Raw genomic sequence first — 112,093 nt, 5'->3', positions numbered from 1 at the left:
AAGACGACCCGTTAATAGGTGTTAGGTGGAAGTGCAGCAATGTATGGAGCCTAGACATACTAACAGACCGAGGACTTGATCTCTAACTCAAGACTTTGACTTTCATACTATGCAGCCTTCTGGGTTTATTCGGAAGTAAAATATAGTCCTGGCGAAAATCTTTAGGTAATCACTATATGTGAAAGTATCTTGATTCCAGGATTATTTTTCACAAAGCATTTTTCTGATATATCGGAAAGATGCTTTGTTTTTTTAGACTTACGCAACACAACATATTTTCGTCCGATACGACCGATAGGGAAGCAACCTCAAGTCCTAGTTTTAAGAGATACATGGCTATAAATTTAGCAGATATTCTCTCTGAGTATATATTAATAAATATTACGATTTAGATAGACACGTCGAAAAAATATAATCGCTGTATCATACGGCTGAAAAGGGTTTCATAGTTTTATAGTACATTTGTACCGGGTAAGTTCAGGTATTAGTGTATTGACATATTTATTCCTGTTTTGGTAATGTCAGGTAACTTCTTGATATATTTTAGCTAATCAGTCCAAGTTTTTTCAGAAGGATAGAACAAATCACTTTATTGTAAAGAAGGTTAGGATTTTTGCTTTAGTATAGCAATGTGTGTTTGTTTATACATTGTTTTTGTAAACTTGTTCTAGACTGCACTTTCAAAAGGCTATGCTTTACCTATAAGTTTTGAAACTCTTAAATATATAAGCTTACAGATTACTAAAGTATAGTTATTTTTTGTGATTAAAATAATAAACTTATTATGAATAACAATCAAAAATATATATTACTTATTAGTATTCACGGCTTAATCCGAGGGAAGAATCTGGAACTAGGAAGAGATCCAGATACAGGGGGTCAAACAAAATATGTTTTAGAATTAACTCAAGCACTATCACAACATCCTGATATTAAACGAGTTGATTTGATGACGAGATTGTTAATCGATCCACAAGTAAGTGAAGATTATAGTCAAGCTGTTGAAACTCTAGATTCAAAAGCGAATATTATTCGTATTCCTTCTGGGGCGAATGATTATATTGCTAAGGAAGAATTATGGGATTGGTTGGATAATTTTGCCGATCATGCGATCGCCTATTTGAAGCAGCAACAAAAAAAGCCAGATGTGATTCATAGTCATTATGCTGATGCTGGATATGTGGGTGTCAGATTATCTCATCAACTGGGTATTCCTCTGATTCATACAGGTCATTCTTTAGGCCGTAGTAAAAGAACAAGATTATTAGCTGCTGGAGTCAAAGGGGAAGTCATTGAAAAACGCTACAAGATGACTCGTCGTATTAATGCAGAAGAAGATGTACTGAGTTCAGCAGAGCGGATAATTACGAGTACCAATCAGGAAATTAACGAGCAATATGCTCAATATGATTATTATAATCCGAAGCAAATGCGGGTTATTCCTCCTGGAACTGATTTAGAAAAATTTTATCCTCCAGAAGGGAATGAGTGGGAAAGTGAGGTGTTTGAAAGTATAGCGAGATTTTTAAAAGAGCCTCATAAACCTATTATATTAGCTCTATCTCGTTTAGATCAAAGAAAAAATATTCAGACTTTGATCAAAGCTTTTGGTGAATCTAAACAACTACAAGAAAAGGGAAATTTAGTTATTATTGCCGGAACGAGAAATGATGTGGCAGATTTAGACGAAGATGCTCAGGAAATATTTAAAGATTTATTGTTAACTATCGATCTCTACGATCTTTATGGTAAGGTTGCTTATCCTAAAGCTATAGCTGGAGAAGATGTTGGTGTTGTTTATCGTTTAGCTGCAACTTCTGGTGGAGTTTTTGTGAATCCAGCACTAACTGAACCTTTTGGACTGACTTTGATAGAAGCTGCTGCCAGTGGTTTACCTATTGTAGCAACTAGAGATGGTGGTCCGATTGATATTATCAAAAATTGTCAAAATGGTTACTTGATCGATCCGTTAGATCTAGAAGAAATTGCCGATACTATTTTAAGAGTTCTTCAAGATCAAGAAAAATGGCGAGTATTAGCTGATAATGGAGTGGAAAAAGTCAAAGAGCATTATAGTTGGAAGTCTCATGTAGATACTTATAATAATATGTTGCAATCAATAATTGAGAAAACTGAACCTTTACAAAGAATTTCTTTGCAACGTCGTTCTCAAATGTATGACAATGGAGCTATTGTTTCGACTATAGATGAAAATTTACTTGGCGATCCTGAATCTTTACAGGAGTTGATGAGGATACTGAAAGAAAATCAAAATAATATCAGTTTTTGTATTGCTACAGGTAGAAGATTAGATTCTGCATTGAAAGTTATGGGTGAAAATCATATTCCCCAACCAGAAATTCTGATTACCAGTCTGGGAACAGAAATTTATTATTCCCCTGATTTAATTAGGGATGATGCTTGGACAAATCATATTAATTACCTCTGGAATCGAGAAAGGGTGGCTTTTCTTTTAAAGGAAATCCCTGGTATTGAGTTACAACCTAAAGATAGGCAAAGTAAGTATAAGGTTAGTTATTTTTACGATCCTAGTGTCGCTCCTAGTATTGAAGAAATCAAAAGAATTTTGCTACAAAACGAACAAACTGTGAATGTGATTTTCTCTTTTGGTCAATTTTTAGATATTTTACCTGTCAGAGCTTCTAAGGGTTATGCAGTGCGATGGATTGCTGAACAAAGAAGTATTCCTTTAACCCGGATACTTACGGTTGGAGGTTCAGGAGCAGATGAGGATATGATGCTTGGTAATACTTTATCTGTGGTGGTGGCAAATCGTCATCAGGAGGAACTTTCTAAGATGACTGAAATAGAGCCGATTTATTTTTCTGAGAAACAGTTTGCTGCGGGTATTATTGATGGTTTAAATTATTATAATTTTTTGGCTCTTTGTGAGAAATAGATATGTTAGAAAAATTACTAATTTGCACTGATTTAGATCGAAGTCTGATTCCTAATGGTAAACAACCAGAATCAGCTAATGCTAGAAAATTATTTAGTCAGTTGGTGTCTGATAATCGAGTTACTCTTGCTTATGTGAGTGGCAGGGATTTGATATTGGTGGAAAAGGCGATCGCTGAATATGATTTACCTTTTCCTAATTTTGTAGTTGCTGATGTGGGAGCAAGTATATATACAAGTTATAATAATGGATGGTTACGTCTTAAGGAATGGGATGAGAAGATTTCTCTAGATTGGCAATTTAAAAATCAGTCTGATCTTGTATCTTTATTTTCTGATATTAAAGAATGTCGTTTGCAAGAGACTGAAAAACAAGGTTTGCATAAGTTAAGTTATTATCTGAGTTTAGATACGGATATAGAAGCAATTATTGCTGAAGTCAAGTCAAGGTTAGAAAATGAACAGTTGAAATGCAATGTAATTTCGAGTGTTGATGAACAAATAAATTTAGGTTTAATGGATATTTTACCTTTGAGTGCTAATAAAAGATATGCTATAGAGTATTTAATGAAAAACCAAAATTTTGAAATAGAAAATACAGTTTTTTCTGGAGATAGTGGTAATGATTTAGAGGTTTTAATTAGTCCGATTAAATCTATTTTAGTAGCAAACTCTCGTTTAGAAGTCAAGGAAAAAGCAAGAGCAGAAGTTAGTCAAATGAGTTTAAATAATTCGTTGTATATTGCTGAAGGTGGATATTTCAATATGAATGGAAATTATAGTGCAGGGATTATTGAGGGTATTTTTCACTATTTTCCTGAAGTTGATAATTGGTTGAAGAAATAAAGGGCACATTAAAGGTATCCCCCCAACCCCCCTTTGAAAGGGGGGCAGAAAGAAAAGAATCCGGTTAAATACTTATCGCATCTACACCAAGGAAGACAGTAGAAAATCCCCCCAACCCCCCTTTGAAAGCTATCCCTTATAAGGAACTCTTGAAACCCTTGTGGGGAGGGGGAAATACGGAGAGGGGGAGACACGAAGAAAAAATAATAGTAGCATCGTTAAAAATACTTAAGCGATCACCAAAAAAATGTATAAAAAAAATACATTTTTTCCCAAAAAAGCAACTTCTAAACTTACCCATAACTTGTCGATAATGCCCAAGTTTTATGTTAAGAAAGATGTTTATAAAGCATAGCTTTGAAAGGGGGGCAGAAAGAAAAGAATTATGTGAAAAGGTACAAAGTTTTTCATAAAGTAATTATCCGGATTCTATATAAGTCATGTAAATAATTAATCAAGTTGGTATCATGCCAATTTTCAAAAGTAATGTAATGATTATTAGGCAAGCTTTAGATTCAGATTTAGATGATATATTTTCTGTTCAACGTGCTGCATTTGATTCAGATGAATGTGTTGAAATTGTGCAAAAAATTCTTGGGGACGAGAGTGCTAAACCTATTTTTTCTCTAGTTTCTTTGCAAGAAGATAAAATAGTAGGACATCTTCTGTTCAGTAGAGCTACTCTCGAACCTAAGACTTCCTTATCACTTTCAATTTTAGGTCCGATTGCGGTTGTTCCTGAGCTTCAAAAACAAAGTATTGGTGGTAAACTGATTGAAAATGGATTAGATATTTTATCTAAATCTGGTGTTGACCTGGTTTTTGTTCTCGGTCATACTAAATATTATCCAAGATATGGATTTAAACCTGCTAGTAATTTGGGGTTTGAACCTTCTTATCCCATACCAGAAAAAAACGCAGATGCTTGGATGGTTCAAGCATTGCGTCCGGCAATCATTGGAAATTTTAGAGGCAAAGTTATCTGTGCAGATAGTATGAATGATCCCAAATATTGGCGAGAATAATATCATTTCCGTTTGAATATTTACATTGTTTGTAGAGGGTTTGGAGACTAAACCCCTACGGAGAGGGGATTCTACCGATTACTACCGGATTTGATTATTATAGGACTTTTGAGGATGGTGAGGTACAGTTAATCTCTACTGTAACACAGCCTTATCGGCTGTAACAACCTGGAAGGTTGTGTTACTAAAATTACTAAATAAAATTTTGTACCTCACGCGCCTCCGAAATTGCTGTAATAAGCCAAAAATAAGGTTTCAAGCTTCTAGCAACAGGTGTGAGGTACCGTACTGATAACTAATAACTGTTAAGACTTGCGAGGGTTTCTGGTAAAAAAGGTTAAAATCAGAATCAAAATTGCTAGTATTAAACAACCATAAAGACCTGGTTGATAGGAACCTAATTTATTTTTAAATATGGCTAAAAAGGAAGGTCCGATTGCACTTGCTATAACTAGAATCATCATTTGAAAACCAGAAATAGAACCTAAATAAGATCTACCAAAAAAACGTGGTAAAGATACTGCTGATAAGGTACCAAAACAACCACTACTAATACCAAATCCGATAATAGTTAAAACCAGAAATAAAGGCACGCCAAAATTAGCTATAGAAGCAATACCTATTATCTGTCCTACCATCATTACCATGAATAAATATTTGAGAGGGACTCGATATGCTGTTATTCCCAACGGAATGCTGCGCAAACATAATGAGTGTAGACATATTATGTTTAATAGTGCTATTATATCTACAGGAGGTAATTGTTAATGTACGGATGCCAACAACATCTGGTCAACAGTAGTCCAGAAGTAATAGCTATTCTTGAATACCTTTGTACAGAAGCCAATAAGCTTACTAACTGCGGGATTTATTATTGCCGTCAAATGCTGTTTAAAGTAGGGCGCTTTCTGTCTAAAGCTGAACTAGATTTTCAGCTAAAAAGTAATCCTCATTTTAAAGCTATGCGTTCAGCTTGTGCCCAACAGACATTACATTCAGTAATTGAGTCTTTTAATTCCTATGCAAGACTTGCCAAAATGTTTAAATCAGGAGAACTAACACAAAGGCCAAAACCACCAAAATACCGTAAAAAAGATGGTTTAGCAGTTGTTAGTTATCCGGCACGTTGGGTCAAACTGGTAAATGGAATGCTTAAATTTTCACTAGGTAAGCAAGTCAAAGCATGGTTTGGTATTGATAGTTTCTTATTGCCAATGCCTAGCAACTTAGATTTCAACCAAATTAAATAATTTAGGTTCGTCCCCAGAAATAACTGTTTCTATCTAGAATTTGCTTATAAGCAACCACAGCCAGAAAAAGGTCAGCCAATAGCAGAAAATGTTTTGGGTATTGACCCTGGTTTGAGTAATTGGCTAACCTGTGTGAGTAATGTGGGAAAAGCTTTTATAGTTGATGGCAGAAAGATAAAGTCTCAAAATCAATGGTACAATAAGCAAGTAGCAAAAATCAAAGCAGGTAAGCCTGGTAACTATTGGGATGCTAAGTTAGCAGCTATTACTGAAAAGCCCAATCGTCAGATGCGGGATAATGTGAACAAAGCAGCCAGATTTGTTATTAACTGGTGTATTGAGCATCAAATAGGTACAATAGTTTTTGGGTGGAATCAAGGTCAAAAAGATAGTATTAATATTGGCAAAAAGAATAACCAACAGTTTGTCCAAATACCTACAGCAAAGCTTAAAGCCAAAATAGCTGAATTATCGGAGCAATATGGGATCAAGTTTGTTGAGACCGAGGAAAGTTATACGAGTAAGGCTAGTTTTTTAGATGATGATTTTCTACCGACATTTGGTGAAAAACCCGAAAGGTGCGAGCCATCAGGAAAGCGAGTTAATCGTGGTTTGTACCGTTCAGCAGCAGACAAATTGATTAATGCTGACGCTAATGGAGCATCCAACATTTTAAGAAAAGTAGCAGCACAGCTAAGTTTAGACTTAGCTAAGGTTGGTAGGGAAGTTTTGATGCTTCCACAACGATATAAGTTGAATAATTTAACTAAAAAGTATCGTAAGCAGTGCGTTGGGTGGCAATAGCGCCCCCATAAGCAAATCCGCTTAGAATCCAGCGTGTTTTAACCCCTGGAGACATCAAGCAGACAGATAAAACCTAATACTAACAGGACTTACGTATAAACAGCATATATAGTAGGGGCGAACTGCCGTTCGCCCCTACAGATAGTGTCTGGTCTGATATTTTGCGTAAGTCCTGACTAATATTACTAGGGCAATAGTTGAATAAGGAATTATCGGAAATTTATTATTTATGATGGTGGCTAGGCGATCGCTAAAACTGAGATAAAATAAGGTTAAACCTAAAAATATTGATGCGCAAACAACTGTTATTCTGGCTCCAAAACGGTCTAATAGTACTCCGCCATAAGGCAATAGTAAACCGCTAGTTAAAGTACCAATAAAATAGGCATTGCTCAATTCTAATCGTGACAAACCAGTGGCAGCTATTAAGTGGTCTGTAAAAACACTAACTCCAATAGTTTGACCAGGGATACTCATTATTACTCCAATGGTGCAAACAATTAGAATTATCCAACCATAGAAAAACGGGAAATTTTTAGGAACAAAAGGATATTCGGGATGTAACAGATTTTTGGGAGTAATTTTTAGCATGATATTATCAAAATGTTCAGGAATTTAAAAACATTTATTCTTCCAAAATATCCATTTTATGTCAAATACATAACTTTTCTCTTTTTTCAAGTTTAATATTAAGAAATAGTGTAGCTAATGGATAGACTTTTCAAAATAGTGTATGATTTTTTATTGTGCGTAAATCCTGTAATATTAACTCCAGGACTTACGCATGAGGAACCCAATGTCAACGTTTGAGATTGCTTTCCTGAGGTCATGGTCCGTAAACGCTGTCGCTTGCTAACGCAAAGCTGCGAGTCGCGCCATGACAGAAATAGGTTGCGCGTGGGTAAGTCCTGAACTCTATACTGTAAATAGAAATACCTAAATTATTTATAGACCTACTAAAATAGACAGAAGTTGTATTCCACATTATTTATATTGTTGAGGATGTTAAACCTCCAAGAAATTCCTTCCAAATTATTAAGTATTAAAACAGTCATTATCCCAATGATTTTGGCTATTTTAGTAGGGTTTATATTCAACTGGCTCAACGTTCCTATTGGTTGGTTGCTAGGCCCAATGATTGCGGGAATTATCTATGCAATTATTAAAGGTAATCCCCAACCATTACCCAAAATCATAATTATGCTGGGGAAAGCAGTTATTGGTCTGGCTACAGCATTTCGTTTTTCTCCAGAAACGGTTAGTATAGCTACTACTTATGCTATTCCTGTTGTCGGATTTATTTTAATTACTGCTGCTTTGAGTATGTTCAAAGGCTATCTGTTATCTATATGGGGTGGAGTTAGTCGTCCTACAGGTTTTCTGGCATCTATTCCTGGTACTGCTTCTGCTATTGTCACCATGAGTGAAGAATTAGGTGCAGATCCTATCGCTGTTACTCTCCTCCAATATTTGCGAGTTTTATTAGTGGTGTTCATTGTACCAACGATAACTATTCTAATATCTCCTGCTATTGACCAAAGTCAAACTACAAGTTTTGTTTTGGCATCAGGTAAAACCAGCGTACCTATGTTGGGGAATTTATTAATAGTAGTAGGATGCTGTGGTTTAGGTATTTGGGGCGGAAAAAAATTGCGTTTGCCTTCTTCTGCTTTTTTGGGTAGTTTTATTGTGGGGTTGACTATTTTATGGGGAACGCCATACCAGTTACAGGTTCCTCAATGGTTATTTGCTGTAGGGTTATTGCTGGTAGGGATTTCTATTGGAGTTCAGTTTGACTGGGAAAATGCTCGAAAATTGTGGAGAGCTATTTTTGTTGAAATTATTCTGGTAATAATTTTAATTATGGGTTTTTTGGCGGTAGGTTATGAGTTTCATCAATTTACTGAGGTTGATTTAATTACTTCTATCTTAAGTTTTACTCCTGGAGGAATAGAGGCAATGATTGCAACAGTTAATGAATTAGGTGGTGATGCAGGTTTAGTCTTGGCAATTCAACTTACTCGAATGTTAACTCTTATTTTAATTGTTCCTGGATTAGCTACTTTCATAGTTAAAAGAATGAAACGTAATGATGTAGCGCTACGGACAAGTCAGAAGTCAGAAGTTAGATAGGGAGATCGGGAGTGTGGGGAGTGTGGGAAGTCTAGGAAGAAAGAGATCGGGACTAAAGCCATGAACGCTATTAGTAGTGGACTCTTTTATCTTAAATGGTGCATTAGGAAGGCAGGGTAGGGGCGGGTTTGACAGTAGGGAGGTTGCATAAGGGCGTCCGTGCAAGAAGTTTTCGTAAGTAAGTTAGCTAAACCCGCCTCTAATGATATAGCCCACTGTCCTAGGGGGCGGGTTTATATAAGTCTTGGAGTAACCATGAAAATTCTGGCTAAAACCCGCCCCTACTAATGCACCATTTTAGATGAAACAGTCCAGTAGGGTGCGTTACGCTGACGCTAACGCACCGATGCTCTATATATAGTGCCTTTGCGTAAGTCCTAGAAATAATAAAAGGAATAATTGTTCTTTGATTTTTTGATCCTTGGTTTGCTTAAAATCTTAACTTTTTGGTGATTTTAGTTGAAAAAGTAAGCATTTTTGGGTAAAGCGAGGCATAAAAATTACTTTGACTATGTTTCCAACTACTTCCTTGGGGTTTAGGGAGTTGCTTCGTGTTGTGGCAATGACGACTGTTCAACCAGATTTTATATGAGAGGAGAGGCGATCGCTCTATTTGACTAAAAAAGGCGATCGCTTCAAAAATCTGGCTACTTTTTACCTGAGAACTTATTATTAGGACTAAAGCCATGAGGTAGGAAAAAAAGGAGTTTGAGATTGCTTCCCTTCGGTCGTATCGGACAAAAATACATTGCAGTTGCGTAAGTCCTGCTTATGTCATCAGGACTTACGCAGCTACCCTAGATATAGTGCTTCCAACCCCATACGCAATAGTTTTTTTACTCTACATATAGTACCTTTGTGTAAGTCCTGTCTGGGTAAGAGTTGGGGGAGCGATAATTTTGGCGATTTATCGGGAACCGTGTACTTCCTCTATAACTCTTTATCCTTCTTGACTTCCTCTCCTGGGAGGGGTTAGGGGTGGGTTCCCTACTCCCTACTCCCTACTCCCTACTCCAGAGAAGTTAAAAGGTGAAATCAATCAACCAAAGCACCAAATATCCTAAAACACCTATTCCGAGTAGAATAGTCAGAAGATAAGATTGACCTTGACCAGAAACGCCATATTTCAAACCTTGCCCACTAAAAATCGTCGCCAAACCAACCAAGTTAACAATTCCATCTACAATATAACGGTCAATCCAGGCACTCAACTTTGAAAATTGACTCACTGCAAAAACTATAGTGACATTGTAGAGACGATCGACATAAAAATCATAAGCAAACAAATCTTGAGCCAAACGAAAAGGAGCTTGGATTGGGCGAGACCAAGTTCTACCTAACTGCATGGTGCTACCGATAACCACACCTAATAAACCAGATCCTATTAACAAAATCACAACTGCTACATTCAGATAATTCCAGTCAGGTAAAAGTGATAAACTTTCCATAATTACCGGAGCTAACAGAGTGACAATTATTAATGATACCATTGGTACAGCCATAGTCCAGGGAACTTCTGGTGCGCGTCTGGTTTTAGGTTGAGGTTCACCCAAAAATATTAAACGAAATACACGAGTTAGATTTAAAGCAGTTAGGAAATTAACCAATAATATAACTGGTACTACCCAAGGATCGATAATCCAAAAAGCATCTAAACCTTCTCGCAATGCCCAAAAACCACCCAAAGGTAATAATCCAATTAACCCCAAAGTTCCTACTAAGAAAGAAGTAGTAGTGGCAGGCATTTTAGAGCCTAATCCTCCCATTTCTGTCAGGTCTTGACTATTAGTAGTTAAGATGACACCACCAGCACTCATAAATAATAATGCTTTAGCAATACAATGTGCTAACAACAATACCAAACCAAAAGAAGTCCATTGGGTTCCCACAGCTATGAAAACCAATCCTAGGTAAGCACTGGTAGAATGAGACAAAGCACGCTTCAGGTCAATTTGAGCCAGAGCTACTAAGGAAGCTCCAATCGCTGTTACAGTTCCGACAGCCACCAGTACAGCTAAAGCAATAGGAGAAATAATTAATATTGGTTGAATTTGAATCAATACATAAGCTCCAATCGCCACTACTATAGTATTCCGCAAAATAGAAGCCGGGTTTGGACCTTCCATCGCTTCATCCAACCATAGATGTAGAGGAAATTGAGCGCATTTACCTATTGGTCCAGCAATTAAAGCCAACCCTAATAAGTTGGCCGTTATTGGATTTAGTTCTACTCTTTCTGCCCACAGATAGAGGTCACTAAAATTCATACTACCAGCTAAGGCGGAGATGGCAACTACTCCCATTAAAAGTAAAACGTCTCCTACCCGTTTGGTTAAAAAGGCATCTCTAGCTGCTGTAACTACAAGAGGTTGAGCATACCAGAAACCTACAATTAAATAGGTAGAAAGGGTCAACATTTCTAGCAAAGCATAGGATATGAACAAAGAATCGCTTATGGTTAAGCCACTCATGGCAGCTTCAAAAAATCCCATTAGTCCAAAAAACCTAGCTAATGCCCAATCTTTTTCTAGGTATCCCAAAGCATAAATTTGGGCTAAAAAAGTTAGAGATGTTACTACAGTCATTGCCCCAATACTGACTGATGAGATATTGAAGGCAAAAGATAGGTTTAAATCTCCAGTCTCTAACCAGTTAAATATTATTTCTTGTGGTTCTTGATTCCAGACGGCTTGATAGACGATAGAGCCATGAACTAGGGCTAAGAACGTCATCAACAAATTAAAATAAGCGGCTGGCCTTGGCCCAGTACGTTTAATTATTCCTATTGACCATGGCAGAGTCAAAATTGACCCAATTAAGCCATAAAAAGGTATGCACCAAAAATTTTGAATGAGAAACTCAAACATTATATCTATAGACTTTTAATAAAAAATGATATTAATTATCGCATATATAGCGCTGCGTGCAGGGAACAGGCAATAGGGAACAGGCAATATGGAGAATGAATAGCTTATAATATAAGGCTTTTAGCTATTGGACACCTCCTACAAGTTGTAAATATTAAGTGCGCACATTGCTATAAATCATTAATTCTTTCTCATTATCTAATCTCCGCGTCCCCGTGTCACCGCGTCCCTGTCTCAAATCTTAAAAAAATACTTGTGTAAGTATTCCTCTACTCCCCAGTTTCCTCTTATTTTATGAGTATATATACTCGTTTATTCTCAAAAAAGGGGATTGACCCAAAAGTAATAAAAAAAATTTTAGGATTGATATCTAAGGGTTGAGGATCGCTGAATTAACTATTAAATATAGAAACTTCAATAGTAAGGAATTTATTTTTCTAAATCGCTGCAATTATGAATTATGATGATACTTGCTATTGTCAAGGGTGCCATGTTTCTCTATTCTGAAAAATATAGCATTTGATAGATTTTGATTATAAAAATGGGGATTCCCTACAAAGCTATCTAGAGACAATAGTGGCCTCAATGCTTAAGTAAACTTCTGTCAATAGGAGAAAAAAGAATGCCAATTGCTGTGGGAATGATTGAAACTAGAGGGTTTCCAGCAGTAGTAGAAGCTGCTGATGCTATGGTTAAAGCAGCTAGAGTTACCCTAGTGGGTTATGAAAAAATCGGTAGCGCTCGTGTAACAGTAATTGTTCGGGGCGATGTTTCCGAAGTACAAGCTTCTGTTGCTGCCGGAATCGAGTCTGCTAAGAGAGTTGATGGTGGTGAAGTAGTATCAACTCATATTATTGCTCGCCCCCACGAAAACTTGGAGTATGTCTTACCAATTAGATATACCGAAGAAGTCGATCAGTTCCGAACTTACTAATTTTTAGTTTCTGGAATTTATCCTAAATCTAAATATAAATATTTGGTCTAGATAATTGACTTAGTTAACAACTTATGTCATAAGGCTTCATTAATGGATAATAAATAATGAATAATGAATAATTACCTCTGAAAATAAGAGGCTGGAAATGTCTGGGGATTAATTATCAATTATCAATTATCAATTATCCATTCTATAGACCGCCTTGGAGATGCAGGTATAAGATACTTAGATTAATTAGTAAAAGTCAATATATAGACTAGAAAAAAGTAAAAAAACAGATAATAATATCACGGAGTAAACATAATGTCAATTGCCGTTGGGATGGTAGAAACTCTTGGCTTTCCCGCAGTTGTAGAAGCAGCAGATGCAATGGTGAAAGCTGCACGAGTCACCCTTGTTGGCTATGAAAAAATTGGTAGTGGTCGCGTAACTGTGATTATTCGTGGAGATGTATCAGAAGTACAAGCTTCAGTAGCAGCAGGAGTCGATAACGTGAGACGGGTAAATGGAGGCCAAGTGATGTCAACTCACCTCATCGCTCGTCCCCATGAAAACCTAGAATATGTTTTACCTATTCGTTACACAGAAGAAGTAGAACAGTTCCGTGACAGCACTACTGCAGTTCGTTCAGTAAACAGACCATAAAAGTAATTTGATTTCAGATGGCAGGTTTTAACTAGCTATCAGCTATCAGCATTTAGCTGTCAGCGAAAAATTCGAGGGTTTAAGTCCCCTACCTACTATATTTGAAAAAATTAGTGTGTGTGAATGAGGGTTTGAATCTCCCATTAGACAACTGGAAAGGCTGATTACTAATAGCTGAGTGCTGAATGCTACTTCAATTTGAGATAAAACTCTGAGGACTTACGCAGCGACCCTAGATATAGCGCTTAAAACTATAGCCCAATAGTTTTTTAACTCTACATATAGTACCAGGAGCGTAAGTCCTGACTCTAAAATTTTAACTAGCTATAAGCTAAAAATTAGAGGGTTTAATTTCTCCACTATGATTTGAAAAAATTAATAGTGTGTGTTAATGAGGGTTTGAATCCACCATTAGGCATCTAGAAAAGCTGACGGTTAATAGCTGAGTGCTAAATGCTACTTGATTCTGAAATCATGTAATTAAAAGAGATCATGCAAATTGCCAAAGTTCGTGGCACCATTGTCAGTACCCAGAAAGAGGCTACCTTAAGAGGAACAAAGCTACTTTTGCTGCAATTCATAGACGAAGAAGGCCATCCATTACCAAAATATGAAGTAGCCGCCGATAATGTTGGAGCTGGAGTTGATGAATGGGTTCTAGTTAGCCGTGGTGGGGCAGCTCGTGAAGTACAAGGTGGTGAAAAACTTCCTGTAGATGCTAGGGTAGTAGCTATTATTGACACGATCGCTGTGGATAGTCGCATGATCTACAGTAAAAAAGACCAATATCGTTAACAGTTTACTCCTGAACTTTTGAACTGTGGGATGTTGAACTTTTAACAAACTAAAAGTTACAAAATTATAGCAGTCGCAGCAAAGGGCGCAGATATAACTAAATGCTCTTTGTATTTTGCTACGCAACATAAAAAGCGTAGCTTCTCTGCATAAAGTAGCATTTTGTTTGCAAAGCATTCTGAAGCAAAGGAAAAAATAGAAAAGGAAACTACTCAGAAATGACTTCTGACTATAGGTCGCATTGGCGACGGTTCCCCTATCTGATTTCTGACTTGCCCAACACCCAACATTTAATTGAGGAGAAAGAAATAAAAAATATGCCACATCGCAAACAGCCAGCTCCACCTACCCCCTGGTCAAAAAACTTGGCACAGCCGAAGGTAGATGACACAGCTTATGTTCACTCGTTTTCCAATATTATTGGAGATGTCCACGTTGGAGCTAATGTATTAGTAGCTCCTGGTACATCAATTCGTGCTGACGAGGGTACTCCTTTTTTTATTGGAGCCGGAACTAATATCCAAGATGGAGTAGTTATCCACGGTTTAGAACAAGGACGAGTCATCGGTGATGACCAACGAGACTATTCTGTGTGGATAGGTAAAAATGCTTCTATCACGCATAAAGCTTTAGTTCATGGTCCTTGCTACATAGGTGATGACTGCTTTATCGGCTTTCGTTCAACAGTTTTTAACGCTCGCATTGGTGAAGGATGTATTGTCATGCTTCACGCTCTGATCCAGGATGTAGAAATTGCTCCAGGTAAGTATGTGCCTTCAGGGGCAATTATTACAAATCAACAGCAAGCAGATCGTTTGCCAGATGTACTACCTGATGATATAGAATTTGCTCATCATGTGGTAGGAATTAACGAATCTTTACGACAGGGTTATTTGTGTGCGAGTAATAATTCTTGCATTAACCCGATTAGAAATGAAATGAACATTAATCATAGAAATGGTAAAGGTAATCAATATTCAGGAGGAAATGGTAAATTGACACCAGAAATAGTTGCTCAAGTAAAACAGTTAGTATCTCAAGGATATCATGTTGGTACAGAACACGCTGACACTCGTCGCTTCAAAACAGGTTCTTGGAAAACTTGTACTCCAATTGAAAGCAGTAATTCTTCAGAAGTAGTAGCAGCTTTAGAAGCTTGCATAGAGGAACACGCTGGCGAGTATGTCCGGATGTTTGGTATTGATCCGAAAGCTAAACGTCGTATATCTCCAACTATGATTCAACGTCCTGATGGCAAAAAAGTTGCTCAAAAATCAACTACTGGTAATGGCTTTGCTCCAGTTGCAACTGGTAGGGAGGGAACTACTACTTCCAATGGTACAGGTTTAACTCCAGAAGTAGTAAACCAAGTTAATTCTTTGTTGTCTCAAAGATGCAATATTGGTACGGAGTATGCTAATGAACGTCGGTTTAAGACTAGCTCTTGGCAAAATGGTCCGACTATTTCTGGGACTAATTCTACACAAGTTTTGGCTGCTCTGGAAGAATTTTTGGCAGAACATAGTAGTGAATATGTTCGTTTAATTGGTGTCGATCCTAGTGTGAGACGTAGGGTTGCGGAAATTTTGATTCAAAAACCAGGCGATCGCTCAGTTCAAAAGTCTGTAGGTACTTCTTCAAATTATCAAGCTTCTGCATCTAGTCAGGGTAATGCAGTTAATACAGGATTAAGTCCGGAAGTTGTTGAGCAAGTACGTTCATTGTTTAGTCAAGGATATCGGATTACTTTAGAACACGCTAATGAACGTCGATTTAAGACTAGCTCTTGGATGAGTGGCGCTCCTATTTCTGCTACTAATGACTCTCAAGCAATAGCTGAACTAGAACAAGCTTTAGCAGGATATAGTGGGGAGTATGTACGTTTAATTGGTGTTGACACTAATGCGAAGCGTCGGGTACTGGAAAGTTTGATTCAACAACCTAATGGTAAAGGTGAAAAATCTGCTCCTTCTAAAGTTGTAGTGAATAATACTCCAAAGTCTCCTGTTTATAGCAGTCAAGGAGCTACTATGACAACTCAGAAGTTAAGTCAAGAAGTTGTGGAACAAGTTCGTTCTTTGATTGCAGGTGGTTATAAGATTGGTACAGAATATGCGGATAAACGCCGTTTCCGTACTGGTTCTTGGAACACTGATTCTCAAATAGATGCTAAACGGGAGGCTGATGTTTTCCCAGTTCTTGAGGCAAGTTTGGCTGAACATGAGGGAGAATATGTACGTTTGATTGGTATCGATCCTCAAGCAAAGCGCCGGGTTTTAGAAATGATTATTCAGAGACCTTAATGGATAATGGATAATGGATAATTGATACAGCGGATTCCAGTTTGGTGAGGTACACTCGCGGGAGCAAGATGCACGGTTCCGGAAAAATCCCACTGATAATTGATGATCGAATTTATCAATTATCAATTATTCATTGGTAAGTGAGTTACAACTTAGCACTTTTCCATAATTTTTTGGTAATAGCAATTTGTTAAAAATATGGAAGAGTTTAATCCCCCCAAACCCCCCTTTGAAAGGGGGGCTTCAGAAGTAGTAATTATACCATAACTTGATTAAAACTATAGGTTTTATAGCAATCCTAAATAGATTGTAAGATTTTATGGTAGGGGTTTGGAAACCAAACCCAAGTGTCAAGGGATTTGGAGGCCAAACCCCTACAGTTTTTTCTCACCAATAATTTCTGATGGCTATATAATATATGTGAGGTTAAATTATGAAAAAGATTCTTTTTATTTGCACTGGTAATTATTATCGCAGTAGATTTAGTGAGTATTTTTTCAATGATTTAGCTGGGAAAAAAGGAATAAAATGGGAAGCAGATTCACGGGGTTTAAATGTTCGTCCAGAATCTGGTAATGTGGGGGCTATTTCACGGGAAGTTATTAAAGCTTTAAAACCTTTAGGTATTCAAATTGATTCTGCTTCTTTGAGGGAACCAATGCAGGTGAAAAAAACAGATTTAGAAAATGCTGATTATGTTGTTGCGGTTGATGAAGTTGCTCATCGTCCTTTAATGGAATCTCAGTTTCCTGAATGGGTGGATAAAATTGAATATTGGTTAGTTAAAGATTTGGATGAAAGTCCTGATGAACCTCCTCTGGTGCAACTACAAAATAAGATTGAATTACTGCTAAAAAAATTAGATTAAATGAACTTTTATTGGCTGATATTTTATGCTAAAAACTATTATAAATAAGGAGTATTTATGCAGTTGCCACCACTACAACCTATAACAAATATTGAGCCTTTTGTTAGTGGTGATGTGAAAATCGATCCTAGTGTGGCGATCGCTCCTGGTGTGATTATTCAAGCTGCTGATAACTGTCAGGTTATCATTGGGGAAGGAGTTTGTATTGGTATGGGAGTTATTATTCATGCTTACCAAGGGAATATTGAGATTGAGTCAGGAGCTACTATTGGTTCTGGTGTTTTATTGGTTGGTAAAAGTAAGATTGGAGCTAATGCTTGTGTTGGTGCTTTAGCAACAATTATGGAGCAAGATTTGGAATCTAAAAAGGTTGTATTACCTGCTTTTATTCTTGGTGATTCAGGGCGAAAAATTGCAGATAATTCTACAACTTCTTTTCCTCATCAAAAGTCAGCTAAAAGTTATATATCTTCAGATGAAAACCAGGAAAGTAATTCTAGTTTAAATGTAGCTAATAATTTTTCATATTCTGAGGAAAGTCAAGTAGAAACTGAAGAAGTTAATACTAAATTAAAATCAGAAAATACTGTGTCAAATTCTGAGGAAAGTCAAGCAGAAACTGAAGAAGTTAATACTAAATTAAAATCAGAAAATACTGTGTCAACTCTGGAGAAAACTAAAACAGAAACTGAAAAAAATAATACTAAATTAAAATCAGGAAATACTGGTTCAATTTCGGAGAAAACTCAAGCAGAAACTGAAAAAAATAATACTAAATTAAAATCAGGAAATACTGTTTCAACTGCGGAGGAAACTAAAATAGAAACTGAGAAAAATAATACTCAATTACAATCAGAACCATCTCCAAATATCGACCCTAGAATTTATGGTAAGGAATATGTAAACCAGATAATGAAGACTTTATTTCCTTATAAAAATTCCTTGAGTTCTCATCCTGATGATGAAGACTAAATCAGTTATCAGTTATCAGTAGCTCAAATCTGAAGCATTGAGATGAAAAAAATGTATTTTTATCCCTTTTCAAGGGGAGACTTGAGACCTTATTTTTTGGTCGGGAGTGAGAATAAAGAAAGGATTTGAACTAAGTAGTTGTTGAAAGTTATTTGTAAATTATTTTATATCCGACTTAAGATAGAAAGAATAAATACGGCAATATCGGCAAAAAGGAAGTTTAACTGTTAAACTTATAACTACAGAAAGTTGTTGTTTTTTGTAGAAAGGTTTGAGCTAATCAAACAAATATCAAATTAAATGAATATACAACCCCGCAATAACTATAAGCCAAATTCTCTTGAATCCCCAATCAACTTTGGAGATGCAGCTCTTGGTTTGGTGACAACTCGAAGTTTTCCGGCAATAGTTGGTACTGCTGATATGATGCTCAAGTCTTCTGGCGTAATTTTGGTAGGGTATGAAAAAATTGGTAGTGGATATTGTACGGCGGTAGTTCGTGGTGGTATTGCAGATGTTCGGATAGCGGTAGAGTCTGGAGCAGAAACAGCGGAAAAATTTGGGCAACTGATTTCTAAGACTATTATTCCTCGACCTTTACCTAATTTAGAGGTTGTATTACCTATTGGCAGTCTTTTATTGAAGTTATCTCAAGGTAGAATTTCTTCTAAGTTCAAAAATCAGGCAGTTGGTTTGATAGAAACTAGAGGTTTTCCGGCGATGGTGGGAGCTTCTGATGCGATGCTGAAATCTGCGGATGTACAGTTGACTGGTTATGAAACTACGGGTTCGGGTTTATGTACTGCTATTGTTCGGGGTTCTGTGTCTAATGTAGCGATCGCTGTGGAAACTGGAATGCACGAAGCGGAAAGAATTGGAGAGTTAAATGCTGTAATGGTAATTCCTAGAGCATTGGAAGATTTGGAAAGAACATTACCTATAGCTAGTTATTTCATTGAAGAAAAACCAGAACCTTTACGTTTACCTATAGCTATTAAAGAGAAGGAAAAAGAACTTGAAAGATTACCAGATTTTTCTCAACTTTCTGTACCTATGAAAGAAGAAATTGAGGATAAAAAGTAGGGGCGAGATGGAAATTAAGGAATAATAAATAATGGATAATGAATAATGAAAGATTTCTCTATTGGTCTACTATTTCTCGGTTTGAAATTGAGGTAATTATTAATTATCGTCAGTAGGGGCGGGTTTTACCAGAAATTTTCATGGTTATTCTGAGGTTTAGATAAACCCGCCCCTACTTTGGTGGATTGGGGGCGGGTTTGTATAAATTCTAGAATAAGCACGAAAATTTTAGTGAAAACCCGCCCCTACTTTTGAATCAAAACATTTGTAGGGGTTAACGGCCGTTAAGCCCTACCATATTCATGCGGTTATGTCTAATATTATAGCAGCCGCCAAGGCGGTTAGGACATGGACTGATGATGAATCAAAGACCACGGAAACACTTGAACAACTGTTCCCTGTTCCCAGTTAAGTGTTCCCTGCTATAAACCTTAAATAAAGGCACCACCGTTTCTACGAGTAACACCAATCACAGAAGGTCTTGGGGGTAACAAACCATTGAAGTTACCTCCAGGATTACCTGTATAACCTATGTTACTAGGCCAGTTACTACCACGAGGTACACTAGGCTGTTGAGTGAAGAGAGTACCATCTAAATTTAACATCTCAATATCTCGACCTAGTTGAACTCCATGTCCAATAGGACAACTTTCACCAGGGTGTTGTACAGCTAATAGTAGAGTGTCATCTACACCACTACTATTTCTGATAAAGTATGGTCTAGTAATTTGGTAACGAGGAGAACCATAAGCAAAAGGTACAACTAATCCAGCATTTGGTCCAACAACAGGAATATAGAACACCCAGTTATTACCAAATACTCCTGTCAAGTCGCCAATATTTCCAGTAGGATTATGGTCAATCTCGTCTAGAGATCCTGCAATACCAGTATCAAAACCATTATGAGTTCTAGTAGACATATCGGTTACGTCCCAGATGTTACCCAGAGTATCAATTTCTAGGTTATCTACATTAGCAAAACCTGCACCGTTAATAGCACCATCTTCTCCACTATGCTCAAAAACTGACCAGGTAAAGGTGGTACTTGTATCATCACTGTTGGTTTCAATAATTCGGTAGATACTGTCAAACTGTTGAATGGCGTTAACATCTGAGGAGTATTTACTAACAACAAAGACTCTGGAATCTGGATATCCATCTCCACCTGATGCATTATCGGTATAAGCAATAGATACACTACTCTGTTGAGAAGCGGTAGATAGTGATTTTTGGTGTATTAATGGCAGTATTTTTGACCTAAATTTATATCTATTTAATTCTGCCTCAAATACTATATCTCCATAAGTTTATTATTAGTTTAAATTTGGTTAATAGATTGATTAATTAATTAGAAAAAAATCAAATATTTGCAAATATTTATGAATCACAGATTTGATTGGAGTTAAAATTAAAATATTGCAATTAAATTTATTAATTTTATAGAGATAGTTTGATTGTGTAATAGTATTGATTTGTTTTTGTTCTACTAAACTTTTATAGGAATAGTTATTATTATTTTCAATCAAAAGACTGGTTTCTTTGGTAGATGCTAAGACGCTTAAGTTAGTGATAAATAAACTGGCTAATATTGAGATTTTACCTAATAAAATTCGATAATATAAGTTCATTGCTCTTTAGTGAATTATTGTGGTATATATGTCAACTTAATTCCTACTTTAGTCAACAGTAATTAAAATCAGATTAATTTTTAGTTAATTTTGGAATACTATTAAGTTTTTCAGTTTTAGAAGATGGGGAGATGGGGAGATGGGGAGATGGGGAGATGGGGAGATGGGGAGATGGTGAATATAAGGCTCTAATTCTTTCTAGCTTTTTCCCTATTTCCCCTCCTGGGAGGGGTTAGGGGTGGGTTGACTCCTGACTTACTTCTTTGGCAAAAAAAACACACCTTTGTAAAGATAAGGTTAGGGGTTCTATATATATCAGGACTTACGCGGGAGGCACTATATATAGAGTCTGGCTCAGTTACTAGATACGCTTTTTCGTATAGGGAATGCTCCGCTTTCCATGTCGCGTAGGGTTTCGGCGAGCCGACATATAAAGCCGAGCTTTGCGGAACGCAAAACGCACCCTACAGATAGCGTCCATAGGTAAGTCCTATATATATAAAGTCAAAAAAAACTATTGCGCAATAGTTTGACAGCGCTTTTCACTCTTGACGAACCACATTTTTCCTGTTCCCACCTTCTGTGTTTCCTGTTCCCTAAAATCAGGAATTTTGTACCTCACAAGTATGGGAGTTGCTATAGCATTTAATTAGCAAGCCCTAATAAACCTCACATAGTTGATATCTATTGTCAAGTATTTTACACCCTCTTGATAAACAGGACTTACGCAAAGGCACTATATAAGGAGTCTTGTTCCGTTACGCTACCCTAATATACCCTACCAATAGCGTTCATCCGTTAGTCCTAATAAACTAGAAAAATTTTTCATAGATTTAGTTGTCGTTTTTATCACTTATGTATAATATAGAGATAGATATTAACACTTTAGTGATACATGTCCCCTAATCTAGAGAAAAAATTTGTTTAATCAGGACTTACGCAAAGATACTATACAGCGCTTTTCGTTCTTATGAGGTATACTTTTGTGTGCTTTCCGGCCTGCACTACAATGTTTTTACTATTTACCCCGTAAATCATTTGCCCAAAATCTGCTGTATATAGAGTTAAAAAAACTATTGCGCAATAGTTTTGAGTACTATATCTATGGTCTATGGGTAAATCCTAAATGTTCTAATATTCTCTGTTTCTTCAGAATCAAAGTTTATTTTCCTAACTAAAAAACTTAGTGCTATATATCTAGGTCTGAGCCATTGTATATTCATCGGTTCAAAGCTATTCAATCAAACTGATATCATGGCCGTTTGAATAGTTACACTTTGCAGGAAGAAAGACAAGAGAAAAGAAAAGGTTAGAAGGGAGAAATTTTTTTCATCACTGATTATCCGGACATAATATAAATTGTCAAAATGAGGGAATTACGAAAATGGAAAACTTCATGATTAACACACCAAATTTTGCTAGTTATCTAGGATTTTTAGCTTTACTTGCCTATATTATTACTTTGTTACCAACCATTCTGAGAAAAGTTTTTCCTAGTACAAATAAAACCAATGTTCCGAAAATATTACTTAAATATCGCCGTGAAATCGGGGTTATTTCATTTCTATTGGGTGCAGGTCATGGAATTTTATTATTTACGAAAAGAAACTTTGATGTCTTTGACTTAAAAGCTTATTTAGTTTATTCACAAGGAATAGTTATATTAGGGATTTTTGCCTTATTAGCTATTACTTCTAATGACTGGAGTGTGAAAAAACTCAAGAAAAATTGGAGAAAAATTCACCAATTAACTTATTTATTAATGTTTCTTTTGATGTGGCATATTAGTGAAAAAATGTTTGGGCATTGGACTTATGTGACTCCATTAGGAATTGTCGCTAGTATAGTTATTATTGTTTTATTCTTGATGAGAAAGTGGATTGAATACAAGAAAAAGTCATTAAAATCAGGGTAAATAATGAATAATTAAGGCTTGCTGAATAAGTCTTTTTTTCAGGGGAGAAGCCAGAAGCCAGAATCCAGAAGGAATAAGAATCATAGAAGAAGTAACCAGAATAATTTTCCCTTGATTTTTCGGTAAAATTGTCAATTTTAACATATTTAATTCTCCTGAGAAACTAATTCCTCATACCAAAATAATCGGTAGTGGTGTAGAAGTAGTAACATTCTTAAAAAAGTCAAGTCTTCAAGTCAATACTATTTCCTTGAAACTAAGAATACAAGTTATTTTCTGTGCCCCGTTCCCTATTTCTAATGAGTTAATAACTCATAGTCATGTACTTCAATAAAAAAAATTATGCAATCCAAACAAATTACTCAGACATCCACCACAATAGCCATGACAGCATTAATTACAGCCTTCACAACAACCGTTGTAATTAAAAGTACAGAACGAATAAATTGGCAGCAGTTACTATCAACAAAAATCCCAGAAACAAACCATAAATTAACAGAAAAAAAACAGCCTCTAAAAACTTTGTCTGGTCATTCAACTTGGGTTTATGCAGTTGCAATGAGTTCAGATGGAAAAACCCTAGCTAGTAGCAGTTATGACGGCACAGTAAAAATTTGGGATTTACCTAGCGGGAAATTAACCCATACTATTGCAGCTCATGCTGATGCAGTTCAGTCTATGGCAATAACTCCTGATGGAAAAATTATGGTTACTGGTGGTTGGGATGATTGCGTAAAATTATGGAATTTTAGTAACGGAAACCTGGTTAGCACTATCAATGTTAATGCTGATGATATTAAAGCAGTTACTATCTCTCCCGATGGAGAAACTATCGGTATTGGTAGTTACAGCGGTATTATTAAGTTACTGAGTCTAAAAACTGGAACCGAAATCTTGCGTTTGCACCATTCTAGTCCTGTAATTTCTTTAGCTTTTAGCCCGGATGGGAAAACTTTAGCTAGTGGTGGCAAAAATGGCAAACTTAAAATCTGGGATGTGAAAACTGGAACAGAACAATATATTTTAAAAGCTCATTCTCGTCCTATTTGGGCGATCGCATACAACCCCAAGGCCAAAACTTTGGCTAGTGGCAGTCAGGATGGAACTATCAAGTTATGGAAAACAGATACTGGTCAGGAAATTGGAACTTTTGATGGGCATTCAAAAGCAGTTTTGTCTGTTGCCTTTAGTCCGGATGGGGAGACTTTAGCTAGTGGTAGTTACGACAAAAAAATCTATCTGTGGCAAGTGGAAAATCAGAAATTAATCGAAACATATCAAAGTCATACTAAACCAGTTTGGTCTGTTGGTTTTAGTCCGGATGGGGAGACTTTGGCTAGCGGTAGTGCAGATGAAACTATTAAGCTATGGTCTGTCTCGGCCAGGAAATCATCTCCCCAGTTAAATGTGACCAATGATGAATGCGACAGTAATGAGTGTCAGGCCAAACCTAAAATGATTTTTCCAGAAATTTATGAAGCAGGGAAGCTAGAAGAGTTGAATCAAAAGTTGTATGACCAAATCAATCAGAGCTGGCAAACAACGCCTATTTGGTATGAAGATTTGGAATATCTGGTCAAAGTAGATGGTGATGGAGCGATCGCTAGTTATGAACCGATGAATCAATCTGCTCAAAATTATGTATTGGAAACTCCCCTACCCAGGCTAGTTAATTTTACTAAAAATAAATCTGTTTCTGAAAAACAAAAGCAACTGGGATTATTTAGGGTCATTTTAAGTCCCACAGGTGTGTTGGAAGTGAGTCCTTGGTGGGGATGGGACGATATAGTGCCATAGGCAAGTCAGAAGTGAAAAATTAAAAATTATAGCAGGGAACACTTAACTGGGAACACTTAACTGGGAACAGGGAACAGTTGTTCAAGTGTTTCCGTGGTCTTTGATTCATCATCAGTCCATGTGCTAACGGCCTTGGCGGCTGCTATAAAAGTCATATTATATCCGTTGGTATCGTTTGTGTAAAAATTAAGGTCTTTCCTTTTTTTAAAGCTTCATAAATCAGGACTTAGGCAAATCCTTAGAAAAAGGTTATTTGTAGAGGGTGAATGCCATTGGCTGGCGCCAAGCTCGAAGTGCAGCCCTACTATATATAGTGGTTTAGCGTAAGTCCTGCTTCAGTATTTCCAGCCTTTGGGTTTAGCCAGAGGTACTTAGGATTTACGCAGAGACCATATATGTAGCGTTCAAAACTATTGTGCAATAGTTTTTTAACTCTATATATAGTAACTTTGCGTAAGTCCTGGTACTGATAACTGATAACTCAAATTACCCCTTGACAATTTCTTTTTCATCACTTTAAAACTTAAGTGATGAAGTCTTGATGTGAAAGCTAGAGATTAGAAAATTCTGATAAAAAAGGACTGACTTTCAAGGCTGCAAGTATTACTGGTAAAAGCTTACAGTAGCTACAGCTCGTTTGGGGAGAGTTTCTCACATTTGGATAGCTGAAAGCCTTGACTAGCAATTAACCCAAAGTTTTGTACTGTCTAAACTTATTGATAGAAAAAAAAATTTTTCTCCAAACACTTGACATTTAAGTTACATCTAGTTACTATATAACTTAAGTGAATAACTTGAAAGAGAATAGAAAAGTTTAATAGCTCTCTAACTTTAAGTAGAGTAATGTTCTGTTAAATTTCTAGCTCAATCATTTTTTTCTCTAGTAAGTAATTTTTAGCAAACATACCAAGTCCAGTTATTGCCAGGTAATAACTTAAATATTTTCATCCTTCTCTGATCGAGATTTTTACTTTTTTGAGTATTTCCTGAATCTAGCGGATTTGGTATTCTTTATTCAAAGAATTGTTGAGCGATCGCACATCTAGTAAATCATAATATTAAAAAGGAGCAAATTAACTATGAGCAGAGGACATCATCATTCTGGTGGCAGAGGAGAGTATGGTTTTTTTGGAAGACAAGGATTTTTCAATGACTTCAATGAAATACAAGGTACTGAAGGAGATGAAACTCTAACTGGTACAACAGGAAGCGATAGAATTTTTGGTGATGATGGAAACGATATATTAAATGGAGATGCAGAAAACGATTACATCAATGGTGGTAATGGAAACGATGGATTAACTGGAGATGCAGGAAACGATTACCTCTATGGTGGTGATGGTAATGACATCTTAACAGGTAGCTCAGGAATAGACCAACTTCATGGTGGTGATGGACAAGATACTTTTGTCTTCAACATCGGGAGTGAAGTTGATTGGGTTAGAGACTTCGTTGTTGGGGAGGATATCCTACAGTTATCAGCAAATTTTGGTATTACTGCAGAACAAGCAGTGAGTCAGGTCTCTACCATTGAATTAGGATTTATGGATAATGATACCGATAATCACTTTTTATCTATTCTTAACTTAGGTACTGATACACTTGCCATCAGACATGAAGGTGAGTTGACATCTGATAGTTTCCAGATTGTTTAAGCAGATATCGATCGGGAATGTTGAGAGCATGGAGAATAGGGGAAGAGTAAGAAGTGTTTTTTTTCTTATTCTTCCTTTTTTCTGTATCAGGACTTACGCAAAGAAACCGGGTTTCTGGGTTCCCGTGGCTTTAGTCCTGATAATTCTCAAAGCGCTCGCGCAACTGAACAATACTCAAATCCTGCATCCAATATTCTACCAAAGCGTGACCAAATGCCCAAGCATTGCGGTCTGGTGTGGAAGGATTTTCTAATAACAAAGGCCATAATGCTAACAGGTCAAAACTACCCACATTTCCATCCTCACTCAATAGGGAGAACAAATCATAAGCCATTTGTAATTTACCAATAACTACAGGCAACTCTTCCACCGGAATTTTTTCTGCGAGCAAATATGCTAAAGTTGGGGAACCTGTGGTCAAAGTAGAAATAAATTGCAACACCGGACTTTTGAATAAAGCAGTTAAACCCTGAGTAGTTGCCATTTGAAAAGTATAATGGTCAATAATTTTAGCTGCTGCTACAGAACGAGCTTCGCGAGCGCGCAAAAACCGAGCTAGACGTAGTTGTTTAGCAGGAGCAATAGCTTCTACTAAAGATAATGATATAGCATCAACATTCCAAGGATTTCTATTATTATTTTTAATATCGGCCGTCACCACAGGCAAAACTTGATTACAAAAATCTCCCAATATTTCGGCTCGATATTGAGTTGCTTCCCGAATAGATTTTTCCTTCGGACGTTTGCCAAATACCCAATCATAAGGTGGTTGCCATTCCCGGAGCGGACGTAAACGATCGACTTGGGTAATGATCACAATAGCAGGCAAATCTGTAATTTCCTGTTTCATGTCTTGGAGAAAATCTACATCCATTTGTAACGCAGGATCGAGAGCGGGGGTAACTAATAATAATAAATCGGCAGTTTGAGCATAGTCAAGCACTAATTCTCGTAAGTCAGTGCGGTTAGCTTGTTCATAACCGGGGGTATCCCAAAGATTAAGAGTTTCTCCCATGTTTGCTTGCCACTGATAATTTTTAATTTTATCCGTACTTGGCAACACATCGACTTCCGCAAGGTCTGCTTGAAACAGAGTATTAATTAAACTACTTTTTCCAGCTCCGGTGCGTCCTACCAATAAAATATTAACAGGTTTTTGCTCGACAGTTTCTACAGGTTCAGCTTTTGCCAGAATTTGTTCCAGAGTTTGAGTTTCTGCTTTTGGGAGACTGGGAGTTGGAATAGCAGAATCAGAAAACTCTAGATTCTTACCTCCATAGAGAGCGATCGCCTGTCGAGACAAATTTCGCAACGCCACTTCCCGCAATACTTGACTAAAATTGACTAACAACTGCTGGTTTGCTTGTTCGCTGTAACGCTGACTAGCGAATTTTGCTGCTGCTGCCACCGGATTTAGTAACCATTGTGCCCAACCCCAAGCTTGGAAAAGTTTCCGAGCGGAAGGTTCTAATTTACGGTATATTTCATATCCCTGATATGCTTGACCGATAGTTATTTGATTGAGGGTAGGGGATAATTTTTGCATCCATCTATCTACGTCATCAACAGTACCTCGAATTAAACTGTAAGCTTGAGGGATGTAAATATTGAGTAGGGGATATTTGACTTCGGGATGGTAAGCATGAGCAACAGCAGTTATTACTTCTTGACAACGTTGCCAGAATATTTGCCAGTTTTCCCAGAATGGGGGGTCGTTACGGCATGATTTGAGAATTTCTTGGAGGGTGGTTTCCAGTTTTTGGGTAGTTTCATTTTCTACGGGTGCGGTTATTGTGTTGTCTATGGTCGGAATCTGTTGGTGAACTTCTGCTATTACTGCTTCCATTTGGGCAACTGTGGTGCGAGTCCATTTGACAAGTAACCAACGCCATCCCACAAAAACCAGGATGAATATTCCCCAGAGCCAGTTGAGACCCCAATTATTAATTTGTTTGCCAGCGGATATCATTAGGAAAGCGACTACAGCAAGAGGAGGAATAGCGAGTATTATTAATTGCCATTTTTTGAGTTTTATCATGTTTTATATAAGTTTATTTCTATAATAAAGCTTACCTTATATAGCAAATAACAGTACAATGTGCAAGGAAATCTTGAGGTTATTAATGTAGGAGTTAATAATCCTGGAAGTTGGCTAATGAAATATATGTAAATGGAGAATAATAATGAGTCAAACCCAAGAGAAAATTATCAGAAAAGGACATAGAGCGTTAATTTATTCTTTAGGAGTTGTTGATACAATCCGGTTTCTTCAATACTATAGTTCCAGTTATGGAGACTACACCCAAGAGCGTCATCAGTTGTTAGATCAAATTCCATTAGAGGAAATTCTGACTTCTATGAAACCGCAAGTAGAAGAGGATAACAATCTGTATGATGAGATTATTGAGTAAAAAATATGATATTATTTTTAAATAAGTTGTTTCTAATAAAAATTATGAATATTGAGTTAGCTTTGTGGAAAATTGTCATTAATCTACCTGAATCTCTGAAGACTGAAGTATTGCATTATGCAGAATATCTACAAGAAAAATATCCAAATAATAAGCAATCCCAGGAAAAGATAGAAACTGTTGGACGTTATGGTAGTTGGGCAGGTAAAATTTTTATGTCAGATGATTTTGATGAACCATTAGAAGATTTGACGGAATATATGTAATATGAAATATATTTTGGATACTCATGTTTTTATTTGGTATTTACTAGGAAATAATAATATATCGATTAAAGTCAAGAATATTATTGACAGTAAAGAAAACTTATATTTTAGTATAGTTAGTCTTTGGGAAATTGCTATTAAAATTAATATAGGTAAGTTGGAAATTAATCAAACTATTGAAGATTTATCTAAAGAATTGGAATACATGGATATTTCCATCTTACCTATTACAGACAAAGATATTGAATTATATGCAGGACTGCCTTTTCCCTCAAATCACCGCGATCCATTTGATAGAATGTTAATTGTTCAAGCTATCAATAATTCTCTTATTTTGATTAGTCGAGATATCAAGTTTAATGATTATCCTATTCAAAGATTATGGGATTGAAGTCAATATAAAGAATATGCTGTAACCTTTTTATTTCCAGAACTAGAGCAGCGATCGCAATAATCTCCATGAGCAATTATTCCAATCTGAATACCGGGAATTTCTGAAATTAATTGAGTTACGGTACTTTTAATTTTTCGATGTACTTGAGTTAGGCAAGGATACACTGCCAGTTGTGTCAAAACTGAAAACTACTTCTATAATTATTAGTCATATTTTCTACTCCAATTTTTGACAAAAATTCCACGAAAAATCCTGGAGTTTAAACCTATAAATTAGCTTCCACAAGTTATTTCAGTTATCAGTTATCAGATAAATTAGTAAGGTTTGAAACCTTTCTTTTCTTTTCTATATCTAAATCTAGATTTTGGCTAATATTGAAGAAAACATCAATAGTGAAAATAAAAAAAGTAACCGTAGGGTTTTGGTCTCCAATGTCTACCTTGTCTCCAATGTCTACCTTGTCTCCAATGTCTACCCCCTCTTCTTAACGTTCCATGCTCTGCAACCCTAACGGGAACAACAAGGGCTTACAATAATTTCAAAACTAATCATTCCTCAAGAGGACAAAATAATTGACTGAAGAACGTGCCTATTGGTTAGCATGGGCAAAAATTAGCGGTATAGGTCCAATTGCCCTCCAAAACCTCAAACAACAATTCCAGACCCTGGCCAGAGCTTGGACAGCAACTCCCCTAGAATTAGGCCACGTCTCAGGTTTAGGCCCTCAAAAAATAGGAAAAATAGTCGAAGAGCGATCGCGTATTAACCCAGAAGAACTCCTGAAAGAACATATTGAGAAAAATCCTTATTTTTGGACACCAGCAGACCCAGACTATCCCCGTCTCCTCCAAGAAATTCCCACACCTCCGCCTGTGTTATATTATCGAGGCATAGTAGACTCCCAAGAAATATTAGGTATTACTCCCACAGTAGGCATAGTTGGTACGAGACATCCCTCGGAATATGGTCGTCGTTGGACTCGAAAAATAAGTACAATTTTAGCCAAAAGTGGGTTTACAATTGTTTCGGGATTAGCAGCAGGAATTGACACGGAAGCTCATGGTGCTTGTTTAGAAGCAGGGGGTCGGACTATTGCGGTCTTTGGAAACGGGGTTGATATGGTTTATCCAAGGGAAAATAAAAGTTTAGCTGAACAGGTCATTAAACAGGGATTAGTTGTTAGTGAATATCCGGCTGTAACGAAGCCAAATAAACAACATTTTCCCCAACGAAATAGAATTATTGCCGGATTAAGTAGAGCAATTTTAATTATGGAAGCTCCGGAAAAATCTGGTGCTTTAATTACAGCAGATATAGCTAATGAATTTTGTCGAGATGTGTATGTTTTACCGGCTCGTTTAGATGACGAAAAATCTCATGGTTGTTTACAGTTAATTAATAAAGGCGCGGAGGTAATTCCGATTACAATGGATAGATTATTAGAAATGTTAGGAGCCATGCCACCTTTAGATATTGATGTGGAAGAATCTGCTGAACAGTTATCTTTATTTGAGGAGAAAAAAGAGAATTTTATACCAGATTTAGAACCTATATTAGCTCAGATTTTTCAACATATTTCTAGTGAACCTATAATGTTAGATTTAATTATTCAAAAAACAGGTTTATCATCGGGGGAAGTTTCTAGTTCTCTCCTACAATTAGAATTATTAGGATTAGTAATTCAATTACCAGGAATGCGTTATCAAAAGAATTTATAATAACCATTTAACGTTGAACTGTCAGCTATTAGTTAATTTCCTAATAAACAGATATTAGTTGGGAAAATATAGTTGTTCAAATCATAAAATTTCCGCCAAGAAATCCGGTTTCTGGGTAAGTATTGGAAAATTTAAAATTATTTGCAAAAAAAACTATAGGGGTTTGGTTTTAAAACTCAAGCAAAAGTGAGATAATGTTACCAATAATACTGATATAAAGTGCTTGATATTGTTATGACGCAATACAGTTCAGTTAAGGATTTTTCTTGTACTTCTGTAATCTGAAAAGCTTATATAATGTTTCCATATCTTATAATTTTTCATCTTAAATAAACCGTATTTTGTGATGAGGTATACTCATCGCGGGCAAGATTCCGCACTAAAAAATTTTCACTATTCGTCTAGTATATGATTTGCTAGAAATCTCAAGTATACCCATCGCGGGCAAGATTCCCGCACTAAAAAATTTTCACTATTCGCCTTGTACATTATTTGCTAGAAATCTGCTTTCAATAATTAACAATTAATAATTAATAATTAATAATTACTTCTTCTTACAAAGAATAGGATTGGCTAATCGACCAAAAGATGGTAATTTTGCGTAAGTCCTGATAATTATTTAATTTATCCAAAATATTTCCTATTCTTCCTGATTCTTATTACCAAAAAATCAAGAGATAAAGCCTTTCCTTTTAAGGATAAAAAGCGGTAGTTTCGCTGATAAAAAGAAAGAATATTTCCTTAGATTCAATCAAGAACGGTTTTAAACAGAAGTAATTATCAATTATCCATTAATGAATTCTTCCTTAATATGTTGCATCTAAAATTATTACTATATTTTCCCTTCTTCCTTCTGCCATCTTCCTTCTTCCTTCTGCCATCTTCCATCTTCCTTCCACCTGCAAATGCAACACCTAAAATTATTTTTCCCACCTGTCCAATAAATCCAATTTCTGAACTACCTAAACCTCCTTTATCTCAAACTAAACCAAGCATTCCTAGTCTATGGCTAACTAAAGATTTCTTTGGTGTTGAACTACTTGAAACTTGGTTTATTAACCCCGATGATACATGGGTAATTTTAGTAGTAAATCAATTAACTTGGGAAAAGCAAGAATATATAGATATTTACAAATTTATCAATCATTTCGGTAGCGTAGCCAGAGAATATGGTTATAATTTACAAATATGTCAACCAGCTCAAAAAAAACCAGTTGCTGCTTATTTTTGTGACTTTGAAACTGCTCCATTAAACTGCAATTTAAAAATTCAATCTAGGTTTGGTAAAACATTATTTAATCCACCAAAAAAATTTCCATTTTCTACCACTAAATAGTAAAAATTAAGACTTATGGACAGTAAGCATTCAGCTATAGCAATATCAAATCATTTCTGAGGAAAAACTGTAGGGATTTGGTCTCCAAATCCTTTGGCACTTCAGTTTGGTAACGGAATATAATCAAATAAATTTTAATCCGCTATAATTCAGTAAATACTAACCGAAAATAAGTACAAGTTATGGCCAATAAATAAATAAGGTATCAACTTTCTCCTTTCAGGAATACAAAAAAGTAAATTTTCGATTTCTGGAGGAAGTACTGATAACTAATAACTGATTTTCCTAGCCTCCCTATTACCGAAAAATTAAGGTATAAACCCTCTCCATTTATGGAGAAAAAAGAAAAAAATTCCTTTTATCCAATCCTCTTCATTTATAAGAAGAGATAATTATTAATTATTAATTATTAATTATTAATTACTGAAAGGAAGTGCTGATAACTGATAACTGATAACTGAAATGACTGCTAATCAACAAAATATCCGTAAACCTTTTGACGGTTGGTCATTAGATGACCGCGATCCAGAAGTAATTAAATCAATGATGCCACTATGGGAATGGTTTTATCGCTATTACTTCCGCGTTCAAACTGATGGTTGGCATCATATTCCTGATGAGAAAGTTCTCATAGTTGGTTCTCATAATGGTGGTTTAGCTGCTCCAGATATGCACATGTGTATGTATGACTGGTTTAAGAGATTTGGTACAGAACGTTTAGCTTATGGACTAATGCACCAGAATGCGTGGTCAGTTTTCCCAACTTCATCTACCCCAGTACAATGTGGAGCAGTTAGAGCGCACCCAAGAATGGCGATCGCTGCTTTTGCTAGAAATGCTTCTGTAGCTGTTTATCCTGGTGGAGGTCTTGATGTTTTTCGCCCCTATTCTATGCGAAATAAAATCTATTTTGCCGGACGTAAAGGTTTTATCAAGTTGGCTTTGCGGGAAGAAGTTCCGATTGTACCGATGATTTCTCATGGCGCCCATGATACTCTAATTATATTGGCTGATTTTTATGAACAAATAAAGCAACTCCATCAGTGGGGAATGCCGTGGTTATTTGATGCTGACCCGGAAGTGTTTCCTATTTATATAGGTTTGCCTTGGGGACTAGCTATCGGACCTTTGCCTAATTTCCCTTTCCCAGTACAGATTCATACTCGGGTTTGTCCTCCCATTGTTTTTGAACGTTATGGACGGAAAGCAGCTAGCGATCGCAGTTATGTTGATGCTTGCTATCAAAGAGTTCTCACGGAAATGCAGCAAGAATTAGACAAATTAATTGATTCCGTAGAGGGTAGGAAGTAGAAAGTAGGGACGTTGGATGCAACGTCCCTACAGCATGATCATTTTTGAGCGGACAGAGTGAGCAACTATTACTAACTGCTAAATGCTTACGTTATTTTTTCAAAGATTCATTCGGGATTGATACAGAACAACTGTAAGTTTCTGCCTCTTTCCAAATGGAATAGAAAAGTTCTTTATCAGTTTTCAAATCTATTTCTTGATAAGAGATATAACCTTTTTCCTCCTCTTTATTGATTAATATTCTACTTGTAAAAGAGTTTCTTTCGACGGACAAATTTTCGGAAACCATTAAGTTAGTATTATGCAAATCATAGTTATCAACATTTTCTGCTTTAGTATAGCAAATATATCTTATCTCTATACCAAATTCTGCTTGTTCTCGAAGTATTTGTAGATGCTCTGGTGTGGGAGATTCAGGAAGTATAAAAACTCTTTTTATCAGAATACCTTTTTGAAGTATTTTTTTATTTATTTCCCAAAAATACATACCCAAATCGCTAGACCACCATATAGGAGTAGTCATTCTATGAACTATTAATAACTGACATTTACTTTCTTGAAAATCAATTTGTTCTAATAATCTAACTATTATATTTATTCGTGACCGTCTACTAACGGAAATTTTTATTTCCGGCATAATAGTATTAGTCAAAATTGTATCCTCAAAGAGAGTTTGATTATTTTTGTCTAACTTAACTTCAGTCAAATTTGCATTAGTTAAATTTGCATTAGTTAAATTTGCTCTAGTTAAATCAGCTTTTGTGAGATTCGCGCCTGAAAGATTAGCATTACTAAAATCACACTCTATCAAAGTAGATTCTGAGAGATTAGCTTCATTGTCACTTAAATCTACCTTGCTGAAATTTAACTTATAAAAGTCTCTAACTCCTATTTTATATAGACTCATTAATTCGTTTTCTTTATAAGTATCTTGAGAACATTCGTGAGGAGCATAAATGGCAATAATTGCTTTAACATAAGCAAATAGATACGCTTTAATTATACTTTCATGGCTATAAATTTTAATGACTTCTTCCTCGCCATATTTTACAGAAGCCATAACAGTTACATAACCTTCTTTACCTGGCTTTAAATTAGCTATGTAGATAAATTTTAGTTCATGTTTAATCTCAACTATATGAGATAAAGCCTTATCAAAAGCGGTAAAAAGTGCATTATATTGAACCTCTTTTGAAACCAGACTTTTGAGAATGTTCTTTTCCAGACTTATCTTGTAAAATAAAAGTAGCAGAAGTTAGGTCTCCTTTGGTACAAAGAAGCTCAAACTTTTGAATACTCCAACCTTGAAAAAGGAGTAATCTGTCCTCAAAATGAGTATTTTTTTTCAGTTCTTGATTCCAAATCTTGGATAGTTTTTCTCTCGTTTTCTCAATATATTTTTGAGCTTCTTTTTCTCTGAAAGATTCAGGAGATAAATCAAACTTTTGAGACTCTACATAATCTAAGAATAATGCTGGTGAATAAATATAAGGCCAATCACTACCTATAAAATCCCTATCCCTTAAAGTAATGATGGCATTCAAATCATATTTCTTAGCACATTCAAGTTGAATAATAGTTGGTATATTGACAGTGGGATATTTTTCCAGATCGATTTCTTTCAAGTCAATTTCACAAATATTAAATTGACTTATAATTTCTATAATAAGACGGTTAGCATATTCTTTTCCTCTCAAATTTTCAGCCCTTGACCAAAGATTTTCTAATCCCTTTTTACCAAGATAGGGATTAATCTTTTCAGATAAAACCCATTCAACTACTCTAGTAACATCTTGGCTAGTAGTAGTTTTATTTCTTAATAAAAATTCTTCAAGTATGTTAGAGTCAATTAGAATTTTAGGAGCTTGGGAATTTTTTTCTTGGGTTTGGAATACTGATAAATTTTCAAGAAATATATCAATATCAACATGAGGATGACTTGTAATTTTGTGAAGACTAAGCTTTATTTCATATTGAACAAAAGGGTCTTCATTTTCCATATTATTTCTTAAATTCCACAAAAATTTAATTACTTCTGGTTCAATAAGTTCACCTAATTCTCTAATCCAATTAGCACGTTCGTCTTCATCGCATTTTTGTTGTAGTAATGCGGTTAATTTAGAAGTCTCAATTAAACTATATTTGGATAATATTTGATTAGATGATTCTCTTTTCATAAATTGATTCGTTTCTTATATTATAGTGTTTGGTCTTGGAAAATGGAAAAAATTGATTAGTCAGTAATTAGGCGATTATCGTCAATATTTTCATCAACTTTTGAATCTTCTTTAACTTCTAAATTTTCTTGCACACGGCTAGGTAAAATGTTAGTTAAATTATCATCATTATATTGATCAAAACATTTTAGATATAAAGAATAAATAGTTCTTCTTAAAGAAGTGATACCAAAACGCATATCTTGTGATTAAGGATAAAAATATTCTTTCAGATACCAACCTAGATTTTTGTTGAAATCAGAATGTATATTTCTGTAAGTGTGTCCAGTTACTTTAGCTCTTTCTTTGTATACAAACCAGCCATCCCTAAGTAGAGCATAATTCTATACTTTTCAGAAATAGAAATTTTGAAATTTTCCTCTATTTCGTTTAATAAATTATCAACTTATCAAACATTGATCTTGTAATAATTCGCTTCTTTTTTGACTTCATCAATAGAAGAGTTAGAATTAAAGTCTTTCCTAGGCATATAACCTCACTTTGCTCCATAATTTAGTAGCATAACATTGAAAATAACATATATTGTTTTCAGTTATTTCACCCATATCTTCTATCTTAAAGAAACTTCTTATTGCTAAGTAAATCATCATTTTATACTTTTCAGAAATAGAAACTTTGAAAATTTTCTCTATTGCATCTAATAAATTATCAACTTCTAGAACATTGATATTGCGATCGCTTGCTAGTTTTTTCACTTCATCAATATAAGAGGGGGTATTAAAATCTTTTCGGTGCATATAACCTCACTTTGCATCATAATTTAGGTAGGGTAACGTTGAAAAAAACATATTTTGATTTAGCAGATTATTTTCTCAATTTAAGAATTTCCTCCCATTTTAAACAGCAAGTTTACAGCATCAGCTAATTATGTAATAAACATCATAACAGTATCTTCCCAAAAGACAACCAACAATTGTTGTACAAAATTCCAATTAGATAAATTTATTATGTATATCTAATTGGAAATCGTCTTATTTACGGAGTAAATTTTGATAAAATAAACCGACGACAAGGCACCCTAACGAACAAAATTATTGTAGATATTTCAGAATTATAAGTCTCCATATCAGCATCTTTATGGGTTTTAAATACTTTAAATAGATATTCTTTTCCTGCTTCAACGACACACTCAAGACACTGCCCCATAAATTCAATTTTAAAATAGCAATTCTTTCAGCGCAGTTGATATACAAATACTTAATAATTTTAGATTTTTTAGTTTTTTTAGACATTATATTAGTCTCCAAATTAGAATTTAGTCTGTGGATTATTTAACTAATATATAGCCTATTTATTTAAAATAAAACCAACAAATATTGTCATAAAACCCAATAAATGTTGCCCAAAAAAAGCAATTTTTGTTGGGTGATTATTTTCTATGTAGCTGATATAAAAAAAGCAGTGGTTTTTCCACTGCATTAAAAATTAAAAAACTACTCCCTACTCCCTACTCCCTACTCCCTACTCCCTAATTTCTAAAATATCAAATGACTCTTAATTTCTGTCAATAAATCTACTATTGATAAATCAGAAGGCAAAATTTTTGTCGCAATCTTATTCAAAACTAAATTTAGATTTTTTCGTGTAAGATTTCTTGGTAATTGATAATCAGAATGTTCCCAAACTAATATAGGAGGTTTTGTTAAAATTTTCTCTAAATCAGATAATCTTTTATCGAAACCAAGAGGTAAATTTCCCCTTAAACAAATTAATAATAAATCTACACTATGATTTTGCAATTGTGATAAAACCTCTACCCAAGATTTAGCAATTAAACCTTTAAATCCAGAAGTTTGAATATACTGAACTAAAACTTGTGTACTATCAATTGGTAATTTTGTGGATTCACAATTTTGCGAATTTTTCTCGGTTGCTTCTAAATCAGAAATAAAAGCCGGAAAAGTTGAAAAATTAAAAGTATTATTTCCTAACTCTTTCCCCTTTTTTTCTGATGCAAAATCTGAAAAATTAGCCACAGTTTCCTTAGACAAAATATCTGTTAAAGGTACTGTAAAATCTTTAATATTCGCCACATCCATAACTAATATAGTTGGCACCCAACTCACACCCGCAGCAATAGAAATTACTTGCGACAATGCAGATGTTAAAGATTCATCATCAACTTTGGTTTCGGTTAAATTATTATCATTTTTTTCAAAAGCTAAACAAGGAAATACAGATAATTGTTTAATTTGATTAGCTGCTTGAGTAGTTTCCGAATCAAGAGTTACTAAAGGAATAGCAGCTAAAGTAGAATATTGACTTAAACTTTGAATAAATTTAACAGGAGTAATAGAATTAGAAATTCTTTCTATCAAAATTACATGAGGATGCCAAATTTTAGCAAGTAAATTAGCTTGACCTAAATCATCTGCTTCTATAATTCTATATTCAACTGGAAGAGAAAGAAATTTATTCTCATAAATAGATTCTTCTGTAGTGGGATTATCAAACTTGTATTTACCAGGAATTAAACGAAGAATTATTAATTTTTGATAGCTCTCTTTTTGTGATGGAGCATTAGTAAATTCTGTTAATATTTTTTCTAATGCTAACTGTTCTACAGGTAAACTTAAAAACTTATTTGCTCCATAAATTATCCCTCTTTCTTTCTCTCCAATAGTAGAAGTTATCACTACAGGAATCTGACAAGTATCATTATCAGTTTTTAATAAAGTTAAAACATCCCAACCAGATAAAAGAGGCAAAAATGGATTCAGAAATATTAACTTTGGTTGTAACTTTCTTGCCTTTTCCACCGCTTCCGTACCAGAACGAGCAATAACTACTCGATAACCTAAACCTGTTAATTTATTTGTCAAATCTTCAATAAATCGCGGAACTGCCTCCACAATTAAAACTAAACGAGATGAATAATTAACTAAAGGTAATTGACAATTATTAACCGATAACTTCCTCTCTTTCTTACTTGCTACTTCACTGGGTTTACTAGGAATTAATCCTTGTTTTTTCAAATAATCATTCGTTTCCCATCCTGCAATTTCTAAATCTTTTGGAGGAGGACTTGGTGGTAAAATTAAAGTAAACTCACTCCCCTTATTTTCCTGAGAAATAAAAGTAATATCCCCACCATGTAAACGAGCTAAACGTTGAGTCAATACTAAACCCAAACCAGTTCCTTCAAACTCACGACTTAGAGGATTTTCTAATTGTTGAAACTTCTGAAAAATCAAATGTTGTTTATCAGGTGGAATACCAATCCCCAAATCCCAAACAGTAAAAGTTATCCACTTTTCCCATCTAGCTACTTTTAACCCCATCTTGCCATCTGCGGGAGTAAACTTCAAAGCATTAGATAATAAATTTACTAACATCTGGCGCAAACGTAACTCATCTGCGACTATAATATTAAGATCAGTCTCTATCTCCAAAGTATATTTGGCTCGTAGAGAATCAGGAAAGATAGCAGAAGATTTACTTTCAGGATGCTTATATTGAAGTTGTAAAGCTTCCTGAAAAGCAAAGTCACAAACTCTCCGAATGTCAACTTTTCCTGGGTTCAACTCCATTTGTCCAGTTTCCATCCGAGTCAAATCTAGAATATCATTCACAACCGCCATCAAATGACGGCCACTTTGATGAATCAGTTGAGCATAACGACTTTGACGTTCATTCAGACTTCCCAAAGTCTTTTCTTTCAATAAACTAGATAAACCCAGTACAGCAGTTAAAGGTGTTTTTAGTTCATGACTAATACAAGCCAAAAATTCATCTTTAAGTCGGTTAAGCTGAATTAAGTCAGCATTTTTAGCTTGTAATTCTTTTGCCACTAAATGTTGTTCTGTAACATCCTGAGCTAATACTAATGTTAGGTCAAACAATTCTTGACTACTAAATTGCCATACTCGTTCTGGACCATTTTGCTGAGGACAAGTACAAACATAAGTATCTGGTTGAGTATAATAACACCAACTAGAATTAGAATTTGGTTTTGGTATTTTGGCTCTTTCTTCTAAAAGTGTCGTGGGGGAAATTTTCCAATCAGTTGTTGTAGGACAGGAAAATGTTATGCCATCTCTAAAAATAGCTAGAGAGTCTGGCATTTTTACTTGGCTCGGCTGTTGTTTAATATTATTTGTAGATAAACTGACAACTGTATCTACAATTTCTCTTAATTCTGATTCTTTTTCTATCTCAGAACGCCATGCTAAATTCTGATTTATTACTTTACCTTCATTATTCTGCAACATTAGAGGTAAAGGTAATTTTTCTAAAAGCTTTATTAATGAAGAAAGATAAGAAGAGGTCTCTACTTTTCCTAGACTAACAAAATCTTTTGTAATTATTTGCTGCGTTTCTGAGGATTTTTTTTGTTTAGAGCTATTTGGCTTTTGGTCTTCAGTTTTAGAAATAAATTCTAATAACTGCCAACTATCTAATAAACCTAAAAATTTACCTTTTCTATCTACAAGAGCGATAGGTAAACTAGAATATTCTTGATTAATTTGCTGCTTTTTAGATTGAGATTGGAGATATGACCATAATTTATCAACAGTTAAATTTGCTGATAAGATCATCAAACTATTTAATATCAAAGAACTGATTGGAGGTAGAGGTTGTTGCCAATTTTTTATAGCAGGATTAGTTGGAAGTTTTTGGGTTTCTGAGTTAGAAATGAGATAAGGAATTAAACTATGTAAGTAAATTAATCCTAATGGTTGTTGTCGAGCATTTACTACTACTAACTCACTACATTTTTCCCTAGAGAAAATTGACCAGACTACTTGCAAATTTTCTGTTTCTAAGCATACTGGTATCGGAGATATAAATTTTTTTAGAGTTGTGTAGGGTATTAACATAACAGTTCGGGTATTTAAGTTGAAATAATTCATTTTAATAGGGAGTAGGGAGTGGGGAGTAGGGAGTAGGAACAGAAACAGAGAAACCCGTAACAGAGAAACCCGGTTTCTGGGGTTTCTGCGTTGTGATCGCATTAGGGGTTGACTTTTACCCCCCTCCATACCTGTTCCCTCTCTTCCGGAGATGTCTATTATTTATATCTCAACAACACCTCTTCATCTTTTTTATTTTCGGAGCTGTCTACTGATAACTGATAACTGTTAACTGATAACTGATAGAACCTCTTCATCCTATCTTGCGGACTCAAAAAATCTAGAGCCGCTCCGTGTTAATATTTGTTACAGTATATGTTTAAATATTTAGTATAATAAAATTATTTTGTCATGGAGATTTGTCAGATTACAGATTTTCCACCCAACCCAAATTTAGCTACTGTACCTAACATTTTGTCTACTCAACTATTTATTTGTATATATTTACATGATGATAAATTTGCTACTTCAGTAACTAAGCTACTGAGTAGGGATCGCTACCTTGTGGCATTAACCAACTCTGAACGAGAATTTATCCAACTTATTGAAGAGAACAATAACATAGATTGTCTTCTCTTTCAAGAATATTCTGAATTAACTTCTTTAATAAATCAATTACACAATAAATCTATTTTATTACCTACTGTAATTATTAAACAATCTAAATCTGAAAATTCTTTAGAAACTCAGCAGTTAGTCGATAATGATTTAACTCAATATAGTACACAAAATAATTATGAAAATTTTATTTATCATCAAGCAGAACTTCCATTATTAATTAATCAACTAGGCCAAATAGATTTTTATATTGAGCAGGCAGTTCAAAAATTTCTCACCCTTTCTCCTGCTAGTTATGCCAAAGATAAATCTCAAATATCTCATCAACCTAATGATGAATTTGCTAACAATAAACTTCATCAACAGCAACACAGATTATATGCAAAATTAAGGGAAAGATTAGGATACCTAGGTGTGTATTATAAAAGGAATCCCGCTAATTTTATTAGGAATATGGCTCCCCTGGAGCGTCGTAAGTTTGTAGATGAACTTAAGTTAGAATACCGTTATATTGTTCTGAAATATTTTTCTCAAGATAATTCTATTAACAATAAAATAGACGAGTTTGTTAACCTCTGTTTTTTCTCAGATATTCCTGTAACCCAAATTGTCGAAATTCACATGGAATTAATGGATGAATTTGCTAAACAACTAAAGTTAGAAGGACGTAGTGAAGAAATGTTGCTAGATTATCGATTAACCCTGATAGATACAATAGCACATTTGTGTGAAATGTATCGACGTTCTATTCCTAGAGAATCTTAATAAATAAATTATTAAATAAAAATTAACTGGCTAAAAATTCAGATAGGTTAATGTTAGTGTAATTTTTTATGTAGGAATAATTTAGGTTAATAACTTTAAAGTATCTCATAAAAAAATAGATAAATAATTTTTATTTAACTTAAAATTTACTATCCATTCCAAATATGATTTTATTCTTAATAATAAAGTTTAATACTTTTTTCGAGCAATATATATGTTAGGTATTTCCTGCTTAACTCTAGTCAAATAGCTGGTAAGTATTTCCTAATGCTCGGCAAAAAGTCGTCAGCTAGGCTCTTGCAGAGGAACTGCGCAATTCAGCTATCAAATTTGAGTTACAACAAATTCCAAGTACATGAAGTACAGATATTCAAAATTCAATGTTCACAAGTAGGGGGGATTCTTGCCCGCGATGGATTTACTTCATGGCTGTGGAATCTGCTGTATTAACTTACTATAAAATTCAAGAAGGAATTAACTTCTAAAAATAATTAAAAGTTATCCATGAAATTGGTCATCAGCTAACTTTTAAATTGCTTAATTATTTACCAAATCTGAATGCAAGTGCATTCCACAAAAAATGCTAAATGCTAATAGCTGTTTGCGCAGCATGACCCAGGAAATGCTTACAAAAGTTGTTACTTACTACCTATCATTCACGAGTTAAAATTTAATAATAATAACCCTAAATAATGATTTGTCAAAAATTGTAGAATTTTGGTTTCTAAATCGAAGCAAATATCTGATTCGGAGCGAAAAAACTAGGATAAAATATTGCAGCTTATTTAGGATTACTTTATTAGGGAAGAAGGAATTATTCTCCAAAAAAAATAATTAATTACAGGGCATTTCATCAAGATTTAGGCATTTTATATAACATAAGAATGCCTATTATACAAAAATTTCATCGTTAATATTTGTACTTTATATACTTGGAATCTGCTGTAAAAGTTAATCAGAAAAAAGTCATCATCTAAACTTTAGTAATTGCTTGATTTTTTCCAGAAGCTGTTTGCATAGCATTCCCTAAGACAAGCTGAAATATTACGTTAATATATTTAACCAATCAATTAATTCCTAAACACAAAAATTGGTACATCTCATCTTTAATTTACCAAAATACTTTTTTCCTCCATACCCATTCCTTCCATATCTGTTCCCTGTTCCCAGTTAAGTGTTCCCTAAAAGCGGTAATTTTTTGGCTTTATCCAAAATTGAGATGCACCCAAAAAATTGGTTTTAATTGAGTTTTAAGTATTATTAAATCGGCTGTTCATTCCAGAAAAACTATTCAAACAATCTGAAAAAACTACTTGAGAATAACTATGACTCCTCTGAAAAAAACCTATGTTTTAAAATTATACGTTGCTGGAAATACTCCTAATTCTGTTCGAGCATTAAAAACACTCAAAGACATTCTCGAACAAGAATTTCAAGGAGTTTATGCCTTAAAAGTAATAGACGTATTAAAAAATCCTCAGTTAGCAGAAGAAGATAAAATTTTGGCCACGCCAACTTTGTCTAAAATATTACCTCCACCTGTCAGAAAAATTATTGGCGACCTTTCAGACCGGGAAAAGGTATTAATTGGATTAGACTTGCTTTATGAAGAACTTAGCGAAGATGAATATAATCTCTAAATAATGGATAATTAATAATGGATAATTGATAATTAATAATTAATCCTCCTCTAAAGCCTATCCTTACAAGGAGATGTCTAATGTTGTAACTATATTTTTATGAACTATTTTGTGATATAAATGTTGAGGACATATAACATCTTGAGGCGACAAGGCCGGAATAAACATATTCGTGGATAGCTAAATTTTTCCAAAAGAAGATTAAAGGTATGAATGAAAATAGTGAGTCTATTAGAAAAGATCGAATAGCAACCGTAGGAGTTGAAAAAATTAAGACCATGATTGAGGGTTTTGACGACATCAGTCATGGAGGAATGCCAGTTGGCAGAACAACCTTAGTCAGCGGTACATCTGGAACTGGTAAAACATTGTTTGCTATTCAGTTTCTTTATAATGGGATTACCTATTTTGAAGAACCTGGAGTATTTGTCACTTTTGAAGAGTCTCCCCAGGATATTATTAAAAATGCCTACAGTTTTGGTTGGAACTTACAGCAATTAGTTGATGATGGCAAATTATTTATCTTAGATGCTTCTCCCGATCCAGAGGGACAAGACATAGTTGGCAATTTTGACTTATCTGCTTTAATAGAAAGAATTCAATATGCTATTCGTAAATATAAAGCTAGAAGAGTTTCTATTGATTCTGTAACTGCTGTATTTCAACAATATGATGCTGCTTCGGTAGTCAGAAGAGAAATATTTCGTTTAGTTGCCCGACTTAAACAAGTTGGGGCCACAACTATTATGACTACAGAAAGGGTAGAAGAATATGGCCCTGTGGCCAGATTTGGAGTAGAAGAATTTGTCTCTGATAATGTTGTGATAGTGCGTAATGCTCTGGAAGGTGAACGTAGACGTCGGACAATGGAAATCCTGAAACTGAGGGGGACAACTCACATGAAAGGAGAATATCCATTTACTATTACTAATGATGGTGTAAATATATTCCCACTGGGAGCGATGCGTTTAACTCAAAGGTCTTCTAATGTTAGGGTTTCTTCTGGGGATAAAATTCTTGACCAAATGTGTGGAGGAGGTTTCTTTAAAGATTCTATTATATTAGCAACTGGCGCTACAGGTACAGGAAAAACTTTGCTAGTTAGTAAATTTATCGAAAATGGTTGTATGAATAATGAACCTGCGATGCTTTTTGCTTATGAAGAATCTAGGGCACAATTATTCCGTAATGCTTCTTCTTGGGGTATAGATTTTGAAGAATTAGAAAAAAAAGGATTATTAAGAATTTTATGTAGCTATCCAGAATCTGCCGGTTTAGAAGACCACTTACAAATTATTAAATCAGAAATTGCCGATTTTAAACCATCGAGAATAGCTATTGATTCTTTATCTGCTTTAGCAAGGGGAGTAAGTAATAATGCTTTTAGACAATTTGTGATTGGTGTAACTGGTTTTGCCAAACAAGAAGAAATAACTGGATTTTTTACTAATACTACCGATCAGTTTATGGGGTCTAATTCTATTACAGATTCCCATATTTCTACAATTACTGATACAATTCTCATGCTGCAATATGTAGAAATTCGTGGTGAAATGTCTCGCGCAATTAATGTCTTTAAAATGCGTGGTTCATGGCATGATAAAGGTATTAGAGAATATACAATTACTGCCCAAGGTCCAGATATTAAAGACTCTTTCCGTAGTTATGAAGGAATTATTAGTGGTTCTCCAACTCGCATTACAGTAAATGAGAAAAGTGAGCTGTCCAGAATTATTCAGGGAGTTCAAGAAAAGACAGGAGACGAGATAGAATAATTAATAATTAATAATTAGAGTTTGCTGAATAAGGGAATTCCAAGTAAAAGAATATCCCGTTAGTTATGAAGATAGGGAGTAGTACGGACATATCGCTGCGCGACATGAAACGCATTTTTGTTATGCAAGGTCCCTACGGGGATTATACAGCAATCAGTTAACGATAGAATAGAAAATTGGAATAATCTATATTTTGCTATTCCCTAAAGTCTTTTTGTTGGGGTAGGAGTCAGGATGAATGGAAATTATAGAGGAGGTAGTAGTAAGAATTATATCAAATCTGCGTGCTTTGGAGAATAACCTTATGCTATTAGAAAAGAGCGAAAATTTCTAGTTGGTAGAGGGTTGGGAGACCAAACCCCTACAGTTTTTTTCTCACAAATCATTTTACAGCAGGTTTCAGGTAAATGATGTACAGGGTAAATAGTGAAAACATTGTAGTTCTGGCATCTTGCCCCCATGGAATCTAAATCATAACAACGGAAAGTGTTGTACTGTATAGAATAGAGATAGAGTGCGGGATAAATTTTTATTTTAGAGAAACAGGAAATAAGAGACCGGAGCTACCTTTTCCGCAAATATCTATCCCTTGCCTGAATGCTATACCGTTAGTTCAAAAAAAGACTTCTTTAGTTTAAAATATGGGCGATACTGGATTTGAACCAGTGGCATCCTGCTTGTAAGGCAGGCGCTCTACCACTGAGCTAATCGCCCGACTTTTACTAATATAACATAGATTACTAAAAATGCAACTTAAAAAAAATTGTATAATCTAGTATATATGATAAATATAACTTATATATTGTTTGGCCTAAATTGAATTTCCTATGCCTAGTGGTAGTAACCATGATCGGATAACCTTATGGAGTTTGCCCATTGTGACAGGCTTAAGTTTTGGGTTGCTTCGTAGTACCCACTTGACCCTATTTGTATCTGGGGGTTTTTTATTTAGTGGCCTAATGTTTGGGCCGGACTTAGATATCTATTCCCGTCAATTTCAACGTTGGGGTTGGTTGAAGTGGCTTTGGCGACCTTACCAAAAAAGTCTTCACCATCGTTCCTTTTTATCTCATGGACCGATAATTGGTACTGCACTACGGCTGTTGTATTTATTAACTTGGTTGTCAGTTTTAGTAGTATTGGGTTTGATTATAGATCAGTTATTGGGTTTAGAAGGAAGGACTTTAGAATTTGTAGTAGGTTTGTGGCGATCGCTTTCCCAACATTATCCAGAAGTAATTGCTTTATTAGTTGGCCTTGAAGTTGGGGCCATGAGTCATTCTGTGAGTGACTGGAGTAGTTCTGCTTACAAACGTTATAAAGCCAAGGGTTTATCTGGTTTACTTCCTGAAATTAAGCTGCAAAAGCGACGACGTAAGTCCACTCGTAAATCTAGTTCTGCAAAAGTTGTTGGTTCAGGGAGTCGTTATCGAAGTAAAAAATAACAGATTTTTATGAATAATCAGGACTTAGGCAAAGAAACTACATATAGAGTTTTGGTGCGTTGTGCGTTGTGCGCTAACACACCCTACTGGATTGTTTCGTCTAAAATAGTGCAATAGGAAGACACCGTAGGGGCGGGTTTTACAAGTGAGTTAACGAGTTTTACAAGTCAACTAGATAAACCCGCCCCCAGTGATATAAGCCAACGTTTCCGGGGCGGGTTTGTATAAATCTTAGAGTAGTATCAAAATTGTCGCATAAACCCGCCCCTACCCCATGCACTATTTAAGATGAAACAGTCCACTACCAATAGCTATTTAGGTAAGAGTTGGGCAAGGGATAATTTTTTCTGATTTCTCCGGAACCGTGTACCTTCTATACAACTCCCTATTCCTCTTAACTACTGCCTACTCCCTACTCCCTACTCCCTAACCTGATTAATAATCATAAGGATTTTTTGGCCTAGAAATAGGCTCTATTTTGTCGGGAAAAATTGTTAATTTACGTTGACCATTTAACTCATCAGTAATCATTTTTCCTTCTATTTTCAACCAACTATCTTGAGGATAGTTACTCCGGTTTTTGCTTGCTGGTAATTTAACTGGTAATCCTACTGGATAAGCATCAGCAGCACAACAAGTCAAAATAAATCTAGATATCCAAAAATATTGGTCAGATAATCCTATGGGATAAAGTACAAATCCAGTTACATTAACTTTCTGATCGTTATAAGCATCTGGTTCTGGATAAACATTTAAAGTCCTAATCCATTCAATTAGCGATCGCTCTTCTGGTTTTTTAGCACGACCAAATTCTTGAGGTTGGACTCTGGTTACTGGTAAAGATTCTGTTAATCCTCTTTGTAATGCAGTTTGACTGGCAAAAACTTGAGGAGTAATTGTTAAAGCTAGTACAGCAGATATTAATAATAACATACTACTCCAACCAGGAGGAAAAAAGTTAATATGTTGTTGATTTTGAACTGTACTAATTTCTGATTTTGATTGCCGGGAACGTTGACGATTTTTGCTGATATTATATAGTAACTCCAATGTTTTGCAGCTACCTAATATTAATAAACTGATTCCAGCACCAATAGTTAGACCAAAATAACGAGGATGAATTAATATATATAATTTTTCTGTTTTCCAATAATGTATTAATAAAAAACCCCAAGCTAAAATTGCTGCGATATCTAACCAAGGTTCAAATTGTTTAAATAGAGAAGATGATTTGCTAACTTTCATAGTAAAAAAAATTATTTCTGTGTGGAAAAAGGGAACAGGGAACAGGGAATACCGTTTCACGGAATTCAAAAGTCAAAAGTCATGCATTATGATTTTATAAATCAAAACTTTGATACTTGAATAACTTCAGCAAATTATTCGACATCTAAAGTTTGAAACTATGTGTGACATTCTTTTTTCAAATTGGTAGAACAGAAGGAAGGTAGGTAGAAGGAAAAGAAAGATTCAAAGGGAAAGTTTTTGATCCAGGGAATAAGAGGAAATAAGGCACAAGGAAAAGAAAGATTCAAAAGGAAAAAAGTTTTTATCATTAATTATCCAGACATAATATGACAGTTAATTTAAATATAAATTCACAGCAAAAGCCATAATAAAAGTCAACTGTGCTGCCAAAACCATCAAATAAATCACAGCTCGTGAGCGAAAAACTGATAACAATAAACCAACAGCTTTAATATCAATCATTGGTCCAAAAACCAAAAAAGCTAATAGAGAACCACTGGTGAAAGTTGCAGCAAACGACAGGGCAAAAAAAGCATCTACAGTAGAGCAAATCGAAACCACCGCTGCTAATGTTAACATAGCAAGAATTGAAGTTACTGGACTTTGACCAAGATTCAAAATAAGTTCACGGGGGGCAGCAACTTGAATAATGGCAGCGATCGCACTACCAATTACTAATACTCCTCCTAATTCTCGTAACTCTTGCATCATACTATTCAATAAAGATAAAAGTCTTTGTTTATTAGGTGCAAGAAAAAGAGATGTTCCATTCATACCTTGGTTAGCAACTGTTTGCTCGCTAAATCCCAGAGATTGACCTTGAGCAATAGATGTTGTCATTGATTCTGAGAAAAGTCCCATAGATTCTAAGGGCATTGATGTAGCAGATTGACCTAAAAAAAATGTTCCTGATTGTAGAAGAGGAGAAGTTTCCAACTTTGGTTGAGGTCTAGGTAATAAACGAGCAGTTGTCGGTTGCAGAATTTGTCGTATATCTTTCTGAGCGCTGAATACCCAACCAATAATTGTAGCTATAGCTAAAGAAAATACTACTCGTAACACCACAATTTCTGGTTGATCTCTAAATGCTGTCCAAGTTGCCCAAATAACTATGGGATTAATGGTTGGAGCTGCTAATAAAAATCCAATTGATACGGAAATAGGAATACCTTGCATTAATAAACGTCTGGCAACTGGAACATTACCACATTCACACACTGGGAACAAAAAACCAATTAAACTGCCTACAAATGCACCTAAAAGGGGGTTGTCAGGTAGGATTGTGATTAATTTCCGTTCATTAATAAACCATTGTAATATTCCAGAGAAAACTACCCCTAAGAGCAAAAATGGCATTGCTTCTACCAATAAGCTGAGAAAAAGAGTGAAAGAATTATTTAATTGATTGGTCAGTGTTGATGTCATATTCAAATCCACTTTTTAGCTTTGATATTTTTTTATGTTATATCATGTCCAGTTGAATACTTACACTGTAGAGGAAGTAAGGCAACTATGCTAAAGGTAGAAGGCAGAAAGAAGGTAGAAGACAGAAGGTAGAAGACAGAAGGTAGAAGAGAAAAAATTTTTTTATCACTGATTATCCGGATATGATATTATACCAACGGGACTTATGCAGCAACCCTAGATATGGTGCTGAAAACCCCATACGCAATAGTTTTTGAGTCTATATATAGCACCTTTGCGTAAGTCCTGACCAATAAGAAATCATTGGTGAGAAAACTGTAGGGGTTTGGTCTCCAAACCTAAGCGCTAAGAGATTTATAGACCAAAACTCTACGCTCAAATCTGACAACCCATATTTTAGATAAACCCGGTTTCTACGCTTTTTTTTATACCGATACTACCGGATTTAATATAACAAGCTGGAAACCTATGCTACAATTACAGACTAACTTATTTAAGGTACTAATAACTGATAACTGAATTTTAAGCCTCTGGCAACAGCTATGAGGTACTGATAATTGATAACTTATAACTTATAACTGAAATGACTCAAACTCCTCTCCTCGGTTTATCCTTAACTGAGTTAACAGACTGGGTACAACAGCAAGGACAACCTGCTTATCGAGGTAAACAATTACATCAATGGATTTATCAAAAAGGAGCTAAATCTCTGGGAGATATTACTGTATTTTCTAAACAATGGCGTCAAGAAATTGGTGATTTTCCGATTGGACGGTCCGTCATAAATCATCGCTCTGTTGCTCCAGACGAGACTGTTAAATATTTACTCCAACTTTCAGATGGTAACATTATTGAAACTGTGGGTATCCCTAGTTATAAACGGTTAACTGTTTGTGTTTCCTCTCAGGTTGGTTGCCCAATGAATTGTGATTTTTGCGCTACTGGTAAGGGTGGTTTTATCCGCAACCTGGAAGCACGGGAAATTATCGATCAGGTGTTGACGGTGCAAGAAGATTTTCAACGTCGGGTTAGTCATATTGTGTTTATGGGAATGGGGGAACCTCTGCTAAATACTAAAAATGTGTTAGCTGCAGTTAAGTCTCTAAATCAAGATGTGGGTATTGGACAACGTTTAATAACTATCTCAACTGTAGGGATTCGCGATCGCATCCGACAATTAGCAGAACAGAAATTGCAAGTAACTCTTGCTGTTAGTCTCCACGCTTCCAATCAAAGATTGCGCGAACATCTGATTCCTAGTGCTAAGTCTTATCCTTTAAGTGATTTGGTAGCAGAATGTCGTGAATATGTCAAGGTAACAAAACGGAGAATTAGTTTTGAATATATTTTGTTAGCAGGTTTTAACGATCTACCAGATCATGCTAGAGAATTAGCCAAAAATCTGCGGGGGTTTCAGTGTCATGTGAATTTAATACCCTATAATCCGATTAGTGAAGTTGATTATCAACGACCTACTCAGGAACAGATAAAATCTTTTGTTAATGCTCTCGAAGACCAACATATTGCTGTTAGCGTTCGTTATTCTCGTGGTTTAGAAGCTGATGCAGCTTGTGGACAGTTGCGAGCGTCGCGAGCTTAGTCAGTTATCAGTTATCAGTTATCAGTTATCAGCTAGGAGTTGTTAATCAAAAAATGATAACTATTTAGGGACGTTCGATACAACGTCTCTAACCTACTGGTGTCTCAAGCTTGAAAATATGAGGCGCGAAAACCTAACCCCCCAACCCCCTTCCCTGCAAGGGAAGGGGGAGTTTTTCTCCCCTCTCTTCGCAGGAGCAATAAACGTAGGTTGGGTTGAGGAACGAAACCCAACAATAATCTTTATCCCGAATAGACTATTTTAAATGAAAGCCTCCAGTAAATGTAGGTTGGGTTGAGGAACGAAACCCAACAACAACCTTACTCCCTAATACACTGTTTCAAATAAAACACTCCAATAGGACGGGTTTGTAGCCAAAAATTCAATACTCGAACTAAAATGAAACAAACCCGCCCTCATGCAAAAAACGATCGCTAAAAAAATATGGCCAAAAATAGATTAGTCATCAACCATGTAGAGGACACTATTCAACTTGGGTGTAGTAGCAAAGGAGCAACGAGAGTTTACCAAGGCGATCGCCTATTTCCAAAAAGCTTTGCATATCCGTGAAAATGCCAAAGATTTTTGGAGTGTGGCTATTTCTTATAGCCATCTAGGTATGGTAGCAAAGGAGCAACAACAGTTTACTAAAGCGATCGCCTATTACCAAAAAGCCTTTGATGGCTTTATTGCAGCAGAAGATTGGGTTCAAGGACCAATAATACTAAGTGAATTGGGTAGTATCTTGGAAGCACAAGCAAATTGGAATGAAGCTATGAAAATTTATATTCAGGCTTTAGTAATTAACCTTGAACATGATCGAGACTGGTTGAGAGAACTTTTAGTTGCTTTAGGGTGAATACTGAAAGTTTCAGACAAAAATAAGCTTAGGAGAGTTTGGCAACAGGCGACAGGGGATAATTATCCAGAAAAATTCCCCTTATTGACGCAGTAAGCGAACAAAATTAGGAGGCAGATGATAAATTAACACTCGTCAACATCTAGTCCTGTAGGGTGGGTTAATGAAATGTAACGCACCGAAATATCTTAGAAGAGACGGCGCGTTACGCTGCGCTTTTCATGTCGCGCAGCGTTTCATGTCCGCTCTTAGCATAAAACACACCCTACTAAACATTGACTTAATTATCAATTATCATCTTTTGTAACTAATTACCTTCATAAAAAAATAAAACCTCTAAATTTTGACGACCACTAACCACTCGGACAATTTCTACTTGATCGTTAACAACTCGATAAAAAATAATATATCCATCTAAATGGTAAACCTCTTAACCCTGGTTTTAAATGAGCATAACTCTTTCCCATATTAGGAAACATAGTTAATTTTTGACATGTTTGATTAAACTCTTGAAACAGTCTTTCTCCAGCATCTAAATTTCTTTCTAAAAAATAATCAGCAATAGCATTTAAGTCGCTACTTGCTAGTCTAGAAATAATATAACGATTCATTCTTTCTCCTCACGCGCTGCTTTAAATCTATTCAAAATATCCATGATTACCACTTCACCATCTAATCCTTCTCCTCTATCCAATTCTGCCACACCAGCATCAATCTTTTCTCGTGTTTCTTCGAGCCATTGTTGATATTCTAACAATTTCAAAGCTTTATCAATTGCCTCTTCAAAGGTGGCAAATTTTCCACTATTAACCTGTACTTCAATAAACTTTTCCTGTGCGGGAGTAAGTCTAATATTCATAAAAAAACCTCAAGAATTACATTTTGTCAAACTATACGGATATTCTCGAAAATATTATAACTTGAAAATTGTCAATTTGCATTATATTTTAGAATCTTAAAAAGGGAATTTGTGTTGGGTTCGCTGTCGCTTAACCCAACCTACTAGACTAATATTCATAAAAAAACCTCAAGGATTACATTTTGTCAAACTATACGGGTATTCTCGAAAATATTATAACTTGAAAATTGTCAATTTGCATTATATTTTAGAATCTTAAAAAGGGAATTTGTGTTGGGTTCGCTGTCGCTTAACCCAACCTACTAGACTAATCCTAAAATTTGCTCGACAAGCAAGCTAGACAAAGATTTTGCCACGGATACACGGATTTAAAAAGTTACTTATCCTAAAATTTTATCAACAGCTAAATTAATATCATTAAAAGCTTCAATTGTTAAAATATCCCCCCGAAAAAACTGTTGCACATTCTGATAACTATTCCCTTGAGGTTGTCGATAAACCTCCACTAATTGTTGATTAATATCTATCAACCACACCTCAGAAATTCCATTTTTAGCATACAAAGGTATCTTAGTTTCTCGGTCATACTTAATAGATGAATCTGCCACTTCTATTAATAACAATATATCTTCTGGTTCTGGAAGTGTTCCAACATAACAATCATCACGCCATTGTAACAAAGCTAAATCTGGTTCAGGTTCACTATCATCATTTAAGTTGATTGGGTTCTGAATATCAACTATTACTTTCCCGCGCAATAGATTGTTAAAAATCATATTTAAACGCCTAACAAAACCAGCATGAGGAATACCAATAGGTGCCACTTTAATAATTTCTCCTGCTATTAATTCTACTCTGTCATTTTCTGTGAGAATACCTGATTCAGCCATTTGATGATATTCTTTGACAGTAAATTGTCGCCGTTCTAATTCTACAGACATAATTACCTCTTACAATATTTAGAAATATATTTTAATGAATTTGAAGGAGTTACTTATCCTAAAATTTTATCAACAGCTAAATTAATATCATTAAAAGCTTCAATAGTTAAAATATCCCCCTGAAAAAACTGCTGCACATTCTGATAACTATTCCCTTGAGGTTGTCGATAAACCTCTACTAATTGTTGATTAATATCTATCAACCACACCTCAGAAATTCCATTTTTAGCATACAAAGGCATCTTAGTTTCTCGGTCATACTTAATAGATGAATCTGCCACTTCTATTAATAAGAATACATCCTCTGGTTGGGGATATTTACCTTCATAAAAATCATCACGCTCTTGTAATAAAGATAAATCTGGTTGTAATTCATTCTGATTATTTAACCGTATTGGATTTTGAACGTGAATAATTGCCCTCTCAAGAAAATGTCGAAAAAATAATTTTGTAATGCGATTAACACAAGCAGCATGACGCAAACCAATAGGTGACATTTTAACAATTTCTCCTGATATTAATTCTACTCTGTCATTTTCTGTGAGAATACCTGATTCAGCCATTGTATGATATTCTTTGACAGTAAATTGTCGCCGTTCTAATTCTACAGACATAATCACCTCATTTAGAGATATATTTTTAGGAATTTTTTCTCATTATAACAATAATAGAATTTACGCAAAGAAACCCACAAAGAAACCGAATTTCTTGTAGAAACCGGGTTTCTGGGTTCCCAGGGTTCCTATGGTTTTAGTTCTGAATAATAGTGTATGATATCATTAGATTTAAAATTATGAACTGCTCCACCAAGAACCAAAACTAAAAGAAAAGTTGAATGTAACATTCCTATTTTAAAATAATGGTTATAATTAACTCAAGCTGCTCCTGAAAATTTTGACATTGACCAACCCAAAAGGGAATATTTAAAGGAGAAAAATAACTTGTGAAAATTCTTATAGACACCAATATAATTCTAGATGTTGCCCTAGAGCGACAGCCATTTTATTTGGAAAGTATTCAAGTTATATCATTTGTTTACCAAAAACAAATTGAAGGCTATATTTCGGCTTCAAGTGTTAGCGAACTTTATGATATTATTAGCAAAGAAAAAGGACGAAATTTAACTGTTGATTTTTTCAGACGAATCGGCACATTTTGCCAAATGGCAACAGTTAATGATGTGGTAATAGATTTGGCTCTAAATACAAATTTTCCCAATTTTGAAGATGCTATTAAATACAGTACCGCTTTGATTAATCAATTAGATGTTATTGTTACTAGAAATACTCAGAATTTTCCAGTTGTTAATCCCCAAATTATGACTCCTGATTTGTTGATTCAACAGTTCAATAATTCAGTGTAAAATTAAATGAATTTTGTGGGTAAAAAACCTGAATTTTTATCCCCCCTAACCCCCCTTTGAAAGGGGGGAACAGGGAAGGGAGAGAGGTCTTAATTTATGAAATTTACCCACCCTCATAAATCTAGACGCCTTACTATAAGTCAGTTATCTGGAAATTATTCTATGTCTTACAGTCAGTTCAACACCATTAACAGCGTTAAAACAGCTTTTAATATAACAGTAGTAGAAGGCAATCGCTTTTTGCCAGAAACTGAAGCGATCGCTCCTTCTCCTATTCTCTCTGGTTATCTTCAAGAAAGCTTACCTATTGTTGCTACATCTGGCAGTGAAAAAGCTCGTTCGGAAGGTATTATTTACCCATTGCTTTTGGAAGTAAGACGACTTTTAGACCGTAAAATTAGTTTATTTTCTGGAGAAAAATTTAATGTTGATAAGTGAGTAGGTTTAAATGGGAAATGTGATTTTTTGCTAACTCGCTCAACACAAGTTTTAGAGATTGAAGCGCCAGCAGTTGTGGTGGTAGAAGCAAAGAAAACCGATATCAAAACAGGAACTGGTAAATGTATGGCAGAAATGATTGCTGCTCAACGATTTAATGAAATACAAAATTATCCTATTTCTACAATTTATGGTAGTGTAAGTAATGGGATTCAATGGCAGTTTATGCAGTTAGTTGAATCAGTTTTAACTATAGACCTTAATGTTTATTTATTGCCACCAGTAGATCGAATTTTGGGCGATATTGTGTGGATGACTAAAGACAATTAAATGGAGAAGAAAATATGGAAACTAAATTAACTTTTGATGAAATTAAGGAAAAGCAACAGTTATTACAAGATAACAATTATGCACAAAAAGCACTAGCAATATTGGAAAAAAATAACGGTAAACTTGACACGAATTTTAATCAACTTTGGCATAAAAAAAATGCCCCATTAGAGGCGTTTTCTCCTAGTGGTAAATCTTTCTGGAAAGTAACTCTTGAGGTACTCCGTCAAGAACTTTGTGGTGATGAAGGTTTTCGTGCCCAATTTAAAGAATACACTAAAAATCCAGGTAGCGCTCCCTTATTAAGGGGATTAATAGTTTCTATAGTAACAATTTCTGGATTACCTATCGATCCAGCGATCGCTACTATTATTGTTTTATATATTCTCAAAATCGGACTAAATATTTTCTGCGAATACACTGCAACAGTCTAGTAGGGTGCATTAATGAAATGTGAAGCACTGCCTATTATAGAGAGTTTAATATAGTTGAAATCAATAAAAATATCCAAACAAATATATCAGTAACTGAGACAACAAATAACCTCTTATTTTGATATTATTTCTGTATAGCATTCCGCACCGAATAGCTGAAAGCTAATATATTAATGCTTACTATCTGCTATTGCTATTATAGGATATTATGGAAGAGTTTAATCCCCGTAAATCCCACGAGTGAAAGGGGGGCTTGATAGTTTAGGTTTAATATAGTTGAAATCAACAAAAATATCCAAACAAATATATCAGTAACTGAAACAAAAAATAACCTCTTATTTTGATATTATTTCTGTTGGGGTAGCATTCCGCACCGAATAGCTGAAAGCTAATAGCTTAATGCTTAATATCTGCTATTATAGGATATTATGGAAGAGTTTAATCCCCCCAAATCCCACGAATGAAAGGGGGCTTGATAGTTTAGGTTTAATATAGTTGAAATCAACAAATATATCAGTAACTGAGACAAAAAATAACCTCCTATTTAGATATTATTGCTGTGGGCGTAGCATTCCGCACTGAATAGCTGATACCTAATAGCTTAATGGTTACTATCTCTTAAAAAAACTCAACTTTATTTTCGTAAAAAAATATTCTTAGGAACTTTACCTAATTGATAGGCACCACGACTGTCTAAATATTGATATTCTCCTGCTTCTAAACCTACATGAATAAACTTTTTTGGGTAGCCAATCATCATAATATTACCAGAAGAATCTTGGGTAGCAATTTCCTCTAAATATTCTCTAGTATTTGTAGCGCGTTGGAAAAATTTTACTCGTTCTTTAGTATAAAAAACTAAACTAGGTTTTTCAAAGCTAATCATAATTATTTCTTCTCCAGGTTGTCTAACTTCAACAATAGTTTTAGCTAATTGACGTAAGGGTAATTGACGTTCTTGATCTAGTAAAAATATTATTGGATTCATAGTAAAAATAAAACAAGCTACTAATGCTATAAAATTAGCACTCCATATCCAAGAAATTTGTTTTTTTATGAAAAGAAAACTAATAACTACTGCTGTGATGATAAAAATTAATCCACCACGAATTAGTAAACCAGATTCTCTTATTAATTCTGGGAAATATGGCATTGCTGGGTCTTTACCTATAAAATTGAAACTGTAGATAGTTACTAGACCTAAAATTAGCAGAAAAATGATATTAGCAATAACTGAAAAATTTAAAAATTGAAGTTTTGACTTGGTAGTATTTATCTGTAATTTGGAAACAAATTTCCCCAGATTATTCGTGGGATTTACAGATGATTGAATAGAATTATTTTCAGTTTTATTAGTTTGATTAAAGAAATAATTTCCAGAAATAATATTACTCCAAAATAATCCTACTAATATTGCTGCTGCTGGCATTAATGGTAATACATAACTAGGTAATTTAGTAGCAGAAATGGAGAAGAAAATAAAAATACAAATAAACCAGAAAAAGGCAAATAAACCTAATTGTTCAGTTCGAGGTTTTCTACGCCAATAACTGCGTTGCCAAAATTTAGTTCTAGCGATCGCTACTGGTAGATAAACAGACCAAGGTGCAAAACCAATGAGTACAATTAAAAAGTAAAAATACCAAGGTCCTTGATGGTTATTCACAACACTGGTAAAACGTTCAAAATTGTGATAACCAAAAAAACTATCAATATATTCTTTTCCATTCTCTAAAGTAACTAGAAAATACCAAGGGAATGTAATAGTTATAAAAATTAAAATGCCACGCCAAATATTTATTTCTTGGCAGATTTGCCAAAAGTTACCTAAATATAATAAAAAGGAACCAATAATAATTCCTGGTAAAACAATTCCAACCGGACCTTTGGTAAGAACTGCTAAAGATATTAGTATATAAAAAATTAAATACCATTTGTTAAATAGGGGAGATTTTTTAGGTGTTAATAATTGATTTTCATTTGGTGTATATAAAACATTTTCTCTGAGTATTTCACTATTATTTTGCTGATAAATATCAGTATTTTTTGTCGGTTGGGAAACATATCCCATAAAAAATGCTAATAGTGCTGAACACATACAACCAGTTAATAACATATCAGAAACTCCTACACGACCCCAAGCAATAGTTTCTGGATTTAAAGCTATCATTACAGCGCCAATCCATGCTATTAATAATCTCATCTTTAAAGACTTATTTTTCTGATAATAACCATATTTATAAAGTACATAAAAACCAAAAGACATTAAGACAGTTCCAGATATTGCCGAAGGGAGACGAACAGACCATTCATTAACACCAAAAATATGATAAGATATTGCCATTAACCAATAAATTAAAGGTGGCTTATCAAAGCGAGTTTCTCCATTAAAATAAGGTGTAATCCAATCTCCAGTTTCTACCATTTGACGAGCAGCTTCAGCAAAAAGTGGTTCTGTTTCATCAATTAAACCAATATTACTAAGGTTATAGAAGAAAGCTAACCAAGCAAGTGAAAAGAGACAGAAAATGTAAATCCATAATATAGAAAGATTATTTTTTGCTTGAGCTTTCAACCAATTGATAATTTTTGACTGTTGTATTAGTTTCATTTAGATAATTTATTTATGATGATAAGTTTATGGATAATGAATAATTAATAATTAACTAGAGAGTACAAAGTTATTCTGAAAAACTATTTGCTCTCAAGACTGAGAGTATTATTGGCAAAAGCTTATAGCACCTACAATTATAAATAGAGAGTTTCTAACCTTGACATTGGTGAAAGCTTTAGCTAACAATAGTTATTCTTATAATTTTGTACTCTCTAGTAACTAATAATAAATAATTAATCTTTTGGGTATATTCAATTCGATGTTTTAACTAGAGGTAATTATCCAGTATTTATTAATTGATAATGAATTGGTCATTGCATTCTGATTTTGTTGAACTTGAAACATTATATGTAAGATTCAGCCGTTAGTTATCAGCTATTAGCTATTGCTTTTAGTTCCGCTACAGAAGCTTTATTTAAACCTCACTCAATTAGGTATTCTCTGATTAAGCCAAAGTTAAATCTTACTACAAAAGTAGAGTATTATTTCTGATAGCTGAAAGCTAATAGCTGAATGCTTACCATTATATAGCAATCCTCAAGAGGTTGTAGCAAATAAAAAAATAGAAATAAATTCTGAAACTCTTAACTATTGACTATTGCCAAAAAATCAGGTCTCAAGCCTCCAAGTTTAGTTGGAGGTTCACTGATAGCTGAAATAACCTATTGCCTTTCCCGAAAAAAGGCAAAATTTTTGACATGAATAAAATAGAATTGCTATAGGATGCTATTGTTTTATGTTAAACTATCTCCAGTATTTTTAACTTGAAAATCCTATAAATTCAAAATCTTAATATTGTCTATGCAAAGTACCCGTCTGAATAGATTACTAAATGTTATTCTGGAAAGGTTTAAACAATGGTTGCTTAATCCCTGGCGCCGGATTTCTCTATTAATTATTAGTTTGTTGTTTGGTAATTTTGCAGCAAGTGCAGTTTCTACTATTGCTGGACAAGAAGGTTACTTAGATGTTTTATATACTTTAATCTGTTTATTAATTACTGAAATATTAAATTGGTTGGTATATGGTAGTAGAGGAAAAATTCCACGTTCTTTGGGAATAGATATTTTGAATGGTTTTAAAATAGGTTTTACTTATGGTCTATTTTTAGAAGCTTTCAAATTAGGCTCTTAACAGTTAACAGTTATCAGCTTTTTTAGTTAGCAATTAATCTGAACATTTATCAGTTATTAGCTTTTTTAGTTAGGGGTTAATCTGAACAGTTATCAGTAATTTTATTAACACTACAATATCTAAAGTTTTTATGGAATTTTCCAACTCATCTTAACAGTTATCAATTTTCAGTAAAACATTAACTGAGTCATTTTTACATCTGCATCTCCTCTTTAAAAGCTATGGAGTTTAGGGAAGATTTCCTATACATAATTTCCTTACCTTCATGAATAATCTCTCTTCTCAAGCGGATTTACTATCACTTGATAAATATTGTAATATATAGAAAATTGCATAAATTTTATAACTTATCTATAGAAGAAATTTTCCAACTTTTACAGCAGGGTAAATCTCTAGAAAAAAAAGAATTAGAAACCTTAGTAAACGAGGAATTAATAGACCAAAAGTGTGCCAATGCTTTTAACATTAATTCAGCCAATGTGAGAGAAAAAATTAGAGAGCGATCGCTTCTATTTCAGTCAGTAATTACAGACTATGATAAATTCTCAATCCTTTTGCACTTGGGTTTAGAGACTAAACCCTTACAGTTTTTTCACAAATCATTTCATATTAGTATATAACATCTAAAATTTTTATGGAATTTTCCAACTTATCTATCAAGGAAATTTTACAACCTTTACAGGAAGGTAAATCTCTAGAAAAAAAAGAATTAGAAACCTTAGTAAACGAGGAATTAATAGACCAAAAACGTGCTAATGCTTTTAACATTAATTCAGCCAATGTGAGAGAAAAAATTAGAGAGCGATCGCTTCTATTTCAGTCAGTAATTACAGACTATGATAAATTCCCACTTGAAGATAATTATACCCTAGAAATTTTATGGAAATTATGGTTACCTTTAGCAATAAAATTGGCTAATAAATGTCAAAATTTAAGTCATCCATTAATTCAAGGAATTTTAGGCGCACAAGGAACTGGTAAAACTACTTTAGCAAAAATTTTAGTCTTAATTTTAGACAAACTCGGCTATAAAACTATTAGCATTTCTATTGACGATATTTATAAAACTTACGCCGAACGTCAACTTTTACAAAAGCAAGATTCCCGATTAATTTGGCGCGGACCTCCAGGAACCCATGATGTTAATTTAGGCATAGAAACTTTAGATAAATTACGTCAATCTGAAAATAAAAGTTCTGATAATTTAATTGCTATTCCTAGATTTAATAAATCTCTTTTTCATGGTGCTGGAGATAGAATTGAACCAGAAATTGTAGATAAAGTTGATATTGTTTTATTTGAAGGTTGGTTTGTTGGAGTTCGACCAATTTCAGAGCAAAATTTCGATATTTCACTATCACCAATTATCACAAAAGCAGACCAAAAGTTTGCCCGTGATATGAATAAAAAATTAATAGAATATTTACCTTTGTGGGAAAAGTTAGATAGTTTAATAGTTTTATATCCGACAGATTATCGTTTTTCTAAACAATGGCGGAAACAAGCAGAAAAAGAAATGATTGCTTCAGGAAAATCGGGAATGAGTGATGATGAAATTGAAAAGTTTGTCGATTATTTTTGGCAAGCATTGCATCCAGAATTATTTATTAAACCACTGATAAAAAATCAAGAATTAGTAGATTTAGTAATAGAAATTAATTCCGAACATTTTGTGGAAAATATTTATCATTCGTAAGCATTCAGCAGTCAGCTATCAGCTTTTGTAAAAAATCAAACAATTCTAAGGTTAGCTGATGACTAATAGGTTGCAAGATTTTATCGTAGGGGTTTGATTTCCAAATCCCTGGGTGCTTTGGTTTGGAGACCAAACCCCTACAGTTTTTTCTCACAAATCATTTCATATTGCTATAATTATTAATTATTACTTACCTTCAAATAATTTCTAACCACAAGACTTTAACTGAGTTAAAAGCAAAACTATTTCATCAATAGCACTTCTCATATCTCGGTTTTTTAAATCAGATTGATTAACAATAATGCTAAAAACTAAAGGTTCAAAATTAGGAGGTTCTATATATCCTGCTAAACCTAAAACTCCACTTAATGTTCCTGTTTTTGCTTGTACATTTCCTTCGGCAAAACTATTTCTAAAACGCCCACTTAATGTACCACTTACACCAGCAATAGGTAAAGAATTTCTATAAATATTTCCCCAAGGAGAATTAGCCATTATTCTCAGAGTTTGTACTAAAGCTTCCGGACTAACTAAACTATGACGAGATAATCCAGAACCATCATTTAATCTAAAACTATTCGGAGCAACTCCTAACCTAGTTAAAATTATTTTTACCTCCTCTAAACTTTTTGTCAAAGTATCATTATTAGATTTTTGATTAGGAACTAATTTACTCCTAACGCCCAGTTGACGTAATAAAGCTTCTGCATAAACATTATTACTTTTTTTATTCACTTCCTCTATTAATTCCCCCAAAGTAGGAGACTCGACAACAGCGAGTTCAGTTAAGTTTAAATTTGAGGTTGTTTGAGAGTTTCTGACTATTCGAGAAACCCTAATTCCTTCTGACTCTAAAACCTGACGAAATTTATTTAAAAAATTATCTACAGGTTCTACAACTGCTACATAAACAGGTTCCGATGCTGAACCAACTTGCAGTTGCCCAGATATACGAATGATTGGTTCAATAAAACTGCGCCCTACTTCTACAAATTCTTTTTCATTAGTTGCTACAGTCACCGAATTATTTTCTATTTGCCATTTTTTACTTTGGGTTGAATCGGCAAAAGTTACTTTTAAAGGTTGACCTAAACCTTGGGGAGATAAAATTAAATCTATAGCATTTTGATTAAAAATTAAACTATTAATTGGTGCGCCATAACCAGCTTGAATATCTTCGGATTCCCAAGTCGGATTAATTCCTGTTCCCTGAAAATAACTATGATCGGGAATTAGTTGATTAATATTTTTTATGCCTTGTTGTTTTAGTTGTTGAGCTAATTTTTTGAGTTGAGTTTCTGTTAAACTAGGGTCGCCTCTTCCCACCACATATATATTTCCTTTTCCATCGCTATAAATAGAAGTTCTAATTCTAAATTGAGGTTTTAGTTGTTGTAATAATGCTGCCGTTGTGAATAATTTTGCTGTAGAAGCAGGAATAAAATAATATTGAGAATCATGGCTGTAAATTGTAGTTTTGCTAGATAAAGTTTCGACTAAAATTCCCCATCGAGAACGATGAAAAATTGGGCGGTTTACTACAGCATTAATATCATTAGTTAGTTCGGCAGGACAAATTTTTGTAGTTGTTTCTTGACTAAAAGCGATTAATGGATTGAAAAATAATATCAGGAAAGTAATTGTAATTTTTTTGAGGTAAAATTTAAACATTTGCTATTGACTAAAAATAGAGGTCAGCATGTAGCTATTATAATATAAGTAAGCATTTAGCTATTAGCACCTCAGCTATCAGCAATAATATCTGAGAGCGTAAACTTCTCCAAAAGTCTTATATTAACAAAAAATTAGGTATAAAGCCTCCCCTTGGATAGGGGATTAAAAAACACTTAACTCAGTATTTCCAGCCTCCAGCTTTAGTCGGAAGCTCACTCTCTACTGATAACTGATAACTGAAATGACCTAGCTTTTAGTAATTATAAACTTACTTGAAAATAACTTATAAAACCTAAGTATACTAGGGAATTTATAGGCTTAATATTCACTTTAAAAATTAGCTGTAAGACCTGGACTTTAAAACTATCTATTATAAATATTATAAACAGGACTTAAGCAATATAAGAGAATATGCAAAACCTTTAGGGGCGAATACCATTCACCTTTACTATATATGGTTATCTGCGTAAGTCATGATTAATACAAAACTTTGTATTAAATAAAGATATTTATAAATTATAGGTAGGGTTGAAACCTCAAACCAAAAACAATAGCTAAAATATGAATTATGACGGCTAAATGCTTATAAATATGACAGGTAAGATGCCTATGCTACAGACTCAAGATAGCAGGATAGACTTATGATTATAGCAACTGATAAAAACAATTTAACAGATGAAGAATTTATAGAATTATCTAAAGATGATAATCATTATGAATTAGTTAATGGAGAATTAGTTGATATGGGAACTTCGGGAATGGAACATAGCAATATTGCTGTTTATTTATATGGCTTAAGAAAGTTGTATGTTCGTCCTCAAAAATTAGGTGTAACTTGCGACTCCAGCACAGCTTTTAATTTAAAATCGGGAAATAAACGTTCTCCAGATATTTCTTTTGTTTCTAAAGACTGTTTGTTAGGATTAAAGCGATTACCAAAAGGTTATTTTCAAGGCGCTCCTGATTTGGCAGTGGAGATAATTTCTCCTAATAATATGTTTGAGGAACTTCATCAGAAAATTGTTGAATATTTTGAAAATGGCTGTCGGTTAGTTTGGGTAATTAATCCTGATGAAAAATCAATTTTAGTTGATCATAAACCAGAGCCAGATAAATTATTAAAAATTACTGATAATTTAGATGGAGAAGATATTTTACCAGGTTTTACCTTAGCAGTTGCAGACTTATTTGTAGAGTTGGATTTTTAGATTTTATATAAATCAGGACTAAAGCCATGTGAACCCAGAAACCCGGTACCAGCGTAGACATCTATTGCTCAAAACAACGATTTATCCTAGAAACCCGGTTTCTTTGCGTAAGTCCTATAAATATCAAATCTGGATAATAACTATATCTAAGTCATTGCGAGCGGTAACACTGTGGAAGGAAGCAATATCCGCAAAGATATGAGATTCCTTCCGCTTCGTCGATAGAGACAACTGTTGAACTAGATTATAGAATTGATATTTGCTAACCGAAAATAAGTAAGTAATACCATTTCTCAAAAACTTTGCTATACTTGTATTTTCTATTTATAAATACTATTTCTTGATGTAATTGTATTGTTAAATAACCTCTGTAATTTTTCTAGTTATTTTTGCAGGGTTCCAAGTATAGCCTGACTTTTTAGAAATGGTATAATATACAGTAAATTCCAACTATATGAAATAAAAATATTAATAATAAAACCTGCAACATAGACATCTTGCCTGTCACAACTTTACCTTACATAAGATGAAATATGCTGTCACAAAAAACATAATTTTTTATAATTGTTATAATGTCAAAAAAACTATAAATAACTATGTACAAAAAAACAACTCGACGTAACTTAATACTAACCACTCTGGCAGTTACAGGTGGCATCATCGGTGGTGCAGCCATCAATAACCAAACTCAAACAAAAGTAGCATCAGTAGAAATCCCAACTACATCCAAAATGCCAGAACAAATATTAGGCAAAACAGGCATAAAAGTACCACTTTTAGGTTTGGGGGGAGCAGGAAAAACACCTGTAGATAAAAGCCGACAAGAAAAAGAAGCGATCGCTATTATTGAAACTGCTCTATCTTTAGGAATTAAATATTTTGATACTGCTGCTAGTTACGGAGCAAGTGAATCACATCTGGGAAAAGTTTTGCCTGCTTACAGAAAAAATGTATTTTTGGTAAGTAAAACAGCAAGACGAGATCGGGATGGAGCATGGCAAGAGTTGGAGCGATCGCTAAAACGGTTAAATACCGACTATCTTGACTCGTGGCAGTTACATCATGTTTCGTTTATGGAAACTTTAGATGAAATTTTCGGTTCCCAAGGTGCTATAAAAGCGATGGAGGAGGCAAAGGAACAAGGAATAGTCAAGTTTGCCGGAATCACAGGTCATCACGAACCCGATGTTATTGCTGAGGGGTTGCGTCGTTATCCGTTTGATACAGCTTTGGTTTCTCTTAATGCTGCCGATCAACATCATCCACGACCTTTTGCTTCCACAGTTTTGCCAGTAGCGCAACAAAAAAATGTCGGTGTTATTGGGATGAAAATACCTGCTTACGGTAGGTTGCTCAAACCAGGAATTTTGAATATGCAGGAGGCGATGGGATATGTTTTGTCTTTACCTGGGGTACATTGTTGTATTATTGCGACGGAGTCGGTAGAGATGTTGCAGTCGAATGTGAGGGTAGCGCAGGAGTTTCAGCAGTTGAGTCAGCAGGACATGGGAGTGATCGAACAGAAAACAGCAAGTGTTTGGCAGGAAAATACCTTTTTCAGAGGTTGGACGTAAAACAGTTATCAGTTATCAGTTATCAGGTAGTAGTCTCAAACTATTGCGCAATAATTTTTCATAAATCCGTGCTGATTTCGTATATAATCAAAATAGTCATGGCGAGGGGAAAGGGAACAGAAATTATTTTGATTTGAATCACCCAACACCCCCCGAAGCAATCTCTTCGATATATTGGATATGTTAAGAGATTGCTACCTTTAGGGAAAGCTTTGCCTAGGGCTAAGTTAATGATTACTCCTAAAGATTAACTATTTCTATCACTGCCTCGCAATGACAGCTCAATATTGTCATTGGGAGGGGGAGGGAACAGAAATTATTTGATTTTAATAATCATACCTTTTAACTGACTTATTAATTTTAGTACCACTAAAAATTATCAAACGATCAAGCTAAACTTCCGAAAATTAAAACTATTCCCAAGACATATATATAGATAGTTGTTCTTTCAGCCATAGACCATATTTCACCATAACTAAGTTTATGGTTTTGAATCATTATCAAAGCAGGAGGAGCAAAAATAAAAGGCAATATTTTATTCAACAATAACCCAACAAAAAAGTTAATACTCCACAGTCGTTTACCCAGAATATCTTGATTATATTGCCAAGGAAAAGCAGCTTGACTCAAACGTATGGCTTGATCTCTGGAGAACGCAAAGACTCAAATAATGGCAAACTTTCAGAGATAATATAATTAGTTTCAGTAAGCGATCGCTCGAATATAAACACATCTTCCAAAGCAGAATTTACACCTTGCCCAAGGTCGGGAGGAAAACAATGTACCGCATCTCCTAATAAAACTATTCCAGCAGAATTATCTGTATTTGATAATAAAAAATGTAACCCTGAACAATATTGAGGAATAGGAAAATATCCACCTTCACTTTTAGCAAAACGCTCTTTCTCTTCTGATGAAACTATTTCGTTTATTGGTATTTGTAGAAAAGCTTTCTCAAAAAATTCAGACAATTTTTCACTATCTTGTAATTTCCAAATTTCATGTTCTGGTCGTCTAATAATATTTGCCGTTCTTGGTTGATTCGGGTCAGCAAAAGGTAAGATTCCTAAAGATCAAGAATGTTGAGAATCCGTAAATGCTCCCCGAATAGCATAAGCCATTGTACAAACTCCCTGTTCAGAATTATTATTGTCTAGAGGAAAGTTAGGAGGTAAACTTAAAACTTTGTATTTCAAGCCGGAACTTGCCGAGGGAAAAAAGTGCATTTTAAATTTATCAGTTCCAAAATTATCCCCTTCAGATTTTAACATATTATTAGCGATCGCTCCCTAGTAGCTCGACACAGATTATGCCACGGATATAGGGATTATTTTTTTTGTTAGCTTGGCGATCGCTCCCAATTGACACTATTCTAAATATGTGCTAAAAAATCTACATTAATCTATAATCATAGTGTTATAATTCAACCATTTTTTTGCCAGCTATGAACAGAAAACTTAACATCACCATCCCACATTCAATTTTGCCACCAATGTAGGGGCGGGTTACAGTTCCCGAAAAATCACAAGACATATTTATAGATATGAATATTAAATTAAATAAACCCGCCCCCAGACCCACTGGACGGGGCGGGTTTAGAAAAGTCAATCAGTTATAACAAGATTCTTGGTGAAACCCGCCCCTACGAACTGATAACTGGGTTTAGGTAAATTAATGTTATGTATCAAGATTCTGGAAAAAACCCGCCCCTAGCAACTACAAATGAGCTTGAAAATATTGACGATATAATTCACATCTCGGATAACATTTATTATTATCCCATTTGACTAAACCTAAACTATCTAATTTAAAACCTAACATCCCGGTTAACTGCCGACTCGAACTTTCTGAAATTACATTTTTCATCGCTTCAACTAACTCTGGATGTTCTTCTAAATTCCATAAATGTCGTCGTAAATGGTCGCTATAAATTCCGGTTTCAGTAGTTACATTTTCTGGTAAATCTTCTAAGGTTAAATCCTGTTTAGAAATATGATATAATGCCACCCTAACTAAATAAGGATGCCCCCCAACAATTGCCATTAACTTCTCAACTTCTGATGCGGACCAATTCAAATTATGTCGCGATGCTAAATCCTGAATTTGCTGTTGATTAAATTCTGGTAAATCTATCGGTAATCCCACATTAAAAGGAGATTGATTAATATTCATGGGAATATAAACTTCTGTCGAATGTACCATCAATAACCTTAACTTTTTCCAAATCGCACGTCGCTTGGATTCCTCATGCCAAGCTCTTAATAATCCTAAAAAATCTTCAGCAATATCAGGATATTGAAAAACCCGGTCAATTTCATCAATACCTAATACTAAAGGAGTATCTATTTGAGCTAATAAATACTTCTCAAAATAATCCTTACAATTAACTTTACTGCCAAAAATATCATCCCAATAATCATCTAATTGATTTGGTAAACTTAGCTCTCTTCCCACATACGCACAAAACCATTTTAAGAACTGTTCAAGATTACTAAAAACCTCCTTATCTACTAACTGAAAACTCAAAGGTACAGTCCGATATCCTGCCTCTCCAGCATGATGTAAAATTCTTGCCATTAAAGAAGTTTTACCCATCTGTCTTGGCGCTTTAATTCTAATTAAACCACTCGGTTGTAATATAGTTTGATAACAACGTTCCTCAATAGGTGGGCGTTCCATATAAAAAGTCGATGCCACATCAATTTGTCCGCCCGGTATTTCTGGTTCCGCAGCAGGTAAAGGAGGGCGACTTCCTGATACAATGCTACTAATTTCTTCAGGGTTTTGAACATCTTTTTCCTCCTCTATTTCCGGCGCTAAATTTTCTGGTGAAGTAGCTAACAAAGTCAAAACTTCCTTCAAAATAACTACACTATCTTCAGGCGATCGCCACTCCCGTTGTTGAATACGATAGAGATAACCGCGCAAGTCATGGTTAAGAGGTGTACTCAGAGAAAAACCTACCCGTATCGGCAAAATTATAGGTTTACGGTCTGGTCGAGAAAATTGTAACTCCTTCGCCAGTTGTACTTGATAAGTCAGCAACTCACTTTGCGCAGACTGAGGAGGCAAAAACAACAGTAAATAATCACATCGTTTCAACTCTTCATTTATTCGCTGAAACCAATTTTCTCCTAGACGAATATGATCTGCTGCCATAAACACCTGATGACCAGCAGCAGTCAGAGCAGTTTCAAACTGTCGCGCTAATTCTTGGTCTGGGTCTTGACTGCGATAACTAATGAAAACTTGAGAACTATTTTGACTGACTATTTGTTCATTATTTAGTATTGGTAACAGTTCCCCCAGAGTTTCCGACTCTGTTGAAGATGAACCTTGTTTTCCAGAACGGTGATCGGTTTCATCCAATGTGAGACTAAAAGCAGCAAAAAGTTGTTGAATTTTGCTTAAGTCTGCACCGACTCTACCCTGTCGAATTTTACTGATAGTGTCCGAACCCACCCCAGACTCTGCTTCAATTTCTACTAGAGTACCTCTGAGGTTATATTGCTGTTTCCATTCATCAATAGCTTCATTTAACTTTTTTAGTCCAGAAGTTGTCAGAATTCGTCCGCGATCGCGTTTTGATTTTTTTTCCATTTTTAATAGGGAGTAGGGAGTAGCGGTCGAGGAATGGCGTACTTCGGAGCGGCTCTGCAAGAGCGGGTTTCCTCGCCATATCGAATCGACCAAGAGAGGGAGTAGGGAGTAGAAATTCTCTACTTTAACTTTTACAACAGAAAAAGCTGTTTTGGTTTGGTCTCCAAACCAAAACCCATAAGGGATTTAGCTTCCAAATTCCTATGGTAAAATATTACAACCTATTTACGATTGTTGTAGTTTTTATTTTAACAGAACTTAGGCAAAAGATTAAACCATACAACATTTGTAGGAGTTAACCGCCGAATTTGATCTCACAGGATATAGCAGTGGAAGTATCTTGCTCCCTCGTGAGACGTAGGTTGGGTTGAGGAACGAAACCCAACAGTAGTGTAGTCAGGTTGGGTTTCCTTTCCCTAAGTGCAAAGGAGTTTGGAGACCAAACCCCTACAGTAGTGTAGTCAGGTTGGGTTGGGTTAAACGAAGTGAAACCCAACCAACCAACCAACCTACCCCTATTACACTATAAGATTTTATTGCAGGGGTTGGCAGACCCAAGCCAAGTGCAAAGGAGTTTGAAGACCAAACCCCTAAAGTTTTTTCTCACAAATCATTTTTTACAGCTATACTATATTAACGAAGATAAGAAATTTTTTCTAATTTAAGGAAGTTAACTAATTAATAATATTTTGACTGCTGGAGTCTTTAAACCTAACTATCTAGGCAATTCTAACTTTTCGATATTTTTTGCAGTTCTTTTCAATTAAGTTCCTAATATTCTCCACAGGAACTTATGATTTTATTTAAGCTTTAAGAGTACAAAATCAAAAATCAGAGCTAACTAAAAATGAAAAATTTTATTCGTAATTCCGTTTCTACTCTTTTAACAACTATATTTTTAAGTATTAATTCTGTCACTCCTGCTCAAGCAAATTACACCTTTGATGAAGTAGAAATTAATCAAAACCAAGTTATTGCTATCGCAATACCTCTAAGTAATTTAAACGAAGATGAAGTTCCTCGTTATAAACTGATAGTTTTAGAGCAGCGTTCTAATGAAAGACTTTGTTGGAGTGAAAGTGAAAGTGAATTATATCCAATTTTGGTGGAACCTTTACTATTAGACTTTAATTTTACTGGTATTTGTGGACGAGCTACTGATAGTAATGGTTATTCAATAAGGGTAGATGATTATGATTTATCAGTGGACTATAGATTAACTTTACAAAATATTGATGGTGAAATTAAATTATGGGGAACTTCTTTAAAAGGAGATAGAATTTTAATAGGTGGAACTGGGGGAATAAGTAATGGAGCAATGAAAATTTTTCTGGAACCAGGTTGGAAATTTACAAAACGTAGTTATCAGGGAAGAGTTCTTGGTCATTTTTATTTTAGTTATGATAGCTTTGGTGCTCAAAAAGATACTTTAGAGGAAAAAATAGGTGATATTGAAGCTCAAATTGTAACACAGCCTTGTAGGCTGTAACAACCTGGAAGGTTGTTCATAACTATTTGCATTTCAGCCTTGTAGGCTGTAACAACCTGGAAGGTTGTGTTACTGATAAATAAAATTGGATAAAAACTATGAAATACACATTAATAAACGAAAGCAAAATCCCTCAAAATTCTCAGATAAATAATAATGACTTAGAAACATTTTTAAGTATAGCTGAACTTAATTTAGTGATGCAAGAAATAGAATATTTTACAGGAGATGATTGGTTATCTCTATGTGGTGATATTGACAGTGGAGAAATTTATCGCAACTGGTTTATTTGGCAAGATACAGAACTTTCTCAAGAATGGGAAGCTTACGATCATGTTACTAATCAAAGAATTATTGCTACTAACTGGAGTTTATTAATAGCTAAAATTGATCGAATCGAGAATGAGAGAAATAATTAATTTTGTGAAAGGTTGGGTTTATTTAAGTTGATTTATGAGCTAACCCAACCTTTGAAGTTATTAAAAATAAAAATAAAAGAGGAAATTTTGCTAGGAACAGATATTTATTATTTTGTTCTTAAGTCAAGTGGATTTTTTATAAACTGAATAAACTGTTTTCCTAAGTCTGTTGTTATACTTTTTTTTTGATCTAATTATTCGATCAATTTTTAGTGAAAACCCTACTTTTCCATATAAGAAAGCGATCGCTTGATTTAATTAAAGTCAAATTCAGCATATTTTGCCGGATTAAGTCTTGTTAACCAAACAATTAATTGACTAGATAATTAATCTTTTATTGTTAATATTTTCGGATATTTATTATTTGAAGCATCACGCACAAAATCAGCAATTTTATCAGGTCCAGATATTTGCAAATGTTTCAATAATTCACTACTTTCTGTCAATAATTTATCAACATTAATTCCCCAATAATTAGGCTGATAATAACCCAATTTCCTAATACCTTCTCCCAACAACATAACCGCACCACGCCAATTTTCATTTCCAGCATGATAAAGTCCTACTGCTATTTGTAAAATCCCTTGATAAAAAGTCCTTTCAGGTTCTCCAGCTTCCAACCATAAAGCTTCTAAAGTATCATGGCATTTATAGAATTGTTGTTCGTTAAATTCTGCTATTCCCTGCCAAAATTCTTGGGGAATTTTTTCTTGTTCAGAAATCATTTCAGTTATTAATTATCAGTTCAGTAGGGTGTGGAGCGCGAAGCGTAACGCACCCTACAAAATGGCTACAAAATGGCTACATATTTTGTCTAGTTGACTCTAATTCTTCTTGAGTAATTTCTTGTTTTTCGCCAGCAAAATCATTATCTGGAGTTAAAAACAACATACAATGACATTCTTTACGTTCCCTCATTGGTACACAAGGACAATTCCAATAAGTAGCTTTTACTTCTGCTTCTTTATCTTCATAATGACGACATGGACATAGAGGAGCGCCCAATTCATCTTTATGTTTGGCTAAACCTTCAATTACCACAGCAGTAACTGATGGGTCTACACAAAAATAAGTATCTGTATTCTTAGCATACTTTTCAGCGAACTTTTTCATCGCCTCTAAAGATTTGTCACTAGATAATTTCTTGTTTTCTGTGGTTAAGGTCATAATATTTGTTTGTTATACGATGGTACTGGTTAATTATATTAATTTTACTACACAAAGCTACTTTACAGGAAAAATTCGGTTAAAATTTTGCATCTTGACAATTTTACACTTATATGATAGTTACAAAAGGCTAAGACCTAACCCCCCAACCCCCTTCCCTGCAAGGGAAGGGGGAGAAAATGCTCCCCTCTCCTTGCAGGAGAGGGGTTGGGGGAGAGGTCTTACTATTCCTTACTCCCTAAAATATTAGACTGTAGTTGAAATTCTAAAGGTTGATTAGAACTAATTTCTAAACCAGAACAATGTTCAAATTTTGGTATTTCTTTGGCAGCAGAAATAGACTCATTTAACCATAATAACCATCTACTTCCAGGAGGAAGAGAAGCTAAACTAACCAAATTTTCTGTCAACCAAACCAAAGCTCTTTCCGGAGGTTTTCCTGCCACAACTTCTTCCCCAAATTTAACTCCAGCTAAGGTTTGCAACACAGCTAAATTACCATGTACCAACCCAGTAGCAGCAGTCCAAAGTTGAACATTTAACAAAGAACGGTTAGCATAAAAATATAAAGAAGCAGCAGCAGTTACCGCAGTTTCAAAATTCTCAGGCTCCCAGTCAGCAGCACTATCGAGACAAATGATAATTTCTTCTCCTCCCTGAGATACTTCTAATTCCCGAACTCGCAACTCCCCATAACGCGCACTACTTCGCCAATGTATTAAACGACTAGGATCGCCAAACCGATATGGACGCAATGTCCGAGTTAACCCTTCCGAAGCCATTTGATAATGACTATGTTCGTGCAGTTGACGACTTTTTTCTTGACCAAGTTGATCTATGATAGGGCAACTACTCAGGGGTAAAATAGTAGGATACACGATGGCTATCGCTTTAGCATTTCGACTGCGACGACACCAGAATAAACCTAGAGGTGCAGCGGTTCGCAGTTGCAGATCGTGCCATCTATATATACCTCTTTTTTCGGTGGGGAGGTAATACAACCAATGGTAAGTTTCTTTGGGGGGGATAACTTCTATTGCTTGTTTTACTGGTTTTCCTAAGACGGAGGGAATGTCGTCTTGGAGTTGCAGTAATGCTAATGGTTGGTTAGTGGGGTTTTCTATGGTGAGAGCGATCGCTAAACTGTCACCTACGGTTATCGGTTGAATAGGATGGCGACGTACTTTGATTTGACGTAGCGATCGCCCTGGTAAAAGGGCACCCATTCCTAATAATGCGAAACTGATGCCACTAATTAAATATAGCCATCCTGCCATTGTGTTTGTGGCGGCACCGAAGAAAAATATTGATAATGTTCCGAGCAAACCACCTGCGTAAGCTGGTTTTACCCATTTAGTTTCTAACCAGTCGGATATTTTGTGGTAAATTTTCATTTGTTTTAGGGAGTAGGGTAGGGATGTTGCATGCAAGGTCTCTACAGGAGTAGGGGAGTATAACTGTGGGAATTGGTATATCAGTTATTAATTATTAATTCTTCATTATTAATTCTTCATTATTCATTACTTTTTCACCAATCTAATCCTTCTTCTTCATCATCTTCTACTGCATCAAATACAGGTAATTTTTCGATGTCTTTTTTTGGGGAGATTACATAAATATTAGATTTTTCTGAAATTACTTTTTTTTCTTCTGTGGCTATTTTTAACCAATCTTGTAATTGACTAATATTTACATTTAACTTTGTAGCTAAATTTTTATCTTTTTGTGGTTTTTCTAAGTTATCAAGTATGATTGGTAATACTGCTTGATAGATACTTAATTGCTGTGTTGAAGTTTGATTTTTTTGAGTTTTAGCAACAATTTCATATTCTTTTGTATTCTTATTTTTGATTATTTTTCTTTCTTCTGTGGCTATTTTTAACCAATTGCGTAATTGACCAGTTCGCACTTCTAATCTTTTAACTAAATCTTTTTCTTTGTATGGTTGTGTTAATTTTTCTAGGATGATTGGCAAGACTTTTTTATAAATACTTTGATTAGTTATTTCAGAAGTGGATAAATTAGGTTTTTGTGCAAATATTAATTCAGTTTTTTTGTCAGATATGTTTACTGGAGTTTTTAATTCTGACAATGAATCATTTTCTGATAAATCTGACTGAGGTTCTAATTCTAATTCTGATGTTTCTTTACATAGATTTATCGGAGTTTCTAATTCTGACAAATCTAACTGAGGTTCTGATTCTAGTTCTGATGTTTCTTTAGATAAATTTATCGGAGTTTCTAACTCTGAAGATAAATTCTTTTCTGAGAAATCTGACTGAATTTCTGATTTTAATTCTGATGTTTCTTTAGATAAATTTACCGAACTTTCTAACTCTGACAATGACTCAGTTTTTGATCCTAACAAAAGTTCCTTTAAATCATCATTCCAAGGTTCTATAGGAAAAGGTATTGCTCCTCTATCCAAAAGGGCTAAATTTCCCTTTTTAACTGTTCCTTCAACCTTCACAAATACAGATATTTTCTGATATTTTTGTAGAACCTCTGTAGCACCCGCCCAAGTACCACCCCGATCAAAACCACTACTTACAACTAAAGCATAATCAGATAAACCATAAATATACTTATTCCGACCCATTGCATTACCAACAGTAAATCTAGAATTAGGATCATAAGTAGAAATTAAAGCTAATTGACCATCCCTAATACCCTCACGATACTTAATAGAAACAGACGCTTTATTTAAACTATCTGCCAAAACTCCCACCGCAGTACCACCAACTTCTAAACTACTTAACATTGCCTCTATATCTGTTCCTTTTGCGCCCCCAGAAATTACATTAATTCCCTGAGATGCACAAAGTTTTCCTATAGTATTTGTATACTCTCTTTCTTCCTCACTAATATCACGAGAACCGACAATTGCTAATCCGCCTTTTTCTAATAATTCTATATTTCCTACACCATAAATAATTGCTGGTGCTAAATATTGCAAATTTCGCTTCAATTTTCTCGGATAATTTCTGTCGCTTCTGGTAATTATCCATAAACCTTGATTCACCCATTTTTCCAGAGTAATAGCTAAAATTCCACCTCTTTCTAATAAGGCTACTAAGCGCTCATCGTTGAATTGTTTACCCTCAATTTCTAGCAGAATATTTAACCCTTTTGTAGTTAATAAGTCTCCTGGTCCGAGTTGGTTTTCTATCAATATTTTGGCAAGTCTATTATACTCACTTAAGGTTAAAGGTTCTGGGTAGATATTTCTATTTTCACCAAAGCTAGCACATAATAACATTATTGCTTGTGCATCTGGAGATAAAACATGATTAGACATTTTTTTTCTGATAATTTTCAATGGCTTTAGGGAGTAGGGAGTAGAAATTCGGAAAAACAATTCTACCTTATAACTATAGTAATTGCTAAGTATCTATATAGAATTAATTACATATTTAGAAAGTAGGGAGTCGGGAGTAGGGGGTAGAAAGTCAGAACAACAATTTTATCTTATAACTATAGTAATTGCTAAGTATCTATATAGAATTAATTACATATTCTATTGATTCTCTGTTTTCCATTCCCAGTTAAATTTTCCCTTAACTTTTGACTTTTGACTTTTAAATGCATGAATTCTAAGTTGATAGTTGATTCATGGCTAAAGTTAATGGAAAAACCTTACCACTACCAGTTTTTCTTAACAGTGCTGTAACCACAGTAAAAGTCCATCTTGAGTCTACAACATCATCTACTAAAAATACATTTCCCCTCATTCCTGACCAATGATTAATTTGAAAAGCACCATCTAAATTATGAGCTTGTTTATAACTATTACTCATTTCTTTTTGTAGTGAAGTCTGACGAATTTTTACAACACAAGGTACAAAAGGTAAACCTAATTTTTTAGCCAGACTTTCAGCAAAATTAGGAACAAGCTCCGGACGATTTAAAGAAGGAATACAAGTTACCCAAGTAGGAAAAAGTTGAGGTTGCCAACGTTGAATCATGTCGTATGTAGCTTGAACCAATCTATTACTAAAATGGTTATCTGTATACTTTCCTTTTTTCACAAGTTTACCCCAACCAGCATCATTCCAAAGAGAGAGCGATCGCCCAATTTCTGCTCGTAATTCTTGAGAGATATTGCCATTGAAATTATAAATTGATAAAGCATCTCTCGGCCATTGTTTGCCAGGTTCAATAATTTGTTCGCTACTTCGTAAAAAATTTACAGCTTCTGTCACAAATTTTGAGGAAACATTCTCTGACAAAATTGGTTTTCCTAAACAAATAGCACATTTACCACAAGGGTGAGAATTTGGGTCATCTAGTTCTTTTCTGAGAAATTCCATTAAGCATTCTTGACTCTCCATATAATCTCTCATTCTCCCTTGTTCTTGACGACGTATTTGAATCAATTTTTCTATTTTTTCTGTGTTTGTTTGATAATTAATAGGAGTAGCATAATATTTTGAACCGATTTTTTTGACTGGGGATGGAGTCTCAATAGAGAATAACTTCAACACTTTATTTATTTGCCCATTAGCCAGATTCAAATGTTCCTCTAACATGGGAAGAGAAAGACCATCTTCAGCTTGATTTAGAGCATTTAAAACTTGTTGATTATGAGCTTCTGGAGGAAAAGCCGTCTCAATAAAATAATTAGTAATTTCTTCATCCTCTCCACCACTTAAAAGAATACCATAAGCATTTTCTACTGCCCTACCAGCACGACCTACTTGTTGATAATAATGTACTACTGAACCAGGACGTTGATAATGAATAACAAATCCTAAATCTGGTTTATCAAAACCCATTCCGAGAGCTACAGTTGCCACTAATGCTTTAATTTCATTATTCAATAATTGTTGTTCTAATGCTTCTCGTTCTGCTGTATCTTTATTACTATGATAAGCTGCTGCATTTATTCCTTGAAACTTTAACCAATCAGTAACTCTTTCTGCATCTCTCACAGTTAAAGTGTAGATAATTCCACTACCAGAAATATTAGGTAAATGTTCCGCTAACCATCCTAAACGAGCCGGAGCAAATGACAGATAAATATTTTGTAATTGGAGACTATCTCTAGTTAATGAACCTCTTGATATTTTCAGATTTTCTCCTAGCTGAACAACAATATCATTCACAACTCTATTATTAGCAGTAGCCGTAGTAGCAAGCACAGGAATATTTGCTGGTAAAGCTTGTAAAATTCTGACAATGCGTCGATAATCTGGGCGAAAATCATGCCCCCAATCCGAAATACAGTGAGCTTCATCAACTACAAATAATCCTATATTTTTAGCTATGGGAAGTAAGATATTTTCTCGGAAGTTTTCATTAGCTAATCTTTCTGGAGAAATTAATAATATATCTACTTTTCCTGCTCTTAAATTATTTTCTACTTTTTCCCATTCTTCCGAATTGCTGGAGTTAATTGTTTCCGCCCTAATTCCAATTCGTTGGGCAGCAGAAATTTGATTTCGCATTAATGCTAAAAGTGGGGAAATTAAGAGAGTAATACCTTTACCTTTATCTCTAAGTAAACGGGTTGCTAAAAAATAGACAAAACTTTTTCCCCAACCAGTACGTTGCACAACTAATAGACGGTTTTGATATTTAGTAATAGCTTCTATTGCTTCCCATTGACCATCCCTAAATTTAGCAGTGGAATTATTTAAAGCTTGTCTTAGTAATGATAATGCTTTTTGTTTATTTATATCTGTCAATTTATACTCCTTAAGTTCTTAATAAATTTTTTTTTAATACACATCTCCCAAAAATAAGGAATAGGGGAAATAATAGATAATTAGGGTTGGCTGAAAAAGTCTTGTTAGTAAAGTAAGGAAATAGGGAACAGTTTAGACTATCTGTACGGGGAAATTTTCAGAATTTTCAGGGTCAAAACTTTACCATTTTGAGACTAGATAAAAAACCGGAACTTTTTTCGACATAAATAAATAAAAAGGCACTTATCTTTAATCTATAAATGCTTTGATATTTAATCAGCCCTAATTGTTCCATTCGGTTGAAAGCCTCTCCTTTTCAATAGGTAGTTTATAATTATTTAGTTGGAAAATCCCTGTAATAAGTTAAAAAGCTTTTATATTTATATGCTCTAAAATAAGATAGTTATTCGAGGAATTTTAGTATTTTGATTCATTATCCATTATTAATTATTAATTATCCATGATTAATTATTTCTCCCTAATTTGTTAAAATACTTCAGTAACTTTTACATAACTGATATTTTGATTGCAATTTATCCAGGCAGTTTCGACCCTATTACCCTCGGTCATATAGACATTATAGAACGAGGTTGTAAACTATTTGAAAATGTCATTGTGGCCGTACTCCAAAATCCCAGTAAAACCCCATTATTTACATTAGAAAAACGTTTAGAGCAAATCCGTCATTCCACAAAACATTTGCTTAATGTAGAGGTAGCCAGTTTTGACGGTTTAGCAGTAAACTATGCAAAAATGCGACAAGCTCAAGTCCTAATTCGAGGTCTTCGGGTTCTTTCAGATTTTGAAAAAGAATTGCAGATGGCCCACACCAATAAAACCTTATCGTCCGATATAGAGACAGTTTTTTTAGCTACCTCTAATGAATATAGCTTTTTAAGCAGTAGTGTAGTTAAAGAAATCGCCATTTTTGGTGGCTCTGTAGATCATCTTGTTCCTAAACACATTGCTATTGATATTTATAAATGTTACGACAAAACTCAGCCAATATTGAACCAGAAGTAAGTGGACAAAATGTCGAGGGAGAATCTTCCAGTGCTTCCCCTGGAGTAGATATCCAGAGAGAATTAAATCGACTCGAAGAGATTATTCTCGATAGTCCTAGAATACCATTTATGGGACGTACTTTAATAGATGAAGAACAATTATTAGACCAATTAGATATAGTACGTCTGAATTTACCAGTTGCTTTTCAAGAAGCAGAAATGATTGTCCGACATAAGGATGAAATTTTGCAAGAAGCTGAACTTTATGCAGAAGAAATTATCGAAAATGCTGAACAACGAGCTTCCCAACTTTTAAATGAAATGGGCCTTGTACAGCAAGCTAAACAGGAAGCAGACCAACTGAGAAACCAGGTGCAGCTAGACTGTGAAGCTATTCAACAAGCTACTATTGCTGAAATTGAACAAATTCGTTATCAAGCTCAACAAGAATTAGAAGAAATGAGAGCTAGAGCGATCGCCGAATCTGATGAAATTCAGAATGGTGCTGATGACTATGCAGATCATGTACTTAATACTATTGAACAACAGTTAACGGATATGCTTCAGGTAATTCGGAATGGTCGTCAACAGTTAGGAGTAGGAGGAGATGAAAATTATGAAGGTTCAGGAAAACCATTAAATCCTGAAGCATGATTAAAAATGGGATTGTTAATTGTTAAATTAGGGTACTTATTTTCTCCTAAAAAAAAGTCAAAAACCGGGTTATTTCAGTTATCAGTTATCAGTACCTCAATACGGTTTATTTCAGGATTTTTCTAGCATTTTTGTAATCTGAAAAGCTTATACATTTACCTTAATAATATTTCTTAAGGAAAGAGTTTAAATAAAGCTTTTATCCCAGACCAAGAATAATAGCTGATAGCTGATAGCTGATTGCTAAATGCTTACTATAAAATCAACCCGGTTTTTTCAAGAATAAAATTAGATAAATGTGGCAATTTTGCAACTGGCATCTATGAATTTAAGTTAAAATTTTTAATTGCTACAATAACTTATATACAGCGATATAGTGTTTCCCACAGTCATAAGGTACATCTATATTTTATTTTTCTCCTATTTCTCTATTCCCTATTCCCTATTCCCAGTTAAGTGTTCTCTATTTGATTTTTCTCCTATTTCTGTATTCCCTATTCCCTATTCCCAGTTAAGTATTCCCTATTTGATTTTTCTCCTATTTCTGTATTCCCTATTCCCTATTCCCAGTTAAGTATTCCCTATTCCCTGTATACCTAAAATTTGCTGTAAATTCCTAACTTATTCTAAAAATAAAATGATTACAGAAAAGTTTCGTCGCCAGCTCCGTAAAGAAACGAAACTATGGCAAACAGAAGGATTAATTGATGATATTTTGTATCAACAACTATCAGAACGTTACCAATTTGATTGTTTAGAAAAGGCTGCTAGTTCTCGTTTTATTACTATCTTAATTTCTCTAGGTAGTATGCTTCTAGGACTAGGTATAATTACTTTTGTTTCTGCTAACTGGCAAGAGTGGTCGCGAGAAGTAAAAACATTACTATTATTAACTTTATTTATTGGAGTTAATACGGTTGGTTTTTATCTATGGCGACAGCAAAATACTCTACTTAATACTACTAATAAAAAACCAAAATTAGGTCATGGATTATTAATATTTGGAGCCTTAATTTTAGGCGCAAATATAGCACTAATGGCTCAAATGTTTCATATTGGTGGTTCTCCCTACGGATTATATATTGTTTGGGGATTAGGAGTTTTAGTAATGGCTTATAGTTTACAAATAACTTCTCTGGGAATTATGGCTATTCTCTTGATAGGATTAGGCTATTTTATGGGGTTATCAACTGTATTTTCCCCAGGAGAATTTTCTTGGTTACAGTTCATCATAGAATATATGTCTTTGGTGGGAGTATTGTTATTTATTCCCCTGGCTTATTTGCGCAATTCCCGAATAATTTTCTTTCTATCTATATTGATAATACTGATAGCTTTAGAGATTAGTTTATTCCTAGTTTTTAATTTATCAAATCATGGTTTATGGGGAGCGATCGCTTTAGTTTTACCTCCAGCATTATTGTGGGGTTATGATGATATTATTTTGCCTAAAATAGATAGCAGAATTTTTCAACCTCTAGCCAGAAATTTAGCTATTTGGTATTTGAGTATTGGATTTTTCTTGATATCTTTTCGAGGATTTTGGCAGAACTTTTCATTAGAATATTATTTCGGGGAATCATTAGAAGTTCAATGGTTAACTTTAGCTGAAGTTTTAATATTTGTCGGATTAACTGTTACGGAATGGTTGTTTTTAGCAAGACCAAATCAAAGAGATTCTCAAAGTTGGCGATTAGATTTAGTTAGTGGTATAGTTTTAGGTTTGATTGTAGTGACAGCCATATTATGTTTTTGGCATTTGAGTATTAATGAAATTCCAGAAATAGCCACTTTTATTATTAATATAGAAATGTTTCTCTTGGCAGCAGGTTTAATTAGAATTGGATTAGCAAGAGGAAATAGAGGTACTTTTTGGGGTGGTTTAGTGTTGCTAACTTTACAAATTGTTAGTCGTACTTTTGAGTACAATACTGGATTATTACTGAAGTCTTTTGTACTTATTTTATGTGGTGTAGGAGTAATAGTTGCTGGTTTGTGGTACGAACGTCATTTATCAATTGATAATAAATAATTGATAATGAAAACTATAGCAATCTGTGCTTATGTTGTCACAATTCAAAAACTAGAAATCAACTCCTAAACTCTCACCTTTTACCCCAAAGCAACTAAATTTTTGACACAAATAAAATATGATTGCTATATGTCTAAAATTATCCATTAGAGCAATGTGAAATCATTCCTCAAAAAAAACTGTAGGGGTTTGGTATCCAAACCCCTTAGCGCTATAGTTTTTAAACTCTATATTCTATATATAGTATCTTTCCCTAAGTCCTGAATATTTTTGACACAAATAAAATAGGATTGGTATATCTCTAATGGATAATTAGAGCGATTTGAAATTATTCGTGAGAAAAAAACTTTAGGGGTTTGCTCCCTAAATCCCTGACGCTTGGGTTTGGATACCAAACCCCTACGATAAAATTTTACAACCTATTTAGGATTGCTATAATTATCAATTATCTATTATTTTCTTCCTTCTTCCTTCTTCCTTTTTCCTTCTTCCTTCTTAACACAGGAGATACTAAAATGAAATTTTCTAACCCTTTTAGTCAAAACAATTTATCAACTAAAAATCAAGATAATACTCAAGAGATAAACTTACCTATTAATGAAAAGAAATCTCTCACAAAACAAATACCTATCTGGCGATTTCTTTTGCCTTTAAGTTTGCAATTAACATTAATTTTGTCAGTTCCTGCTCAAGCTATTTATACTCACATTACAGGTAAAACAGTTATTTTACAAACTGCACCTGTAGATCCTTATGACTTTTTGCGCGGTTATTATCAAGTATTAAGTTATGACATTTCCAGCAAAGATAATTTAAGTAAACTTCCAGGTTGGAATCAATTTGAATTAGAAACTTCTAGCAGATTTTATGCAAATAATCAAACTAATATTTATGTAACTTTAGCTGCTCCTAAAAAAATAGAAAATTCAGATATTCCGAAAGTTTGGCAACCTGTGGCAGTAAGTGCAAAAATGCCAGAAAATTTACCAGATAATCAAATAGCTATTCAAGGAAAATTTGATGGTTGGAGAGTTATATACGGTTTAGAAACTTATTATATGCCAGAGAATAGACGAGAAAAAATTAATCAAAATATTCAAGAAGTACAACGTAGTATTAATTCAGAAGAAGACATCCCTTTTGTGGTAGAAGTAAAAGTTAATTCTCAAGGAAAAGCTGTACCTTTAAGTTTGTGGATAAAAGAGCAAAATTATAAGTTTTAATAGTTTAGTAGCACAGACATTTTGCTTGTTCATTGTTTTGTTTTTTTTGATATAAACTACGAAGGGAGGTTGCATCGTAAGTATTCAGAAGTCAGCTATTGCTTTTATCTAAAACTAAAAGCTTTATGATACGGTTCCCGATAAATCAGAAATTTTTCTGAGTACAAAATTCTGTTTTCCAGCATATATATATTCGTTTAAATATCCTTCTTAAAGTTGATGTTTTTATTGCTGATAGCTAATAGCTGAATCCTTAGGTTGCATCTAACCTCCCTAACCCTTTTATAGGAATCCTAAATTGATTGTAACAATTCAAAAAACCAGAAATAAATTCCTAAACTCTTACCCATTACCTATTCCCGAAAAGCAGTAAAATTTTTATACACAAATAAAATAGGATTGCTATATATATAGTCATTTAACTTTAGATTGAGACAAAGCTTTCTTGCTATGACGAAGTTTTAGATAAAAAAACATCTTATTTTTAAGTTAAACAACTATAATTAATGATTCAGAACAACTCAAGTCAAAAAATCAAATCTTTTGTTAATTATCAAATATTTTATTAACTACCTATAGAAATTAATTACATAAATTATGTTAATAGCTGAATACTTATTGCTAGGGAGTTAATAGCTAAATAAAAATTATTTGTTGGGAAAATTTGCAGGCGATCGCTAATTATTTTGAGACATAAAAAATATTATGGAGCTGAGTAGAGAGGTAGAAAGTAAAAAATATTTACAGTAAATATTTGTCTCAATGCTATAATACTGCATGGCTTTTACATTAGGCATAATAAAATGAACAACTCACTAATTGAAGGATTGACAAAAGAAGAAGAAACCCTATTTTTTGGTTTAATTAATCAAATATTAGCTCAAAAATCCTTACTAGAAGCATCATCTACTTCTACAGAAAAACAATTCCAATTAAATTTCAAGGTGGATAAAAATGCTTCAATAGATGTAGATTCTATCCAGTTAAAATTGGTGCAAGTTAAGCAGGTTTCTCGAATCATATCTACTATTTTTTCTATAATTTATCTGGCAACATTTGCTTTAGTTTTAGTTGTTCTTCCCGCAGCAATAATCTCGATACTAATAAATTCTGTTATCTGGAAAATATTTGCTTTAATAGGATGGTTAATCTGTCTGGGAATGGTTACAGGAGAATTTTTTAATAGTAAGACTAATTGGATGAATATTATAAGTGGATGTAGTGGTTTAATTATCATAGTATCATTGACAATTTTACTATCGAAAGTTTTGTCTTGATGAACCAGATAGAATAAAATTTAGTAAGCATTTCCTGCGGAATGCTGTGCAAACAGCACTCAGCTATCAGCTATCAGCTTTTGAGACACATTTATATAATTTCCGGCGATAAATTATATGGTTTAACAACTCAGATATATCGTTGAAAAGTAGAAGTTAAAAGAGTGCTTAGTTTACTTTGATTCATTAAAAAAACTCAAAGCTGACTGCTGAGTTGCTAATAGCTGAATGCTTACATATTTTTAATTTCAAATTACCCATCACATTGACTAGCAAAATGTTAGCTATATGTGTTGGGTTTCATTCTTCAACCCAACCTACATAATTCTATTTTTTATAAGTGATCGCTAATTATTTTCAGATCTGAAAAAATATTATGGAGCTGAGTTTTGAGGTAGGAAGTAAAGAATATTTAGAGTCAATATTTATGTCAATAGTTAAGAATTATATTTGCCGTCTATTTCCTGGATATTCATCATTTACTAATCAATATAATTAATTTCAAATTACTCATCACATTGACTAGCAAAATGTTAGCTATTTGTGTTGGGTTTCATTCTTCAACCCAACCTACATAATTCCATTTTTAATAATGAAGATTCAAAACAATATAATATTCTATCATTTTAATAAACTTATAACATCAACCTAAATTCTGAAGCCCCCCTTTCAAAGGGGGGTTTGGGGGGATTAACCAAAAAGTTGAGAAAACCTTAAACATTATATATTTTCATAGCCAAAAATTATTTACCCAACTACAATATAGCAGAGCTTTAATCAGCCAAATTAAAAATTCCCAAAGTAATCAAATTCTTACTGATGAATCAATCAACTAATCTCAACTCATTTCCATCAGTTTCACGACGAACAATTCTCAAATTATTAACTATTGGAGCTGCTACTAGCTTACTCGGTTATTCTCGATTTTATAAACCTAAACCAACAGTTTTTAATCAAAATAATCTAGATTTACCAAAATATTTAAACAAATCTAAAAGTGTAGTAGTAATTGGCGCTGGATTAGCAGGATTAGCTTGTGCTTATGAACTTAGTCAGCGAGGTTTTACGGTTACTTTATTAGAAAAATCTCCACAACTAGGAGGTAAAATTGCTAGTTGGTCTGTTGATGTGGAGGGAGAAAAATTTATGATGGAACATGGTTTTCATGGTTTTTTCCCTCAATATTATAATCTGAATAGTTTGGTAGAAGAACTAAATATTACCAATAATTTTCAATCTTTAGAATTTTATTCTTTGGTGTTTAAAGAAGGAAAATATCAACCAGAAATTTTTCGTCCTAACAGTTCTGCTTTTCCTTGGAATATAGTAGATTTAGGAATTTCTTCTCCTAATAGATTGAGATGGGGAATTAATTTAATTAAACCTAAACATTGGGAAGTTTTTCGAGCTATAGGTGGCTTTCAAGTAGAGAAAACTTATCAGCAACTTGACAATTTATCTGTAGCGGAATGGGTGGAAAAAGATTTCCCTCAAGGATTGTACGATTTGTATTTTTTACCTTTTACTAAATCTAGTCTGAATGCTCCAGATAAATTGAGTGTTGCCGAATTAATGCAGTTTTTTCACTTCTATTTTTTTGGCAATCCAGAAGGTTTAGCTTTTAATGGTACAAGACAAGATATGGGTACCAGTTTAGTACAACCTATTGCTCAAGAAATTCAGAATCAAGGAGGTAAAATTTTCACTGATGTTGGGGTTAGTAACATTAATTGGCAAGACAATAAAATTAGTTCAATTAGTTATCAGTTAGGAGAAATAAAAAATTTAATTCCTTTTTGGGTAGAACGTAATTTGGAAATTAATAATCGGGAAGTTAAATATTTTGGTTCGAGCGATCGCCTCTTTGCTATTAAACCTAATTCTGATGAAAATGAAGCTATTTCTCTAACTTGTACTCATCAAGGTTGTACTGTGGAATTAGCGGAAGATGGCAAATTTTACTGTCCTTGTCACGGGGCAGTTTATGATAGAAATGGAAAAGTATTAGCAGGTCCGGCAAAACGAGATTTATCCCGTTATAAAATTACTGAAAATCAAGAAAATGAAGTTAAATTAGTTGGCATAATGGAAAATAACTCAGAAATTATTTCTACAGAAATTACAGCAGATTATTATGTTTTAGCTACAGATGTTCCCGGAGTTAAAAACTTATTTAATTTAATGGAAGGGGAAGTAAATCAAAATGTTAAATCTCAGATTCAAAAATTAGATATAGCTGACCCTTTTGCAGTCTGTCGTTTTTGGTTTGACCGAGATTTTGCATGGCAACATAGCAACTTTACTTCTCTATCTGGCTATGAATTAACTGATAGTATTACTCTCTATCATCGCATTCAAGAACAATTTATTGAATGGCATGAAAAAACCGGTGGTAGTGTAGTGGAATTACACGCTTATTGTTATAAAGAAAAACAATTTCCTACTCAAGAAAAATTACTGAAAACTTTTACAGAAGAATTATATGAAGTTGTACCGGAATTAAAAGATGCTAACTTGTTGCATAGAGAGTTAGTAAATCAGAAAAACTTTTCCGCTTATCCTCCAGGTAGTTATCAGGAACGTCCCGAAACTAATAGTGGTATTTCTAACTTAATGTTTGCTGGAGATTGGGTAAAAATGCCCTTTCCTTGTGGTTTAATGGAAAGAGCAGTTAGTAGTGGATTATTAGCAGCAAATGAAATTATTTCAAAAGAAGGTTTACAAAAGCGAAAATTATTATCAGTAAATCCAGAAGGGATTCTGAAAATTTGAGATATCGCTCTCTGTAGCACAGGCATCTTGCCTGTGAGTGACTATTGAGGTAAAATACAATCAAAATCAAGTTAATGTCCCTTAAATATGTCTGCTAGAGATGCTTTTCATACTGTTGTTAAAAATGCCCTAATCAAAGAAGGATGGCGCATTACTCACGATCCATATTCTATTAGATTTGGTGGTGTAAATATGTCAATAGATTTAGGTTCTCAAAAATTAATTGCTGCCGAAAATAGTCAACGAAAAATTGCGGTGGAAATTAAAAGTTTTTTGCCTCAATCATCAGCAAGATATGAGTTTCATACAGCCTTGGGACAATATATGATTTACCATAAAGCTCTGACAAAAAAGGCTCCAGAAAGAACTCTTTATCTTGCTATACCAACAGTAACATATAACACTTTTTTTCAATTAGAATTACCACGAATAATGATTGAATAAAATGATATTAAATTAATTATTTATGAAGTTGAAAAAGAGGAAATTGTCCAATGGAAAAATTAGAAAAATATCGTCATTGTATTCAAGAATGGTTATTAGATTACAGTCAAGATAAACCTGCTCATGGAGAAATAGAAGTTGCAACTATTTTCGATGTTGAAAGAAATCGTTATCTAATAGTTTATCTGGGTTGGGATGAGCAAACATGGATACATAGTTGTATCATTCATGTTGATATTAAAGATGAAAAAGTTTGGATTCAATGGAATGCAACCGAAAGGGATATTGCTGCTGAGTTAGTGGCGAATGGAGTAGATAAAAAGGATATTGTTATTGCTTTTCATACGCCATTTATGAGGAAATTTACTGAATATGCTGTTGGTTGAAAATACAACATTGACTTAATCAAAGAATAACAATATAATTAATTTTTAAGCATACCATTAGACAGGCAACGCCTACCCATAAAAATTAATTGATTAGGTTGGGTTTCCTTGACATTAACCCAGCCTACGAAGCTAAATATTTTGTCCTAAAGTAAATTAGGAAGTAAAATTATGATATCTAAAATCAAAACAGATGAAACAGAAGAAGTAACTACTCCTGGTATTAGTTATTATGTAATAGAATATGAAACTCCACCTGAACCCGATATTAGCGATTTAACCATAGAGGATGATACTCCCGTGGATAATTTTCAATCAGAAAAACAACAACGTCTCCTAACCAACTGTTTATATGATTCATGGTCTGGTGTAGATGGCAACAGTCAGTTTTTGGCAGGAGCGAATGTGGGAGTATTTTACTCTACAGAAAAACCAGCTTTAGTGCCTGATGTTTTTCTGAGTCTAGATGTGACAATACCCGATGACTGGGAGCATAAAAAAGACCGCAGCTATTATACTTGGAAATTTGGTAAAGCTCCAGATGTAGTCGTGGAAATAGTTTCTAACAAAGTGGGGAACGAGTTGGGTAGTAAACTTAAAAATTATGCCCGGATGGGAGCCTGGTATTATGTGGTTTTCGATCCCCTGAAAATGTTAGGAGACTCTCTGCTAGAAGTTTATGAGTTGAGAGCAAGCGGTTATCAGAAAATGACGGAAACTTGGTTAGAAAAAGTTCAGTTGGGGTTAACTTTATGGTCAGGAAAATTTGAAGGCAAGGAAGATGTTTGGTTACGTTGGTGCGATGCTGAGGGAAATGTGATTCCTACTGGTGCCGAGCGTGCGGAACAAGAAAAGCAAGAAAAGGAGTCTGCTTTACAACGTGCGGAACAGGAAAAGCAGGAAAAAGAGTCCGCTTTACAACGTGCGGAACAGGAAAAGCAAGAAAAGGAGTCCGCTTTACAGAAGTTGGCAGAGCTTGAGGCTAAGTTGCGGGATTTGGGTATTGAGCCAGATTAAATTAAAAGTAGTGAAAAGAAAAACCTAACCCCCCAACCCCCTTCCCTGCAAGGGAAGGGGGAGAGAACTCCCCTCTCCTTGCAGGAGAGGGGTTGGGGGAGAGGTCTTCGGTGGTTGCTTGCTCAAATACCCACAATTTTAGTAGTAGGTTGGGTTAAGCGACAGCGAACCCAACATATACCAATCATTGTTGGGTTTCCTACGTCAACCCAACCTACAAAGCTTAACTTCCTCCTGACTCTGTAGGGACGTTGCATGCAACGTCCCTACAACTCCTTCTTCCTTCAATTTCCTATCAAAATCAAAGGGGACCAATAAAACGGACTGACATACTCCCTAGCATAACTTAACTTCGCCTGACGTAATGCCTCCACCTTGGTCATTCCTTGTTGCAAATACTGATAAAATTTCACCATAATATCCTTGGTTGTCTCATCCTCGGCATTCCATAAACTGGCAATGACAGCATCCGCACCGGCACGCTCAAATAAATAGGCAACTCCGGCTATTTCTTCACCGTTAGAGTTAGCTTCCATGGCAGTTTGGCAAGCACTCAAAACGATTAAATCTGTATTTTCTAATCCTAAAAGTGCAGCATCTCTGATATTAAAAGTTTTATCGTTGGCAAACAAAATAGTACCTTCCTCTAAACCAACATCAGGGCAACCACCTTTTTGAAAGCAACCGTGGGTAGCGAGATGCACTAAGGAAAAACCGAGGGATTCGTTTTTAAAACGAGGGAGGGTTGCCTCTTCTCGAATGTAATGTTTGCTTGATAACATTTCGGCGATCGCTTTAGCCTCCTCTTCTGCACCAGGGAGATTTAATTTTGTGGGAGTCGGATTTCCAAATGCTAATACTTTCTGGCGTTTAGTGTTTTTTGATTCCGGTTTTTTGTTGCCAGAGATGCGAGTGAGGTAGTGGATGGGATATTTTTCCAGTAAATATTGGTCTGTTTGATTATCAAATAGGGTTTCAAAAGGAATATAACGCAATTTTCCGGTAGCGATGATGGCAAGTTGTTTGGGGGGGGTAAGCAGCTATTTCTGCTTCCATTGGGCGAATCAGATAGTCATAGAGTTTTTCTTGGTTAATGTCGTAGTCGTCGGCGTTGGGATTTTCTAGTTGCTGTCGATATTCTGTGAGGATGTCATTAAATTCTTTTTTATCTATAGGAAATTTTTTAACTAAGACAGGTTTATCTCTGGTGACAAAAAATATGGCGATGCTATCGGGAAATTCTGTATTACCAGTTAAAAGAGCAGGTTGAATAACAACAGTATCTGGTGGAATATTGGCTTTAAGTTTGTCGATGTCTTCTGGCTTGAACTCAAAAAGCTCGGCAACTTCTGGGCATTCTTTGCTAATGTTTTCTGCGAGTAGGCTGGTTTCTGCTTGTAACTGGTTAATTTGTTGGGAAAGTTGGGGAGTCCATTTATCTTCTATTTTGCTGTAGAAAAATTGTAATTGTTGATTGTTTTGTTGCCATTGGTTAATCAGTTTTTGAGCTTTTGGGTTTTTGACTTTGGCATCAATAAGGCGAGTGTAGTCAGCGAGGTCGAAAGTAGTAACTCGGTTATACCATTGCCAGGCAGCATCAGGTTTATTTTGCTCAATGAGAAAATCGACAAGAGCATTCGCTTTATAGTCATTATCTCCTAAAAAATATTTGCGGTCTTCTTTTTTTAACCCCGCACGCATTTTTAGGGTAATTTGTATTGACTTTTCCCAGTGGTGTATAGCTTTCTCTGGTTCGTTGTTATCTCGGTGAAGATAAGCAATATTATTGAAAGTAATAGCTTCTCCAGAGATATCGCCTACTTCTTGCCTGATATGTAAAGCTTGCTGGTAGTATTCTAATGCCTTTTGCGGTTCACCTATAACATGGTAAACTAAACCAATATTATTGAGAGTAGTAGCTTCCCCAGAGCGATCGCCTACTTCTTGTCTGATAAGTAAAGCTTGCTGCTAGTATTCTAATGCCTTTTGCGGTTCACCTATATTTTCGTAGACTCCACCAATATTATTGAGAGTAATAGCTTCTCCAAAGCGATCGCCTATTTCCCGACTGATTAGTAAGTCTTGCTCGTAATATTCTAACGCTTTTTGAGGTTCACCTATACGATGGTAAACTAGACCAATATTATTAAGAGCAGTAGAAATACCTGAGCGATCGCCTATTTCCCGATTTATTAGTAAGTCTTGCTCATAGTATTCTAATGCCTTTTGGAGTTGACCTATAGTGTGGTAAACTGCACCAATATTATTAAGAGTAGCAGCTTCTCTAGAGCGATCGCCTACTTCCTGCCAGATAGCTAAAGCTTGCTGGTAGTATTCTAATGCTTTTTGAGGTTCACTTATTTGGCGGTAAACTACACCAATGTTATTGAGCGTAACCGCTTCTTCGGAGCGATCGCCAATCTTCTGACTGATAAGTAAGTCTTCCTCGTAGTATTCTAATGCTTTTTGGGGTTCACCTGTTTGACGGTAAACTATACCAATATTATTAAGAGTGGTGGAAATACCTGAGAGATCGCCTACTTCCCGAAAAATTATCAAAGCTTTGTTATAAAAGTTTAATGCTTCTTGTGGTTGACCTATATGATCGTAGTTGACACCAAGACCAAGGTTAGCATCTGCCTCTTTTTTTCGGTCTTTAATTTTTCTGGCAATAACTAAAGCTTGTTGAAATGCTTCTATAGACTCCTGATATTGGTATTCCCTTCCTTTGCTGCGATGCTGTTTTTAGTAACTGCTCTAACTTTTCTGCCTCAGAGTCAGAAGTTTGGGCGTAACTCTCTTGTGGTAATAGTGGCAGTATTAGGGGAGTTATATTCAGAGTTGTGATTCCGATTAGAGAGGTAATAATAATTCGTTTCATAGTCTTATTTTCCTCAAATAAATAATTATAGTAATTCCCATACTTGTGAGAAATAGTATTATATCCCCCCTTGCCCACCTTTCAAAGGGGGGAGTTCTTCAAAGTCCCCCTTTCAAAGGGGGATTTAGGGGGATTCTCAAAGTCCCCCTTTCAAAGGGGGATTTAGGGGGATTCTCAAAGTCCCCCTTTCAAAGGGGGATTTAGGGGGATTCTCAAAGTCCCCCTTTCAAAGGGGGATTTAGGGGGATTCTCAATTTAAACAACAGCAAAATCAGTTAACTTACGAGATTCAGGATCGTGGAAAGCTAAAACAATATCTTCTTTCGATACATTTTGCCTTAATAACTCATTAGCCATTCCTTCTTCCGTCCAATCTTCCTCAATATAAATCTTTTCATTTTTAATCCGAATATAAACAGAAATAGCTTGAACTCGTCTATCATTTTTCCAGCCAATATTAAACCAAAGATATTGACTTCTTTCATCATCAAATATTAATACTTCATCTATATCAGGATCGGGAACTTGTGCCGATATTCTTTGATAATTAGTGAGAATTTGTTTGATGATATTTTGATAATTAATTAGCTTATCCATTTAATTATTTCCTCTTTTTGAATGTCAACGACTAATACTGAAACTTTATATTTTTCTATAATTAATTCAATTGCCATTTGTACAAAAAACTTTTCATAAATTTTGTGATTAACTGCCAAATAAACTTTAGAACTAGGATAAGTGATAGAAAGAAATGTTTGATAAATTAAATATTGCCCTAATGCTGTTTCAAATTCACGCATAGGAGAACGACTCAGGAAACTTTTAATTTCAATCACAATTTTACGCCCTTCTCGTGTTGCAGAAATTGTTTTTTCACCAGCTAAATCGGCAAATAATTTAACTTCTTTATATTTAATAGGATAAGGGTCAAAAGTAATTTTCCAACCATCTTTAGTTAAAGCATTTTTTACAGCTTGATGATAAGTATCTTTGGCTGGCATTATTTCCTTGTAATAACTTAGTATATCCGTTTTGGTAATAGTAGCAGTATTAGGGGAGTTGTAGTCAGGATTGTGATTCCGATTAGAGAGGTAATAATAATTCGTTTCATAGCCTTATTTTCCTCAAATAAATTACAGCAATCCCCATACTTGTGAGGTACAGTTTTATATCCCCCGTTGCCCCCCTTTCAAATGGGGGAGTTCTTCAAAGTCCCCCTTTCAAAGGGGGATTTAGGGGAAGTTCTTCAAAGTCCCCCTTTCAAAGGGGGATTTAGGGGGATTATCAAACAACAGCAAAATCAGTTAACTTACGAGATTCAGGATCGTGGAAAGCTAAAACAATATCTTCTTTCGATACATTTTCCCTTAATAACTCATTAGCCATTCCTGACTCCGTCCAATCTTCCTCAATATAAATCTTCTCATTTTTAATCCGAATATGAACTTGAATATTTCTGATTTTTTTCTTCCCTTCCCAACCCATAAACAGCCAAAAATATTGATCGTGTATCTCGTCAAAAACCAGACAACTTTCTCGGTCTAAATTTGCTGCCCCTAAAACCCATTCGTGATATTCTGTTAATATCTTTTTAATATAATTACGATATTTTTCTAATTTATCCATTTGATAATTTCCTCCTGTTCCATATCAACAATAATCAAAAGTAATTGATTTATTTTAGTAATATCTTGAATTGAATCTCGTTGAAAAAAGTTTTCGTAAACACTGTCTTTAATTGCTAGGTAAATTTGATACTCTGGTTGAGTAAGATTGATTAAATTTCGATATAAAATATATTGTCCTAAAGCCATTTCAAAATCTCTCATAGGTGAGGGACTTAAAAAGCTTTTAATTTCAACAACAATTTTTTCTCCTTTTCTTTGAGCAACAATAGGTTTTTCTACTGCTAAATCGGCAAATAATTCAGCATCTTTGTATTTGATTACATAAGGGTCTGCTAAAATTTTCCAACCATCTTTAATTAAAGCATTTTTGACAGCTTGATGATAAGTATCTTTGGCTGGCATTATTTCCTTGTAATAAGTGATTATAATAGTATACTAACACTAAATATTATTTCTTTTAACTTTGAATTTTTAATTCTAATTGTCTACTTCTAATGTTATTAGCTATTTAACCGCCAGAGCAAGTATCCCCCCCTGCCCCCCTTTGTAAGGGGGGAGTATTCAAAGTCCCCCTTTCAAAGGGGGATTTAGGGGGATTTTACACCATATAAATTAGCAAGAAAAAACTATGATGTTACCTGATGAAATTTTAGAAGAAATTTACCAAATTCGAGAAGAACACGCCAAAGCTTTTAACTACGATCCGGAATTAATATTAGCTGATTGTCTGGAGAGACAAAAGCAGTTCGAGAAAGAATGGAAAGGGAAAATCAAATTCATTAAAACTCCTTTGAAACGAAGAAAAGAAAATTAATAGTCCAGTAGGGTGCGTTAGCGATAGCGTAACGCACCGCCTAAACCGTAATGTTCCGATGCGTTATGCTTTCCTATCGGCGACATCCGAATGAACCATATTAAACCGACGTGTTTACTAGCAATCATTTGTATTGCTAAATATTCAATTTTGCTGATAAATATTTCGGTGCGTTACGCTTCGCTAACGCACCCTACTGACGGTAAGTTATTAATAGCTGAAGTATCGCTAACAACAATCATATTATTCCCATCTCCTGTAAGTTTTTAATATCTTTTTCCAAGTCTTTTACGTCATAATGAACTGGAATTTGCCGACTAGCTAATAAATGCTGAAAAGCAATTCTATTCATGTCAGCAAACCGACTAGCTTGACCTAAAGTTAGTTTTTCTTTTTGGAAAAGCATAACAGCTATTTCCAATTTCATCTCAGATTCGGTCATTCTAGTGGTACACAACATTTCATCAGAAATAATAATGCTCATAGCGATATTCAGTATTTTTTTTTAAGGTAATAGAAAGTCGGGAATAGAATATATTTCAAATCCCAACAATCTTTAATTATCGTAGTAAAGTAGGGTAAAAAAATATCAAAAATTTAGTAGTTTTTACTTAACCCTATCTTTCCAATATCCAGGTTTTCGACTGCAGTGCATAACTGCTAAAATCAGAATAAAATTATCTTCAATTGTGTATATAATACCATAAGGAAATTTCTGGATTAGACATCGACGAATATCTTGATCAATCGCAGGCCAACGAGTGGGATATTCAACTATTTTGAAAATAGTATTTTCCACAGCATTAATAAATTTTTGTGCAATTTCTACTCGACGCTCTGCATAAAATTCAACAGCTTCAGAATATTCTGTTAAAGCAGCAGGATGAAAAATATATTTCATTATTCTAAAATCCGCCTTACCTTAGCTAAAGCTTCTTCTCCAGGGATGGGTAAAATATCACCATTCTTAATTTCATCGCGACGTTTTTTAGCTTCATTTATCCAAGCAGTTTGAATTTTTTCATCTATATCAAACTCCAGACTTTCAATCAACTTTTCTACTAAAAGTGTCCTCTGGATATTCGGTAAAGATAAGGCTTCTTTAATTAGTTCTTCGACAGATAGCATAGTTATTATCCCAAAGATTATGAATATTAAAATTCTAGCAATTATAGTAGATAAATTGTGAAAAATTAACTATTAATTTCTGCAAATATCTATTAGATATCTCCAAAAATAAAAAATCCAATCAATTCTTATTTATAAATTATCAATTATTCCCCTACTGGGAGCAGGGCTAATTCTTTGTCGTCAGAGAATATTTCAACCCTATATTTTTTCAATTCCACACTCCCCCCTCTTCCTTGTCTTCCTTGTCTTCCTTCTCCTCCTTCTTTTTTTCTCTAGGGACAATAAATAGTCCCTGCCTCCTGGGAGGAGTTAGGAGTGGGTTAAGTGTTCCCTGTTCCCTCTTTTCTAGAAATATCTATTCTGTTCTTGATTGAGAAGTAGCAGTAATAATTAAAATTTGTTGATCTGGTTCAAACTTTACCTTGCTGACAATATAACGACTCTTATTAGAAGTATTTATACTACGGGGCAAACCTTCTCTCTCATCTACTCCAACCACAGCTTCAGGTTTAACATTTGCAACACCGTTTTCTGCATCTTCCCATTCCAAGCCATCCATTCGTAACTGAAAATTTCGGGGTTTATATTTCGTCTCTATTTCCAGTCCACGAAACTTAGTATACTTACTAGAAGCTGGCCACCAAATGTCTCCATTAAATTCAATCCAATCAATATTAGCGATCGCTTCTTGAGCAATCTTCTGACCTCTTTTAATAGTAATATTTTGAGAATTAATATCTGTTAGTTTACCCGATCTACTATCACCATCTTTTAGTACCACTGTTGCTTTAGTAGGGAAGGAAAAAGGAATAAGTTTTGTGGTTGATATAGCTTTAGTTTCTACTATAGGTTTGGAGTTAGCAATTACTTGTCTTCTATCTTGGATTCCTAAAGTTAGGCAGGCCATGAGGAAAATGATGGTAATTTTAGTTATCTTCATAGATTAGTACCCGATAGAAATATTAATTACTCCTAATATGTTTAATTACTATATTAGTGCAAAATTTTTAGAGTGTGTTAGACGGCTAAAATGTAGGCCCTTGTAGAACGAAGTGAAACCCAACACAAGCCTGATCATATTGTATTATTGTTGGGTTTCGTCCCTCAACCCAACCTACATTTATTAAATATTTTAGGGTGTAATTTTTAATTGTTAATTGCTAAAAAATATGTTGGGAAAAACTGCTGGTTTATTAAGTTTTTTAGGAATAGGTTTATATTTCACAGGTTGGATTTATCGTTGGGCTTATTTCAGTTATTTTCAACTAGAAGTAACCAGCCTAGATTTACCATTTGAATCATTTTTAATAGTACCAATACAAGTATTTTTCGGCAACTTATCCCGTGGAGATTTTTCAACTTTATTCCGTACTCTTTGGACTGCGATCGCTTCTTTTATCCTGCTTCCAATTATAATTCCAATTATTTTTAATCTGATTAAATTTTCAACTCAAAAACTAGATAAATTTATTAATAAATTGGGTTGGAAATTATTGGGATGGATTGGGAAAATTAAACGCCCTAAAATCACCCGTAATATTCAATCATTTTTTTATTTTGCAGAAATTAACTATCAAGATTATGACCAAGCTTTAATTAAAGAAATAGTCATAATTTTCTGGTTATTAATGACTCTATTTTTCCTTGGTAAAACTCAAGGAAATCTTGATGCTATTCAAGACGCTTACAACGAAACATCATCTTTACCAGTAGTAACTTTAATAACTCCAGAAAACCAACTTCCATTAGGCAGAAAAATTCGTGACTTAACAGACAATCCTAATATTAGCAATTTTCGTATAATCGGAGATATAGAATTATATAAAAAGTTATTAGAACGAGATTACAATAACAAAACTGACCCTGACTTTCCCCAAGTTATCTGGCGACTGCTATTTGATACAAATGGTCAATATTATATATTTCCCTCCCTCCCAAAAAACGCCCCGTCAAATGTTAGTCCTCCAGTGGTAGTTATTCAGCAGAGCGATGGTGGAGAATATACTATTATTCTTAGTCCTGAAGCAGCAGGGAATAATTAATAATTAATAATTAATAATTACAGTGGATTCCAAGTTTATGTTGTACAAATATTTTGCAGTTCAGCCTTCTAGGCTGTCATAGCTGTACCATACTAAGATAGAATCTGCTGTAATAATTACCTCTTATTAACAACACAAGTCATCTTTAGATAACTAGAGGTAGCTTGGCTAATTAATTAGACTTACAGCACTTTCGGAGTTAGTGAGGTACAAAATTTTTTTTGTTAAAAGCTGGAAGTCTGTTAGTAATGAGTGGTAACACAAGCATCTTGTTGGTTACAGCCTAGAAGGCTGTGTTACAGTGGATTTGGTAACACAAGCATCTTGTTGGTTACAGCCTAGAAGGCTGTGTTACAAAGATAGATATTAATCTTTCAAAATGTACCTTAACATCCTCAAAAGTGCTGTAATATTAGAGATTAATCATCAATTATTAATTATTAATTATAGCAATGCTAAATAGGTTGTAAGATTTTATCGTAGGGGTTTGGTCTCCAAACCCTTTAGCAATTTTGTTTTGAGACCAAACCCCTACACTTTTTTTCTCACAAATCATTTCATATATTAATTATCAATTATAGCAATGCTAAATAGGTTATAAGATTTGATTCAAGGGGGTTCTTTAAATATGTTAGCGCTAGGGTTTGGAGACCAAACCCCTACAGTTTTTTTCTCACAAATCATTTCTTATGGCTATATTAATGATTAATTATTAATTATTAATGATTAATTATCCATTATTATTTTTTGCTTTAACAGGAATTTCAATAATGAACTCTGAACCTTTTCCAAGTTCAGAAACACAACTCAAGTCACCTCCATGTTTTTCTACTACGATTGAATAACTAATTGATAATCCTAAACCTGTACCTACACCAACTGCTTTAGTAGTAAAAAATGGGTCAAATATTTTCGATAATGCTTCAGGACTAATACCACTACCATTGTCAGAAAATTTGATTTTTACTGTTTGTAAATCTGTGACTTCAGTAGAAATTATAATAGTTGGTTTATTGTCTACTTCTTTTTCTTTATCCCGCAGTTTTTCTAAAGCATCAATTGCATTATTCAACAAGTTCATAAATACTTGATTCATTTGAGAAGCATAACAAGCAACCTGTGGTAAATTACCATAATTTTTGACTATTTCAATTTCCCGTCTATCTGATTTTTCTTTAATACGGGTATGTAAAATTAGTAGGGTACTATCAATCCCTTCATGGATATTTATCTGTTTCATATCAGCTTCATCTAACCGGGAGAAGTTGCGCAGAGAAATCACAATATCTCTAATTCTTTCGGCTCCGGTTTTGATAGAAGTTAAAAGTTTTTGTAAGTCTTCGATGAGAAATTCTAAGTCTATATCTTCAATTTCATCTTGAATTTCATCTACAGGTTCGGGATAATTTTCTTGGTATAATTCAATCAAGTTTAGTAAGTCAGAAATATATTCATTGGCAGGAGAAAGATTGCCATAAATAAAGCCCACAGGATTATTAATTTCGTGAGCTACCCCGGCAACTAATTGTCCTAAACTTGACATTTTTTCACTTTGAATAAGTTGGGATTGAGTACGCTTCAGTTCGTGTAATGTTTGTTCCAGTCGAATATTTTTTTCGTTTAATTCTTGGGTTCTGTCTTGGATTTTTTGTTCGACTGAAGCATACAAAATTGCATTTTCTAAAGAAACTGCTGCTTGGGAGGATAAAAGTCTTAATATCTCCAAACGTTCTGGAGTAAATGCACCTGTAGTTAGGTTATTTTCTAGGTATAAAACTCCAATAAGTTTGCCTCCATTAATAATCGGAGTACATAAAACAGATTGAAGTTTAATTTTGGCAATATAAGGGTCGGTTGTGAAACGGTCTTCGGCAAAAGCATTACTTAATACGACGTCTTGGCGAGTTCGTTCTACATAATTAATTACTGTTAGTGGTAAATCTTCAGATTGATTAATTTCCGTCTTTTGCACTAGCACTTCTTGAGAATTTAAAGTAGCTTCAGCTTTATTAATTAATTTACCTTCTGTTGATAGTAGGAGTACCCCTTTTTCTGCACCAGCATTTTCGATGAGAATTTTCATCAATTTAGATAATAATTTATCTAAGACAATCTCACTAGAAATTGCTTGAGATGCTTTAATAACTGTGGCTAAATCTAAAGATTGACTATTACTGTTAGTATCATCGGAAATTGATGTATTGTGAGGGTAGATCATTGGTTTGTTAACTGTTAATATATTTTGTAGTTCTGGATATTGATTTTCTAGGTCTTTTAGTTTTCTATTTGCACCCCAATTTTGATAACTATAGTAAGCTTCTAGTAAATGCACTCTAGCATATTTAGGTTTATTTTGATTTAACCAATATTTTACGGCTAATTCATTACCTAATGCTTCATATTGAATAAATTCATTTTTACTGGCAGATTCTATAGCTTGATTATATAAGTCTATTGCTACTATTTTGTCTCCGCAAATACTGGCAATTTCTGCTGCTACTAATAAGTATTTATGTTCAAAGTTGTCGGCACAGTTATCTGCCCAAATTTTCATCTGTTGTTGATTTATTTCTACTTGTTGCCAATATTCTTTTTGCTTAATTTCAGAAACATTTGGGTAAAAAGCAATTAAAATTAGTGAATAATAAAAGTTAAATTCGGTAGTGGGTAAAGTACCTGTGATAAATCCGATATATTTTTTAGCTGAAAGAATACTATCTAATGCTACATCTAAGTTTCCATACAAATAGAAAAGATATGATTTATAAATCAGATATATGCACAAGGAATAAAAGTTTTGATGTTCTTGGCAACTACCTAAATATTCTGTTTCTTCAGCTATATTAATATGGAAATTAATTTGTTCGTCTTCTAGAGAGTAAGTCTCCTCACTTTCAGATTTTAATGACAGATTTTCTAGAAGATTTTTAATGCCAATTAAAGTATCTATGGAAAGTTGATTTTTAGTTTTTTGAGCAAATTGTAAATGGCGATAAATCTCTGTCAACATTTCTGGAATAGGTTGACCTTGAAATAATGAATTAAGAGATGTGTTATGTAAAAGATAACCCACATATTCTAAATCTCCTGATTCTAAAGCAGCTCCATATCCTTCTTGGTTAATTAAATTAGATTCTCTAATGTGCTTAAACCAAAAACTTAATGAATTAGCAAATCCAGCACAAGCTTTACATTTTAATCCGGAAATTCCTAATTTATCTGTTAGTTTTAAAGCTAATAAACCAAACTGATATGCGGAGTGATAATCTCCGAAATAACTATTAAGAATTATTCCATAATTAGTATAACAAAGACATGATTCGGCAATGGAACCATATTCTAGGGAAATATTAACGCCTTTGAGTATCATTAACGTCCATAGTTCCGGATTAGTTAAATAACAAGATGCCATCAAACTTGTTAATAATCCTAAAGCGATTTTAGATTGTGATGTCTGATTCTCTTTTTGATTAATTAAGTTAGCAATTTCTTGGTCGCCTAAATTTTCTTTAACTTTAACAAATTCCTGATTAATTGCTGTTTGTAAATCTGTTTCTGGCAATTCTATTTCTAGTAATCCTAGAGATTTTTTCCCAGCGACAATTGCTTTTTCATAATCACTGCGTAAAGTATATTGAATCACCAATAAATTATAAACTTCTATCTTTTCCAGAACAGATTGTGAATGATCTAATATTATTTTGATTAATGCTTCACTTTCTGAGAAATTACTGTTTAAATATTCTACTACTGCTGCTTCTTTATATACGGGAAAAGTTAAGTCATAATATTTATCCCAACAATTCTGATTTAATAGAGATATGCCTGCAGTAATATATTCTTTAGCAGCTACATAAGCTGTGGCATCTTTAGCTTTTTTACTAGCTTCTAAATTGAGTTTTGCTAATTCAATTTTTTCTGGTTCATCTGTAATTAAAGTTCTGCCTAAATTTAGATGATCTACTAAATCAAACACTCGTTCCCCACGATATTCTGGAGGAGTATTTTCTAACAATAAACGACCAATTTTCAGATGTACTGCTTGTTTTTCCGATTCATCTATAAAAGTGTAAGCTGCTTGTTGCACTCGGTCATGCAAAAATCTATAATTCAGAATTAAAAATGGATATAAATTCAATTCTACATTTTCAGCTTCTGTTTCCGAAGCAGGTAGAATTAATCCTTCCTGAATAGCAGGTAATAAATCTTGAAAAGTTCCATAAGATTCCTTTTCATAAATTAAAGAAAGAGTATTCAAATCAAATTGATTTCCGACACAAGCAACTAAACTAACAACCTTCTGAGTTAAAGTTGGTAATTTTTGTAACTTTCCAATCATTAACTCCACCACATTATCGGTAATATCAAGTGCGGTAATTTTCTCCATATCCCACTCCCACCGAATCCTTTCCAAATCAAATTTTAGCAAATTTTCCTGATAGAGAGTTTTCATAAATTCATTGACAAAAAAAGGATTTCCACCTGTTTTAGTTTCTACTAACTCTGCTAATTCTTGAACCGAGTTTTTATCACTATGTAATGTCTCGGCAATTAATTGAGTGATATGTTCAAACTTTAAAGGAGTTAAATTAATTTGATTTATTTGCCCATAATTAATATTCCCAGACTGAGACCAAATAGCATCTAAAGTCATCATTAAATGATGATTATAATTAACTTCATTATCTCGATATGCTCCAATTATAAATAAGTGCTTTGTTTCTTCATCCGTCATCATTAATTTAATTAACTTCAGTGTAGCAGAATCTGCCCATTGCAAGTCATCAAGAAAAATAACTAGAGGATGTTCTGGTTGACAAAATAATTCAATAAACTTTTGAAATATAATATTAAAACGATTTTGAGTTTCAGTTGCTCCTAATTCTTGAATTTTTGGTTGAGGTCCGACAATTAATTCTAATTCAGGAATTACATCAATAATAATTTGCCCGTTAGTACCAAAAGCTGCTAAAAGTTTATTTCTCCATTCATGCAATTTAGCTTCACTTTCACTTAAAATAATTCTAACTAATTCCGAGAATGCACTAACAATTGCTGAATAAGGAATATTGTGTTGAAATTGGTCGAATTTTCCCCAAATAAAATATCCACCTTGACGAATAATTGGTTGAGAAATTGTTTGTACTAAAACTGATTTACCTATCCCAGAATAACCAGTTACTAACATCATTTCTTTTTTACCATTACTCACACGGTCAAAAGCTCCCATTAGTGCTGAGATTTCTGATTGTCTCCCATACAACTTTGGTGGAATTTGAAACTTATCAGAAATATCTTGACTACCCAGAGGAAATTCTACTATTGTTGATGTTGTTTGAAGTTGATTTAAACATTCATCTAAATCAGAAATTAAACCCCAAGCACTTTGGTATCTTTCCCCTGGAGTTTTTGCTAATAACTTCAAGATAATATTGGATAATATTTTGGGAATTTCGGGATTGATTTCATGGGGAGGTTTCGGTTGTTTAGCAATATGAGCATGAACTAATTCCATCGCATCAGTATTCTTAAAAGGTAGTTCCTGAGTTAATAGTTCATAAAAAGTAGCACCCAAAGAATAAAAATCTGTACGATAGTCTATCGCAGAATTCATCCTACCAGTTTGTTCCGGAGATATATATGCTAAAGTACCTTCTAAAATATTAGAATTTTCTAGTTTATAGCGATCGCGAGTTAATAGAGAGGAAATACTAAAATCTATAATTTTTAATTCCCCAGTTGTCTGATTAAAAATTATATTAGATGGATTAATATCTTTATGAATAATATTAGAACTGTGAATTTCTCCTAAACTTTCAGCTACCTTAATAGCCAAATTTAAAAAGCCTAAAATAGTAAACTTTTCTAAGGCAATTAATGTTTTGAGAGATGTACCACCAATATCTTCTGTTACCATCACTAAAGTATTCTGATATTTTTCTAATCCATAAGCCTTACTTACTCCAGAAATATTTAAAGACTTGAGAATTTCATATTCTTTTTTGTATCGATTATTTCCTAATTCCCCAGAGGTATTTCTTTGGCTAAGTTTAAGTACAACAGGTAAATTATTTGGCTCTTGTTTCGCTCTATAAACTATAGAATTAGGACCTTCATAAATTTTGGCAATAATTTGATAACCTGGGATATTAATCATTGTTAAATTTTCCTATAAAAATACTAAATTAATTAGGGTTTGCTGATTTATCGGGAACCGTAAAAGTCTTTTTGTTAAGGATAGGAGTCAGAATCCAGCAATCCTGCAATCCAGAATAAGTAGGAATTATAGAGGAGATAGTAGTATGGAATCGTCCCTTGATTTTCTTTGCTGATCTCGCCTAAAATACCAACTTTTTGACTATGAAAAGATGAAAAACAGGTACTTTTTTCAGACATAAAAAGGCTAAAATCTTTATATATTAATCTTTTCATATTTCCATACGCAAGCCCTAATTATTAATAATTGCCTCTTATTATAAAAACGAGGATTGACTAAAAGGAATTTTTTTCTTTTCTTGGTAGATTGAATATGAGGAGGAAACCTCGCCATCTCTTGACCGCTTTTTCTCCATCAATGGAGAGGCTTTATACCTTAATTTTTCAGTAAGATTTGATGGTAATGGTTTGGTTTCCAAATCCCTTTTTGTCTGGGTTTGGAGACCAAACCCCTACAGTTTTTTCTCATATCATTTCTCTATAACAATGCGCTTAATAATTCTTACCCAGACCTTAATTTTTCAAGAACTGTTACCTTTTATTAAGCGCAACTTCATTGAGAAATGGTATCACCAATGATTGATTTCTTATGGTTATAACTTATAACTGATATGAGTTTTTTGGCTAAGGATTAAAATCCTTGGCTAATAGCTAAAGTTATTTTCCAGATAACTGTTGGTTTATATATTATCTTGTGCTTTTAGTCATCTTGAGATGACTTCTGTTGCTCGCTGTAGAAATTTATTTCTTGGCGGAGTTGGGGGATGACTTTAGCGCCAAGAACCGCCAAGGATTAAAATCCTTGACTAATAGCTAAAGTCATCTTTCAGATGACTAAGTTAATATTTTGCTGATAACTAACGCACCAGACCATATATATAGCGCTCAAAACTATAGCGCTATAGTTTTTTAAATCTATATCTAGTACCTTTCCCTAAGTCCTGACTAAGTTAATATTTTGCTGATAACTAAAAACTGATAACTGATAAAGGATTAAAATTCTTGGTTAATAGCTAAAGTCATATGGAAGATGACTAATAGGACTAACGCACCAGACCATATATATAGCGCTCAAAACTATAGCGCTATAGTTTTTTAACTCTATATGTAGTACCTTTGCCTAAGTCCTGACTAAGTTAAGTTTCGCTGATAACTAAAAACTGATCAGGCCAAGGATTAAAATTTTTGGTTAATAGCTAAAGTTATCTGGAAGATGACTAACAGGACTAACGCACCAGACCATATATATAGCGCTCAAAACTAGAGGGGTCTCGTTTTTTAACTCTATATCTAGTACCTTGGCCTAAGTCCTGACTAAGTTAAGTTTCGCTGATAACTAAAAACTGATAACTGATAACTGATAACTGATAGCTGATAACTGAATATATGTCTTCTCCTCAAACTACTTTCTACCATGATATCCGTAACTTGGGAATTAACCAAAACCATTGGTATGCTGTTGCTCGTAGCATAGAACTCAAATCTCAACCTTTAAACATTACCCTTTGGCAGCAACCTATCGTTCTTTACCGGGGTCTTAATGGAAAAGTCCACGCTCTCGAAGATCTTTGTCCTCATCGTTTCGTCAAACTTAGTTCTGGTCGTGCGATCGCTGATGAATTAGAATGTGCTTACCACGGATGGCGCTTTAAGTCAAGTGGAGAATGTTCTTATGTACCTTATTTAGCAAGTAATCAAAAATTACCTACTTGTCAAATTAAGACTTTTCCAGTTCAAGAATTAAACGGTTTGATCTGGGTGTTTCCTGGAGATAAATCATTAGCAGATTTAATTTCTCCCCTAGAAATTCCTGAGTGGGAAAATCTTAATTATATTGCCACAATTTCAGTAATAAAATGTCGTGCTCATTATTCTTATTTAATCGAAAATTTAATGGATATGCACCACGGACATTTGCATCAAAATTGGCAAGCTTGGGCAGCAGCAGAATTAATAGATTTATCTGCAAATGACGACCGAGTAGATGCTTTTTATAACGCTCAAAGCTATTATCAAATTGACAAAATTTGGTCAATATCTCAATTATTATTTCCCGCTTTACGACAACTTCATCCCGAACCATTAAATGTTAGTTATATCTATCCAAATTGGGTTTCAAATTTAGGAAAAGACTTTAAAATTTATTGCCTTTTATGCCCGATTAATAAAATAGAAACTCAAGGGTATCTAATCCATTTTACATCCCTTCATAGCTTCTCCCGTTTACATAAACTACCAGAATGGTTTAGACGATTTATTAAAAAAAGCTTATTTGGTTCAGCTCAAAAATTACTTGATGGTTTAGTAGAGCAAGATGTAGAGATGATAGAGCAAGAACAACAAGCTTATCTGAAAAATCCGCAGCAACGTAATTATGAGTTGAACAGCGCTCTAGTAAGTACACAAAACTTAATTAGAAAACAAGCCATGAAATGAATCATAAATATATGCTGAAAATAATTAGGTATTTGCTGAACAGCCGATAAGATATTCATAAGCTATAAAACTTATCTATGATAGGTAAGTTCTAACCATTTTAGAGTGCTGACAGCTCATAGCTGTTGGTGCAGCATTCCGCAGGAAATGCTTACAAAATAATTAACACTAGCTGGATCATAATTATCAAAAAGATTATTCAGTTTGTGCTAATTAGTAATAATTAAAGTTCCATCTAACTAGGGTTTGGGTATGGAAAATCTTTGTTGTGGAGGTAGGGAGTAGGGAGTAGGAAGTAGGAAATAGTTAAAAGTAAGGATTTAGGGGAGTTATAGAGGAAGTATTTGAAAGAATAGTTCCTTAATTTTTCTGTCCTAGTTAACGTCAGATGCTCAGATGTCTGAACCTGAGCCGCCTAAAAACTTGCACTTTTTCCGATCCTAAAAATACTGAAACCTTTATCTACAAATACTTTTAGATTTAATCAGCCAACCCTAAATCAGAAATCGGGTTTATTGCCCTAAAATTACTTTCAAAATAGGAAATTTCGTCGAGCAACCCGTTTTCTTTCTGTGTAAGTCTTATGACTGAAAAAGTTACTTTTCAGGGGCATCTATAGAACACATTTAGGATCTACTTTTTTATAATGGGGAGGTAGAGAATATTTTTAATCTTTTTCCTGCTTTTGTGTGTATTCCTTCTTACTACACAAGACTATATTCCTCAAAAATTTAATCCTGTTCAAAGATACCAAAGATGAAAAAAATAGATTTCAGTATTTCCAGCCTCTGACAAAAGCTATGAGGTATTGATAACTGATAACTGATAACTGAATAAACCCAATATCTCTCACATTATGGATGGAGCTATTTCAACATGGGTAATACCATTGGCATAGTGTTTGGGTTTTTAGGGGGAACAATTTTCGCCAGTGAAAGGGGATACAAAGTTTTACAACACCCTAACCCAAACCGAGAATATCAAAGACTTTCAGAAGCTAAATGGTTTTTAGCCTTAAGGTGGTGTGAAGAATTTCCAACTCCTGCTGGTATCCTTAACTTCCAGGGTCAATTTTCTTTTTATAATCAAGCAGCATTAAGAATCGGGGAACATAATTTTTTGCCTATTAAGCATAGGCAAGAAATTTTTAATCAATGTTTATCTCTGTCAATAGGTACGACGACAAATTACTCTATTTTTGTCGAGTCTACTACTTCTTTAATAACTTTAGAAATAATGGGAATTGAAATTGACCCCAGATATGGCAGAGTTGCTATTATACGTTATCTTTGACATACTCCCGACGTTGCGCTTAGGCAAAAACGCGGTATTCTTCAGTAATAGAGAATTTCAATGTAAGTGGAATGCGCAAAAAGCGATCGAGGTATGGCGAGGTCTCATGGGTCTGTCGCCGACGCGGGGTCGCACCGCTTCTGCCTTCTGTTATAATATACAGCAGATTCTACCACACTCACGCGGGCTGGAAAGCCCGCATTAGATAGGTTGAATTATTAATATCTGTACTTCTTATGGTTGGAATCTGCTGTAAAAGCGATCGCTCTCTAATAATGAGCGATCGCTTTGATAATCAATTTAACTTAGACTTGGAAAAAGAGGTTAATCTGAATTAAATAGTAACAAAATCACTAGAATTAATAGTTGTAGGAGAAATACCGTCCAAAAAGGCTAAATCTTCTGATGTTGCAGTCTCCTGTAGAAGAGTACCACCACCACTAGCAATTATACTTAAGTCACTGAAAGTCAGACCACCATCTAACAAGAAGTTGTCTGTTCCATCTTCATAACCAAAAATAGTATCAAAGCCATCACCAGCACGTAATACAAAACTGTCAGCACCGCTGCCACCAGTCAGTTCATCGTCACCAATACCACCGTCAAGAGTGTCATTACTGCCACCACCCAGCAAAGTATCGTTACCACTACCACCTATGAGGTTGTCTCGGCCACCATTACCTACCAAGCTATCGTTACTACTACCACCGTCAAGAGTATCATTACTGCCACCACCTAGCAAAGTATCGTTACCATTACCACCTATGAGGTTGTCTCGGCCACTATTACCTACTAAGCGATCGTTACCATTACCACCTAGGAGACTGTCTCGACCTTCACCACCAATGAGGGTATCATTTTCATCTTCACCTTGAAGAGTATCATTACCTTCATCACCTACCAAGCTATCGTCACCAGTACCACCAAACAATTGATCTGAACCACTGCCACCAGTGATGTCATCTTCTCCACCTAAACCTCTGATTGTGTCATCTTCATCAGTACCTGAGATAGTATCATTATCTCCAGTACCAATAATCTCATTAGAACCAGTAGGAAGATCAATTTCTGTAGCTTGGGTATTTAGTACAGTTGCTAAATCTTCTGATGTTGCAGCGACCCGGATAACAGCATCATTACCATCTTGAACTACAATCACGTCACTTTCAGTTAAACCATCTAACAAGAAATCATCTGTGTCTGGTTCAAAATTTTCGATCTGGTCATTGCCATCACCAGCACGCAATACGAAAATATCACGACCATCTCCACCGTCAAGAGTGTCGTTAGCAATACCACCGTCAAGAGTGTCGTTACCGTTACCACCTAGGAGAGTGTCTCGACCGTTACCACCTAGCAGACTATCTCGACCATCACCACCTTCAAGTAGATCGCGACCATTTCCACCATCAAGGGTGTCATCATCTTCATCACCGAACAAATCATCACTACCACTACCACCGATCAGTTCATCATTACCTTCGAGGCCACTGATTTGATCTGCTCCTCCGCGACCGTCAATACGATTATCCTGATTATTGCCCTCAATAGTATCATTGTTTCCAGTACCAATAATAGTATCTGGGGTTGGTGTAGGAGTAGGTGTAGAGTTGCCAGACTCAAAAGCACCAATATCAGCAGCACCATTAACAACGCGAGCGAAACCTGTTCCGCGTTGGTCATTAGTCAGACCAGAGCTGCTACCAGCATCAATAGCGGCGCTACCAGATTGTAAAGCATGGGTTTGAGTCAATCCACCGTTGTCAGCAAGAATATCTAGACCAGGGTTAGTGCTTCCTGTTGTGTCGCCTGTAGCATTAAATCTTGCAGAAGAGTTTCCTATGCCAATTAAGTTGTTGCCTCCACTTTGGATGGCGTTACTACCGCCAGTTAGGTCGTCAACATCACTGTTAACGTTACCAGCAATAATGCTAGAAGTGACAGTTGTAGTATTACTGCTTCCAAAAGCAGCTAAACCACTACCCTTACCTGCTGGTGCTTGGTTATTAGTAATTGTAGCATTGCTGATTGTGGCATCGGGACGTGTACCATCTTTAACATATACACCACCACCATCGCCATTGGCTGTGTTACCACTGATAGTGGAATTAGAAATATTTGTATTACCAACGATATAAACACCACCACCATCGGCAGTATCTCCACTTGCTAAGTTGTTATTGATAGTAGAGTTACTAATATTTACAGTACCAAATCCGAAGACACCACCACCATCATCACCTGCTGTATTATTGCTAATAGTAGTGTTGGCAATATCGGCGCTACCTAAGTCATTGACATAGATACCACCACCATCAGCTGCACTACCTGATGCTGTGTTGCCTGTAACTATGCTATTGCTGAGAGTCAGTGCTTCATTAGTGAATATACCACCGCCCTTTTTATTTTGGCCACGACCAGAAGCATTTCCACCTGTGATGATAACTCCATCAATGATAACATTCCGATCTCTGCTAGTGCCGTCATCAATGTTAAATACACGAGAGTTACCTTGTGCATCTATAGTGACTCGGTTGGTTTCATCCCCATCAATAGTAAGATTTTTATCAATTAATAGTTCACTATTGAGGTTAATAGTGCCACCACCTAGACTGTCGTTAAATTGAATGGTATCACCTGAACTAGCATCAGCGATCGCTTGTCTTAGAGAACCATTTCCACTGTCGTTAAGATTAGTAACAGTAATTATAGTCATAATTTGTTTGGTTTTAAAACTCACTTAATTTACTGTTCTATTAGACGTTGGTAGTTGGCTCCGATCAGGAAAAATTCAGATTAATTTTAGTGGGTTTTATAGCGCTACGCGCTAGGAAACAGGGAACAGGGAACAGTTGAATATTAAAAGGTTTTAAGATTTATAAATGTCCGCGTCCTTTGCTTGGACTGCTATAAGGGAACACTTAACAGGGAACAGTTGAATCTCAAAGGGTTTTAAGATTTATAAATGTCTGCGTCCTTTGCTTCGACTGCTATATCCGAATTTTATATTATATAGAATCTGGTTATATAGTATATGTTCATAATCAGGACTAAAGCCATGTGAACCTAGAAACCCGGTACGAGGGTAGATTATTACTGCTCAAAACAACGATTTGTCGTAGAAACCGGGTTTCGCATGCGTAAGTCCTAATAATTTTATCTACACTTCAATCTCCCCATCTCCCCATCTCCGACAACTATATAAGGAGTATTCAACCGGATTTTATATGAGGTAAACTTTGGGCAGGTAAGATGTTTACACTACAAAGACTTTATCTTTAATATTTGTACCTCATATATTTGCAATGTAATGTAATTAGCAGGACTAAAGCCAGGCGAACCCAGAAACCCGGTTTCTTTGCGTCAGTCCTGATTAAATAACAGTAAAATCATCATTTAGATCCACAGCAATAACTCCATTTACATTTTCTAATTCTGCTAAAATTTGGGAATTATCACCTGTGGTATTGTCCCCATCAGCATCATAAATTAGATAAGTATTGTCTCCTCCTTCATACAAGAATAAACCAGGACTTCCGGATAAAACATTATCAGAAATATTATCGACAGTTTGTACGTTAGTGACAATATTATCTAGAGATGGAAGAATTTCACTAGAAAATGCCAGAACATCTCCACCTTCTGCACCTAAGCCTTCAAAACCAGTAATGCGGTCAAATAAACCAGCACTAATAGCAGTACCAATAGAGGTAGCATCTGCATTAAAGCTTGTTCCACCACCATCTAAGGAATCGGTATAAACAAAGAAGTCATCACCACTACTATCAGATAGGGTATCTACTCCGAGACCACCAATAAAGGTATCATTGCCGTCACCACCATCTATAGAATCATTACCCTCACCACCTACTAAACTGTCATTATCATCATTTCCTGCCAAGGTGTCATCACCTGCTAAACCTGCAAGAGTAT

At 34.5% G+C, this 112,093-nt stretch carries 97 protein-coding genes, 1 tRNA gene and 3 pseudogenes; 52 read left to right on the top strand and 49 right to left on the bottom strand.

Annotated features, from left to right (window positions below):
* Positions 1-784: 784 nt before the first annotated feature.
* The 3 genes from VKJ25_RS04550 (at position 785) to VKJ25_RS04540 (ending at position 4,790) form a co-directional block, all read left to right on the top strand.
* The gene (locus VKJ25_RS04550; RefSeq protein ID WP_324235434.1) at positions 785-2,920 is read left to right on the top strand and encodes an HAD-IIB family hydrolase; all 2,136 of its coding nucleotides are present in this window, start codon (positions 785-787) and stop codon (positions 2,918-2,920) included.
* Between the two features lie 2 nt (positions 2,921-2,922).
* On the top strand, positions 2,923-3,765 hold the full coding sequence (locus tag VKJ25_RS04545; protein ID WP_324235433.1) for an HAD-IIB family hydrolase: 843 nt from the start codon (positions 2,923-2,925) through the stop codon (positions 3,763-3,765).
* A gap of 467 nt (positions 3,766-4,232) precedes the next feature.
* A complete protein-coding gene (locus VKJ25_RS04540; protein WP_324235432.1) occupies positions 4,233-4,790 on the top strand; it encodes a GNAT family N-acetyltransferase in 558 nt (185 codons plus the stop codon).
* A gap of 305 nt (positions 4,791-5,095) precedes the next feature.
* Here the strand turns inward: VKJ25_RS04540 and VKJ25_RS04535 are convergent, their stop codons facing one another.
* Positions 5,096-5,479, bottom strand: a complete 384-nt coding sequence (locus VKJ25_RS04535) for an MFS transporter (RefSeq protein ID WP_324235431.1) — start codon at positions 5,477-5,479, stop codon at positions 5,096-5,098.
* A 78-nt stretch (positions 5,480-5,557) separates the two neighbouring features.
* Here VKJ25_RS04535 and VKJ25_RS04530 point away from each other — a divergent pair, with 78 nt between their 5' ends.
* Positions 5,558-6,040: a hypothetical protein gene (locus VKJ25_RS04530; RefSeq protein WP_324235430.1), complete on the top strand. Its 483-nt coding sequence runs from the start codon at positions 5,558-5,560 to the stop codon at positions 6,038-6,040.
* Positions 6,041-6,058: 18 nt separating this feature from the next.
* Positions 6,059-6,844: pseudogene (locus VKJ25_RS04525) on the top strand (RNA-guided endonuclease InsQ/TnpB family protein); the annotation flags it as partial.
* 135 nt (positions 6,845-6,979) lie between these two features.
* Here the strand turns inward: VKJ25_RS04525 and VKJ25_RS04520 are convergent.
* Entirely contained in the window at positions 6,980-7,435 is a 456-nt protein-coding gene (locus tag VKJ25_RS04520; protein ID WP_324235429.1) for an MFS transporter, read from the bottom strand.
* Positions 7,436-7,846: 411 nt separating this feature from the next.
* Here VKJ25_RS04520 and VKJ25_RS04515 point away from each other — a divergent pair, with 411 nt between their 5' ends.
* A complete protein-coding gene (locus VKJ25_RS04515) occupies positions 7,847-8,977 on the top strand; it encodes an AbrB family transcriptional regulator (protein WP_324235428.1) in 1,131 nt (376 codons plus the stop codon).
* A gap of 430 nt (positions 8,978-9,407) precedes the next feature.
* Here the strand turns inward: VKJ25_RS04515 and VKJ25_RS04510 are convergent, their stop codons facing one another.
* Positions 9,408-9,665: a hypothetical protein gene (locus VKJ25_RS04510; protein ID WP_324235427.1), complete on the bottom strand. Its 258-nt coding sequence runs from the start codon at positions 9,663-9,665 to the stop codon at positions 9,408-9,410.
* Positions 9,666-9,999: 334 nt separating this feature from the next.
* Positions 10,000-11,844: an NAD(P)H-quinone oxidoreductase subunit F gene (locus VKJ25_RS04505; protein WP_324235426.1), complete on the bottom strand. Its 1,845-nt coding sequence runs from the start codon at positions 11,842-11,844 to the stop codon at positions 10,000-10,002.
* 622 nt (positions 11,845-12,466) lie between these two features.
* Here VKJ25_RS04505 and VKJ25_RS04500 point away from each other — a divergent pair.
* The 7 genes from VKJ25_RS04500 to ccmO all read left to right on the top strand — a co-directional run bounded on the left by VKJ25_RS04500 (position 12,467) and on the right by ccmO (position 19,447).
* Positions 12,467-12,778, top strand: a complete 312-nt coding sequence (locus VKJ25_RS04500) for a carbon dioxide-concentrating mechanism protein CcmK (RefSeq protein ID WP_094678177.1) — start codon at positions 12,467-12,469, stop codon at positions 12,776-12,778.
* A 306-nt stretch (positions 12,779-13,084) separates the two neighbouring features.
* Positions 13,085-13,426 carry a carbon dioxide-concentrating mechanism protein CcmK gene (locus VKJ25_RS04495; RefSeq protein WP_324235425.1) on the top strand — a complete coding sequence of 114 codons (342 nt, stop codon included), beginning with the start codon at positions 13,085-13,087 and terminating at the stop codon, positions 13,424-13,426.
* Positions 13,427-13,918: 492 nt separating this feature from the next.
* Complete coding sequence (ccmL, locus tag VKJ25_RS04490) at positions 13,919-14,221, top strand: beta-carboxysome shell vertex protein CcmL (protein ID WP_324235424.1); 303 nt, start codon at positions 13,919-13,921, stop codon at positions 14,219-14,221.
* A gap of 317 nt (positions 14,222-14,538) precedes the next feature.
* On the top strand, positions 14,539-16,524 hold the full coding sequence (ccmM, locus tag VKJ25_RS04485; RefSeq protein WP_324235437.1) for a beta-carboxysome scaffolding protein CcmM: 1,986 nt from the start codon (positions 14,539-14,541) through the stop codon (positions 16,522-16,524).
* Between the two features lie 433 nt (positions 16,525-16,957).
* Positions 16,958-17,392 (top strand): arsenate-mycothiol transferase ArsC, encoded by a 435-nt coding sequence (locus VKJ25_RS04480; RefSeq protein WP_324235423.1) that lies wholly within the window; start codon positions 16,958-16,960, stop codon positions 17,390-17,392.
* 57 nt (positions 17,393-17,449) lie between these two features.
* On the top strand, positions 17,450-18,364 hold the full coding sequence (ccmN, locus tag VKJ25_RS04475; RefSeq protein WP_324235422.1) for a beta-carboxysome scaffolding protein CcmN: 915 nt from the start codon (positions 17,450-17,452) through the stop codon (positions 18,362-18,364).
* 300 nt (positions 18,365-18,664) lie between these two features.
* Positions 18,665-19,447 carry a beta-carboxysome assembly protein CcmO gene (gene ccmO, locus VKJ25_RS04470; protein ID WP_324235421.1) on the top strand — a complete coding sequence of 261 codons (783 nt, stop codon included), beginning with the start codon at positions 18,665-18,667 and terminating at the stop codon, positions 19,445-19,447.
* Between the two features lie 431 nt (positions 19,448-19,878).
* Here ccmO and VKJ25_RS04465 read toward each other — a convergent pair whose 3' ends face one another.
* Both VKJ25_RS04465 and VKJ25_RS04460 read right to left on the bottom strand, forming a co-directional pair.
* The gene (locus tag VKJ25_RS04465) at positions 19,879-20,637 is read right to left on the bottom strand and encodes an alkaline phosphatase PhoX (protein WP_324235436.1); all 759 of its coding nucleotides are present in this window, start codon (positions 20,635-20,637) and stop codon (positions 19,879-19,881) included.
* 150 nt (positions 20,638-20,787) lie between these two features.
* Positions 20,788-21,075 carry a hypothetical protein gene (locus VKJ25_RS04460; RefSeq protein WP_324235420.1) on the bottom strand — a complete coding sequence of 96 codons (288 nt, stop codon included), beginning with the start codon at positions 21,073-21,075 and terminating at the stop codon, positions 20,788-20,790.
* Positions 21,076-22,471: 1,396 nt separating this feature from the next.
* Here VKJ25_RS04460 and VKJ25_RS04455 point away from each other — a divergent pair.
* A complete protein-coding gene (locus VKJ25_RS04455) occupies positions 22,472-22,990 on the top strand; it encodes a ferric reductase-like transmembrane domain-containing protein (protein WP_324235419.1) in 519 nt (172 codons plus the stop codon).
* On the opposite strand, the gene VKJ25_RS04450 is transcribed toward VKJ25_RS04455, so the two are convergent.
* A complete protein-coding gene (locus VKJ25_RS04450; protein ID WP_324235418.1) occupies positions 22,982-23,134 on the bottom strand; it encodes a hypothetical protein in 153 nt (50 codons plus the stop codon). The two genes, VKJ25_RS04455 and VKJ25_RS04450, sit on opposite strands and share 9 nt — an antisense overlap.
* Before the next feature lie 198 nt (positions 23,135-23,332).
* Here VKJ25_RS04450 and VKJ25_RS04445 point away from each other — a divergent pair, with 198 nt between their 5' ends.
* On the top strand, positions 23,333-24,787 hold the full coding sequence (locus VKJ25_RS04445; RefSeq protein WP_324235417.1) for a WD40 repeat domain-containing protein: 1,455 nt from the start codon (positions 23,333-23,335) through the stop codon (positions 24,785-24,787).
* Between the two features lie 1,079 nt (positions 24,788-25,866).
* Positions 25,867-26,442: a calcium-binding protein gene (locus VKJ25_RS04440; protein WP_324235416.1), complete on the top strand. Its 576-nt coding sequence runs from the start codon at positions 25,867-25,869 to the stop codon at positions 26,440-26,442.
* A gap of 130 nt (positions 26,443-26,572) precedes the next feature.
* Here the strand turns inward: VKJ25_RS04440 and VKJ25_RS04435 are convergent, their stop codons facing one another.
* Positions 26,573-28,480, bottom strand: a complete 1,908-nt coding sequence (locus VKJ25_RS04435; protein ID WP_324235415.1) for a GTPase family protein — start codon at positions 28,478-28,480, stop codon at positions 26,573-26,575.
* A gap of 145 nt (positions 28,481-28,625) precedes the next feature.
* Here VKJ25_RS04435 and VKJ25_RS04430 point away from each other — a divergent pair, with 145 nt between their 5' ends.
* Genes VKJ25_RS04430 through VKJ25_RS04420 form a run of 3 tightly spaced genes read left to right on the top strand, consistent with a single transcriptional unit; the run spans position 28,626 to position 29,510 of the window.
* Entirely contained in the window at positions 28,626-28,853 is a 228-nt protein-coding gene (locus tag VKJ25_RS04430) for a hypothetical protein (RefSeq protein ID WP_324235414.1), read from the top strand.
* 44 nt (positions 28,854-28,897) lie between these two features.
* Complete coding sequence (gene vapB / locus VKJ25_RS04425) at positions 28,898-29,119, top strand: type II toxin-antitoxin system VapB family antitoxin (protein ID WP_324235413.1); 222 nt, start codon at positions 28,898-28,900, stop codon at positions 29,117-29,119.
* Position 29,120: 1 nt separating this feature from the next.
* On the top strand, positions 29,121-29,510 hold the full coding sequence (locus VKJ25_RS04420) for a type II toxin-antitoxin system VapC family toxin (protein WP_324235412.1): 390 nt from the start codon (positions 29,121-29,123) through the stop codon (positions 29,508-29,510).
* A gap of 2 nt (positions 29,511-29,512) precedes the next feature.
* Here VKJ25_RS04420 and VKJ25_RS04415 read toward each other — a convergent pair whose 3' ends face one another.
* Complete coding sequence (locus VKJ25_RS04415) at positions 29,513-29,692, bottom strand: hypothetical protein (protein ID WP_324235411.1); 180 nt, start codon at positions 29,690-29,692, stop codon at positions 29,513-29,515.
* A 393-nt stretch (positions 29,693-30,085) separates the two neighbouring features.
* Here VKJ25_RS04415 and dprA point away from each other — a divergent pair, with 393 nt between their 5' ends.
* The 3 genes from dprA (at position 30,086) to VKJ25_RS04400 (ending at position 33,878) form a co-directional block, all read left to right on the top strand.
* Positions 30,086-31,231, top strand: a complete 1,146-nt coding sequence (gene dprA, locus VKJ25_RS04410; RefSeq protein WP_324235410.1) for a DNA-processing protein DprA — start codon at positions 30,086-30,088, stop codon at positions 31,229-31,231.
* Positions 31,232-32,042: 811 nt separating this feature from the next.
* Complete coding sequence (locus VKJ25_RS04405) at positions 32,043-32,567, top strand: hypothetical protein (RefSeq protein ID WP_324235409.1); 525 nt, start codon at positions 32,043-32,045, stop codon at positions 32,565-32,567.
* A 462-nt stretch (positions 32,568-33,029) separates the two neighbouring features.
* The gene (locus VKJ25_RS04400; protein ID WP_324235408.1) at positions 33,030-33,878 is read left to right on the top strand and encodes a lysophospholipid acyltransferase family protein; all 849 of its coding nucleotides are present in this window, start codon (positions 33,030-33,032) and stop codon (positions 33,876-33,878) included.
* Between the two features lie 91 nt (positions 33,879-33,969).
* Here the strand turns inward: VKJ25_RS04400 and VKJ25_RS04395 are convergent, their stop codons facing one another.
* From VKJ25_RS04395 to VKJ25_RS04370, 6 genes are all read right to left on the bottom strand, one after another.
* Positions 33,970-34,938 carry a pentapeptide repeat-containing protein gene (locus VKJ25_RS04395; RefSeq protein WP_324235407.1) on the bottom strand — a complete coding sequence of 323 codons (969 nt, stop codon included), beginning with the start codon at positions 34,936-34,938 and terminating at the stop codon, positions 33,970-33,972.
* A 115-nt stretch (positions 34,939-35,053) separates the two neighbouring features.
* Positions 35,054-36,055 (bottom strand): HEAT repeat domain-containing protein, encoded by a 1,002-nt coding sequence (locus VKJ25_RS04390; protein WP_324235406.1) that lies wholly within the window; start codon positions 36,053-36,055, stop codon positions 35,054-35,056.
* A gap of 56 nt (positions 36,056-36,111) precedes the next feature.
* Positions 36,112-36,294 carry a hypothetical protein gene (locus tag VKJ25_RS04385; RefSeq protein ID WP_324235405.1) on the bottom strand — a complete coding sequence of 61 codons (183 nt, stop codon included), beginning with the start codon at positions 36,292-36,294 and terminating at the stop codon, positions 36,112-36,114.
* Positions 36,295-36,576: 282 nt separating this feature from the next.
* On the bottom strand, positions 36,577-36,852 hold the full coding sequence (locus VKJ25_RS04380; RefSeq protein ID WP_324235404.1) for a hypothetical protein: 276 nt from the start codon (positions 36,850-36,852) through the stop codon (positions 36,577-36,579).
* A 238-nt stretch (positions 36,853-37,090) separates the two neighbouring features.
* A complete protein-coding gene (locus tag VKJ25_RS04375; RefSeq protein ID WP_324235403.1) occupies positions 37,091-37,261 on the bottom strand; it encodes a hypothetical protein in 171 nt (56 codons plus the stop codon).
* Positions 37,262-37,590: 329 nt separating this feature from the next.
* Positions 37,591-40,935: an ATP-binding response regulator gene (locus tag VKJ25_RS04370; protein WP_324235402.1), complete on the bottom strand. Its 3,345-nt coding sequence runs from the start codon at positions 40,933-40,935 to the stop codon at positions 37,591-37,593.
* Positions 40,936-41,319: 384 nt separating this feature from the next.
* On the opposite strand from VKJ25_RS04370, the gene VKJ25_RS04365 reads away from it, so the two are divergent.
* The 3 genes from VKJ25_RS04365 (at position 41,320) to kaiC (ending at position 45,706) form a co-directional block, all read left to right on the top strand.
* Entirely contained in the window at positions 41,320-42,291 is a 972-nt protein-coding gene (locus VKJ25_RS04365; protein ID WP_324235401.1) for a circadian clock protein KaiA, read from the top strand.
* 1,325 nt (positions 42,292-43,616) lie between these two features.
* Complete coding sequence (gene kaiB, locus VKJ25_RS04360; protein ID WP_324235400.1) at positions 43,617-43,931, top strand: circadian clock protein KaiB; 315 nt, start codon at positions 43,617-43,619, stop codon at positions 43,929-43,931.
* A gap of 209 nt (positions 43,932-44,140) precedes the next feature.
* Positions 44,141-45,706, top strand: coding sequence for a circadian clock protein KaiC (gene kaiC, locus VKJ25_RS04355; RefSeq protein WP_324235399.1), 1,566 nt, complete (start codon positions 44,141-44,143; stop codon positions 45,704-45,706).
* A 642-nt stretch (positions 45,707-46,348) separates the two neighbouring features.
* On the opposite strand, the gene VKJ25_RS04350 is transcribed toward kaiC, so the two are convergent.
* A tRNA-Val gene (locus VKJ25_RS04350) sits at positions 46,349-46,420 on the bottom strand.
* A gap of 113 nt (positions 46,421-46,533) precedes the next feature.
* On the opposite strand from VKJ25_RS04350, the gene VKJ25_RS04345 reads away from it, so the two are divergent.
* Positions 46,534-47,151, top strand: a complete 618-nt coding sequence (locus VKJ25_RS04345; protein ID WP_324235398.1) for a metal-binding protein — start codon at positions 46,534-46,536, stop codon at positions 47,149-47,151.
* Positions 47,152-47,586: 435 nt separating this feature from the next.
* Here VKJ25_RS04345 and VKJ25_RS04340 read toward each other — a convergent pair whose 3' ends face one another.
* Both VKJ25_RS04340 and VKJ25_RS04335 read right to left on the bottom strand, forming a co-directional pair.
* A complete protein-coding gene (locus VKJ25_RS04340) occupies positions 47,587-48,396 on the bottom strand; it encodes a TIGR03943 family putative permease subunit (RefSeq protein ID WP_324235397.1) in 810 nt (269 codons plus the stop codon).
* Between the two features lie 336 nt (positions 48,397-48,732).
* The gene (locus VKJ25_RS04335; protein WP_324235396.1) at positions 48,733-49,824 is read right to left on the bottom strand and encodes a permease; all 1,092 of its coding nucleotides are present in this window, start codon (positions 49,822-49,824) and stop codon (positions 48,733-48,735) included.
* A 583-nt stretch (positions 49,825-50,407) separates the two neighbouring features.
* On the opposite strand from VKJ25_RS04335, the gene rlmN reads away from it, so the two are divergent.
* On the top strand, positions 50,408-51,424 hold the full coding sequence (rlmN, locus tag VKJ25_RS04330) for a dual-specificity RNA methyltransferase RlmN (protein ID WP_324235395.1): 1,017 nt from the start codon (positions 50,408-50,410) through the stop codon (positions 51,422-51,424).
* 490 nt (positions 51,425-51,914) lie between these two features.
* Positions 51,915-52,283: pseudogene (locus tag VKJ25_RS04325) on the top strand (tetratricopeptide repeat protein); the annotation flags it as partial.
* Positions 52,284-52,590: 307 nt separating this feature from the next.
* Here the strand turns inward: VKJ25_RS04325 and VKJ25_RS24445 are convergent.
* From VKJ25_RS24445 to VKJ25_RS04305, 5 genes are all read right to left on the bottom strand, one after another.
* The gene (locus tag VKJ25_RS24445) at positions 52,591-52,686 is read right to left on the bottom strand and encodes a hypothetical protein (RefSeq protein ID WP_375340300.1); all 96 of its coding nucleotides are present in this window, start codon (positions 52,684-52,686) and stop codon (positions 52,591-52,593) included.
* Entirely contained in the window at positions 52,667-52,894 is a 228-nt protein-coding gene (locus VKJ25_RS04320) for a type II toxin-antitoxin system RelE/ParE family toxin (RefSeq protein WP_324235394.1), read from the bottom strand. Before VKJ25_RS04320 ends, VKJ25_RS24445 begins: the two co-directional genes overlap by 20 nt.
* The gene (locus VKJ25_RS04315; RefSeq protein WP_324235393.1) at positions 52,891-53,142 is read right to left on the bottom strand and encodes a ribbon-helix-helix domain-containing protein; all 252 of its coding nucleotides are present in this window, start codon (positions 53,140-53,142) and stop codon (positions 52,891-52,893) included. The genes VKJ25_RS04320 and VKJ25_RS04315 overlap by 4 nt, the downstream gene beginning before the upstream one ends.
* Before the next feature lie 380 nt (positions 53,143-53,522).
* The gene (locus VKJ25_RS04310; protein ID WP_324235392.1) at positions 53,523-54,083 is read right to left on the bottom strand and encodes a Uma2 family endonuclease; all 561 of its coding nucleotides are present in this window, start codon (positions 54,081-54,083) and stop codon (positions 53,523-53,525) included.
* 53 nt (positions 54,084-54,136) lie between these two features.
* Complete coding sequence (locus VKJ25_RS04305; RefSeq protein ID WP_324235391.1) at positions 54,137-54,697, bottom strand: Uma2 family endonuclease; 561 nt, start codon at positions 54,695-54,697, stop codon at positions 54,137-54,139.
* 329 nt (positions 54,698-55,026) lie between these two features.
* On the opposite strand from VKJ25_RS04305, the gene VKJ25_RS04300 reads away from it, so the two are divergent.
* From VKJ25_RS04300 to VKJ25_RS04285, 4 genes are all read left to right on the top strand, one after another.
* Positions 55,027-55,446, top strand: a complete 420-nt coding sequence (locus VKJ25_RS04300) for a type II toxin-antitoxin system VapC family toxin (RefSeq protein WP_324235390.1) — start codon at positions 55,027-55,029, stop codon at positions 55,444-55,446.
* A gap of 162 nt (positions 55,447-55,608) precedes the next feature.
* Positions 55,609-55,884, top strand: a complete 276-nt coding sequence (locus tag VKJ25_RS04295) for a hypothetical protein (protein WP_324235389.1) — start codon at positions 55,609-55,611, stop codon at positions 55,882-55,884.
* A gap of 27 nt (positions 55,885-55,911) precedes the next feature.
* Positions 55,912-56,214, top strand: coding sequence for a hypothetical protein (locus VKJ25_RS04290; RefSeq protein WP_324235388.1), 303 nt, complete (start codon positions 55,912-55,914; stop codon positions 56,212-56,214).
* A 14-nt stretch (positions 56,215-56,228) separates the two neighbouring features.
* Complete coding sequence (locus tag VKJ25_RS04285) at positions 56,229-56,648, top strand: hypothetical protein (RefSeq protein ID WP_324235387.1); 420 nt, start codon at positions 56,229-56,231, stop codon at positions 56,646-56,648.
* A 634-nt stretch (positions 56,649-57,282) separates the two neighbouring features.
* Here VKJ25_RS04285 and VKJ25_RS04280 read toward each other — a convergent pair.
* Positions 57,283-59,259, bottom strand: a complete 1,977-nt coding sequence (locus VKJ25_RS04280) for an ArnT family glycosyltransferase (protein ID WP_324235386.1) — start codon at positions 59,257-59,259, stop codon at positions 57,283-57,285.
* Positions 59,260-60,063: 804 nt separating this feature from the next.
* On the opposite strand from VKJ25_RS04280, the gene VKJ25_RS04275 reads away from it, so the two are divergent.
* The 3 genes from VKJ25_RS04275 (at position 60,064) to VKJ25_RS04265 (ending at position 62,092) form a co-directional block, all read left to right on the top strand.
* Positions 60,064-60,396, top strand: a complete 333-nt coding sequence (locus tag VKJ25_RS04275) for a DUF565 domain-containing protein (protein ID WP_324235435.1) — start codon at positions 60,064-60,066, stop codon at positions 60,394-60,396.
* A 329-nt stretch (positions 60,397-60,725) separates the two neighbouring features.
* Positions 60,726-61,016 (top strand): hypothetical protein, encoded by a 291-nt coding sequence (locus VKJ25_RS04270; protein ID WP_324235385.1) that lies wholly within the window; start codon positions 60,726-60,728, stop codon positions 61,014-61,016.
* A 14-nt stretch (positions 61,017-61,030) separates the two neighbouring features.
* Positions 61,031-62,092 (top strand): glycerate kinase, encoded by a 1,062-nt coding sequence (locus tag VKJ25_RS04265; RefSeq protein ID WP_324235384.1) that lies wholly within the window; start codon positions 61,031-61,033, stop codon positions 62,090-62,092.
* A 207-nt stretch (positions 62,093-62,299) separates the two neighbouring features.
* On the opposite strand, the gene dacB is transcribed toward VKJ25_RS04265, so the two are convergent.
* Positions 62,300-63,763, bottom strand: a complete 1,464-nt coding sequence (gene dacB / locus VKJ25_RS04260; RefSeq protein ID WP_324235383.1) for a D-alanyl-D-alanine carboxypeptidase/D-alanyl-D-alanine endopeptidase — start codon at positions 63,761-63,763, stop codon at positions 62,300-62,302.
* Between the two features lie 644 nt (positions 63,764-64,407).
* Between dacB and VKJ25_RS04255 the strand changes: the two genes are divergently transcribed.
* Both VKJ25_RS04255 and VKJ25_RS04250 read left to right on the top strand, forming a co-directional pair.
* The gene (locus tag VKJ25_RS04255) at positions 64,408-64,974 is read left to right on the top strand and encodes a Uma2 family endonuclease (RefSeq protein ID WP_324235382.1); all 567 of its coding nucleotides are present in this window, start codon (positions 64,408-64,410) and stop codon (positions 64,972-64,974) included.
* A gap of 596 nt (positions 64,975-65,570) precedes the next feature.
* Positions 65,571-66,548: an aldo/keto reductase gene (locus tag VKJ25_RS04250; protein ID WP_324235381.1), complete on the top strand. Its 978-nt coding sequence runs from the start codon at positions 65,571-65,573 to the stop codon at positions 66,546-66,548.
* A 387-nt stretch (positions 66,549-66,935) separates the two neighbouring features.
* Here VKJ25_RS04250 and VKJ25_RS04245 read toward each other — a convergent pair whose 3' ends face one another.
* The 4 genes from VKJ25_RS04245 to VKJ25_RS04230 all read right to left on the bottom strand — a co-directional run bounded on the left by VKJ25_RS04245 (position 66,936) and on the right by VKJ25_RS04230 (position 70,148).
* Entirely contained in the window at positions 66,936-67,178 is a 243-nt protein-coding gene (locus VKJ25_RS04245; RefSeq protein WP_324235380.1) for a hypothetical protein, read from the bottom strand.
* Positions 67,175-67,519 carry an FAD-dependent oxidoreductase gene (locus tag VKJ25_RS04240; RefSeq protein WP_324235379.1) on the bottom strand — a complete coding sequence of 115 codons (345 nt, stop codon included), beginning with the start codon at positions 67,517-67,519 and terminating at the stop codon, positions 67,175-67,177. The genes VKJ25_RS04245 and VKJ25_RS04240 overlap by 4 nt, the downstream gene beginning before the upstream one ends.
* 102 nt (positions 67,520-67,621) lie before the next feature.
* Complete coding sequence (locus tag VKJ25_RS04235; RefSeq protein ID WP_324235378.1) at positions 67,622-67,819, bottom strand: hypothetical protein; 198 nt, start codon at positions 67,817-67,819, stop codon at positions 67,622-67,624.
* 445 nt (positions 67,820-68,264) lie between these two features.
* The gene (locus tag VKJ25_RS04230; protein WP_324235377.1) at positions 68,265-70,148 is read right to left on the bottom strand and encodes an AAA-like domain-containing protein; all 1,884 of its coding nucleotides are present in this window, start codon (positions 70,146-70,148) and stop codon (positions 68,265-68,267) included.
* A gap of 847 nt (positions 70,149-70,995) precedes the next feature.
* Here VKJ25_RS04230 and VKJ25_RS04225 point away from each other — a divergent pair.
* Both VKJ25_RS04225 and VKJ25_RS04220 read left to right on the top strand, forming a co-directional pair.
* Positions 70,996-71,637, top strand: a complete 642-nt coding sequence (locus tag VKJ25_RS04225) for a DUF3747 domain-containing protein (protein ID WP_324235376.1) — start codon at positions 70,996-70,998, stop codon at positions 71,635-71,637.
* A 98-nt stretch (positions 71,638-71,735) separates the two neighbouring features.
* The gene (locus tag VKJ25_RS04220) at positions 71,736-72,056 is read left to right on the top strand and encodes a hypothetical protein (protein ID WP_324235375.1); all 321 of its coding nucleotides are present in this window, start codon (positions 71,736-71,738) and stop codon (positions 72,054-72,056) included.
* Between the two features lie 326 nt (positions 72,057-72,382).
* On the opposite strand, the gene VKJ25_RS04215 is transcribed toward VKJ25_RS04220, so the two are convergent.
* The 5 genes from VKJ25_RS04215 to VKJ25_RS04195 form a co-directional block, all read right to left on the bottom strand.
* Positions 72,383-72,781, bottom strand: a complete 399-nt coding sequence (locus VKJ25_RS04215) for a DUF309 domain-containing protein (protein ID WP_324235374.1) — start codon at positions 72,779-72,781, stop codon at positions 72,383-72,385.
* 76 nt (positions 72,782-72,857) lie between these two features.
* On the bottom strand, positions 72,858-73,223 hold the full coding sequence (locus VKJ25_RS04210; protein WP_324235373.1) for a ferredoxin thioredoxin reductase catalytic beta subunit: 366 nt from the start codon (positions 73,221-73,223) through the stop codon (positions 72,858-72,860).
* A gap of 224 nt (positions 73,224-73,447) precedes the next feature.
* Positions 73,448-74,617 (bottom strand): DUF58 domain-containing protein, encoded by a 1,170-nt coding sequence (locus VKJ25_RS04205; protein ID WP_324235372.1) that lies wholly within the window; start codon positions 74,615-74,617, stop codon positions 73,448-73,450.
* A gap of 134 nt (positions 74,618-74,751) precedes the next feature.
* Positions 74,752-76,521, bottom strand: a complete 1,770-nt coding sequence (locus VKJ25_RS04200; RefSeq protein WP_324235371.1) for a DNA-processing protein DprA — start codon at positions 76,519-76,521, stop codon at positions 74,752-74,754.
* A gap of 295 nt (positions 76,522-76,816) precedes the next feature.
* Complete coding sequence (locus VKJ25_RS04195) at positions 76,817-78,910, bottom strand: RecQ family ATP-dependent DNA helicase (protein WP_324235370.1); 2,094 nt, start codon at positions 78,908-78,910, stop codon at positions 76,817-76,819.
* Between the two features lie 522 nt (positions 78,911-79,432).
* On the opposite strand from VKJ25_RS04195, the gene coaD reads away from it, so the two are divergent.
* The 9 genes from coaD (at position 79,433) to VKJ25_RS04150 (ending at position 89,719) form a co-directional block, all read left to right on the top strand.
* Positions 79,433-79,933, top strand: coding sequence for a pantetheine-phosphate adenylyltransferase (gene coaD, locus VKJ25_RS04190; RefSeq protein WP_324235369.1), 501 nt, complete (start codon positions 79,433-79,435; stop codon positions 79,931-79,933).
* Positions 79,894-80,568 (top strand): ATP synthase subunit B family protein, encoded by a 675-nt coding sequence (locus tag VKJ25_RS04185; protein WP_324235368.1) that lies wholly within the window; start codon positions 79,894-79,896, stop codon positions 80,566-80,568. Before coaD ends, VKJ25_RS04185 begins: the two co-directional genes overlap by 40 nt.
* A 637-nt stretch (positions 80,569-81,205) precedes the next feature.
* Entirely contained in the window at positions 81,206-82,600 is a 1,395-nt protein-coding gene (locus tag VKJ25_RS04180) for a DUF2157 domain-containing protein (RefSeq protein ID WP_324235367.1), read from the top strand.
* A 515-nt stretch (positions 82,601-83,115) separates the two neighbouring features.
* Complete coding sequence (locus VKJ25_RS04175; RefSeq protein ID WP_324235366.1) at positions 83,116-83,823, top strand: GDYXXLXY domain-containing protein; 708 nt, start codon at positions 83,116-83,118, stop codon at positions 83,821-83,823.
* Between the two features lie 803 nt (positions 83,824-84,626).
* Complete coding sequence (locus tag VKJ25_RS04170; RefSeq protein ID WP_324235365.1) at positions 84,627-85,100, top strand: hypothetical protein; 474 nt, start codon at positions 84,627-84,629, stop codon at positions 85,098-85,100.
* Between the two features lie 819 nt (positions 85,101-85,919).
* A complete protein-coding gene (locus tag VKJ25_RS04165) occupies positions 85,920-87,872 on the top strand; it encodes an FAD-dependent oxidoreductase (protein ID WP_324235364.1) in 1,953 nt (650 codons plus the stop codon).
* Positions 87,873-87,959: 87 nt separating this feature from the next.
* Positions 87,960-88,316 (top strand): XisH family protein, encoded by a 357-nt coding sequence (locus tag VKJ25_RS04160; protein ID WP_324235363.1) that lies wholly within the window; start codon positions 87,960-87,962, stop codon positions 88,314-88,316.
* Between the two features lie 50 nt (positions 88,317-88,366).
* The gene (locus VKJ25_RS04155; RefSeq protein ID WP_324235362.1) at positions 88,367-88,702 is read left to right on the top strand and encodes a XisI protein; all 336 of its coding nucleotides are present in this window, start codon (positions 88,367-88,369) and stop codon (positions 88,700-88,702) included.
* Positions 88,703-88,873: 171 nt separating this feature from the next.
* A complete protein-coding gene (locus tag VKJ25_RS04150) occupies positions 88,874-89,719 on the top strand; it encodes a Uma2 family endonuclease (protein WP_324235361.1) in 846 nt (281 codons plus the stop codon).
* Between the two features lie 284 nt (positions 89,720-90,003).
* On the opposite strand, the gene VKJ25_RS04145 is transcribed toward VKJ25_RS04150, so the two are convergent.
* The 8 genes and pseudogenes from VKJ25_RS04145 to VKJ25_RS04100 form a co-directional block, all read right to left on the bottom strand.
* Entirely contained in the window at positions 90,004-90,714 is a 711-nt protein-coding gene (locus VKJ25_RS04145; RefSeq protein WP_324235360.1) for a CHAT domain-containing protein, read from the bottom strand.
* Entirely contained in the window at positions 90,695-91,420 is a 726-nt protein-coding gene (locus VKJ25_RS04140) for a hypothetical protein (protein WP_324235359.1), read from the bottom strand. The genes VKJ25_RS04145 and VKJ25_RS04140 overlap by 20 nt, the downstream gene beginning before the upstream one ends.
* 165 nt (positions 91,421-91,585) lie before the next feature.
* Positions 91,586-92,380: pseudogene (locus VKJ25_RS04130) on the bottom strand (tetratricopeptide repeat protein); the annotation flags it as partial.
* Positions 92,376-92,600 (bottom strand): hypothetical protein, encoded by a 225-nt coding sequence (locus VKJ25_RS04120; protein ID WP_324235357.1) that lies wholly within the window; start codon positions 92,598-92,600, stop codon positions 92,376-92,378. The pseudogene VKJ25_RS04130 and the gene VKJ25_RS04120, both read right to left, overlap by 5 nt.
* 255 nt (positions 92,601-92,855) lie before the next feature.
* A complete protein-coding gene (locus VKJ25_RS04115) occupies positions 92,856-93,197 on the bottom strand; it encodes a XisI protein (RefSeq protein WP_324235356.1) in 342 nt (113 codons plus the stop codon).
* Positions 93,185-93,601, bottom strand: a complete 417-nt coding sequence (locus VKJ25_RS04110; RefSeq protein WP_324235355.1) for a XisH family protein — start codon at positions 93,599-93,601, stop codon at positions 93,185-93,187. Before VKJ25_RS04110 ends, VKJ25_RS04115 begins: the two co-directional genes overlap by 13 nt.
* Before the next feature lie 283 nt (positions 93,602-93,884).
* Positions 93,885-94,226: a XisI protein gene (locus VKJ25_RS04105; RefSeq protein ID WP_324235354.1), complete on the bottom strand. Its 342-nt coding sequence runs from the start codon at positions 94,224-94,226 to the stop codon at positions 93,885-93,887.
* Positions 94,214-94,630 (bottom strand): XisH family protein, encoded by a 417-nt coding sequence (locus VKJ25_RS04100; RefSeq protein WP_324235353.1) that lies wholly within the window; start codon positions 94,628-94,630, stop codon positions 94,214-94,216. Before VKJ25_RS04100 ends, VKJ25_RS04105 begins: the two co-directional genes overlap by 13 nt.
* 226 nt (positions 94,631-94,856) lie before the next feature.
* Between VKJ25_RS04100 and VKJ25_RS04095 the strand changes: the two genes are divergently transcribed.
* Positions 94,857-95,042, top strand: coding sequence for a hypothetical protein (locus VKJ25_RS04095; RefSeq protein WP_324235352.1), 186 nt, complete (start codon positions 94,857-94,859; stop codon positions 95,040-95,042).
* Positions 95,043-95,280: 238 nt separating this feature from the next.
* Here VKJ25_RS04095 and VKJ25_RS04090 read toward each other — a convergent pair whose 3' ends face one another.
* The 4 genes from VKJ25_RS04090 to VKJ25_RS04075 form a co-directional block, all read right to left on the bottom strand.
* Complete coding sequence (locus VKJ25_RS04090) at positions 95,281-95,526, bottom strand: UPF0175 family protein (protein ID WP_324235351.1); 246 nt, start codon at positions 95,524-95,526, stop codon at positions 95,281-95,283.
* A gap of 123 nt (positions 95,527-95,649) precedes the next feature.
* Positions 95,650-95,943 carry a type II toxin-antitoxin system RelE/ParE family toxin gene (locus VKJ25_RS04085; RefSeq protein WP_324235350.1) on the bottom strand — a complete coding sequence of 98 codons (294 nt, stop codon included), beginning with the start codon at positions 95,941-95,943 and terminating at the stop codon, positions 95,650-95,652.
* On the bottom strand, positions 95,943-96,170 hold the full coding sequence (locus VKJ25_RS04080; RefSeq protein WP_324235349.1) for an addiction module protein: 228 nt from the start codon (positions 96,168-96,170) through the stop codon (positions 95,943-95,945). The genes VKJ25_RS04085 and VKJ25_RS04080 overlap by 1 nt, the downstream gene beginning before the upstream one ends.
* A 358-nt stretch (positions 96,171-96,528) precedes the next feature.
* Entirely contained in the window at positions 96,529-97,113 is a 585-nt protein-coding gene (locus VKJ25_RS04075) for a hypothetical protein (RefSeq protein WP_324235348.1), read from the bottom strand.
* Between the two features lie 229 nt (positions 97,114-97,342).
* Here VKJ25_RS04075 and VKJ25_RS04070 point away from each other — a divergent pair, with 229 nt between their 5' ends.
* Positions 97,343-98,215 carry a hypothetical protein gene (locus VKJ25_RS04070; protein ID WP_324235347.1) on the top strand — a complete coding sequence of 291 codons (873 nt, stop codon included), beginning with the start codon at positions 97,343-97,345 and terminating at the stop codon, positions 98,213-98,215.
* Between the two features lie 730 nt (positions 98,216-98,945).
* Here the strand turns inward: VKJ25_RS04070 and VKJ25_RS04065 are convergent.
* Positions 98,946-104,372 (bottom strand): trifunctional serine/threonine-protein kinase/ATP-binding protein/sensor histidine kinase, encoded by a 5,427-nt coding sequence (locus VKJ25_RS04065; RefSeq protein WP_324235346.1) that lies wholly within the window; start codon positions 104,370-104,372, stop codon positions 98,946-98,948.
* A gap of 1,445 nt (positions 104,373-105,817) precedes the next feature.
* On the opposite strand from VKJ25_RS04065, the gene VKJ25_RS04060 reads away from it, so the two are divergent.
* Positions 105,818-106,867 carry an aromatic ring-hydroxylating dioxygenase subunit alpha gene (locus tag VKJ25_RS04060; RefSeq protein WP_324235345.1) on the top strand — a complete coding sequence of 350 codons (1,050 nt, stop codon included), beginning with the start codon at positions 105,818-105,820 and terminating at the stop codon, positions 106,865-106,867.
* Between the two features lie 876 nt (positions 106,868-107,743).
* Positions 107,744-108,160, top strand: coding sequence for a hypothetical protein (locus VKJ25_RS04055; RefSeq protein ID WP_324235344.1), 417 nt, complete (start codon positions 107,744-107,746; stop codon positions 108,158-108,160).
* Positions 108,161-108,494: 334 nt separating this feature from the next.
* Here the strand turns inward: VKJ25_RS04055 and VKJ25_RS04050 are convergent, their stop codons facing one another.
* Together VKJ25_RS04050 and VKJ25_RS04045 are read right to left on the bottom strand one after the other, a co-directional pair.
* A complete protein-coding gene (locus tag VKJ25_RS04050; protein WP_324235343.1) occupies positions 108,495-110,876 on the bottom strand; it encodes a calcium-binding protein in 2,382 nt (793 codons plus the stop codon).
* Between the two features lie 657 nt (positions 110,877-111,533).
* Positions 111,534-112,093 (bottom strand): calcium-binding protein (locus VKJ25_RS04045; RefSeq protein WP_375340299.1); only part of this gene is annotated, 560 nt, incomplete at its 5' end.

The sequence above is a fragment of the Okeania sp. genome, from assembly GCF_035285525.1.
GTDB lineage: Bacteria > Cyanobacteriota > Cyanobacteriia > Cyanobacteriales > Microcoleaceae > Trichodesmium.
This window is presented reverse-complemented; position numbering and strand designations above follow the sequence as displayed.

Bases quoted from the DNA above. Each gene is read 5' to 3' on its own strand.
- VKJ25_RS04550 (WP_324235434.1), top strand. From the start codon at position 785: ATGAATAACAATCAAAAATATATATTACTTATTAGTATTCACGGCTTA.
- VKJ25_RS04545 (WP_324235433.1), top strand. From the start codon at position 2,923: ATGTTAGAAAAATTACTAATTTGCACTGATTTAGATCGAAGTCTGATT.
- VKJ25_RS04540 (WP_324235432.1), top strand. From the start codon at position 4,233: ATGCCAATTTTCAAAAGTAATGTAATGATTATTAGGCAAGCTTTAGAT.
- VKJ25_RS04530 (WP_324235430.1), top strand. From the start codon at position 5,558: ATGTACGGATGCCAACAACATCTGGTCAACAGTAGTCCAGAAGTAATA.
- VKJ25_RS04520 (WP_324235429.1), bottom strand. From the start codon at position 7,435: ATGCTAAAAATTACTCCCAAAAATCTGTTACATCCCGAATATCCTTTT.
- VKJ25_RS04515 (WP_324235428.1), top strand. From the start codon at position 7,847: ATGTTAAACCTCCAAGAAATTCCTTCCAAATTATTAAGTATTAAAACA.
- VKJ25_RS04510 (WP_324235427.1), bottom strand. From the start codon at position 9,665: ATGGCTTTAGTCCTAATAATAAGTTCTCAGGTAAAAAGTAGCCAGATT.
- VKJ25_RS04505 (WP_324235426.1), bottom strand. From the start codon at position 11,844: ATGTTTGAGTTTCTCATTCAAAATTTTTGGTGCATACCTTTTTATGGC.
- VKJ25_RS04500 (WP_094678177.1), top strand. From the start codon at position 12,467: ATGCCAATTGCTGTGGGAATGATTGAAACTAGAGGGTTTCCAGCAGTA.
- VKJ25_RS04495 (WP_324235425.1), top strand. From the start codon at position 13,085: ATGTCAATTGCCGTTGGGATGGTAGAAACTCTTGGCTTTCCCGCAGTT.
- ccmL (WP_324235424.1), top strand. From the start codon at position 13,919: ATGCAAATTGCCAAAGTTCGTGGCACCATTGTCAGTACCCAGAAAGAG.
- ccmM (WP_324235437.1), top strand. From the start codon at position 14,539: ATGCCACATCGCAAACAGCCAGCTCCACCTACCCCCTGGTCAAAAAAC.
- VKJ25_RS04480 (WP_324235423.1), top strand. From the start codon at position 16,958: ATGAAAAAGATTCTTTTTATTTGCACTGGTAATTATTATCGCAGTAGA.
- ccmN (WP_324235422.1), top strand. From the start codon at position 17,450: ATGCAGTTGCCACCACTACAACCTATAACAAATATTGAGCCTTTTGTT.
- ccmO (WP_324235421.1), top strand. From the start codon at position 18,665: ATGAATATACAACCCCGCAATAACTATAAGCCAAATTCTCTTGAATCC.
- VKJ25_RS04460 (WP_324235420.1), bottom strand. From the start codon at position 21,075: ATGAACTTATATTATCGAATTTTATTAGGTAAAATCTCAATATTAGCC.
- VKJ25_RS04455 (WP_324235419.1), top strand. From the start codon at position 22,472: ATGATTAACACACCAAATTTTGCTAGTTATCTAGGATTTTTAGCTTTA.
- VKJ25_RS04450 (WP_324235418.1), bottom strand. From the start codon at position 23,134: ATGTTAAAATTGACAATTTTACCGAAAAATCAAGGGAAAATTATTCTG.
- VKJ25_RS04445 (WP_324235417.1), top strand. From the start codon at position 23,333: ATGCAATCCAAACAAATTACTCAGACATCCACCACAATAGCCATGACA.
- VKJ25_RS04440 (WP_324235416.1), top strand. From the start codon at position 25,867: ATGAGCAGAGGACATCATCATTCTGGTGGCAGAGGAGAGTATGGTTTT.
- VKJ25_RS04435 (WP_324235415.1), bottom strand. From the start codon at position 28,480: ATGATAAAACTCAAAAAATGGCAATTAATAATACTCGCTATTCCTCCT.
- VKJ25_RS04430 (WP_324235414.1), top strand. From the start codon at position 28,626: ATGAGTCAAACCCAAGAGAAAATTATCAGAAAAGGACATAGAGCGTTA.
- vapB (WP_324235413.1), top strand. From the start codon at position 28,898: ATGAATATTGAGTTAGCTTTGTGGAAAATTGTCATTAATCTACCTGAA.
- VKJ25_RS04420 (WP_324235412.1), top strand. From the start codon at position 29,121: ATGAAATATATTTTGGATACTCATGTTTTTATTTGGTATTTACTAGGA.
- VKJ25_RS04405 (WP_324235409.1), top strand. From the start codon at position 32,043: ATGTTGCATCTAAAATTATTACTATATTTTCCCTTCTTCCTTCTGCCA.
- VKJ25_RS04400 (WP_324235408.1), top strand. From the start codon at position 33,030: ATGACTGCTAATCAACAAAATATCCGTAAACCTTTTGACGGTTGGTCA.
- VKJ25_RS04395 (WP_324235407.1), bottom strand. From the start codon at position 34,938: ATGGCTTCTGTAAAATATGGCGAGGAAGAAGTCATTAAAATTTATAGC.
- VKJ25_RS04390 (WP_324235406.1), bottom strand. From the start codon at position 36,055: ATGAAAAGAGAATCATCTAATCAAATATTATCCAAATATAGTTTAATT.
- VKJ25_RS04385 (WP_324235405.1), bottom strand. From the start codon at position 36,294: ATGCGTTTTGGTATCACTTCTTTAAGAAGAACTATTTATTCTTTATAT.
- VKJ25_RS04380 (WP_324235404.1), bottom strand. From the start codon at position 36,852: ATGCACCGAAAAGATTTTAATACCCCCTCTTATATTGATGAAGTGAAA.
- VKJ25_RS04375 (WP_324235403.1), bottom strand. From the start codon at position 37,261: ATGGGGCAGTGTCTTGAGTGTGTCGTTGAAGCAGGAAAAGAATATCTA.
- VKJ25_RS04370 (WP_324235402.1), bottom strand. From the start codon at position 40,935: ATGTTAATACCCTACACAACTCTAAAAAAATTTATATCTCCGATACCA.
- VKJ25_RS04365 (WP_324235401.1), top strand. From the start codon at position 41,320: ATGGAGATTTGTCAGATTACAGATTTTCCACCCAACCCAAATTTAGCT.
- kaiB (WP_324235400.1), top strand. From the start codon at position 43,617: ATGACTCCTCTGAAAAAAACCTATGTTTTAAAATTATACGTTGCTGGA.
- kaiC (WP_324235399.1), top strand. From the start codon at position 44,141: ATGAATGAAAATAGTGAGTCTATTAGAAAAGATCGAATAGCAACCGTA.
- VKJ25_RS04345 (WP_324235398.1), top strand. From the start codon at position 46,534: ATGCCTAGTGGTAGTAACCATGATCGGATAACCTTATGGAGTTTGCCC.
- VKJ25_RS04340 (WP_324235397.1), bottom strand. From the start codon at position 48,396: ATGAAAGTTAGCAAATCATCTTCTCTATTTAAACAATTTGAACCTTGG.
- VKJ25_RS04335 (WP_324235396.1), bottom strand. From the start codon at position 49,824: ATGACATCAACACTGACCAATCAATTAAATAATTCTTTCACTCTTTTT.
- rlmN (WP_324235395.1), top strand. From the start codon at position 50,408: ATGACTCAAACTCCTCTCCTCGGTTTATCCTTAACTGAGTTAACAGAC.
- VKJ25_RS04320 (WP_324235394.1), bottom strand. From the start codon at position 52,894: ATGAATCGTTATATTATTTCTAGACTAGCAAGTAGCGACTTAAATGCT.
- VKJ25_RS04315 (WP_324235393.1), bottom strand. From the start codon at position 53,142: ATGAATATTAGACTTACTCCCGCACAGGAAAAGTTTATTGAAGTACAG.
- VKJ25_RS04310 (WP_324235392.1), bottom strand. From the start codon at position 54,083: ATGTCTGTAGAATTAGAACGGCGACAATTTACTGTCAAAGAATATCAT.
- VKJ25_RS04305 (WP_324235391.1), bottom strand. From the start codon at position 54,697: ATGTCTGTAGAATTAGAACGGCGACAATTTACTGTCAAAGAATATCAT.
- VKJ25_RS04295 (WP_324235389.1), top strand. From the start codon at position 55,609: ATGTCTTACAGTCAGTTCAACACCATTAACAGCGTTAAAACAGCTTTT.
- VKJ25_RS04285 (WP_324235387.1), top strand. From the start codon at position 56,229: ATGGAAACTAAATTAACTTTTGATGAAATTAAGGAAAAGCAACAGTTA.
- VKJ25_RS04280 (WP_324235386.1), bottom strand. From the start codon at position 59,259: ATGAAACTAATACAACAGTCAAAAATTATCAATTGGTTGAAAGCTCAA.
- VKJ25_RS04275 (WP_324235435.1), top strand. From the start codon at position 60,064: ATGCAAAGTACCCGTCTGAATAGATTACTAAATGTTATTCTGGAAAGG.
- VKJ25_RS04265 (WP_324235384.1), top strand. From the start codon at position 61,031: ATGGAATTTTCCAACTTATCTATCAAGGAAATTTTACAACCTTTACAG.
- dacB (WP_324235383.1), bottom strand. From the start codon at position 63,763: ATGTTTAAATTTTACCTCAAAAAAATTACAATTACTTTCCTGATATTA.
- VKJ25_RS04255 (WP_324235382.1), top strand. From the start codon at position 64,408: ATGATTATAGCAACTGATAAAAACAATTTAACAGATGAAGAATTTATA.
- VKJ25_RS04250 (WP_324235381.1), top strand. From the start codon at position 65,571: ATGTACAAAAAAACAACTCGACGTAACTTAATACTAACCACTCTGGCA.
- VKJ25_RS04235 (WP_324235378.1), bottom strand. From the start codon at position 67,819: ATGTTAAAATCTGAAGGGGATAATTTTGGAACTGATAAATTTAAAATG.
- VKJ25_RS04230 (WP_324235377.1), bottom strand. From the start codon at position 70,148: ATGGAAAAAAAATCAAAACGCGATCGCGGACGAATTCTGACAACTTCT.
- VKJ25_RS04225 (WP_324235376.1), top strand. From the start codon at position 70,996: ATGAAAAATTTTATTCGTAATTCCGTTTCTACTCTTTTAACAACTATA.
- VKJ25_RS04220 (WP_324235375.1), top strand. From the start codon at position 71,736: ATGAAATACACATTAATAAACGAAAGCAAAATCCCTCAAAATTCTCAG.
- VKJ25_RS04215 (WP_324235374.1), bottom strand. From the start codon at position 72,781: ATGATTTCTGAACAAGAAAAAATTCCCCAAGAATTTTGGCAGGGAATA.
- VKJ25_RS04210 (WP_324235373.1), bottom strand. From the start codon at position 73,223: ATGACCTTAACCACAGAAAACAAGAAATTATCTAGTGACAAATCTTTA.
- VKJ25_RS04205 (WP_324235372.1), bottom strand. From the start codon at position 74,617: ATGAAAATTTACCACAAAATATCCGACTGGTTAGAAACTAAATGGGTA.
- VKJ25_RS04200 (WP_324235371.1), bottom strand. From the start codon at position 76,521: ATGTCTAATCATGTTTTATCTCCAGATGCACAAGCAATAATGTTATTA.
- VKJ25_RS04185 (WP_324235368.1), top strand. From the start codon at position 79,894: ATGTTACGACAAAACTCAGCCAATATTGAACCAGAAGTAAGTGGACAA.
- VKJ25_RS04180 (WP_324235367.1), top strand. From the start codon at position 81,206: ATGATTACAGAAAAGTTTCGTCGCCAGCTCCGTAAAGAAACGAAACTA.
- VKJ25_RS04175 (WP_324235366.1), top strand. From the start codon at position 83,116: ATGAAATTTTCTAACCCTTTTAGTCAAAACAATTTATCAACTAAAAAT.
- VKJ25_RS04170 (WP_324235365.1), top strand. From the start codon at position 84,627: ATGAACAACTCACTAATTGAAGGATTGACAAAAGAAGAAGAAACCCTA.
- VKJ25_RS04165 (WP_324235364.1), top strand. From the start codon at position 85,920: ATGAATCAATCAACTAATCTCAACTCATTTCCATCAGTTTCACGACGA.
- VKJ25_RS04160 (WP_324235363.1), top strand. From the start codon at position 87,960: ATGTCTGCTAGAGATGCTTTTCATACTGTTGTTAAAAATGCCCTAATC.
- VKJ25_RS04155 (WP_324235362.1), top strand. From the start codon at position 88,367: ATGGAAAAATTAGAAAAATATCGTCATTGTATTCAAGAATGGTTATTA.
- VKJ25_RS04150 (WP_324235361.1), top strand. From the start codon at position 88,874: ATGATATCTAAAATCAAAACAGATGAAACAGAAGAAGTAACTACTCCT.
- VKJ25_RS04140 (WP_324235359.1), bottom strand. From the start codon at position 91,420: ATGCGTGCGGGGTTAAAAAAAGAAGACCGCAAATATTTTTTAGGAGAT.
- VKJ25_RS04120 (WP_324235357.1), bottom strand. From the start codon at position 92,600: ATGAAACGAATTATTATTACCTCTCTAATCGGAATCACAACTCTGAAT.
- VKJ25_RS04115 (WP_324235356.1), bottom strand. From the start codon at position 93,197: ATGGATAAGCTAATTAATTATCAAAATATCATCAAACAAATTCTCACT.
- VKJ25_RS04110 (WP_324235355.1), bottom strand. From the start codon at position 93,601: ATGCCAGCCAAAGATACTTATCATCAAGCTGTAAAAAATGCTTTAACT.
- VKJ25_RS04105 (WP_324235354.1), bottom strand. From the start codon at position 94,226: ATGGATAAATTAGAAAAATATCGTAATTATATTAAAAAGATATTAACA.
- VKJ25_RS04100 (WP_324235353.1), bottom strand. From the start codon at position 94,630: ATGCCAGCCAAAGATACTTATCATCAAGCTGTCAAAAATGCTTTAATT.
- VKJ25_RS04095 (WP_324235352.1), top strand. From the start codon at position 94,857: ATGATGTTACCTGATGAAATTTTAGAAGAAATTTACCAAATTCGAGAA.
- VKJ25_RS04090 (WP_324235351.1), bottom strand. From the start codon at position 95,526: ATGAGCATTATTATTTCTGATGAAATGTTGTGTACCACTAGAATGACC.
- VKJ25_RS04085 (WP_324235350.1), bottom strand. From the start codon at position 95,943: ATGAAATATATTTTTCATCCTGCTGCTTTAACAGAATATTCTGAAGCT.
- VKJ25_RS04080 (WP_324235349.1), bottom strand. From the start codon at position 96,170: ATGCTATCTGTCGAAGAACTAATTAAAGAAGCCTTATCTTTACCGAAT.
- VKJ25_RS04075 (WP_324235348.1), bottom strand. From the start codon at position 97,113: ATGAAGATAACTAAAATTACCATCATTTTCCTCATGGCCTGCCTAACT.
- VKJ25_RS04070 (WP_324235347.1), top strand. From the start codon at position 97,343: ATGTTGGGAAAAACTGCTGGTTTATTAAGTTTTTTAGGAATAGGTTTA.
- VKJ25_RS04065 (WP_324235346.1), bottom strand. From the start codon at position 104,372: ATGATTAATATCCCAGGTTATCAAATTATTGCCAAAATTTATGAAGGT.
- VKJ25_RS04060 (WP_324235345.1), top strand. From the start codon at position 105,818: ATGTCTTCTCCTCAAACTACTTTCTACCATGATATCCGTAACTTGGGA.
- VKJ25_RS04055 (WP_324235344.1), top strand. From the start codon at position 107,744: ATGGGTAATACCATTGGCATAGTGTTTGGGTTTTTAGGGGGAACAATT.
- VKJ25_RS04050 (WP_324235343.1), bottom strand. From the start codon at position 110,876: ATGACTATAATTACTGTTACTAATCTTAACGACAGTGGAAATGGTTCT.